Origin of the sequence: Terrabacter sp. Soil810 (assembly GCF_001429645.1) — a bacterium.
GTDB lineage: Bacteria > Actinomycetota > Actinomycetes > Actinomycetales > Dermatophilaceae > Terrabacter.
Genome location: NZ_LMSW01000011.1, coordinates 1655434 through 1770776, shown reverse-complemented (window position 1 = coordinate 1770776; position 115343 = coordinate 1655434). Strand labels below are relative to the sequence as shown.

General features: G+C 71.2%; 107 protein-coding genes and 2 pseudogenes (1 of these 109 running past the window's edge). 64 read left to right on the top strand and 45 right to left on the bottom strand.

The genetic code is table 11. The features are described from left to right. From ASG96_RS14140 to ASG96_RS14100, 9 genes and pseudogenes are all read left to right on the top strand, one after another. Positions 1-172: the 3' portion of a TetR/AcrR family transcriptional regulator gene (locus tag ASG96_RS14140; RefSeq protein ID WP_082591776.1), read on the top strand. It extends 488 nt beyond the left edge of the window; 172 of the gene's 660 nt are visible here — the last part of the coding sequence; the start codon falls outside the window, past its left edge; the stop codon is at positions 170-172. Positions 173-174: 2 nt separating this feature from the next. Beyond that, a complete protein-coding gene (locus ASG96_RS14135) occupies positions 175-636 on the top strand; it encodes a PPOX class F420-dependent oxidoreductase (protein WP_056757228.1) in 462 nt (153 codons plus the stop codon). Between the two features lie 128 nt (positions 637-764). Then, complete coding sequence (coaE, locus tag ASG96_RS14130; protein ID WP_057588257.1) at positions 765-1973, top strand: dephospho-CoA kinase; 1209 nt, start codon at positions 765-767, stop codon at positions 1971-1973. 43 nt (positions 1974-2016) lie between these two features. Continuing rightward, positions 2017-3066, top strand: coding sequence for a biotin/lipoate A/B protein ligase family protein (locus tag ASG96_RS14125; RefSeq protein WP_056757223.1), 1050 nt, complete (start codon positions 2017-2019; stop codon positions 3064-3066). A gap of 77 nt (positions 3067-3143) precedes the next feature. Next, on the top strand, positions 3144-3527 hold the full coding sequence (locus ASG96_RS14120; RefSeq protein WP_056757220.1) for a YciI family protein: 384 nt from the start codon (positions 3144-3146) through the stop codon (positions 3525-3527). Positions 3528-3567: 40 nt separating this feature from the next. Next, positions 3568-5682: an excinuclease ABC subunit UvrB gene (gene uvrB / locus ASG96_RS14115; RefSeq protein WP_056757217.1), complete on the top strand. Its 2115-nt coding sequence runs from the start codon at positions 3568-3570 to the stop codon at positions 5680-5682. 29 nt (positions 5683-5711) lie between these two features. After that, positions 5712-6086, top strand: coding sequence for an MmcQ/YjbR family DNA-binding protein (locus tag ASG96_RS14110; RefSeq protein WP_235506629.1), 375 nt, complete (start codon positions 5712-5714; stop codon positions 6084-6086). Between the two features lie 222 nt (positions 6087-6308). Continuing rightward, a pseudogene (locus ASG96_RS14105) lies at positions 6309-7397 on the top strand (TerC family protein); the annotation flags it as partial. Between the two features lie 174 nt (positions 7398-7571). After that, positions 7572-8090 carry a GNAT family N-acetyltransferase gene (locus tag ASG96_RS14100; RefSeq protein ID WP_057588256.1) on the top strand — a complete coding sequence of 173 codons (519 nt, stop codon included), beginning with the start codon at positions 7572-7574 and terminating at the stop codon, positions 8088-8090. 62 nt (positions 8091-8152) lie between these two features. Here ASG96_RS14100 and ASG96_RS14095 read toward each other — a convergent pair whose 3' ends face one another. After that, the gene (locus tag ASG96_RS14095) at positions 8153-8584 is read right to left on the bottom strand and encodes a DUF1801 domain-containing protein (RefSeq protein ID WP_056757212.1); all 432 of its coding nucleotides are present in this window, start codon (positions 8582-8584) and stop codon (positions 8153-8155) included. A gap of 159 nt (positions 8585-8743) precedes the next feature. Between ASG96_RS14095 and ASG96_RS14090 the strand changes: the two genes are divergently transcribed. The 3 genes from ASG96_RS14090 to ASG96_RS14080 are packed head-to-tail and all read left to right on the top strand — an operon-like array spanning position 8744 to position 10346. Continuing rightward, entirely contained in the window at positions 8744-9025 is a 282-nt protein-coding gene (locus tag ASG96_RS14090; RefSeq protein ID WP_200962685.1) for a hypothetical protein, read from the top strand. A gap of 11 nt (positions 9026-9036) precedes the next feature. Next, entirely contained in the window at positions 9037-9744 is a 708-nt protein-coding gene (locus ASG96_RS14085; protein ID WP_057588255.1) for a VOC family protein, read from the top strand. 44 nt (positions 9745-9788) lie between these two features. Further along, positions 9789-10346 (top strand): DUF664 domain-containing protein, encoded by a 558-nt coding sequence (locus tag ASG96_RS14080; RefSeq protein WP_056757207.1) that lies wholly within the window; start codon positions 9789-9791, stop codon positions 10344-10346. 137 nt (positions 10347-10483) lie between these two features. Here ASG96_RS14080 and ASG96_RS14075 read toward each other — a convergent pair whose 3' ends face one another. From ASG96_RS14075 to ASG96_RS14060, 4 genes and pseudogenes are all read right to left on the bottom strand, one after another. Beyond that, on the bottom strand, positions 10484-11134 hold the full coding sequence (locus ASG96_RS14075) for a VOC family protein (protein ID WP_057588254.1): 651 nt from the start codon (positions 11132-11134) through the stop codon (positions 10484-10486). A gap of 140 nt (positions 11135-11274) precedes the next feature. Then, entirely contained in the window at positions 11275-12264 is a 990-nt protein-coding gene (locus tag ASG96_RS14070) for an aldo/keto reductase (RefSeq protein ID WP_057588253.1), read from the bottom strand. A gap of 43 nt (positions 12265-12307) precedes the next feature. Further along, positions 12308-13063 (bottom strand): SDR family oxidoreductase, encoded by a 756-nt coding sequence (locus ASG96_RS14065; RefSeq protein WP_057588252.1) that lies wholly within the window; start codon positions 13061-13063, stop codon positions 12308-12310. Positions 13064-13105: 42 nt separating this feature from the next. Then, positions 13106-13983, bottom strand: a pseudogene (locus ASG96_RS14060) (aldo/keto reductase). Positions 13984-14135: 152 nt separating this feature from the next. Here ASG96_RS14060 and ASG96_RS14055 point away from each other — a divergent pair. Together ASG96_RS14055 and ASG96_RS14050 are read left to right on the top strand one after the other, a co-directional pair. After that, the gene (locus ASG96_RS14055) at positions 14136-15011 is read left to right on the top strand and encodes a helix-turn-helix transcriptional regulator (RefSeq protein ID WP_057588251.1); all 876 of its coding nucleotides are present in this window, start codon (positions 14136-14138) and stop codon (positions 15009-15011) included. Positions 15012-15110: 99 nt separating this feature from the next. Next, positions 15111-16034 (top strand): phosphotransferase family protein, encoded by a 924-nt coding sequence (locus ASG96_RS14050; RefSeq protein ID WP_057588250.1) that lies wholly within the window; start codon positions 15111-15113, stop codon positions 16032-16034. Positions 16035-16112: 78 nt separating this feature from the next. On the opposite strand, the gene ASG96_RS14045 is transcribed toward ASG96_RS14050, so the two are convergent. The 3 genes from ASG96_RS14045 to ASG96_RS14035 form a co-directional block, all read right to left on the bottom strand. Continuing rightward, on the bottom strand, positions 16113-17486 hold the full coding sequence (locus ASG96_RS14045) for an MFS transporter (protein ID WP_056757190.1): 1374 nt from the start codon (positions 17484-17486) through the stop codon (positions 16113-16115). Positions 17487-17557: 71 nt separating this feature from the next. After that, a complete protein-coding gene (locus ASG96_RS14040; RefSeq protein ID WP_056757187.1) occupies positions 17558-18433 on the bottom strand; it encodes a DMT family transporter in 876 nt (291 codons plus the stop codon). Then, positions 18430-19224 carry a C40 family peptidase gene (locus ASG96_RS14035; protein ID WP_200962684.1) on the bottom strand — a complete coding sequence of 265 codons (795 nt, stop codon included), beginning with the start codon at positions 19222-19224 and terminating at the stop codon, positions 18430-18432. Before ASG96_RS14035 ends, ASG96_RS14040 begins: the two co-directional genes overlap by 4 nt. 271 nt (positions 19225-19495) lie before the next feature. Here ASG96_RS14035 and ASG96_RS14030 point away from each other — a divergent pair, with 271 nt between their 5' ends. The 3 genes from ASG96_RS14030 (at position 19496) to ASG96_RS14020 (ending at position 23063) form a co-directional block, all read left to right on the top strand. Beyond that, a complete protein-coding gene (locus tag ASG96_RS14030) occupies positions 19496-19813 on the top strand; it encodes a hypothetical protein (RefSeq protein ID WP_056757184.1) in 318 nt (105 codons plus the stop codon). Positions 19814-19976: 163 nt separating this feature from the next. Next, positions 19977-21635 carry an FAD-dependent oxidoreductase gene (locus ASG96_RS14025; protein ID WP_057588248.1) on the top strand — a complete coding sequence of 553 codons (1659 nt, stop codon included), beginning with the start codon at positions 19977-19979 and terminating at the stop codon, positions 21633-21635. Positions 21636-21659: 24 nt separating this feature from the next. After that, on the top strand, positions 21660-23063 hold the full coding sequence (locus ASG96_RS14020) for an ATP-binding protein (RefSeq protein WP_057588247.1): 1404 nt from the start codon (positions 21660-21662) through the stop codon (positions 23061-23063). Between the two features lie 74 nt (positions 23064-23137). Here ASG96_RS14020 and ASG96_RS14015 read toward each other — a convergent pair whose 3' ends face one another. The 3 genes from ASG96_RS14015 to ASG96_RS14005 are packed head-to-tail and all read right to left on the bottom strand — an operon-like array spanning position 23138 to position 26369. Continuing rightward, positions 23138-23818, bottom strand: a complete 681-nt coding sequence (locus tag ASG96_RS14015; protein WP_057588246.1) for an MBL fold metallo-hydrolase — start codon at positions 23816-23818, stop codon at positions 23138-23140. 2 nt (positions 23819-23820) lie between these two features. Then, positions 23821-24522: a maleylpyruvate isomerase family mycothiol-dependent enzyme gene (locus ASG96_RS14010; RefSeq protein WP_057588245.1), complete on the bottom strand. Its 702-nt coding sequence runs from the start codon at positions 24520-24522 to the stop codon at positions 23821-23823. Beyond that, on the bottom strand, positions 24519-26369 hold the full coding sequence (locus tag ASG96_RS14005) for a glycoside hydrolase family 15 protein (protein ID WP_057588244.1): 1851 nt from the start codon (positions 26367-26369) through the stop codon (positions 24519-24521). Before ASG96_RS14005 ends, ASG96_RS14010 begins: the two co-directional genes overlap by 4 nt. A 128-nt stretch (positions 26370-26497) precedes the next feature. Here ASG96_RS14005 and uvrA point away from each other — a divergent pair, with 128 nt between their 5' ends. The 11 genes from uvrA to ASG96_RS13950 all read left to right on the top strand — a co-directional run bounded on the left by uvrA (position 26498) and on the right by ASG96_RS13950 (position 39427). Then, positions 26498-29650 carry an excinuclease ABC subunit UvrA gene (uvrA, locus tag ASG96_RS14000; protein ID WP_057588243.1) on the top strand — a complete coding sequence of 1051 codons (3153 nt, stop codon included), beginning with the start codon at positions 26498-26500 and terminating at the stop codon, positions 29648-29650. After that, the gene (locus ASG96_RS13995; RefSeq protein ID WP_082591775.1) at positions 29647-30162 is read left to right on the top strand and encodes a Rieske (2Fe-2S) protein; all 516 of its coding nucleotides are present in this window, start codon (positions 29647-29649) and stop codon (positions 30160-30162) included. The genes uvrA and ASG96_RS13995 overlap by 4 nt, the downstream gene beginning before the upstream one ends. 164 nt (positions 30163-30326) lie before the next feature. Then, entirely contained in the window at positions 30327-32375 is a 2049-nt protein-coding gene (gene uvrC / locus ASG96_RS13990; protein ID WP_057588242.1) for an excinuclease ABC subunit UvrC, read from the top strand. After that, positions 32372-33289: an RNase adapter RapZ gene (rapZ, locus tag ASG96_RS13985; RefSeq protein WP_057588241.1), complete on the top strand. Its 918-nt coding sequence runs from the start codon at positions 32372-32374 to the stop codon at positions 33287-33289. Before uvrC ends, rapZ begins: the two co-directional genes overlap by 4 nt. Next, complete coding sequence (gene yvcK / locus ASG96_RS13980) at positions 33286-34272, top strand: uridine diphosphate-N-acetylglucosamine-binding protein YvcK (protein ID WP_157610840.1); 987 nt, start codon at positions 33286-33288, stop codon at positions 34270-34272. The genes rapZ and yvcK overlap by 4 nt, the downstream gene beginning before the upstream one ends. A gap of 78 nt (positions 34273-34350) precedes the next feature. Further along, on the top strand, positions 34351-35331 hold the full coding sequence (gene whiA, locus ASG96_RS13975; protein ID WP_056757158.1) for a DNA-binding protein WhiA: 981 nt from the start codon (positions 34351-34353) through the stop codon (positions 35329-35331). 208 nt (positions 35332-35539) lie between these two features. After that, a complete protein-coding gene (gene gap / locus ASG96_RS13970; RefSeq protein ID WP_056757155.1) occupies positions 35540-36544 on the top strand; it encodes a type I glyceraldehyde-3-phosphate dehydrogenase in 1005 nt (334 codons plus the stop codon). A gap of 105 nt (positions 36545-36649) precedes the next feature. Then, positions 36650-37858, top strand: a complete 1209-nt coding sequence (pgk, locus tag ASG96_RS13965) for a phosphoglycerate kinase (protein WP_057588240.1) — start codon at positions 36650-36652, stop codon at positions 37856-37858. After that, positions 37858-38670 (top strand): triose-phosphate isomerase, encoded by an 813-nt coding sequence (gene tpiA / locus ASG96_RS13960; RefSeq protein WP_057588239.1) that lies wholly within the window; start codon positions 37858-37860, stop codon positions 38668-38670. The genes pgk and tpiA overlap by 1 nt, the downstream gene beginning before the upstream one ends. Before the next feature lie 148 nt (positions 38671-38818). Then, positions 38819-39064, top strand: a complete 246-nt coding sequence (secG, locus tag ASG96_RS13955; RefSeq protein WP_020144105.1) for a preprotein translocase subunit SecG — start codon at positions 38819-38821, stop codon at positions 39062-39064. Positions 39065-39076: 12 nt separating this feature from the next. Next, complete coding sequence (locus tag ASG96_RS13950) at positions 39077-39427, top strand: RNA polymerase-binding protein RbpA (RefSeq protein ID WP_081633871.1); 351 nt, start codon at positions 39077-39079, stop codon at positions 39425-39427. 138 nt (positions 39428-39565) lie between these two features. On the opposite strand, the gene pgl is transcribed toward ASG96_RS13950, so the two are convergent. Genes pgl through tkt form a run of 6 tightly spaced genes read right to left on the bottom strand, consistent with a single transcriptional unit; the run spans position 39566 to position 48404 of the window. Then, positions 39566-40300: a 6-phosphogluconolactonase gene (gene pgl, locus ASG96_RS13945; RefSeq protein WP_057588238.1), complete on the bottom strand. Its 735-nt coding sequence runs from the start codon at positions 40298-40300 to the stop codon at positions 39566-39568. Further along, positions 40297-41751 carry a glucose-6-phosphate dehydrogenase assembly protein OpcA gene (opcA, locus tag ASG96_RS13940; protein WP_200958619.1) on the bottom strand — a complete coding sequence of 485 codons (1455 nt, stop codon included), beginning with the start codon at positions 41749-41751 and terminating at the stop codon, positions 40297-40299. Before opcA ends, pgl begins: the two co-directional genes overlap by 4 nt. Then, complete coding sequence (gene zwf, locus ASG96_RS13935) at positions 41748-43289, bottom strand: glucose-6-phosphate dehydrogenase (RefSeq protein ID WP_056757144.1); 1542 nt, start codon at positions 43287-43289, stop codon at positions 41748-41750. The genes opcA and zwf overlap by 4 nt, the downstream gene beginning before the upstream one ends. Continuing rightward, positions 43286-44926: a glucose-6-phosphate isomerase gene (locus ASG96_RS13930; protein WP_057588237.1), complete on the bottom strand. Its 1641-nt coding sequence runs from the start codon at positions 44924-44926 to the stop codon at positions 43286-43288. The genes zwf and ASG96_RS13930 overlap by 4 nt, the downstream gene beginning before the upstream one ends. Beyond that, the gene (gene tal, locus ASG96_RS13925) at positions 44923-46035 is read right to left on the bottom strand and encodes a transaldolase (RefSeq protein ID WP_056757702.1); all 1113 of its coding nucleotides are present in this window, start codon (positions 46033-46035) and stop codon (positions 44923-44925) included. Before tal ends, ASG96_RS13930 begins: the two co-directional genes overlap by 4 nt. A 5-nt stretch (positions 46036-46040) precedes the next feature. Next, entirely contained in the window at positions 46041-48404 is a 2364-nt protein-coding gene (gene tkt, locus ASG96_RS13920) for a transketolase (RefSeq protein ID WP_057588236.1), read from the bottom strand. 189 nt (positions 48405-48593) lie between these two features. Here tkt and ASG96_RS13915 point away from each other — a divergent pair, with 189 nt between their 5' ends. Next, positions 48594-49568, top strand: coding sequence for a heme o synthase (locus ASG96_RS13915; RefSeq protein WP_369813591.1), 975 nt, complete (start codon positions 48594-48596; stop codon positions 49566-49568). A 40-nt stretch (positions 49569-49608) separates the two neighbouring features. Here ASG96_RS13915 and ASG96_RS13910 read toward each other — a convergent pair whose 3' ends face one another. From ASG96_RS13910 to ASG96_RS13880, 7 genes are all read right to left on the bottom strand, one after another. Beyond that, the gene (locus ASG96_RS13910; RefSeq protein WP_056757133.1) at positions 49609-50625 is read right to left on the bottom strand and encodes an NUDIX hydrolase; all 1017 of its coding nucleotides are present in this window, start codon (positions 50623-50625) and stop codon (positions 49609-49611) included. A 9-nt stretch (positions 50626-50634) separates the two neighbouring features. Further along, a complete protein-coding gene (locus ASG96_RS13905) occupies positions 50635-51663 on the bottom strand; it encodes a cell wall metabolism sensor histidine kinase WalK (protein ID WP_082591805.1) in 1029 nt (342 codons plus the stop codon). Beyond that, positions 51660-52373 carry a response regulator transcription factor gene (locus tag ASG96_RS13900; protein WP_056757127.1) on the bottom strand — a complete coding sequence of 238 codons (714 nt, stop codon included), beginning with the start codon at positions 52371-52373 and terminating at the stop codon, positions 51660-51662. Before ASG96_RS13900 ends, ASG96_RS13905 begins: the two co-directional genes overlap by 4 nt. A 76-nt stretch (positions 52374-52449) precedes the next feature. Further along, positions 52450-53379: a heme A synthase gene (locus tag ASG96_RS13895; RefSeq protein ID WP_056757699.1), complete on the bottom strand. Its 930-nt coding sequence runs from the start codon at positions 53377-53379 to the stop codon at positions 52450-52452. A gap of 142 nt (positions 53380-53521) precedes the next feature. Then, complete coding sequence (locus tag ASG96_RS13890; protein ID WP_056757124.1) at positions 53522-54004, bottom strand: DUF2231 domain-containing protein; 483 nt, start codon at positions 54002-54004, stop codon at positions 53522-53524. A 78-nt stretch (positions 54005-54082) separates the two neighbouring features. After that, positions 54083-54862, bottom strand: a complete 780-nt coding sequence (locus ASG96_RS13885; RefSeq protein ID WP_056757122.1) for an ABC transporter permease — start codon at positions 54860-54862, stop codon at positions 54083-54085. Next, the gene (locus ASG96_RS13880; RefSeq protein WP_056757120.1) at positions 54859-55569 is read right to left on the bottom strand and encodes an ABC transporter ATP-binding protein; all 711 of its coding nucleotides are present in this window, start codon (positions 55567-55569) and stop codon (positions 54859-54861) included. The genes ASG96_RS13885 and ASG96_RS13880 overlap by 4 nt, the downstream gene beginning before the upstream one ends. Positions 55570-55697: 128 nt before the next feature. On the opposite strand from ASG96_RS13880, the gene ASG96_RS13875 reads away from it, so the two are divergent. The 10 genes from ASG96_RS13875 to ASG96_RS13830 all read left to right on the top strand — a co-directional run bounded on the left by ASG96_RS13875 (position 55698) and on the right by ASG96_RS13830 (position 64525). Then, positions 55698-56363, top strand: a complete 666-nt coding sequence (locus ASG96_RS13875; protein WP_056757117.1) for a phosphatidylserine decarboxylase — start codon at positions 55698-55700, stop codon at positions 56361-56363. Beyond that, positions 56360-57316 carry a phosphatidylcholine/phosphatidylserine synthase gene (locus ASG96_RS13870; protein ID WP_056757114.1) on the top strand — a complete coding sequence of 319 codons (957 nt, stop codon included), beginning with the start codon at positions 56360-56362 and terminating at the stop codon, positions 57314-57316. Before ASG96_RS13875 ends, ASG96_RS13870 begins: the two co-directional genes overlap by 4 nt. Before the next feature lie 64 nt (positions 57317-57380). Then, positions 57381-58262 carry a metalloregulator ArsR/SmtB family transcription factor gene (locus tag ASG96_RS13865; RefSeq protein WP_082591773.1) on the top strand — a complete coding sequence of 294 codons (882 nt, stop codon included), beginning with the start codon at positions 57381-57383 and terminating at the stop codon, positions 58260-58262. After that, entirely contained in the window at positions 58259-59680 is a 1422-nt protein-coding gene (gene sufB / locus ASG96_RS13860; RefSeq protein WP_056757109.1) for a Fe-S cluster assembly protein SufB, read from the top strand. Before ASG96_RS13865 ends, sufB begins: the two co-directional genes overlap by 4 nt. A gap of 8 nt (positions 59681-59688) precedes the next feature. Continuing rightward, a complete protein-coding gene (gene sufD / locus ASG96_RS13855) occupies positions 59689-60984 on the top strand; it encodes a Fe-S cluster assembly protein SufD (RefSeq protein ID WP_157610898.1) in 1296 nt (431 codons plus the stop codon). A gap of 3 nt (positions 60985-60987) precedes the next feature. Continuing rightward, a complete protein-coding gene (gene sufC / locus ASG96_RS13850) occupies positions 60988-61764 on the top strand; it encodes a Fe-S cluster assembly ATPase SufC (RefSeq protein WP_057588233.1) in 777 nt (258 codons plus the stop codon). A gap of 5 nt (positions 61765-61769) precedes the next feature. Beyond that, a complete protein-coding gene (locus ASG96_RS13845; protein ID WP_057588232.1) occupies positions 61770-63074 on the top strand; it encodes a SufS family cysteine desulfurase in 1305 nt (434 codons plus the stop codon). Then, on the top strand, positions 63074-63556 hold the full coding sequence (gene sufU / locus ASG96_RS13840) for a Fe-S cluster assembly sulfur transfer protein SufU (protein ID WP_057588231.1): 483 nt from the start codon (positions 63074-63076) through the stop codon (positions 63554-63556). Before ASG96_RS13845 ends, sufU begins: the two co-directional genes overlap by 1 nt. Next, positions 63553-63879: a metal-sulfur cluster assembly factor gene (locus tag ASG96_RS13835; RefSeq protein WP_020144129.1), complete on the top strand. Its 327-nt coding sequence runs from the start codon at positions 63553-63555 to the stop codon at positions 63877-63879. Before sufU ends, ASG96_RS13835 begins: the two co-directional genes overlap by 4 nt. A gap of 19 nt (positions 63880-63898) precedes the next feature. Then, entirely contained in the window at positions 63899-64525 is a 627-nt protein-coding gene (locus ASG96_RS13830) for an acVLRF1 family peptidyl-tRNA hydrolase (RefSeq protein ID WP_057588230.1), read from the top strand. On the opposite strand, the gene ASG96_RS13825 is transcribed toward ASG96_RS13830, so the two are convergent. Both ASG96_RS13825 and ASG96_RS13820 read right to left on the bottom strand, forming a co-directional pair. Then, complete coding sequence (locus tag ASG96_RS13825) at positions 64518-65471, bottom strand: neutral zinc metallopeptidase (RefSeq protein ID WP_056757094.1); 954 nt, start codon at positions 65469-65471, stop codon at positions 64518-64520. The genes ASG96_RS13830 and ASG96_RS13825 overlap by 8 nt on opposite strands. A 127-nt stretch (positions 65472-65598) precedes the next feature. Next, positions 65599-66582: a YafY family protein gene (locus ASG96_RS13820; RefSeq protein ID WP_057588229.1), complete on the bottom strand. Its 984-nt coding sequence runs from the start codon at positions 66580-66582 to the stop codon at positions 65599-65601. Here ASG96_RS13820 and ASG96_RS13815 point away from each other — a divergent pair. Beyond that, on the top strand, positions 66569-66811 hold the full coding sequence (locus tag ASG96_RS13815) for a hypothetical protein (protein ID WP_157610838.1): 243 nt from the start codon (positions 66569-66571) through the stop codon (positions 66809-66811). The genes ASG96_RS13820 and ASG96_RS13815 overlap by 14 nt on opposite strands. A 13-nt stretch (positions 66812-66824) precedes the next feature. On the opposite strand, the gene ASG96_RS13810 is transcribed toward ASG96_RS13815, so the two are convergent. Next, positions 66825-67532 (bottom strand): VOC family protein, encoded by a 708-nt coding sequence (locus ASG96_RS13810; protein ID WP_057588227.1) that lies wholly within the window; start codon positions 67530-67532, stop codon positions 66825-66827. Positions 67533-67632: 100 nt separating this feature from the next. Here ASG96_RS13810 and ASG96_RS13805 point away from each other — a divergent pair, with 100 nt between their 5' ends. Continuing rightward, complete coding sequence (locus ASG96_RS13805; protein WP_056757083.1) at positions 67633-68394, top strand: DinB family protein; 762 nt, start codon at positions 67633-67635, stop codon at positions 68392-68394. 21 nt (positions 68395-68415) lie between these two features. Here the strand turns inward: ASG96_RS13805 and ASG96_RS13800 are convergent, their stop codons facing one another. After that, complete coding sequence (locus ASG96_RS13800; RefSeq protein WP_057588226.1) at positions 68416-68769, bottom strand: VOC family protein; 354 nt, start codon at positions 68767-68769, stop codon at positions 68416-68418. A 40-nt stretch (positions 68770-68809) separates the two neighbouring features. Further along, positions 68810-69112 carry a helix-turn-helix domain-containing protein gene (locus tag ASG96_RS13795; RefSeq protein ID WP_057588225.1) on the bottom strand — a complete coding sequence of 101 codons (303 nt, stop codon included), beginning with the start codon at positions 69110-69112 and terminating at the stop codon, positions 68810-68812. A gap of 76 nt (positions 69113-69188) precedes the next feature. Between ASG96_RS13795 and map the strand changes: the two genes are divergently transcribed. Next, positions 69189-69971, top strand: a complete 783-nt coding sequence (map, locus tag ASG96_RS13790) for a type I methionyl aminopeptidase (RefSeq protein ID WP_057588224.1) — start codon at positions 69189-69191, stop codon at positions 69969-69971. 71 nt (positions 69972-70042) lie between these two features. Here the strand turns inward: map and ASG96_RS13785 are convergent, their stop codons facing one another. The 4 genes from ASG96_RS13785 to ASG96_RS13770 all read right to left on the bottom strand — a co-directional run bounded on the left by ASG96_RS13785 (position 70043) and on the right by ASG96_RS13770 (position 75558). Continuing rightward, entirely contained in the window at positions 70043-71059 is a 1017-nt protein-coding gene (locus ASG96_RS13785) for an alanine racemase (protein ID WP_057588223.1), read from the bottom strand. Between the two features lie 6 nt (positions 71060-71065). Further along, positions 71066-72184 carry a peptidoglycan bridge formation glycyltransferase FemA/FemB family protein gene (locus ASG96_RS13780; RefSeq protein WP_057588222.1) on the bottom strand — a complete coding sequence of 373 codons (1119 nt, stop codon included), beginning with the start codon at positions 72182-72184 and terminating at the stop codon, positions 71066-71068. A 120-nt stretch (positions 72185-72304) separates the two neighbouring features. Next, on the bottom strand, positions 72305-74998 hold the full coding sequence (locus ASG96_RS13775; protein ID WP_057588221.1) for a hypothetical protein: 2694 nt from the start codon (positions 74996-74998) through the stop codon (positions 72305-72307). A 44-nt stretch (positions 74999-75042) separates the two neighbouring features. Then, positions 75043-75558, bottom strand: a complete 516-nt coding sequence (locus tag ASG96_RS13770; protein WP_057588220.1) for a helix-turn-helix domain-containing protein — start codon at positions 75556-75558, stop codon at positions 75043-75045. 57 nt (positions 75559-75615) lie between these two features. Between ASG96_RS13770 and ASG96_RS13765 the strand changes: the two genes are divergently transcribed. The 9 genes from ASG96_RS13765 (at position 75616) to ASG96_RS13725 (ending at position 85161) form a co-directional block, all read left to right on the top strand. Next, a complete protein-coding gene (locus tag ASG96_RS13765; protein ID WP_057588219.1) occupies positions 75616-77091 on the top strand; it encodes an MFS transporter in 1476 nt (491 codons plus the stop codon). Between the two features lie 42 nt (positions 77092-77133). Next, positions 77134-78249 (top strand): MerR family transcriptional regulator, encoded by a 1116-nt coding sequence (locus ASG96_RS13760; protein WP_057588218.1) that lies wholly within the window; start codon positions 77134-77136, stop codon positions 78247-78249. Continuing rightward, positions 78246-78566, top strand: coding sequence for a hypothetical protein (locus ASG96_RS13755; RefSeq protein ID WP_056757054.1), 321 nt, complete (start codon positions 78246-78248; stop codon positions 78564-78566). Before ASG96_RS13760 ends, ASG96_RS13755 begins: the two co-directional genes overlap by 4 nt. A gap of 29 nt (positions 78567-78595) precedes the next feature. Beyond that, entirely contained in the window at positions 78596-80194 is a 1599-nt protein-coding gene (locus ASG96_RS13750) for an ABC-F family ATP-binding cassette domain-containing protein (RefSeq protein WP_057588217.1), read from the top strand. A gap of 45 nt (positions 80195-80239) precedes the next feature. Beyond that, a complete protein-coding gene (locus ASG96_RS13745) occupies positions 80240-80953 on the top strand; it encodes a hypothetical protein (protein WP_057588216.1) in 714 nt (237 codons plus the stop codon). 90 nt (positions 80954-81043) lie between these two features. Then, positions 81044-81244 carry a hypothetical protein gene (locus ASG96_RS13740; RefSeq protein ID WP_056757043.1) on the top strand — a complete coding sequence of 67 codons (201 nt, stop codon included), beginning with the start codon at positions 81044-81046 and terminating at the stop codon, positions 81242-81244. A gap of 41 nt (positions 81245-81285) precedes the next feature. Then, a complete protein-coding gene (locus tag ASG96_RS13735; protein WP_057588215.1) occupies positions 81286-82059 on the top strand; it encodes an enoyl-CoA hydratase/isomerase family protein in 774 nt (257 codons plus the stop codon). Between the two features lie 109 nt (positions 82060-82168). After that, on the top strand, positions 82169-84091 hold the full coding sequence (locus ASG96_RS13730) for an ABC transporter ATP-binding protein (protein ID WP_056757693.1): 1923 nt from the start codon (positions 82169-82171) through the stop codon (positions 84089-84091). Positions 84092-84150: 59 nt separating this feature from the next. Continuing rightward, on the top strand, positions 84151-85161 hold the full coding sequence (locus ASG96_RS13725) for a GNAT family N-acetyltransferase (RefSeq protein ID WP_057588214.1): 1011 nt from the start codon (positions 84151-84153) through the stop codon (positions 85159-85161). Between the two features lie 21 nt (positions 85162-85182). Here ASG96_RS13725 and ASG96_RS13720 read toward each other — a convergent pair whose 3' ends face one another. The 3 genes from ASG96_RS13720 to ASG96_RS13710 all read right to left on the bottom strand — a co-directional run bounded on the left by ASG96_RS13720 (position 85183) and on the right by ASG96_RS13710 (position 89949). Continuing rightward, positions 85183-85548, bottom strand: a complete 366-nt coding sequence (locus tag ASG96_RS13720) for a VOC family protein (RefSeq protein ID WP_057588213.1) — start codon at positions 85546-85548, stop codon at positions 85183-85185. 81 nt (positions 85549-85629) lie between these two features. Continuing rightward, a complete protein-coding gene (locus tag ASG96_RS13715; protein WP_057588212.1) occupies positions 85630-86430 on the bottom strand; it encodes an SURF1 family protein in 801 nt (266 codons plus the stop codon). Positions 86431-86874: 444 nt separating this feature from the next. Beyond that, on the bottom strand, positions 86875-89949 hold the full coding sequence (locus ASG96_RS13710) for a S8 family serine peptidase (RefSeq protein ID WP_235509154.1): 3075 nt from the start codon (positions 89947-89949) through the stop codon (positions 86875-86877). Positions 89950-90543: 594 nt separating this feature from the next. Between ASG96_RS13710 and ASG96_RS13705 the strand changes: the two genes are divergently transcribed. Then, positions 90544-91014 carry an SRPBCC family protein gene (locus ASG96_RS13705; protein ID WP_057588210.1) on the top strand — a complete coding sequence of 157 codons (471 nt, stop codon included), beginning with the start codon at positions 90544-90546 and terminating at the stop codon, positions 91012-91014. A gap of 488 nt (positions 91015-91502) precedes the next feature. Beyond that, positions 91503-93410: a CocE/NonD family hydrolase gene (locus tag ASG96_RS13700; protein WP_057588209.1), complete on the top strand. Its 1908-nt coding sequence runs from the start codon at positions 91503-91505 to the stop codon at positions 93408-93410. Positions 93411-93665: 255 nt separating this feature from the next. On the opposite strand, the gene ASG96_RS13695 is transcribed toward ASG96_RS13700, so the two are convergent. Then, a complete protein-coding gene (locus tag ASG96_RS13695; RefSeq protein ID WP_057588208.1) occupies positions 93666-94055 on the bottom strand; it encodes a VOC family protein in 390 nt (129 codons plus the stop codon). A 724-nt stretch (positions 94056-94779) separates the two neighbouring features. Here ASG96_RS13695 and ASG96_RS13690 point away from each other — a divergent pair. The 5 genes from ASG96_RS13690 to ASG96_RS13670 all read left to right on the top strand — a co-directional run bounded on the left by ASG96_RS13690 (position 94780) and on the right by ASG96_RS13670 (position 98726). Beyond that, positions 94780-95052, top strand: a complete 273-nt coding sequence (locus ASG96_RS13690) for a metalloregulator ArsR/SmtB family transcription factor (protein WP_056757690.1) — start codon at positions 94780-94782, stop codon at positions 95050-95052. A 10-nt stretch (positions 95053-95062) separates the two neighbouring features. Then, complete coding sequence (locus ASG96_RS13685) at positions 95063-95455, top strand: VOC family protein (protein ID WP_056757018.1); 393 nt, start codon at positions 95063-95065, stop codon at positions 95453-95455. Then, on the top strand, positions 95452-95802 hold the full coding sequence (locus tag ASG96_RS13680) for a toxin-antitoxin system YwqK family antitoxin (RefSeq protein WP_162262043.1): 351 nt from the start codon (positions 95452-95454) through the stop codon (positions 95800-95802). Before ASG96_RS13685 ends, ASG96_RS13680 begins: the two co-directional genes overlap by 4 nt. Before the next feature lie 376 nt (positions 95803-96178). Next, the gene (moaA, locus tag ASG96_RS13675; RefSeq protein ID WP_057588445.1) at positions 96179-97201 is read left to right on the top strand and encodes a GTP 3',8-cyclase MoaA; all 1023 of its coding nucleotides are present in this window, start codon (positions 96179-96181) and stop codon (positions 97199-97201) included. Between the two features lie 112 nt (positions 97202-97313). Next, complete coding sequence (locus ASG96_RS13670) at positions 97314-98726, top strand: glycoside hydrolase family 3 N-terminal domain-containing protein (RefSeq protein ID WP_057588207.1); 1413 nt, start codon at positions 97314-97316, stop codon at positions 98724-98726. 25 nt (positions 98727-98751) lie between these two features. Here ASG96_RS13670 and ASG96_RS13665 read toward each other — a convergent pair whose 3' ends face one another. Both ASG96_RS13665 and ASG96_RS13660 read right to left on the bottom strand, forming a co-directional pair. Next, positions 98752-99000, bottom strand: a complete 249-nt coding sequence (locus ASG96_RS13665; protein WP_056757009.1) for a hypothetical protein — start codon at positions 98998-99000, stop codon at positions 98752-98754. Then, positions 98997-99287: a DUF3099 domain-containing protein gene (locus ASG96_RS13660; protein ID WP_056757006.1), complete on the bottom strand. Its 291-nt coding sequence runs from the start codon at positions 99285-99287 to the stop codon at positions 98997-98999. The genes ASG96_RS13665 and ASG96_RS13660 overlap by 4 nt, the downstream gene beginning before the upstream one ends. Before the next feature lie 104 nt (positions 99288-99391). On the opposite strand from ASG96_RS13660, the gene fabG reads away from it, so the two are divergent. From fabG to ASG96_RS13645, 3 genes are all read left to right on the top strand, one after another. Then, positions 99392-100126 carry a 3-oxoacyl-[acyl-carrier-protein] reductase gene (gene fabG / locus ASG96_RS13655; RefSeq protein WP_057588206.1) on the top strand — a complete coding sequence of 245 codons (735 nt, stop codon included), beginning with the start codon at positions 99392-99394 and terminating at the stop codon, positions 100124-100126. Between the two features lie 81 nt (positions 100127-100207). Next, positions 100208-100969 carry an enoyl-ACP reductase FabI gene (gene fabI / locus ASG96_RS13650; RefSeq protein ID WP_056756997.1) on the top strand — a complete coding sequence of 254 codons (762 nt, stop codon included), beginning with the start codon at positions 100208-100210 and terminating at the stop codon, positions 100967-100969. A gap of 39 nt (positions 100970-101008) precedes the next feature. Continuing rightward, on the top strand, positions 101009-103270 hold the full coding sequence (locus ASG96_RS13645; RefSeq protein WP_082591770.1) for a tetratricopeptide repeat protein: 2262 nt from the start codon (positions 101009-101011) through the stop codon (positions 103268-103270). Between the two features lie 12 nt (positions 103271-103282). On the opposite strand, the gene cphA is transcribed toward ASG96_RS13645, so the two are convergent. From cphA to glgC, 6 genes are all read right to left on the bottom strand, one after another. After that, a complete protein-coding gene (cphA, locus tag ASG96_RS13640; protein ID WP_057588205.1) occupies positions 103283-106174 on the bottom strand; it encodes a cyanophycin synthetase in 2892 nt (963 codons plus the stop codon). A gap of 95 nt (positions 106175-106269) precedes the next feature. Beyond that, the gene (locus ASG96_RS13635; RefSeq protein ID WP_056756991.1) at positions 106270-107190 is read right to left on the bottom strand and encodes a cyanophycinase; all 921 of its coding nucleotides are present in this window, start codon (positions 107188-107190) and stop codon (positions 106270-106272) included. A 9-nt stretch (positions 107191-107199) separates the two neighbouring features. After that, positions 107200-108447, bottom strand: coding sequence for a phosphoserine phosphatase SerB (gene serB / locus ASG96_RS13630; protein WP_056756989.1), 1248 nt, complete (start codon positions 108445-108447; stop codon positions 107200-107202). Between the two features lie 108 nt (positions 108448-108555). Continuing rightward, entirely contained in the window at positions 108556-109287 is a 732-nt protein-coding gene (locus ASG96_RS13625; protein ID WP_056756988.1) for a ZIP family metal transporter, read from the bottom strand. 1 nt (position 109288) lies between these two features. After that, a complete protein-coding gene (locus ASG96_RS13620) occupies positions 109289-110164 on the bottom strand; it encodes an LLM class F420-dependent oxidoreductase (protein ID WP_056756986.1) in 876 nt (291 codons plus the stop codon). Positions 110165-110224: 60 nt separating this feature from the next. Then, positions 110225-111484, bottom strand: a complete 1260-nt coding sequence (gene glgC / locus ASG96_RS13615) for a glucose-1-phosphate adenylyltransferase (RefSeq protein ID WP_056756983.1) — start codon at positions 111482-111484, stop codon at positions 110225-110227. 102 nt (positions 111485-111586) lie between these two features. Here glgC and glgA point away from each other — a divergent pair, with 102 nt between their 5' ends. The 3 genes from glgA to ASG96_RS13600 all read left to right on the top strand — a co-directional run bounded on the left by glgA (position 111587) and on the right by ASG96_RS13600 (position 115334). After that, positions 111587-112789, top strand: a complete 1203-nt coding sequence (gene glgA / locus ASG96_RS13610; protein WP_056756982.1) for a glycogen synthase — start codon at positions 111587-111589, stop codon at positions 112787-112789. A 127-nt stretch (positions 112790-112916) separates the two neighbouring features. Continuing rightward, positions 112917-113492 carry a 1-acyl-sn-glycerol-3-phosphate acyltransferase gene (locus tag ASG96_RS13605; RefSeq protein ID WP_057588204.1) on the top strand — a complete coding sequence of 192 codons (576 nt, stop codon included), beginning with the start codon at positions 112917-112919 and terminating at the stop codon, positions 113490-113492. Between the two features lie 123 nt (positions 113493-113615). Continuing rightward, positions 113616-115334, top strand: coding sequence for an alpha/beta-hydrolase family protein (locus ASG96_RS13600; protein ID WP_235506625.1), 1719 nt, complete (start codon positions 113616-113618; stop codon positions 115332-115334). Positions 115335-115343 lie beyond the last annotated feature (9 nt).

The following is a 115343-nucleotide window of genomic DNA, read 5'->3' as shown; positions in this document are numbered from 1 at the left end:
TCCGCACCTCGACCGTGAGCGGTTCATCGACATCGTCTGGACCGTCACGGCTCCAGAGATCTACGACCGCTTCGTGCGACGGTGCGGGTGGACCCACACGATGTATGCCGCCTGGCTGGCCGAGGCGGTCGTCGCGGTCTTCGACCGCGCCAGCACCCACCAGGAGGACTGAGCATGCCCCGCCAGATCGCGACCAACACCCACGTCGACCTCGACGCGCTGCTCGACTTCGTGCGTCCGCGCCACTCCATGGTGCTCATGACGCAGCGTGCCGACGGTCGGCCGCAGGCCTCGCCAGTCACCGGCGGCGTCGACGAGCAGGGACGCATCGTGATCTCGACCTATCCCGAGCGCGCCAAGACGACGAACGCGCGCCGGAGTCCCCAGGTCAGCGTCCTCGTGCTGTCCGACGACTTCGGCGGCGAGTGGGTGCAGGTCGACGGGGACTGCGAGGTCATCGACCTCCCCGACTCCGTCGAGCCGCTCGTCGACTACTTCCGGGCCATCTCCGGCGAGCACCCGGACTGGGACGAGTACCGCCAGGCGATGCGCGACCAGGGCAAGTCCCTGCTCCGCGTCACGCCCACCCGGTGGGGCCCGGTGGCCACCGGCGGCTTCCCCGCCCGCCTCGCCTGAGCATCCCTTCCTGAACCAGCGTTCGACGCCGAGCGCAGTGTCACAGCACGGCTTTCGAGACCGAACGCAGCGTTCGGTGCTCGCTCCCGCTCGGGCGGGCGCCGGGACCCGCACGTAGGCTGGCGCCCGTGCTGCGCGTGGGAGTCACCGGTGGGATCGGGTCGGGCAAGTCCACGGTCTCGCGACGGCTGGCCGAGCTCGGCGCGCACGTCGTCGACGCCGACGCCGTCGCGCGCGAGGTCGTCGAGCCGGGGGAGCCGACGCTCGAGCGCATCCGCGAGCGCTTCGGCGTCCACGTCCTCCGCGACGACGGGAGCCTCGACCGGGCCGCCCTGGCCGCGATCGTCTTCCCCGACCGCGACGCGCTCGACGCGCTCGACGCGATCACCGGGCCGGCCATCGCCGCCCGGGTGGCGCAGCAGCGGGCGGCCGTGCCCGACGGGGTCGTCTCCGTCTACGACATGCCGCTCCTCGTCGAGCGCGGGCTCTGGGTGCACGAGCACCTCACGGTCGTCGTCGAGGCCGATGCCGAGACACGCGTGCGGCGGCTCGTCGAGCAGCGTGGCCTCTCCGCGGACGACGCCCGGCACCGCATCGCCGCCCAGGCCACCGACGAGCAACGGCGCGCGGTGGCCGACGTCGTGCTCGACAACTCCGGCACCCCGGACGATCTCGTCCGGGCCGTCGAGGCCCTCTGGCACGAGCGGCTCGTGCCCTACGAGGCGAACCTCGGGTCCGGCACCCGAGCACGACGCCCCGACCTCGCACGTGACTGCGTCGTCGAGCCGCGACCGGACTGGGAGCCCCGGGCCGAGCGCGTCGTGGCACGCCTCGCGGCAGCACTCGCGCCCACGGGTGTGGCCACGGAGGTGTCGCACATCGGGTCGACCTCCGTGCCCGGGCTGATCGCCAAGGACGTCATCGACGTCCAGGTCGGGGTCCACCACCTCGACGACGCCGACCGGGACGACGTCCGGCAGGTCCTGCGGGACGCCGGCTACGTGTCTTCCCACGGGGTCCACAGCGACACCCCCCACCCACTCGGCTCGGACCCTGCTGCCTGGGTCAAGCGCTTCCTCGGCGGCTGCGACCCCGCGAACCACGTGCACGTCCACGTGCGCGAGCACGGCTCCGCCGGCTGGCGCTTCGCGCTGCTCTTCCGTGACTCGCTGCGCCACGAGCCCGCCGAGCGCGACGCGTACGCCGCGGAGAAGCACCGACTGCTCGGCCTGCACGAGAGCACCTCCGACTACGTCGTGGCCAAGGAGGCGTGGTTCGAGGGCGCGTGGCTGCGCGCGACCGACTGGGCCGAGCGCACGGGGTGGCAGCCGCGGTAGGAGCATGCGGCATACGCGCGCGGTGTGCGGTGTTGAGCGTGACATGCGTGGTGAGTACAAGGTTCCCGGTGGCAAGCTCGTGGCGGTCGACCTCGAGGAGGACGGCGGACGGCTGGCGCAGGTCAGCGTCTCGGGCGACTTCTTCCTCGAGCCCGACGAGGCGCTCGGCGACATCAACGCGGCGCTGACGGGCATGCCGGTCGACGCCGGTGTCGAGCAGCTGGCCGGAGCGGTGAACGGCGCGCTCGCCGACGACGTCTCGCTCATCGGCTTCACCGCGGAGTCGATCGGCATCGCGATCCGGCGTGCCCTCGGCAAGGCGACCGGGTGGGACGACCACGACTTCGACGTCATCCCGGCACGCGTGCTCGACCCGGCCCTCCACGTCGCGCTCGACGAGGTCATCGCCCGCGAGGTCGCGGCGGGGGAGCGGCCCCCGACCCTGCGGTTCTGGGACTGGGACAGCCCGCTCGTCGTCATCGGCTCGTTCCAGTCCGTCCGCAACGAAGTGGACCCGGAGGGTGCCGAGCGCCACGGCATCGACGTCGTGCGCCGCATCTCGGGCGGGGGAGCCATGTTCATGGAGCCGGGCAACACCATCACCTACTCGCTCGTCGTGCCGACCTCGCTCGTCGAGGGCCTGAGCTTCGAGCGGTCCTACTCCTTCCTCGACGAGTGGGTCATCGAGGCGCTCGCCGAGATCGGTGTCACCGCCCACTTCGTGCCCCTCAACGACATCGCGAGCGACCGCGGCAAGATCGGCGGCGCCGCGCAGAAGCGCTTCGTGTCCGGCGCCGTGCTCCACCACGTGACGATGGCCTACGACATCGACGCCGACAAGATGCTCGAGGTGCTGCGGATCGGTCGGGAGAAGATGAGCGACAAGGGCACGAAGTCGGCCAACAAGCGGGTCGACCCGATGCGCTCGCAGACGGGCATGACCCGCGACGCGATCCTCGAGTCGTTTTCCGCGACGTTCGCCCGTCGCTACCGGACGACCCTCTCCGACTACACGGCCGACGAGCTGGAGCAGGCGCAGCGGCTCGTCGACGACAAGTTCGCGACCCCGGAGTGGACCCACCGCGTGCCGTGATGTCGAGGACGGCGTGTCGGCTCCGACGTCCCCTGCGAGGCGGCAGACTGGCCGCCCGCGAACCGAAGGGACCGACCATGAAGTACGTCATCCTCATCCACTCCAACCCCCAGCCCTGGGGTCACCCGACCGGGAACTTCGTCGCCGAGGCGCTCGCGCGACCGCAGGAGGAGCGCGACGCCGGAGCCGCCGCCTTCGACGCGATGCTCGAGGAGCTCTCGAAGAGCGGCGAGCTCAAGGGTGGCGAGGCCCTGGGCGACCCGGCAGAGGCCCGGCTGTACCGGTGGGACGTGAGCGGCACGGTCGCGACGGACGGACCGTACGCCGAGAGCAAGGAGCACCTCGCCGGCTTCTTCCTGCTCGACGTCGACTCCCGGGAGCGGGCGGAGGAGCTCGCCGTGACGTTCGCGGGGCCCGGCGACACCGTCGAGCTGCGCCCCGCGTACGTGTGGGAGGAGTAGGCGAGTGGGCGCTGTCGGTCGTGCGACGTACGGTTGAGCCATGCGTCCCACGACCGACCTCCAGCGCACGGTGGCCCCCTTCGAGGTGATCTCCGAGTACACCCCGAGCGGTGACCAGCCCACGGCGATCGCCGAGCTCGCGCGGCGGGTCCGGGCGGGAGACACCGACACCGTGCTGCTCGGCGCCACCGGCACCGGCAAGTCGGCCACGACCGCCTGGCTCATCGAGCAGGTGCAGCGGCCGACGCTCGTCATGGCGCCCAACAAGACGCTCGCCGCGCAGCTGGCCAACGAGTTCCGCGAGCTGCTGCCCAACAACGCCGTCGAGTACTTCGTCAGCTACTACGACTACTACCAGCCCGAGGCGTACATCCCGCAGACCGACACCTACATCGAGAAGGACAGCTCGGTCAACGACGAGGTCGAGCGGCTGCGGCACTCGGCCACCAACTCCCTGCTGACCCGGCGCGACGTCATCGTCGTCGCCTCGGTGTCGTGCATCTACGGCCTCGGCACGCCACAGGAGTACGTCGACCGGATGGCCCGTCTCAAGGTCGGCCAGGAGGTCGTGCGCGACGACCTGCTGCGCCGCTTCGTCGAGATGCAGTACACCCGCAACGACCTCGCCTTCACGCGGGGCACCTTCCGGGTCCGCGGCGACACCGTCGAGATCATCCCGGTCTACGAGGAGCTCGCGATCCGCATCGAGTTCTTCGGCGACGAGATCGAGCGCATCTACACGCTGCACCCCGTGACGGGCGAGGTCGTCAACGAGGAGCAGGAGATGTACGTCTTCCCGGCCTCGCACTACGTCGCCGGCCCCGAGCGCATGGAGCGCGCCATCCGCGGCATCGAGCTCGAGCTCGAGGACCAGCTGGCGCTCTTCGAGAAGCAGGGCAAGCTCCTCGAGGCCCAGCGCCTGCGCATGCGCACGACCTACGACCTCGAGATGATGCGTCAGGTCGGCTTCTGCAACGGCATCGAGAACTACAGCCGCCACATCGACGGCCGCACGTCCGGCTCGGCCCCGAACTGCCTCATCGACTACTTCCCCGAGGACTTCCTCCTCGTGCTCGACGAGTCGCACCAGACGGTCCCGCAGATCGGCGCGATGTACGAGGGCGACATGTCCCGCAAGCGGATGCTCGTCGAGCACGGCTTCCGACTGCCGAGCGCCATGGACAACCGTCCGCTGAAGTGGGAGGAGTTCCTCGAGCGCATCGGGCAGACCGTCTACCTCTCGGCGACGCCGGGGGAGTACGAGCTGGCCAAGTCCGGTCCGCCCGTCGAGCAGATCATCCGACCCACCGGGCTCATCGACCCCGAGGTCGTGCTCAAGCCGACCAAGGGCCAGATCGACGACCTCATGCACGAGATCCAGGAGCGCACCGAGCGCAACGAGCGCGTCCTCGTCACCACCCTGACGAAGAAGATGGCCGAGGACCTCACCGACTACCTCCTCGACAAGGGCATCCGGGTCCGCTACCTCCACAGCGACATCGACACCCTGCGCCGGGTCGAGCTGCTCCGCGAGCTGCGCACCGGCGTCTTCGACGTCCTCGTCGGCATCAACCTGCTGCGCGAGGGTCTCGACCTGCCCGAGGTGTCGCTCGTGTCCATCCTCGACGCCGACAAGGAGGGCTTCCTCCGGTCGGCCCGGTCGCTCATCCAGACGATCGGTCGTGCGGCGCGCAACGTCTCGGGTCAGGTCCACATGTACGCCGACAAGATCACGCCCTCGATGGAGCAGGCGCTCGACGAGACCAACCGGCGCCGCGAGAAGCAGATCGCCTACAACACCGAGCACGGCATCGACCCGACCCCGCTGCGCAAGAAGATCGCCGACATCACCGACCTGCTCGAGCGCGAGGACGCCGACACCCAGGAGCTGCTCGGCTCGGGGCGCATGCAGTCCCGGGGCAAGAGCGGCGCGGGACGTGGCGCCATGGCCGCCGACGTCGGCGTCTCCGCAGGCGGTGCGACCAACCGCCCGGCCGACATGGCGGCGGCCGACCTCGCCGGTCTCATCCAGGAGCTCACGACCCAGATGCACCAGGCCGCGGCCGAGCTCCACTTCGAGCTCGCAGCACGTCTGCGCGACGAGATCGGCGACCTGAAGAAGGAGCTGCGGCAGATGAGTGCCGCGACGCGGTGAGGACCCGGTGAGGACGCGGTGAGGACGTCGTGACGGCGAAGGGCTCGGGGCGCGGTGGCGTGGCTGCCCGCCTTCGCGCTGCCGCGCTGGCGCTGCCCGGTGCGTGGGAGGACTCGCCGTGGGACGGCGACACCGTCGCCAAGGTGGGCGACAAGATCTTCGTCTTCCTCGGACCCGAGTCGGTGGGGGTCAAGTGTGCCCGGAGCCGCACGGAGGCAGACGAGTGGCTGCACCGCTACCCCGACGACGCGAGCGTCATGGCCTACATCGGCCGTCACGGCTGGAACACCCTGCGCACGACCGGGGCCATCGAGCCGGACGAGCTGCTCGAGGCGATCGAGACCTCCTACGAGATCGTCGTGTCCGGGTTGCCCCGGGGCAAGCGACCCGGGACGGCCGGCTGAGCGCGGCGCGACCGGCCGACGTCGTGCTCACGGGGCGGGACCGATTTGAGGCGCGCCGCTCGGAGTGAAAGACTCAGGCGTTCACGGAGGGGAGTATCCCCGACACGACGGGCTCGTCATCACGGAGTGGGTCTCACCGCCGCTCCCGGTCCCGTCGGTCCGGCACCACGCCGGGCGGGAGAGACCTCCGGTTACTGATCTGGTGACCGGAAGGTTGTGCCCATGAACGTTCCCGTGTGGGGTTGGTTCCTCACCATCGGTCTGATGACCGTGTTCCTCGCCGTCGACGTCTTCGTCATCGCACGGCGGCCCCACGTCCCGTCGATGGCCGAGGCCGGGAGGCACCTGGCCTTCTTCGTCGGCCTCGCCGTGCTCTTCGGACTCTTCATCTGGTTCGAGTGGGGCGGGCAGTATGCCGGTGAGTTCTACGCCGGGTGGCTCACCGAGTACTCGTTGTCCGTCGACAACCTCTTTGTCTTCCTGCTCATCATGGGCAGCTTCAAGGTGCCGAAGAAGCTCCAGCAGTCGGCCCTCATGGTCGGCATCGTCATCGCGATCATCCTGCGCGGCATCTTCATCGGGCTCGGCGCGGTCGTCATCAACGCCTACGCGTGGGTCTTCTACATCTTCGGCGCCTTCCTCGTCTACACGGCGATCAAGCTCGCGACGGGTGGCGAGAGCGACGACGACCAGTACCACGAGAACCGTTTCCTGCTCTGGGTCGAGAAGCGCTTCCCGGCGACGAAGGAGTGGCACGGCACGAGCCTGACGGTGATCGAGAACGGCAAGCGCCTGATCACGCCGATGCTCATCGTCATCCTCGCCCTGGGCACGACCGACCTGCTCTTCGCGCTCGACTCGATCCCGGCGATCTACGGCCTGACCAACGAGCCGTACCTCGTCCTGACGGCCAACATCTTCGCCCTCATGGGACTTCGTCAGCTCTACTTCCTCATCGGCGGCCTGCTCAAGAAGCTCGTCTACCTCAGCATCGGCCTCGCGGTCCTGCTCGCGTTCATCGGCGTCAAGCTCTTCATGCACGCGATGCACGAGAACAACCTGCCGTTCATCAACGGCGGCCAGCCGATCGAGGGCGTCCCCGACATCCCGATCATCGTCTCGCTCGGTGCGATCGTCCTCATCCTCGGCGTCACCACCGTCGCGAGCCTCTGGAAGTCCAGCCGAGACGCGAAGCTCGAGGCCGCGGGCGGCGCAGCCGACACCACGGGCACAGATGTCGCGCCGGACGCGTCTGCCGAGTCCGACGCCTCGACCGACGCCGCCGAGCACGACGGCGTCACCGAGCACGAANGCGTCACCGAGCACGACGGCGTCACCGAGCACGACGGCGTCACCGAGCACGACGGCGTCACCGCGCCCCCCGTCTCGCGCGACCAGCACTGAGGGCGTATGCCGTCACGAGCCGCCCGCCGACCGCCCGGTCGGTGGGCGGCTCGCTTTCCCGCCGATCGCTAGGTTGCGTCCATGCGAACCATCACGTCACAGCGACTGACTCTCAGGCCGTGGGACGCTGACGACACCGATTTCCTCCTCGACCTCGAGGGCCGATGGGAGGTCGTGCGCTACCTGGGAGCCGACCCCACACCCATGACCTCCCGCGACGAGGCGCTCGCCTCCGTCGAACGCCGCCGGGCCGTCAGCGAGCACCCCATCCACGGCATCTGGATCATCACCGACCACGCCGGCGCACGGCTCGGGAACCTCCTGCTCAAGCCCATCCCGCTGTCGGCAGGCGAAGGGCCATCGGACCCGGCCGAGGTGGAGATCGGGTGGCACGTGCACCCCGACGCCTGGGGCCACGGCTACGCGACCGAGGCCGCCGTCGCTGCGTCGGCCGACGCCTTCGCACGCGGGCAGAGCCGAGTCATCGCTGTCACCCACCCCGACAACCACGCTTCCCAGGCCGTCTGCCGGCGCCTCGGCATGCGCCACGTGGGCCTGACGACCCGGTACATGGACACCTCCTGCGAGCTGTCGAGCTGACCCACGAGCGCTGAGCGCCACGGCCGCACGCGTCGGGTGCTGCGACCCGTGCCGAGCTGCGCTCAACCGGTCTGGTCGACGGTCATGCCGTGGCGGATCGCCGCCTGAAGAGCCTCGGCGTCGATGACTGCAAGGCGTCTGAACTTGATGCAGTAGCCCGTGACGCTGGCCTTGCCGATCGAGTCGCCAAAGGTGCGCGCCAGGTAGCCCTGGTCCGCGAGGCCGAGGACATAGACGGAGATGCCCGTCGTGTTGGCGCTCAGGCCGACGCGATAGAACTCTCGCGACGACCCGTCGGCGTAGGTGAGGGTGCGCACGCCGTAGCCGACGTTGGGGTTGGCCACGACCTTGCCGCGCTCGTCCGTGCCGTCGGTGAACCACAGCCTGCACCCCGGAAACTCCGCCAGCATCCGCGCATGCAGCAGTCGCAGGTCGGTCTGCTTGGGCTCTGGCTGACCGGCGAGGTAGGCCTCGACGAGCTCAGGGATCTCCATCTCGGCCAGATGCTAGCAACGTGGAGATGGTGCCGAACAGGGGCGAGCGGTCCTGGAGCGACGAGGGGTTGCGGCCGCGCCGTTGGCGTCGACGCCGACCCGCCTCACGTCTGGCACCAGGAAGTCACCGGTCCCGGCCTGGCGGACGGCCACGACGGGGTGGTCAACGACTACTTCCTCGTCCGCGCCACGCGCTTCGATCCCCGTGGCGCCCTGTCCGATGACGAGCTCGCCGCCGAGCACATCAGCGCGATGCGATGGTGGCGGCACGCAGACATCGCCGCATACGGCGGAACCGACCTGTTCTCCCCCCGCGACATCGCGACACCGCTGGCGGCGCTGATCGCCGGTGACGTCCCGGGCACGCCGGTGCTTGCTCGGCCTGTGATCTTTCTGGATCGTGGGTCCGCTGGCTTCGGCGCCCCGGGTGATTCCGGATAGGGTCCCCGAGCATGGACATGCTCAAGGGCGACGAGATCGCCGAGGCCAGGCTGGCCGACTGGCGCAAGCTGGCCCAAGGACTGCATGCGCGCTACCTGGTCGACGACTTCGGCACCGGCGCACGGTTCGTCGTCGCCGTTGGGGAAGCGGGTGACGGGCTCGGGCACCATCCGAGCGTGTCGATCGGCACCGGGTACGTCGACCTCAAGCTGGTCAGCGCCGACGCCATCTACCGCGACGACGAAGGCGCCGAGCACGTCGTCGAATGGGTGACCCAGCAGGACGTCGAGCTTGCCCGACGGATCACCGAGATCGCCGCCGAGCACAAGGTCGACGCCGACCCGGCCTCGGTCAGCGTCCTCGAGCTCGGCCTCGACACGGCGCGCTCCGCCACCATCGCCCCGGTGTGGGCCGCCCTGCTGACCGGGAGCGCCGAGGCCCGGGGCCACGGGTCCCCGAGCGACGAGATCCGGGACGCCACCGGGCGGGTGCCGAACCTGTGGTTCGGTGACCCCGACGAGCACGAGGCCCTGCGTCAGCGGTTCCACGTCGAGGTCTACGTCGCGCCCGAGGTGGCCGAGAAACGAGTCGCCGCCGCCGTCGCGGCGGGTGAGACTGTCGTCGATGACAGCGACGCACCGTCGCTCACCGTCATCGCCGACCAGGACGGCAACACGGGAGTCCTCTGCGTGGCCGAGTCCCCAGCGAAGAAGGACTGAACCGCGCCCTCGCGCGACCTGCGGCGGCGTCTAGCCTCGGCAGCGTGAGCAATGGCGAGGCGGCGAGCGCGAGTCCTTCTGAGCCGACGAAGAGCGGACCGCCTGGTGGGCAACGGTGGGCGGACTACCTCGCGTGGGTCCGCGAGGAGGTCATCGCCTCGGTCCTGTCGCTGTCCGCGCAGGAGCAGCGCACCTCACGCGTGGCGAGCGGCTGGACGCCGATCGAGCTGCTCAGTCACGTGCTGCACATGGAGCGGCGGTGGTTCGTGTGGGGGTTCCTCGGCGAGGACGTCCAACAGCCCTGGGGCGACTGGAACCTGCCCGAGCCGTGGACCGCGGACGACAGCGACGAGACCAAGGTCGCCGCGCGCTGGCGCGTAGCCGACGACGTGACCGCGGAAGACCTGGCGGACCGGCTTCGGGCGCTCGGCCGGCGGACCAGCGCCATCATCCGGGACCACCCGTTGGACGAGCGCGCAGCCGCGGGAGGGCGCTTCGGGCAGGATCCGCCGACGCTCGAGTGGATCTGCTTCCACGTACTCGTCGAGTACTCCCGGCACGCAGGCCATGTCGACATCGCGGCCGAGCTCGCGGGCGAGTGACCCAACCGGAAGCAGGCGCGTGGAAGCCTGGTGCGAGCGGGGGGGTGGCACTCACGGTGCCGCGCGGTGAGGACGGGCACGCCCGACCATGGGTCGAACGTGTCATCGCCTCCGATCAAGCCGCGGTCAGGCCGCAGTCACGGCAGGTCGGGCCAGGCCGCGATGTCGACGAGGTTCCCTGACGGGTCGGCCAACGTGATCCAGTGCGGGGCGTGCGAGTCGTCCGCGACGCGACCACCCGCCCTCAGGGCGGCGTCGATGCGCCGGGCAGCCTCGTCGGCCGACACGCTGACGTCGAGGTGGATGCGTGCCGGTGCGTCCCGGCCGTCGTTCACGGCCTGGTTCCACACGCCCGGAGCGCGGCCGAGGGGGTCGACGAGGTCGGCGTCGCCAACCTGGTCGTATCCCGTGACGGCCTGCCAGAACGGAATGGCGTCCATCCCGCCGTCCACCGCGATCTGCATCGCCTGCAGGTGCTCGACGTCCGCGGGCAGGCCGAGCTCCTCCGCGATCTCGGAGACCGAAGCCGCCAGACCAGCGGCCGCCTCGGGCAGGCCACCGGCGTCGAACGAGGACGCCAGCCGCACCGTGACGCCGGTCGCCCGCAGCTCCAGATCGGGCCCGTAGCCCCCCGGCTCCAGATCCACCACCCGCCCGGCGAACTCGACTCGTCTCCGCGCGTCGGGACACACGTAGTGCGCCAACGCACCCTCGAAGGTCAGCCGCCAGTCATCGCTGGACGCGACCGCGTAGAACTCGTCCGCCCCGATGGCCATGCTGCCTCCCACGACTCGAAACCTGCCCGCCAACCTACCCACACGGGCTCAGGTGACGAGGGCGAGCCGCAGGCCGTCACGACGTGCGCGCCGGTGACCCGTTCGCCGCCCTTCTCGCAGGGTGGCGAGACGGTCGACGCCCCGAGGCGCGGTCAGCGGTCGATCATCCGTTGCATGGCTTCGGGATATCGGTCTCCCTGGACCTGGACGGTCGCTGACGCGCGGTCGAGCTCAGCGAGGTCCGACGCGGTGAGCTCGAGGTCGGCGGACGCCAGGTTCTCGTCGAGCCGCTCGAGGCGTCGCGTCCCGGGGATCGGCGTGATCCACGGTCGCTGCGCAAGGAGCCACGCGAGGGCGATCTGCCCGACCGTCGCGCTCCTGCGTTCGGCGACCGTCCTGACGAGGTCGACGAGGGCGAGGTTGGCCTGCAGCGCCTCTGGCTCGAAGCGTGGGAGCGTCGCGCGGATGTCCCCCTCGCCGAACTCGGTCGCAGCGGTGACCTGACCGGTGAGGAAGCCGCGTCCGAGGGGGCTGAAGGGGACGAAGCCGATGCCGAGCTCGTCCAAGGCAGGCAGGATCGCGTCCTCGGGCTCGCGCCAGAAGAGCGAGTACTCACTCTCCAGCGCCGTGACGGGTTGCACGGCGTGGGCGCGCCGGATCGTCTGGACACCCGCCTCGGACAGGCCGAAGTGGTGCACCTTGCCGGCCTCGATGAGCTCCTTGACGGCTCCGGCGACCTCTTCGATGGGGACCTCCGGGTCGACCCGGTGCTGGTAGAGCAGGTCGATCGCGTCGGTGCGCAGGCGCCGCAGGGAGCCGTCGACGGTGGTGCGGATGTGGTCGGGCCTGCTGGTCACGCCGGTCTGCCTGCCGTTCTCGTCGAACGCGAACCCGAACTTGGTGGCGATGATGACGTCATTGCGCACCGGTTGGAGCGCCTCGCCGACGAGCTCCTCGTTGTGGAACGGACCGTAGACCTCGGCCGTGTCGAAGAGGGTGACGCCGCGGTCGACCGCGGCACGGAGGAACGTGATCATCTCGTCCCGTGGCGGTCGCGGACCGAATGACTGGCTCATGCCCATGCACCCGAGACCGAGTGCGGAGACCTCGAGGCCTCGGGTGCCGAGAGTGCGTGTCTGCATGTGGTTCTCCTTGGTCGGGTCAGGCGTGTGGGGTCGTCGGCCTTCAGAGCTGGCCGGCGGGTCGTACGAGGATCTCGTTGATGGCGAGGCGCCGCGGCCGGCTGAGAGCGAAGGCGATGACCTCCGCGATGTCCTCGGCCGTGACCTCGGCCTGGTCGTAGAGCCTGCCGACCCCCTCGCGGGTCTCCGCGTGCGTGATGTGCGTGGGCAGCTCGGTGGCGACGACGCCGGGCTCGATGAGCGTGACGCGCACGTCGGGCAGCAGCTCCTGGCGGAGGGACTCGGACCACCCGTTGAGGCCCCACTTCGTGGCTGCGTAGACGCCGTTGCCGGCGCGGGCGGTGCGTCCGGCGACGGAGGAGATGTTGATGATGTCGCCGCCCGCACTGCTCGAGCCGGCGGTCGTGAGCTGGTCGAGGAACACCTCGGTGGCGGTGATGGCGCCGAGCAGGTTGACCTCGACCATCTGGCGGTAGTCGTCGCGCTGGTCGGCGCTGAACGGGCCGAGCAGCATGACCCCGGCGTTGTTGACGAGCACGGCTGCGCCGCCGAGCTCGTCCTGCACCCGGTCCGCTGCTGCGAGCAGGCTGGCGCGATCGGTCACGTCGGCCTGGATGGCGAGGGCGGCGGAGCCGAGCTCGCGGGCGAGGGCGTCGATCCGGTCGGTGCGCCGGGCCAGCAGGGCAACGCGGTAGCCGGCCGCGGCGAGGGTGCGCGCGGTGGCGGCGCCGATGCCGGAGGAGGCGCCGGTGACGACGGCGACCCTGCCGGTCTCGGTGGACTGGGGTGTCGTGGTCATGCGTGGTGCTCTCTCGTTCGTGGTCGGAGGAGGGCCGGGGGCTCAGGTCTCGGGGATGGGGCGCCCGAAGGACTCCAGGGTGATGTCGGCCGGTTCGGGGCCGCCCCGCTGACCGGTGTCGAGGGCGTCGATGGCCGCGAGCTCGTCGGGGGTCAGGTCGAAGTCGAAGACGTCGAAGTTCTCCGCGATCCGCTGGGGCTTGGTGGACTTGGGAATGGCGGAGCGGCCCTGCTGCAGGTGCCATCGCAGCATCACCTGGGCGGGCGTCTTGTCGTGCGCTTCGGCGATGACGCCGATGACCGGGTCCTGGAGGGTGCTGCCGTGCTTGCCGTCGCGGTAGAACGTGATGCCACCGATGGGGGACCACGCCTGCGTGAGGATCCGTGCTGCGCGCCGAGCTCCTGGACCGGTTTCTGCTGGAAGTAGGGGTGCAGCTCGATCTGGTTGACCGCGGGCACGACCGTCGCCTTCTCGAGAAGGGCGGTGAGGTGCTCGACCATGAAGTTGCTGACGCCAATGGCGCGCACCTTGCCGTCCGCGAGGAGCGTCTCCAACGCCCGGTACGCCTCGAGCGTCTGGTCGAATGCCGAGGGGAGGGCCTGGTGCAGGATGAGCAGGTCGATCTGCTCGACGCCCAGCTTGCCGGCGCTCTTGTCGAAGCCGTGCAGGGTCTCGTCGTAGCCGTAGTCGCTGATCCAGATCTTCGTCTCGATGACGATGTCGTCGCGGGGCACACCGGAGCTGCGGACGGCGTCGCCGACCTCGCGCTCGTTGCCGTAGGCGGCGGCAGTGTCGATGTGGCGGTAGCCCGTCTCCAGCGCAGCCGCGACGGCGGCACGGGTCTCGTCCGGAGGGGTCTGGAAGACCCCCAGCCCGATGGCGGGCATCTCGACCTGGTTGTTCAGCTGCAGAGTGGTCATGTGACCGACCGTAGGCGTGGGGCTCTGCGCGAGGGAGGGGCTGGTGTTACCCCTCTCGTCGCGCTGGTGCGCGGTTTCCCGCTCCGAGCACTGCCCGTCACAGGTAACGCCAGACCCTCCTCGGGCGCGGGCCGGCACCGTACGGTCGAGGCATGGACAACAGGGCCGAAGTGCGCGACTTCCTGACCTCACGCCGGGCGCGTCTCACCCCCGACCAGGCCGGCCTGACGCTCTACGGGAGCAACCGTCGGGTCAAGGGCCTGCGACGCGAGGAGGTCGCCATGCTCGCCGACGTCAGCACCGACTACTACACGCGGCTCGAGCGGGGCAACCTCTCCGGGGTGTCCGAGTCGGTCCTGGAGGCCGTGGCGGCAGCGCTCAAGCTCGACGAGTCCGAGCGCGTGCATCTGTTCGACCTCGCACGGGCGGCCAACAGCGGCAGCCGGCGCCGTCGCCCCACCACCAAGCAGCAGCTGCGGCCGGGCGTCCAGCGCATCCTCGACTCGCTCTCGGCGCCGGCGTACGTCCGCAACAACCGCCTCGACCTGCTCGGTGTCAACCAGTTCGGACGAGCCCTGCTGTCCGACCTCTATACCGCCGACGCCACGCACCCCAACCTCGCGCGCTACCTGTTCCTCGACGACCGCTCACGGGACTTCTACGCCGACTGGTCGGCGGTCGCCAAGGACGTCGTCGCCTCCCTGCGGCTGCAGGCGGGCCACAACCCGTATGACCGCGGGCTGACGGACCTCGTCGGTGAGCTCTCCACTCGCAGTGAGGAGTTCCGCACCTGGTGGGCCAGCCACACCGTCCGGCTCCACCGCACGTCGACGAAACGGATGCACCACCCGATCGTCGGAGACCTGGAGCTCACCGGTGAGGCGCTGGAGCTGCCCGGCGACGACGGCCTCACGATCATCACCTACACCGTGGAACCCGGCACGGCCTCTGCCGAAGCCCTGCAGTTCCTCATCAGCTGGGCCACGAGCCAGGACGCTCCGCACCGCACACCCGAGAGGACGGAGTGACCCGGCCCAGCCCACCGGCCGCAGTCGGCATGCTGACGGGCGTGTCGTCCACTGGAGCCTCCGGGGAGTCCTGGACCGACGCCGTCGGAAGGACGCCGGATGACCCAACGTCTCGATCCGCGCGAGATGGCTGAGTCGATCGTCGAGACCGAGCTGGGGCGCCCCGCAGGGCCGCTGATCCCCGTCGAGAGCCAGTCGAGGCGGGTGTTCGTCGGACGGGACGTCGTCGTGAAGCTGGCGGAGCACTCGCGGCTGGACCGGGAGATCCGTCTGGCCGGCCATCTGTCTCCGGGCCTCACCCCCCAGCTGCTCGCCGGCGGAGCCCGCTCGTTCGACGGACGTTCCGTCCAGTTCGCCTGCTACCGCCGAGCGCCGGGTGTCACCCCCGGTGCGGGACTGCCGGGCGTCGACGTCGCGACCGCTCGGTCACTGGCCGAGCAAGCCATGGAGCGGCTCGCTGTCCTGCACCGTTGGCGACCTCCCGATGACGTGGCCGAGATCCTGCGGCAGCCACTCGACCACGGTGGTTTCACGACGCGAGACGAGCTCCTCGGTCTGGTCGAGCAGCTCGTCGCGGCCGATCGCCACCGCGTCGTCGACCGGGCACTCGTCCACGGACTCGTGTCGGTCGCCGAAGGGGCGCCTCGAGCAGCTCGCACCGATGTGCCCGTGCACGCCGACTGCTACTGGGAGAACTGGCTCGCCAGCGACGGCGACCTCACCGCCCTGCTCGACTTCGAGTGGGCGAGGTTCGGCGACCCGCTGGACGACTACTTCTTCCTCGTCTCGTTCAGCGGCGAGCACGAGGCGGCCGTCATGGACGTGGTCGCCGAGGCGGCTGGAATCTCGGGTTCAGCTCTCCGGAGGGAGTGCGAGGTCCGGCAGGCGACCTTCCTCGTCTCCGACATCCTGCTCGCCCTCACCGGCGACGAGTCGAACCTCCCCGGGCAGCTGCTCACGCGGAGGCTGGCCAGCCTCGAACAGCTCGTCACGGGTCGGCGCTGGCACCCGTCAGTCCCATGACGACGGCCCGTCCTGCTGCCCCACGGGCGTGCGCTTCGCGGGTCTGCAGCCCTCGGACCAACACGGCAGGACGGGGTGTCAGCGGACGCGGTGGGCGACCACCCAGCCGAGCAGGGCGGGGACGGCCATGACCGCGAAGACGGCGGCATACGCGTTCGGTACGGCTGATCCTGCCCCGGCGAAGACGATGGCCGACACGGCGATCGCGGTCGCGGCGCCCGACGAGTCGCCGATCTGCAGGGCCGAGCTGACGAAGCCCTGCTCGGTGGCTCCGGCCCGTGAGAGCGCCTGGGCGGTGACGCGAGGGTAGAGCGTCCCGATCCCGAGGCCCACGACGGGGAAGAGCGCGATGACGACCCACGTGGGTGCGGCGAGCGCCACCGCGGCGGCGAGCGCCACCAGCGTCAGCGCGATCGCGGCGAGCGAGAACGCCGCCGTGCGACCGATCTCGAAGTGGCGGTCCCACCGCCCCTGGACCCACGAGCCGGCGAACCAGGTGACACCGGTGACCGTGAGGGCGACCCCGGCGAGGCTAGGACTCAGCCCGTCGCGTTCGGTGAGCAGGCGTGGCAGATAGACCTCGGCACCGCTGAAGGCCGCGAAGGCGAGCGCGCGCAGCGCGATGTCGGTCGGCAGCCCACGCGCGGCCCGCAACGTACCGCGCGGTGTGAGCGGCAGCAGGGTGAGGCCCACGACGACGAGGGCGAGCACCGCGAGGGTGACGCCGAGGGGGTCGAGCCGGTCGGCGACCGCGTTGAGGCCGAGGACGGCGAGGGCCAGCACGACGGACGCGACGATCGACCGCCACCGCCACGGCACGTCGACGAGGTCCTGCCGCAGCCCGGTGATGATGCGGCCGAGCAGCACGGCCGCGACGACGAGGACGACGAGCGCCAGCCCGAAGACCCAGCGCCATCCGATCGTCTGGGTGATGAGGCCGGCGACGAACGGTCCCGCGATCGACGGCACGACCCACGCTGCCGAGAAGCCGGCGAGGATCGCCGTGTGCAGGCGCTGCGGGTAGACGCGGGTCACGAGGACGTAGAGCGCGGTGCTCGTCATGCCCGCGCCGAGGCCCTGTACGACGCGCGCCGCGACGAGGACGCCCATCGATGGCGCGAGTCCCGCGACCACGAGGCCGGTGGCGAAGAGCACGAGTCCGAGGAGCAGGGGAGGCCGTGGTCCACGGCGGTCGGCGAGGTTGCCGGACCAGACGATGCTGACGATCCCCGACGCGAGCGTCGCCGTGAAGGCCATCGCGTAGAGCGAGGCGCCGTCGAGGTCGCGGGCGATCGTCGGCATGACCGTCGTCAGCGCGAGCGCCTCGAAGGCGTGCAGGGACACGAGGGCGATCACGCCGATGGTCGTGGCCCGCAGCGCCGGGGCCAGGATGCCGCCCCCCGCGTCGGGGACGGTCGCGCCGGCGTCAGGACGCATCGTGCTCGAGGTCATCCGGCGACCGTAGGACCTCATGCGGACTGGAGGTCAAGCCCCCGGGACCACGCGTCATCGACCCGCCTCCATCAGCCCGGGCCCATCGCGGCGTCCGGCGACTCGGGACGGGTCTGGGCACCTAGCACGATGACGCTGGCGAGCACGACGAGCGCCATGCCGGCCACCTGCCCACGGTCGAGCACCTGGTCGAGGACGACGAACCCGGCGAGCGCGGCGACGACCGGCTCGAGGCTGAGCAGGATGCCGAACACCCGCTGCGCGAGGTGGCGCAGGGCGACGAGCTCGAGGGAGTAGGGCAGCACCGACGACAGCACGGCGATGCCGAGGCCCAGGGCGACGTCCCGGGGCGTCCAGAGGTCGATGGACGTGAGCCCGAGCGGGGCGACCGCGACCGTCGACACGATGAGGGCGAGGGCGAGCCCGTCGAGCCCTCCGAACGCCTTGCCGGTGCGCTGGCTGAGGACGATGTAGGCCGCCCACATGACTCCGGCGAGCGCCGCGAACCCGACACCGACGAGGTCGAGCCGGTCCCACGACGTGTGCAGCACCCCGGAGACGAGCACGACGCCGAGGGCCGCAGCGGCGACGGCGAGGATGTCACGCGGGCGACGGCTGAGGGCGGCGGCGAGGCCGAGGGGCCCGAGGAACTCGATCGTCACGGCGACGCCGATGGGCAGGTGCGCCAGCGAGGCGTAGAACGAGGTGTTCATCGCGGCGAGCGCGAGCCCGAAGAGCACGACGGTGCCCCAGTCGGACCGGCTGCGTCCGCGCCAGGAGGGCCGCGCGACGGCATAGAGGATGACCATCGCGAAGAACAGGCGCAGCAGCACGGAGCCGGGTGCGCCGATCCGTGGCACGAGGGTGGCGGCGAAGGCGCCACCGAACTGGACGGAGACGACGCCGCCGAGGACGAGCAGGGGAGCGGTGCGGTGGTCGACGCTCACGGCATCGGCAGGCGCCCGGCGGCGACGAGGGTGGCGACGCGGTCGGCGGGCAGGTCCTCCTCGACGAGGACGCCGCCGGTCTCGGAGGCGTGGACCATGCGACCGGGGCGCACGACGATGCCGACGTGGTGGATGCGTCGACCGGGTCGCGCGAAGAAGTAGAGGTCGCCCGCCTGCACCGCGTCGAGCTCGACGGGCGATGCGAACTCCGCCTGGGCGTACGCGTCGCGCGCCACGACGACGCCGAGGAGGCGCCACGTGTGCAGCACGAGACCCGAGCAGTCGAAGCCGAGCGGGGAGACGCCCGACCACAGGTAGGGCAGGCCGAGGTGGCGACGCGCCTCGGCGACCGCGGGGTGGGTCGCTCCGCCCTCGCGGGGGTCGAGCGTCGGCACGGGTCCCTGCACCACGTCGTCGGTCACGGGCGACAGGTGGGCCGAGCGCACCCAGCCGGGGTAGCCGCGGGCGTCCTCGGGAGAGAGCTGCCACGGGGCGACGACGTGGGACCAGGCACCGGACTCGTCGGTCTCCGTCACCTCGACGGGCTCACCGGCGAGCAGCTGCGACTCGACGCGCCCGTGCAGGCCGAGGCGGCCTCGGCCTGACTCGTCGTCGGCGGCATGCGTGTCGAGGGCGGCCAGCCACGCCGCGACGTCGGGCTCGTCGGCGACGGCGGGGCCGTCGACGGGGCGCGGGCTCCCGGGACCGGTCCAGACGGTCGTCACGGGGACGCGGACGAGGTGGGTGGCACTGACGGCGTTGAGGGCGTTGGCGGCGGCGGACGAGCTCACGCCCGTCATCCTCGCACCACGCTCCGGCGCTCGCTCAGGCCGGCCAGGCACTGGGCCCCGCGACGTGCACGGACCGGCCGCCCACCGTCACCTGCCGCAGAGGTGTGCCGTGGCCCGCTCCGACGTGAGGACCGGCTGGCTGCTTCGCACGGCTTCCGGTCTGTGCCCGGTGTCGCGCTGCCTGACACCTCGCTGTCACTTCCCTCTCGAATCGGTGTGGACCTGCGCGAGGTACTGGTCCGCGGGCCCCCGGACCCGTACCGTCAGGACTATGGAAGAGCGAATCACCCTGGAGGGATTCGATCCCCCGAAGAACCGACGTCACAGCCCCGACGGCGACCTCGTCGACGTCCAGGGCTGGCTGCACGCGCCCGTCGACTGGACCGGTGGGCCCCGGCTCGAGCGCGCGTGGCGCGACCGCCACGGTCGGTCACGGCTCGGCGTCGGCCTCTCGGTCGCCGGCAACCCGAGGCGTCACATCCTCATGACCAACGTGCCGGCCGACATCGACTTCCTCCGGTCCGAGCTCGAGTCGCTCATCGCGGAGTTCGACCCGGACGCGACGTCGGACCTCGAGGACGCCCAGTAGCCCGAGGGCTCCAGCAGCCGGAGGTCGCGCGGGAGCGGCGTCAGGCTGACGGTCCCTTTCGTCACGGCATGCCCCGACGCGCCCGTTTCGTGGCTCTCACCCCGCTCGGTTGAACCACGGCGACTCCCTCCCGAACGCCGGGTCCCGCTCGTACGCTGGGCGCGTGGCCAGACCGGCGATCATCACCGTGGACGACGACGCGCCGGTCTCGGCGGCGATCGCGAGGGACCTGCGGGCCAGGTACGGCGCCGAGCACCGCATCCTGCGCGCCTCGTCGGGCGCCGAGGCGCTCGACCTCGTGGCCCGTCTCGTCCTGCGCGGCCAGCCCCTCGCGCTCGTCGCGTCCGACCAGCGCATGCCGGGGATGACCGGTATCGAGCTGCTGGCCAGGGTGCGCCTCGACGTCCCGGACGCCAAGCTGCTGCTGCTCACAGCCTACGCGGACACCGACGTCGCGATCTCGGCGATCAACGACATCGGGCTCGACCACTACCTCCTCAAGCCGTGGGACCCTCCCGAGGACCGGCTCTACCCCGTCGTCGACGACCTGCTCTCCGACTGGCACAACGCCCACCCGGAGCAGACGAACGAGGTCCGTGTCGTGGGGCACCGGTGGTCCGACGCCAGCGACCTCGTCAAGACCTTCCTCGCCAACAACCACGTGCCGTACGTCTGGCTCGACGTCGAGCGGGACGAGGAGGGCGCGCGCCTGCGCGACCTCGCGGACGCCGGGCCCGAGGACCTGCCGCTCGTGCTCGTGCCCGACGGCGACACGCTCCGCGCCCCGACACCGGTGGCTGTCGCGACAGCCCTCGGACTGCGCACCCGCGCCGAGCGCGACCTCTACGACCTCTGCATCGTCGGGGGCGGTCCGGCCGGCCTCGCCGCCGCGGTCTACGCCGCGTCCGAGGGCCTCAGCACCGTCATCGTCGAGCACGACGCGCCCGGCGGCCAGGCGGGGCAGAGCGCCGCGATCGAGAACTACCTCGGCTTCCCGCGAGGTCTGTCCGGCGCCGACCTCGCGCAGCGTGCGATCGCCCAGGCCCGCCGCTTCGGGGCCGAGATGGTCCTCGCGCGTGACGTCGTGGCGCTCGAGCAGCGGGGTCCCGTCCGGGCGGTCCGGCTCGACGGCGCCGACGACATCGAGGCGCGCAGCGTCGTGCTCGCGACCGGTGTGTCCTACCGGCGGCTGGAGGCTGCGGGCATCGACGCGCTCGCCGGGCGCGGCGTGCACTACGGGTCCAACGCCGGCCAGGCCGCGGCCTGCGCCGGTGACGAGGTCTACGTCGTCGGTGCCGCCAACTCCGCGGGACAGGCGGTCCTCAACCTCGCGCGTCATGCCCGCCGCGTCACGCTCGTCGTCCGTGGCGAGTCGCTCGAGGCGAGCATGTCCCAGTACCTCGTCGAGAGGATCCGTGCCGACGAGCGCATCCGCGTCCTGTGCCGCACCGAGGTCGTCGCCGCGGACGGCGACGGCCACCTCGAGCGGCTGACGCTCTCGGACCGGCACACCGGAGCCCCGACGGAGGTCGCTGCCGACTGGCTCTTCGTCTACATCGGCGCATCGCCCCGCACCGACTGGCTCGGTGGCGACGTCATGCGCGACGACCACGGCTTCGTGGTCACCGGTCACGACCTCGTCACCGGACCCCGCGCGCACGGGTGGACGCTCACGCGCCCGCCGTTCGCGCTCGAGACGAGCCTGCCGGGAGTCTTCGCCGCCGGCGACGTGCGCTCGGACTCGATGAAGCGGGTGGCCTCCGCCGTCGGTGAGGGCTCGATGTCCGTCTACTTCGTCCACCGCTACCTCGCCACGATCTGACCGGCCGCACAGACGGGACACCCGATGCTCGAGCTCTCCGACCTCCGGACGGTGCCGCTCTTCGACGGGCTGGACGACGCCCAGCTCGCGGAGCTGCTCGACGGTGGCGCCGAGGTGCCGATCGTCCCCGGGGAGGTGGTCTGGCTCGAGGGGGACCGTGCCGACTTCTGGTGGGTCGTCGTCGACGGGACGCTCGACCTCTCGCGCCACATCGGTCGCGAGGACGTCGTCGTCGGCCGGATGGACGTGCCGGGGCGTTGGGCCGGGGGCTTCCGGGCCTGGGACGAGCACGGCGTCTACCTGGCGACGGCGCGGGGCGTCGCCCCCGGGCGGCTGCTGCGGGTCCCGGCCGAGCGGCTGCACGAGCTGGCCAACGTCTGGTTCCCCTTCGCCGCACACCTCGTCGCCGGCCTCTACGGCACGGCCCGGTCCATCGAGGCGACGGCCCGCCAGCGCAGCGGGCTCGTGACGCTCGGGACGCTCGCAGCCGGCCTCGCCCACGAGATCAACAACCCCGCCGCCGCCGCGGCCCGCTCGTCCGCCGAGCTCGAGCGCGCCTGCGACGGTCTGCTCGAGGCGCTGCGCCAGATGGCGACCGCCGGCGTCACCGCGGCCCAGTTCGGTGAGCTCGACGCCCTGCGGCGCGAGCTCGAGCCGCCGACGACGCTGCCCGACCCGCTCGAGACGGCCGACCTCGAGGAGGAGCTGGGGGAGTGGCTGGACCGTGCGGGGGTGGACCGACCGTGGGAGCTCGCGGCGTCCCTCGTCTCGGCCGGCGCGGACGTCGGCTGGGTGGAGCGCGCCGCGGCCGCGTCACCGGTCGACGGCCTCGGAGCCTCGCTCGGCTGGGTGGCCCGCACCATCGACGTGGCGTCGCTGCTCACGGAGGTGCGCGAGTCGACCCGGCGCGTGTCCGAGCTCGTCGCCGGCATCAAGTCCTACTCGCAGATGGACCGCGCCTCGCACCAGCGGGTCGACGTCCGCGAGGGTCTCGAGAGCACGCTGCTCGTCATGGGGCCACGGCTTCGTCCGGGCGTCACGGTGGTGCGCGACTGGGGGAGCGACGTGCCGCTCGTCGACGGGATGCCGGGCGAGCTCAACCAGGTCTGGACCAACCTCGTCGACAACGCCGTCGACGCGATGGACGGCGTCGGCACCTTGACGGTGACGACACGGCCGGACGGGGAGGCCGTCGTCGTCGAGGTGAGGGACACCGGTGCCGGCATGAGCCCGGAGGTGCAGCAACGGGCCTTCGAGGCGTTCTACACGACGAAGGACGTCGGCCGCGGCACCGGGCTCGGCCTCGACATCGCCCACCGCATCGTCGTCGAGCGCCACGGCGGGTCGATCGAGATCGAGTCCCGGCCGGGCGACACCCGCCTGCGGGTCCGCCTGCCCGTCCGCGCCCCCGACGCACCCGCGCCCTGAGCACCCGGCGCGCCGGACGGCATACGCCATCGGGTCGTCACCGAGGACGTATGCCGTCCCGCGGGCTCAGCCGGTCACCAGCCGCGGGCGCGCCACTCGCCGAGGTGCGGGCGCTCGGCGCCCAGGGTCGAGTCGTCGCCGTGGCCGGGGTAGAACCACGTCTCGTCGTCATAGACGTCGAAGACGCGGGTCGTGACGTCCTCGATGAGCGACTCGAAGCTCTGGCCGGGGTTCTTCGTGTTGCCGATGCCACCGGGGAAGAGGCTGTCGCCGGTGAAGAGGTGCGTGTGGCCCGCCGGGTCGGCGTAGGCGAGCGCGATCGAGCCGGGCGTGTGGCCGCGCAGGTGCACGACGTCGAGGGTGACGTCGCCGACCGTGACCGTGTCGCCCTGGGTGACGCGCTCGTCGACGGGGACGGGCAGGCCGTCGGCGTCGTCGGCGCCGGCCACGGTGCGGGCGCCCGTGGCGGCGACGACCTCGGCGAGCGCGCCGACGTGGTCGTGGTGCAGGTGGGTCGTGACGACGGTGTCGAGCCCGCCGCCTCCGGCGGAGACGAGCTCGAGCAGGCGGTCGGGCTCGCTGGCGGCGTCGACGAGCAGCTGCGCGCCCGTGGCGCGGCAGGTCAGCAGGTAGGCGTTGTTGCCGAAGTCGCCGACCTCGAGCTTGCGGATCGTCAGGGCGGGGAGCTCCCGCACCCCGGCCGGGCCTGCGGCGGTGACGTGCCCGGTGTAGGCGTCGTCGGGTGCGTGCCTCATGGTCAGCCTCCGAAGGGCAGGGTCGGGACGGGACCGTCGAAGCGCACGCCGTCGGTGCGCCCTCGGGCGAGCCACAGCAGCACGTCGGCGGCGGCGCCGGTCACGCGCGTCTCACCACCGCCGACGACGTGCTCGTCGCCCTCGGCCGTGGCGAGGTGGAGCGACGGCGGGGCGTCGTCGTGGGCGAGGCGGTTCGCCGCGTCGCGGACGAGGAGCGCCACGACCTCGTCCGGGGCGCTCGCGAAGGTGTAGCCCGCGTCGAGGTCGACGTGGTGGTAGACGACCTCGCGCAGCCGCATGAACGGCACCATCCGGACGGGGATCGGGAAGCCGCCCGGGGTGCGCTCGACATGGACGTCGGCGTGCTCGGGACGCAGGGCGTCGAGACGCTCGGCCAGACGCGCCGCCGAGTCACGGATGTCGGTCGCGTGGTCGTGTGCGGAGCGTCGGGCGCCGCGCTCGATGTCGGCGTCCCGCGACTCGACGTCGTCGTACATCGTGTCGGCGGTGCCGGTCAGGGCGACGTCGCACACCCGCACGAGGGCGTCGGCGTTGCGTGCGAGGTGCGCCAGCACGTGGCCGCGCGACCACCCCTCGCAGAGCGACGGGCCGAGCACCGCGTCGTTGCGGAAGCAGGCGGCCGTCTCGACCAGCCGGCCCGTCTCGGCCGCGACGAGCGCGGGTGTCACGTCGGCGTGCCTCATGCCGTTGCCCTCCCGGGTTGCTTCTCGGTCTCCGTGTCGGACGCCGTGCCGGACGCCTTCGCGAGAGCGAGGGCGGCGCCGACGAGCGTCAGGTGCGAGAACGCCTGCGGGAAGTTGCCCACCATGCGCTTCGCGATCGGGTCGTACTCCTCCGAGAGCAGTCCGACGTCGTTGGTCAGGCCCACGAGCCGGTCCATCAGCTCGGTGGCCTCCGTCGTCATACCCGCCTTCGCGTAGGCGGTCACGAGCCAGAAGGAGCACGCGAGGAACGGGTGCTCGTCGCCGGCCAGGCCGTCGACGCCGCTGTCGGTGCGGTAGCGCATGACGAGACCCTCGCGCAGCAGGTCGGACTCGACGGCCGCGATGGTGCCGAGCATCCGCGGGTCGTCACCGTCGACGAAGCCGATCGACGACAGCGTCAGCAGCGACGCGTCGACCTCGGTCGTGTCGTAGTGCTGGACGAAGGTGTTGCGCTCGGTGTCGAAGCCCTTCGTCGTGACCTCCTCGCGCACCTGGTCGCGCAGCTCGCGCCAGTGGTCGACCGGACCCTCGACGCCGTGCTGCTCGACGGCGCGGATCGCACGGTCGAAGGCGGCCCACACCATGACGCGCGAGTGCGTGAAGTGCCGCAGGGGGCCCCGGATCTCCCACAGGCCGTTGTCGGCCTCCTCCCAGTGCTGGGCGAGGTGGTTGACCAGCGCCCGCTGCAGGTGCCACGAGTCGTCGTTCTCCTCGAGTCCCTTCGACCGCGCATGGTCGAGCGAGATCATCACCTCGCCGAGCACGTCGGTCTGGCGCTGCTCGACGGCCGCGTTGCCGACGCGCACGGGACGCGACGCGGCATACCCGGGCAGGTGCTCGAGGACCCGCTCCGGGAGGTCACGGCCGCCGTCGACGCGGTACATGATCTGCATGTCCTCGGGGTCACCGGCGACGGCGCGCAGCAGCCACGCCCGCCACAGCTCGGTCTCCTCGACGTAGCCGCAGCCGAGCAGCGCCTCGAGCGTCAGCGCGGCGTCGCGCAGCCAGCAGAAGCGGTAGTCCCAGTTGCGCTCGCCACCGAGCTCCTCGGGCAGCGACGTCGTGGCGGCGGCGACGATCCCACCGGTCGACTGGTGGGTCAGGCCGCGCAGCACGAGCAGGGAGCGCGTGACCGCCTCCTCGTAGGGGCCGACGTAGTCGCTGCGGGAGGCGTACTCCTCGCTCAGCGCGATCGTCTCCTCGATTCGGGCGCGCACGCGCAGCGGCGGCGGGATCTCCTCGTGGCTGCGGAACCACGTCGTCGAGAAGGTGAAGGTCTGGCCGGCGACGACGTCGAACTCGTCGACGTGGTGGCCGTCCTGGGCGTGGGGGAGCCGCGCGCCGCGCAGGACGAGCATGTCGGGGCCGGCGATCGCCGTGATGATCTCGTCGGTGTGGTCCTCGCGGTCCTCGGTGTGGCGCATCACCCACGGGCGGGTGCGGCCGTAGTTGAAGCGCACCGTCCACTCGTGGACCATCCGGACCGTGCCGTCGACGCCCTCGATGCGGCGCAGGAGGTCGGACCGCCCGTCGCCGAGGGGCATGACGTCGGTGACGCGGACCCGGCCCGTGGGCGTCTCGTGGATCGTCTCGAGGACGAACGAGTTGCCGACGTAGCGGCGGGTCGTCACGGCGTCCGGGTCGACCGGCGTGATGAGCCAGCGGCCGTGGTCCGGCGTGCCGAGCAGCGCCGAGAAGCACGCGCGCGAGTCGAAACGGGGGAGGCACAGCCAGTCGACCGACCCCTTGAGGCTGACGAGGGCGGCGGTGCCGAGGTCGCCGAGCACGGCGTAGTCCTCGATCGGGGTGGGCACGTGCTCACTCATGACTGCGAGTATGCCGTCCTGCCGGGTCGGGCGCTCCTGTCGCCCGAGGGCGTGGCGGGGCGGGTACGTCCGGTGTCGTGTCCAGCCTTGAGCCGCCGATGGGGGGACTGTCAGTGACCCCACCTAGCATGTTGCGCGTGACTGCTACGCCCACCGGCAACGCCCATTCCCTCGTCGTCCGCGGCGCCCGCGAGCACAACCTGCGCGACGTGTCCGTCGACCTCCCACGCGACAGCCTCATCGTCTTCACGGGGCTCTCGGGGTCGGGCAAGTCGAGCCTCGCCTTCGACACGATCTTCGCCGAGGGGCAGCGTCGCTACGTCGAGTCGCTGTCGGCCTACGCCCGGCAGTTCCTCGGACAGATGGACAAGCCCGACGTCGACTTCATCGAGGGCCTCTCGCCCGCGGTCTCCATCGACCAGAAGTCGACCAACCGCAACCCGCGCTCGACGGTCGGCACCATCACCGAGGTCTACGACTACCTGCGTCTCCTCTTCGCCCGCGCCGGGCGGCCGCACTGCCCGGTGTGCGGTGAGCCCGTGACCCGGCAGTCGCCGCAGCAGATCGTCGACCAGCTCCTCACGCTCGAGGACCGCACGCGCTTCCAGGTGCTCGCCCCCGTCGTGCAGGGCCGCAAGGGTGAGTTCGTCGACCTCTTCGCCGAGCTGCAGACCAAGGGCTTCTCGCGTGCCCGCGTCGACGGCGAGGTGGTCTCCCTCACCGAGCCGCCCACCCTCGAGAAGCAGAAGAAGCACACCATCGAGGTCGTCGTCGACCGTCTCGTGGCCAAGGGTGACGACAGCGGTTCCAAGCGTCGCCTGACGGACTCCGTCGAGACCGCCCTCGGGCTGGCCGGCGGCGTCGTCATCATCGACTTCGTCGACCGCGACGCCAAGGACAAGGACCGCGAGCGCCGCTTCTCCGAGAAGATGGCCTGCCCCAACAACCACCCGCTCGGCATGGACGAGATCCAGCCGCGGTCCTTCTCGTTCAACTCGCCGTTCGGCGCGTGCACCGAGTGCACCGGCATCGGCACCGAGCTCGAGGTCGACCCCGAGCTCGTCGTGCCCGACGAGGACCTGTCGCTCGCCGAGGGCGCCATCGCGCCGTGGGCCCAGGGGTCCGGCTCGGCCGAGTACTTCCAGCGCGTCATGGGGGCGCTCGGGGAGGACATGAAGTTCTCGATGGACGCACCCTTCCGGGCGCTGCCGGCCCGCGCCAAGGAGGCGCTGCTGCACGGCCAGAACTACAAGGTCCACGTCAAGTACAAGAACCGCTACGGCCGCGACCGCTCCTACACGACCGGCTTCGAGGGCGTCGTCCCGTTCATCAAGCGCCGTCACTCCGAGACCGACTCCGAGTGGAGCCGCGACCGCTACGAGGGCTTCATGCGCGAGGTCCCGTGCCCGGTCTGCAAGGGGGCGCGGCTCAAGCCCGAGTCGCTCGCCGTGCTCGTCGGCGGCAAGAACATCTCGGAGGTCTGCGGGCTCGCCATCAGCGAGGCGGCCGGCTTCCTCGACACCGTCGACTTCACCTCGCGCGAGCAGCAGATCGCCGAGCGCGTCATCAAGGAGATCGACGCCCGGCTCGGCTTCCTGCTCGACGTCGGGCTCGACTACCTCTCGCTCGACCGCCCGGCCGGCACCCTCTCGGGCGGCGAGGCGCAGCGCATCCGGCTCGCGACCCAGATCGGGTCCGGCCTCGTCGGCGTGCTCTACGTCCTCGACGAGCCCTCGATCGGGCTGCACCAGCGCGACAACCACCGCCTCATCGAGACGCTGACGCGCCTGCGCGACCTCGGCAACACCCTCATCGTCGTCGAGCACGACGAGGACACCATCGCGACGGCCGACTGGGTCGTCGACATCGGCCCGGGCGCGGGTGAGCACGGTGGCCACGTCGTGCACTCCGGCACGGTCAAGGGGCTGCTCGAGCACCCCGACTCGCTCACCGGCATGTACCTCTCGGGTCGCCGTGAGATCCCCTCGCCCGACGTGCGCCGCGGCCACGACGGGCGACAGATCACCGTCAACGGCGCCCGCGAGAACAACCTCCAGAACGTGTCGGTCGACTTCCCCCTCGGCAACCTCGTGGCCGTCACCGGGGTGTCGGGCTCGGGCAAGTCGACCCTCGTCAACGACATCCTCTACAACGTCCTCGCCAACAAGCTCAACGGAGCGCGCCACGTGCCCGGTCGGCACAAGTCCGTGACCGGCCTCGACCACCTCGACAAGGTCGTCCACGTCGACCAGAGCCCGATCGGACGCACGCCCCGATCGAACCCCGCGACCTACACCGGCGTCTTCGACAACATGCGCAAGCTCTTTGCCGAGACGACGGAGGCCAAGGTGCGCGGCTACCAGCCGGGCCGGTTCTCCTTCAACGTCAAGGGCGGCCGCTGTGACGCGTGCTCCGGCGACGGCACGATCAAGATCGAGATGAACTTCCTGCCCGACGTCTACGTCCCGTGCGAGGTGTGCCACGGGGCCCGGTACAACCGGGAGACGCTGGAGGTGCACTTCAAGGGCAAGACGATCGCAGACGTGCTCGACATGCCGATCGAGGAGGCCGCCACGTTCTTCGAGGCGGTCCCCGCGATCGCGCGTCACCTCAAGACCCTCAACGACGTCGGCCTGGGCTACGTGCGCCTCGGCCAGCCGGCGCCCACCCTCTCCGGTGGTGAGGCCCAGCGCGTCAAGCTCGCCAGCGAGCTGCAGAAGCGGTCCACCGGACGCACCATCTACGTCCTCGACGAGCCGACCACCGGCCTGCACTTCGAGGACATCCGCAAGCTCCTCGACGTGCTCCAGGGCCTCGTCGACAAGGGCAACACCGTCATCGTCATCGAGCACAACCTCGACGTCATCAAGAACGCCGACTGGATCATCGACATGGGGCCCGAGGGCGGCTCCGGCGGTGGCACCGTCATCGCCGAGGGCACGCCCGAGGACGTCGCCGAGGTGGCCGCCAGCCACACCGGCCGGTTCCTCAAGCCCATCCTCGAGCGCACGGCTCGCACGACGGGCCGCACGCCGGCGACCGGCCGCGGCAAGAAGGCCGTCGCGTCGTCCGCGGGCTCTGCGGACTCACAGCGAACTGTCGGCGCGGGCACATCGACGACGCGCACCGTGAAGGCATCGACGGCGACGAAGGCATCGACGGCGACGAAGGCGAGCGGTCGCGCACGAGGAGGTGCCACCACCGCCGCTGCGAAGAAGACCACGTCGAGCACCACCGTGAGCAAGACGAGGTCGACCACGACCCGGAAGAGGAACGCATGACCCGGCGCACGCACTCCAGCACCACCGAGCCGACCAGCAGCACGAGCACCTCCGACACCCCGTCCACCAGCCCCGAGCCGAGGCTCGGTGACCGCATCTCCCTCCTCACCGACCGGCGCGGCGTCCTCCGGGTCGCCGGCGTCGTCGTCGGCGCCGGGGCACTGGCGGCCTGCAGCAGCCCACCCGTCCCGACGGCCTCCGCCGACTCGTCGGGCGGTGCTGCTGCGGCGGGCGGCACCCCGACGTCCGAGGTGCCCGTCGGCGGCGGCACCGTCTTCCCCGACACCATGACCGTCGTCACCCAGCCGACGGCCGGCACCTTCAAGGCGTTCGACGCGGTGTGCCCCCACCAGGGCTGCACCGTCGGCTCCGTCGAGAACGGACAGATCATCTGCCCCTGCCACCAGAGCCACTTCGACGCGACCACCGGCGACCGCGTCTCCGGTCCCGCGCCGACCGGCCTCACGGCCAAGACGATCACGGTCACCGGCACCGCGTTCACCGTCAGCTGAGAGCAGTCCGCCCTCGTCTGCCGCCCGGTCGGCGCCCCTCGGCGTCGGCCGGGCGTCATGCGTCCCCGCCCGACGCCCACGCGGGCGGGTCCCGCGTCCCCCGGCACACGGCATACGCGAGGAGGCCCTGCGGGAGCGTCGGTGGCCCGACATAGGGTGGGAGCGTGGCGGACCCGACGACCTACCGACCGAAGCCGGGGGAGATCCCGACCGACCCGGGCGTCTACCGTTTCCGCGACGCGCACGGCCGGGTCATCTACGTCGGCAAGGCCAAGTCGCTGCGCCCGCGGTTGTCGTCCTACTTCCAGGACATCACGGCGCTCCACCCGCGCACGGCGACGATGGTCACCACGGCCGCGTCGGTCGAGTGGACCGTCGTGCGCACCGAGGTCGAGGCCCTCCAGCTCGAGTACTCCTGGATCAAGGAGTTCGACCCGCGCTTCAACGTCAAGTACCGCGACGACAAGTCCTACCCCTTCCTCGCCGTCACGATGGGCGAGGAGTTCCCGCGGGCCCAGGTCATGCGCGGCGCCAAGCGCAAGGGCACCCGTTACTTCGGGCCCCACGGCCACGCGTGGGCGATCCGCGAGACCCTCGACCTGCTGCTGCGCGTCTTCCCCGTGCGCACCTGCTCCTCCGGGGTGTTCAAGCGCGCCACGGCGAGCGGCCGTCCGTGCCTGCTCGGCTACATCGACAAGTGCTCGGCGCCGTGCGTCGGCCGGGTCACCCCCGACGAGCACCGGGCCATCGCCGAGGACTTCTGCGACTTCATGGCCGGCAACACCACGCACTTCGCCAAGCGACTCGAGACGCGGATGAAGGAGGCGGCCGCCGAGCTCGACTTCGAGCAGGCCGCCCGCCTGCGCGACGACATCGGTGCCCTGACCAAGGCCCTCGAGAAGCAAGCGGTGGTGCTCGGTGACGCCACGGACGCCGACGTCTTCGCCCTCGCCGACGACGACCTCGAGGCCGCGGTCCAGGTGTTCCACGTCCGTGGGGGACGCATCCGAGGCCAGCGGGGCTGGGTCGTCGAGAAGGAGAGCGAGGACCTCCCGACCCTTGTCGAGCACCTCCTCCTGCAGGTCTACGGCGACGCCGAGCGCGACGCCATCCCCCGCGAGGTCCTCGTCCCGACCGCCCCCGTCGACGTCGAGGCCGTCACCGAGTGGCTGTCATCGGTGCGCGGCTCGGCCGTCAGCGTCCGGGTGCCGCAGCGCGGCGACAAGCGCACCCTGATGGAGACCGTCCGGCGCAACGCCGAGCAGTCGCTGGCCCGGCACAAGGTGGCCCGCGCCGGCGACCTGACCCTGCGCAGCAAGGCCCTGCAGGAGCTCCAGGACTACCTCGGGCTCGACGACGCGCCGCTGCGCATCGAGTGCTACGACGTCAGCCACGTGCAGGGCACCAACGTCGTCGCGTCGATGGTGGTGTTCGAGGACGGCCTCGCGCGCAAGAGCGAGTACCGCCGGTTCATCGTCCGCGGAGCCACGGCGGGTGACGAGGGCGGCGAGCCGGTCACGGTCGACGACACCGCCGCGATGCGCGAGGTGCTCATGCGTCGCTTCCGGCGCTACCTCGAGGACGCCGAGGGAGCCGGCGACCTCGACCTGTCGACCGGTGTCGTCGGCGGGTCGTCGGACGCGCCGGCCGCGTCGTCCACCGATGACGACGACGAGCCGTCCGCCTCCGGCCCCATCGACCCCGAGACGGGCCGCCCGCGACGCTTCGCCTACCCGCCGAGCCTCGTCGTCGTCGACGGCGGGCTCCCGCAGGTCAACGCCGCCCAGGCGGTGCTCGACGAGCTCGGCATCGAGGAGGTCGCGCTCGTCGGGCTCGCCAAGCGCCTCGAGGAGGTGTGGGTCCCGCGCGACGACCACCCGGTCATCCTGCCGCGCACGAGCGAAGGCCTCTACCTGCTCCAGCGTCTGCGCGACGAGGCCCATCGCTTCGCGATCACCTTCCACCGCCAGCGGCGGTCGAGGGCGATGACGACCTCCCAGCTCGACGGCATACCCGGGCTCGGCGCCAGCCGACAGAAGGCGCTGCTGCGCCACTTCGGTTCGGTCAAACGCCTTCGCTCGGCGGACACAACGGACATCATGGCCGTACCGGGCTTCGGCCGGTCGCTTGCCTCGGCCGTCGTCAACCACTTGGCTGAGGGAGCACCCCAGGAGCCAGCCGTGAACCTCACGACGGGAGAAGTCCTCGAATGACCGCCGACACCGGGCGCACACCGCAGACGCCCTTGGCCGATGCTCCGATCGTCATCGTCACCGGGATGAGCGGGGCCGGCCGCAGCACCACCGCCAACGTCCTCGAGGATCTCGGCTGGCTCGTCGTCGACAACCTGCCGCCGCAGCTGCTCACGCACCTCGCCGAGCTGCGCGACGAGGCCCGTGCCCAGCACCCGGAGGCCCATCTCCAGCAGGTCGCCGTCGTCGTCGACGTCCGCTCGCGCGGCTGGTTCGCCCAGCTCGAGGGGGCGATCGGTGCGGCCCGAGAGCGCGGCGAGCGTCCGAGCCTCGTCTTCCTCGACGCGACCGACGAGGCCCTCGTGCGCCGCTTCGAGAGCGTGCGCCGACCGCACCCGCTCCAGGGCGACGGTCGACTCCTCGACGGCATCCAGCGCGAGCGCGAGCTGCTCCTCGACCTGCGCTCGTCCGCAGACGTCGTCATCGACAGCTCTGGACTCAACGTCCACCAGCTGAGCGCCAAGCTCTCCTCGCTCTTCGCCGGTGACCGGCGCGTGCAGCTGCGCATCGCCGTGATGTCGTTCGGCTTCAAGTACGGCCTGCCGCTCGACGCCGACGTCGTCTTCGACATGCGCTTCCTGCCCAACCCCTACTGGGTTCCCGAGCTGCGGGCGCTGACCGGACGCGATACGCCCGTCAGCGAGTTCGTCATGAAGCAGGAGGGCGCCGACGAGTTCCTCGACCGCGCCGGTGACCTGCTCGACACGATGATCGACGGCTACGTCCGCGAGGGGCGTCGCTACGTCACGGTGGCCGTCGGCTGCACGGGCGGCAAGCACCGGTCCGTCGCGATCGCCGAAGCGCTGAGCGAGCGGCTCGGCGGGCGCGACCGCGTCGACACGTTCGTCGTCCACCGCGACCTGGGTCGGGAGTGACCGGGACCAACGCGGTGACGACCCCACGCCTTCCCCTCGGCTCTCCGCACCACCGACGCATCGTCGCGCTCGGCGGTGGCCACGGCCTGGCCGCGGCGCTCACCGCCCTGCGCCTGCTCACCGACAACGTCACCGCCGTCGTCACGGTGGCCGACGACGGCGGCTCGAGCGGGCGGCTGCGCGAGGAGTTCGACGTGCTGCCCCCCGGCGACCTGCGGATGGCGCTGTCCGCGCTGTGCGACGACAGCGACTGGGGCCACACCTGGCGCGACGTGCTGCAGCACCGTTTCGCCGGCACCGGGGACCTCAGGGGTCATGCACTCGGCAACCTCATGATCGTCTCGATCTGGGAGCTGCTCGGCGACACCGTGCAGGGGCTCGACCTCGTGGGTCGCCTGCTCGGCGCGCGGGGGCGGGTGCTGCCGATGGCGGCCGAGCCGCTCGAGATCGTGGCCGAGATCCGAGGCCACGACCCCGCCCGTCCCGACGACACCGTCGAGGTGCGGGGGCAGCACCGCGTCGCGTCGTCACCGGGCATCGTGTCGTCGATCGGCATCGTGCCCACCTGCCCCGAGCCGTGCCACGAGGCCCTCTCGGCCGTCCGCGACGCCGACTGGGTGATGCTCGGGCCCGGGTCGTGGTTCACGTCCGTCATGCCGCACCTGCTCGTCCCCGCCCTCGTCGACGCCCTCGTCTCGACGCCGGCCAAGCGACTGCTCAACCTCAACCTCGAGGTGCACAAGGGCGAGACCCGCGACTTCCGGGCCGAGGACCACCTCGCCTCCTTTGCCGCCAACGCCCCCGACCTGCGGCTCGACGTCGTCCTCGCCGACCCGAGCGTCGTCCCCGACGGGGCGTCCCTGCGGGCTGCGGCCGCCGAGCTCGGGGCCGAGCTCGTCGTCGCCCCCGTGGCGGCCCGGGGCGAGCCGGGTGTCCACGACCCGCTCCGGCTCGCGGCGGCGCTGCGCGACGTCATCTCCTGAGCTCGTCCCGACGCCGGCCGGAGAGCGCGCCGGGGCTCCGGCGCGAGGGTGCTTGATCAGGGTGGCAGGATGTCGCCCATGGCCATGACAGCAAAGGTGAAGGACGAGCTCTCACGCCTCGAGGTGACCAAACCGTGCTGTCGCAAGGCCGAGGTCTCGACGATGCTCCGCTTCGCCGGAGGCCTCCACATCATCGGGGGACAGATCGTCGTCGAGGCCGAGCTCGACACCGCGAACGCCGCGCGCCGCCTGCGCCGCAACATCGCCGAGGTCTACGGCCACAAGAGCGACGTCCTCGTCCTCGCCGCCGGTGGCCTGCGTCGCGGCTCGCGCTACGTCGTGCGGGTCGTCGAGGAGGGCGCGACCCTGGCCCGACAGACCGGGCTCATCGACACGCGTGGCCGTCCCGTGCGGGGCCTGCCCCCCAAGGTCGTCAGTGCCGCGACGTGCGACTCCGAGGCCGCGTGGCGTGGCGCGTTCCTCGCCCACGGCTCCCTCACCGAGCCGGGACGCTCGTCGGCGCTCGAGGTGACCTGCCCCGGGCCCGAGGCGGCACTCGCCCTCGTCGGTGCCGCCCGCCGTCTCGGCATCCAGGCCAAGGCCCGCGAGGTCCGCGGCGTCGACCGCGTCGTCATCCGTGACGGCGACGCCATCGGCGCGATGCTGACCCGTCTCGGCGCCCACGACGCCGTGATGGCGTGGGAGGAGCGGCGGATGCGGCGCGAGGTCCGGGCGACGGCCAACCGGCTCGCCAACTTCGACGACGCCAACCTGCGCCGCTCGGCACGCGCCGCCGTCGCCGCCGGCGCCCGGGTCGAGCGCGCGATGGAGCTGCTCGGCGAGGACGTCCCCGACCACCTGCGCGAGGCCGGGGTGCTGCGCCTCGAGCACAAGCAGGCCAGCCTCGAGGAGCTCGGCCAGCTGGCCAAGCCGCCCATGACGAAGGACGCCGTGGCCGGTCGCATCCGTCGCCTGCTAGCCATGGCCGACAAGCGGGCCGAGGAGCTCGGGGTCGCCGGCACCGACGCGAACCTCACGCCCGACATGCTCGAGACCTGATCACGCGCCTGCCGGGGTCCGTTCGGGTGCTCGCCCGTCGGCCTGAGCACGCTGAGCGCGTGCTGAGCGCGTGCTCACCAAGCCCTGAGACTGCCGCTTGGGCGTCTGGGGCGACGCACTAGGGTGTGGTGTGATCGAGGTCGCAACGGGGCGGCCCAAGGTCTGGCATTTCGTCCGACACACAGTCTCACCGAAGAGGTGCACAGCAGTGACCGTTCGCGTTGGTATCAACGGCTTTGGCCGCATCGGCCGCAACTTCTTCCGCGCCATCGTGGCGTCCGGAGCCGACATCGAGGTCGTGGCAACCAACGACCTCATGGACAACAAGACCCTCGCCCACCTGCTCAAGTACGACTCGATCCTGGGCCGTTTCCCCGGTGAGGTCACCTACGACGACACGTCGATCATCGTCGACGGCAAGGCCATCCGGGTCTTCGAGGAGCGCGACCCCGCCAACATCGACTGGGCCGGCGTCGGCGCCGACATCATCGTCGAGTCCACCGGCTTCTTCACCGACGCCCAGAAGGCCAAGGCGCACATCGACGGTGGCGCCAAGAAGGTCATCATCTCGGCCCCGGCCAAGAACGAGGACATCACGATCGTGATGGGCGTCAACCACGAGCTCTACGACCCGGCCGCCCACACGGTCATCTCCAACGCCTCGTGCACGACGAACTGCCTGGCGCCGATGGCCAAGGCCCTCAATGACGAGTTCGGCATCGTCAAGGGCCTCATGACGACGATCCACGCCTACACCCAGGACCAGAACCTCCAGGACGCGCCGCACAAGGACCTCCGCCGGGCCCGTGCCGCCGCCCTCAACATCGTCCCGACCACGACCGGTGCCGCCAAGGCCGTCGCCCTCGTGCTGCCCGAGCTCAAGGGCAAGCTAGACGGCTACGCGCTGCGCGTCCCGGTGCCGACCGGCTCGGCCACCGACCTGACCTTCGAGGCCGGTCGCGAGACAACCGTCGAAGAGGTCAACGCCGCCGTCAAGGCCGCCGCCGAGGGCCCGATGAAGGGCTTCCTCGTCTACACCGAGGACGAGATCGTCTCCAAGGACATCGAGACCGACCCGGCCTCCTGCATCTTCGACGCCGGCCTCACCAAGGTCATCGGCAACCAGGTCAAGGTCGTCGGCTGGTACGACAACGAGTGGGGCTACTCCAACCGCCTCGTCGACCTCGTCGCGCTCGTCGGTCAGTCCCTCTGAGCCACTCGGCCACCGCCCTCGGTGCTCTCCGGAGCGCCCGGGCGGTGGCCGCACCCATGTCACCCGTGCCCGGCCCCACTCCCAACTGACGAAGAGGCATCCCGCGTGAAGACCACCAGCGACCTCGGGGACCTGCGCGGCAAGCGCGTCCTCGTCCGGTCCGACCTCAACGTGCCGCTCGACGGCTCGACGATCACCGACGACGGCCGCATCCGCGCTTCGGCCCCGACGATCAAGGGTCTGGCCGACGCCGGCGCCCGCGTGATCGTCTGCGCGCACCTCGGACGCCCCAAGGGTGCCCCCGAGGCGAAGTACTCCCTCGCCCCGGTCGCGAAGCGGCTCGGCGAGGTGCTCGGCAGCGACGTCGTCTTCGCCGAGGACACCGTCGGCGACGACGCGAGGGCCAAGGCGGCTGCGCTGGAGGACGGGCAGGTCCTGCTCCTCGAGAACCTCCGCTTCAATGCCGGTGAGACCACCAAGACCGACGACGAGCGAGCCGAGTTCGCGGGCGAGCTCGCTTCTCTCGCAGACGTCTTCGTCTCCGACGGCTTCGGGGTCGTGCACCGCAAGCAGGCGTCGGTCTATGACGTCGCGCGCCTGCTGCCGCACGCCACGGGCGACCTCGTGTCGACCGAGGTGGACGTGCTGCGTCGCCTGACCCGGGACCCCGAGCGGCCGTATGCCGTCGTCCTCGGCGGCGCGAAAGTGTCCGACAAGCTCGGCGTCATCGGCAACCTGCTCGGCACCGCGGACCGCCTCATCGTCGGCGGCGGAATGGTCTTCACCTTCCTCGCCGCCCAGGGGCACGAGGTCGGCAAGAGCCTGCTCGAGGCTGACCAGATCGACACCGTCAAGGGCTACCTCGACCGTGCCGAGAAGGAGGGTGTCGAGATCGTCCTGCCCGTCGACGTCGTCGCGGCCGACGCGTTCAGCGCCGACGCGGCCCACGAGGTCGTCGCGGCCGACGCGATCCCGGCCGACCGCATGGGCCTCGACATCGGGCCCGCGTCGAGCGCGCTCTTCGCCGAGAAGCTCGCCGACTGCCGCACCGTCTTCTGGAACGGCCCGATGGGTGCCTTCGAGATGGAGCCCTACGCCGCCGGCACCAAGGCCCTCGCGCAGGCGCTCGTCGAGATCACCGCCCAGGGAGCCCTGACCGTCGTCGGCGGCGGCGACTCGGCAGCCGCGGTGCGACAGCTCGGTTTCGCCGACTCCGACTTCGGCCACATCTCCACCGGTGGCGGCGCCAGCCTCGAGTACCTCGAGGGCAAGGAGCTGCCCGGACTCACCGTGCTCGAGGAGGGCGACGCCTGATGGCGAAGGACACCAAGCCGGTCGGGCGCGTGCCGCTCATGGCCGGCAACTGGAAGATGAACCTCGACCACCTCCAGGCGACGCACCTCGTGCAGAAGCTCGACTGGACCCTGCGCGACGCGAAGCACGACCACGCGGCCGTCGAGGTCGCGGTGCTGCCGCCGTTCACCGACCTGCGCTCGGTGCAGACCCTCGTCGAGGGCGACAAGCTCGACCTCAGGTACGGCGCGCAGGACCTGTCGCCGCACACGTCGGGCGCCTACACCGGTGACATCTCCGGCGCCTTCCTCGCCAAGCTCGGGTGCACGTACGTCGCCGTCGGCCACAGCGAGCGACGCGAGGGCCACGGCGAGACCGACGCCGTCGTGGGCGCCAAGGTCAAGGCGGCCTACGCCCACGGCCTCACACCGATCCTCTGCTGCGGCGAGGCGCTCGACGTGCGCAAGGAGGGTCGCCAGGTCGAGCACGTGCTCGCCCAGCTGCGCGAGAACCTCGACGGGGTGACCAAGGAGCAGGCCGCGTCGGTCGTCATCGCCTACGAGCCGATCTGGGCCATCGGCACCGGCGAGGTCGCGACCCCCGACGACGCGCAGGAGGTGTGTGCAGCCATCCGCACGCTGCTCGCCGAGCTCTACAGCGGCGACGTCGCCGACGGCGTGCGCGTGCTCTACGGCGGCAGCGTCAAGGCCGGCAACATCGCGGCGATCATGGCCCAGGAGGACGTCGACGGCGCCCTCGTGGGTGGTGCGTCGATCGACCCGACGGAGTTCGCGTCGATCTGTCGCTACCGCGACCACCTCGCCACGTCCTGAGCCGTTTCCCCCGGCCGGGCGGACCCCGACCGGGGCCGTTCGGCCGATGGGCACTCGGGCAGGTATCCTTGCCCGAGCCCCGGAACACGCGGGGGAGTGGCCGACCGGCCGGACGACCCCCGAGATCCCGACGATTTGGAGTGACCACGTGGATGCGGTTCGCATCGTGCTTCAGGTCCTGCTGGTGCTGTCCAGCATGGTCCTGACCCTCTTCATCCTGCTGCACAAGGGCAAGGGTGGCGGCCTGTCCGACATGTTCGGCGGGGGCATGTCCACGTCGCTCGGTGGCTCATCGGTCGCCGAGCGCAACCTCGACCGCTTCACGGTGGCCGTGGCGCTCGTGTGGGCGACGGCGATCATCGGTCTGGGCCTCCTGGCCCGTTTCGCGAGCTGAGAGGACGGACAGATGGCCAGCGGTAACGCCATTCGTGGAAGCAGGGTCGGCGCCGGCCCCATGGGCGAGGCCGAGCGCGGCGACGCCGCCCCTCGCGTCCACATCTCCTACTGGTGCTCCAACGGGCACGAGACACGTCCGAGCTTCGCCGAGGAGCCCGGCATGGTCCTGCCCGAGACGTGGGACTGCCCGCGCTGCGGCTTCCCCGCCGGTCAGGACAAGGACAACCCTCCGGCCCCGCCGAAGGTCGAGCCCTACAAGACGCACCTCGCCTACGTGAAGGAGCGTCGCAGCGACGCCGACGGTGCGGCCATCCTCGACGAGGCCCTCAGCACCCTGCGCGAGCGCGGCCTCATCCAGTGAGCTGACGGGTCGCCCCACTGGGCGACCTGACGACGAAGGGCCCGGGAGATGAGATCCTCCCGGGCCCTTCGTCGTGTCGTATGCCCGTCCGCCGGCGTATGCCGTCCGCCGGGGCTGACGCCCTACCGCGGGCGTCGGTCAGTCGAGTTCCGACGCCGCGTCAGCGTCGACGAGCCACAGCGTCGCGTCGGTGCCCACCGGGCCGGCCGCCGGGACGTCCCAGCGGTCCGCTCCGGGGGCCAGGGCGGCCCGGACCGCCTCGGCCTTGTCGGCTCCGGAGACGAGGAACCACACCTCGTGCGAGCGCTCGAAGCACTCGAAGGTGAGGCTCACCCGGTCCGGTGGCGGTTTCGGCGAGTCGTGCACGGCGACGGCGATGGCGTCGGTGAGCCGCTGGGCGGGGTGGTGGGGGAAGAGCGAGGCCACGTGACCGTCCGGACCCACGCCGAACAGCACGACGTCCCAGGTCTTCTGGCCGTGCTCGCGGATGGTCTGGCCGTAGGCCTCCGCGCTGGCTTCGGCGCTCTGCGAGACGTCGGGGCCGGCCACCCGGTGCACCTTCGCGGGGTCGAGTCCCAGCGCGCTGAGACCGGCCTCGTCGTTCTGGGTGTCGTTGCGGTCGGGGTCACCGGCCGGGAGGTAGCGCTCGTCGCCCCACCAGACCCGGACCCGTGACCAGTCGACGGCCGTGCGACCCGGGGTCCTCAGGACGGAGGCGATGATCGCCGAGCCCATGGACCCGCCGGTCAGGGCCACCTGGGCCTCGGGGTTGCGGGTCTGCGCGTCGATCACCGCCGTGACGAGCCGAGCGGCTGCAGCGTCGGCCAGGGACTGCTTGTCCGGGTGGACGACCACCCGCGGTTCGCCGCTCACGAGGTGGCCGTCCCGCTCGCCGTCGCGTTCGTGGCGGAGGCCTTCGTGGCCGTGGGCGTGGTGGACTTCCTGGCCGAGGCCTTGCGCGTGCCCGCGGTGGTGCGCGTCGCGGTCTTCTTCGCGACGGCCTTGGTCGCCGAGGTCCTGGTCGCGGCGGCCTTCGCCCCCGCACGCCCGGTGCTCGCCCGCTTGGCCGTCGACCGCTTCGCCGCGGACCCCGACGTGGCCGGGGCGCTCTTCGTCGCCGCCGTGCCCGAGGTCGTCTCGCCGCCGGTCGGGGTCGACGACGTCGCGTCAGAGTTCTTGCGGGCCTTGGCGGCCTGCTTCTCGCGGGGGGTGCGCTTGCCGGCGAGCTTGCGGACCGTCGCCGCGTGCACGTCGGCGGTCTCGGCATGCTCGGGCGCCGGGGGAGCGGTGATCATCGCGCTGGCCTCCTGCGCGGACTCGTCCCGGCCGAGCCGGGCAGCGAGTCGACGCGACGCGGCGGGGTCCGGGGCCTTGCCCGCCTTGGCCGCGGCGGCGGCGGTGAGACGCACCGGCTGGAGCGCCTGGATGCCGTGCAGCAGGGCGTCCTCGTAGGCGTCGTCGGGGTCGAGGCGTCGCAGCTCGTCGGCGAGGCACTCGGGAAGCTCGCGCCGGGGCAGGCTGATCCGACGGTCGGGCTGGCCGGTCTGCGAGAGCGTCGCGACGACGTCGCCGGGGCGCACGAGGTCGATGGGGCCGCTCTTGCGCTCGAGACGGACCGAGCTGATGCCCGAACCGCGTGGGGTGGAGACCCGGTGCACGGGCACCCGCAGCCGTCGCGAGAGCCAGCCCGCCAGCAGGTCGGACGACGGGGAGTCCGGAGCGCCGCTGACGACGGCGCCGGTGATCGGCTCGTAGGGCGGCTGGTCGAGCGCCGCGGCCAGCAGGCCGCGCCACCGGGTGAGGCGTGTCCACGCGAGGTCGGTGTCGCCGGGGGCGTAGTTCGCCGCACGCTTCTTGAGCATGAGCCGCGGGTTGCGGTGCTCGGCGGCGTCGGTGATCCGGCGCTGCGCCATCGCCCCGATGGGGTCCTTGGCGACGTCGGCCGGCGCCTCGCCGGGCCACCAGGCCACGATTGGGGAGTCGGGCAGCAGCAGCGGCACGACGACGCTCGGGCCGTGGTTGGCCAGTGCGCCGTAGAGCCGCAGCACGACGATCTCGCTCGCACCGGCGTCACCGCCGAGGCGGATCTGGGCGTCGAGGCGGTTCTTGCCACGACGGTCTCCCGAGATGACGACGACGATGCGGCACGGGTGCTGGCGGCTGGCCTGGTTGGCGATGTCGATGGCGTTGCCGGCGTCGGTGTCCTCGACGACGACGACGAGCGTCAGCACCCGGCCCAGCGCCATCGCGCCGACCTCGTTGCGCAGGCGCACCAGCATCTTGCTGATGCCGGTGGTCGTGGTGTCGGTCAGGTCGCGGATCACGGCATCCTCCACGTACGTCCGTCGCGTTCGAGCATCTCGTCGGCCGAGGGCGGCCCCCACGTCCCCGCGGGGTACTGCTCGGGCTTGCCCGACTTGGCCCAGTGCTTCATGAGCGGGTCGAGGATCCGCCAGGACGACTCGACCTCCTCGTGCCGCGGGAAGAGCGGCGGCTCACCGAGCAGCACGTCGAGGATGAGGCGTTCGTACGCCTCGGGCGAGGCCTCGGTGAACGACGAGCCGTAGCCGAAGTCCATCGTGACGTCGCGGACCTCCATCTGCGCGCCGGGCACCTTGGAGCCGAAGCGGATGGTGACGCCCTCGTCGGGCTGGACGCGGATGACGATGGCGTTCTGGCCGAGCTCCTCCGTCGCGGTGTGCTCGAAGGGCAGGTGCGGCGCGCGCTTGAAGACGACGGCGATCTCGGTGACGCGCTTGCCGAGTCGCTTGCCGGTGCGCAGGTAGAAGGGGACGCCGGCCCAGCGGCGGGTGTCGACCTCGAGGGTCACCGCAGCGAAGGTCTCGGTGACCGACTTCGGGTCGACGCCGTCCTCCTGGAGGTAGCCGACGACCTCCTCGGCACCCTGCCAGCCACCGGCGTACTGCCCACGTGCGGCGCCCTTGTCGAGGTCCGCGGGGAGGCGGACCGCCGAGAGCACCTTCTCCTTCTCGGCGCGAAGGTCCTTGGCGTCGAAGGACACCGGCTCCTCCATGGCCGTGAGCGCGAGGAGCTGGAGCAGGTGGTTCTGGATGACGTCGCGCGCGGCGCCGATGCCGTCGTAGTAGCCGGCGCGGCCCGCGATGCCGATGTCCTCGGCCATCGTGATCTGCACGTGGTCGACGTAGTTGGCGTTCCACACCGGCTCGAAGAGCTGGTTGGCGAAGCGCAGGGCGAGGAGGTTCTGGACCGTCTCCTTGCCGAGGTAGTGGTCGATGCGGAAGACGGAGTCGGGCGGGAAGACCCCCTCGACGATCTCGTTGAGCTGCTGGGCGCTCTTGAGGTCGTGGCCGAAGGGCTTCTCGATGATGACGCGTCGCCAGCTGTCGCCCTCGGCCGTCGTCAGGCCGCACCGCTCGAGCTGCTCGCACACGGTGGCGAAGAAGCCCGGGGGGATCGACAGGTAGAAGGCATGGTTGCCCCCCGTGCCGCGGTCCATGTCGAGCTCGTCGACGGTCCTGGCGAGCAGGTCGAACGCCGCGGGGTCGTCGAACGTGCCGGGCACGAACCGGAAGCCCTCGGAGAGGTTGCGCCACACGTCCTCGCTGAAGGGCGTGCGGGCGTGCTGCTTCACGGCGTCGTGGACGACCTGGCCGAAGTCCTGCGCCGCCCAGTCCCTTCGGGCGAAGCCGACGAGCGAGAAGCCCGGCGGCAGCAGCCCACGGTTGGCGAGGTCGTAGATCGCCGGCATGAGCTTCTTGCGGGCGAGGTCACCGGTCACGCCGAACAGCACGAGACCACACGGTCCCGCGATGCGGGGGAGGCGCTTGTCCTCGGCGGTGCGCAGCGGGTTGTGCCCGTGCGAGATGCGCGCCGGAGTCATGCACGTCCTCCTGCCAGCAGCGCTTCGCGCAGCTGAGCGAGTCCTGCGTCGTGGTCGGTGAGGTGCAGCTGGAGGACGGGGCGACCGTGCTCGGCGAGGACGGCGGCGTCGCCTCCGGCCTGGGAGGCGATGAAGTCACCGAAGGTGAACTCGCGACCGGGGATCGAGAGGTCCTCCTTTGGCGCCGTGGTCACCTGGAGGTAGACGCCGACGGCCGGGCCGCCCTTGTGGAACTGGCCCGTCGAGTGGAGGAAGCGCGGGCCCCAGCCGAACGTCGTCGGACGCTCGGTGCGGCGGGCCAGCGGGACGCGGCACTCGGCGAGGTCGGCGTCGGCGAGCCGGTCGAGGTAGGCCATGACGGCGACGTAGCCGTGCTGCGGGTCGAGCTGGGCGAAGAGCGCGTCGAGGGCCGCCGGGACGGTCGTCGCGTCGCCGAGCCAGTCGCCCGAGCCGCCGAGCGATCGGATCTCGACGGAGCCGTCCGTCGCGGCAGGGTCGGCGGCGGCGCCCGTCCCCTGGTCGAGCAGGGCCCGAGCGGCCTTCTTGGCGCTCTCGACGTCGGGCTGGTCGAACGGGTTGATGCCGAGCAGCCGGCCGGCGACGGCCGTCGCCACCTCCCACAGGAGCAGCTGGGCACCCAGGGCGCCGCCCACGCGTACCTCCGAGGCGACGTCGTCGCCCGGGCGGGACTCGTTGTCGGCGGCCACGAGGCGCACCACGGTGACGTCGGCCGCAGGCCAGGCCACCTCGGGGTCCTGCTCGCCTCCGGCGACGACGGGAAGCACGCCGGTGCCGTTCTTGCCCGTGGACTCGGCGATGAGCTGCTCGGCCCAGTCGGCGAACCCGACGATGCCGGAACCGTCGTCGACGAGGACGAGCTTGTCGCGCAGCGGGTCGGTGCCCCCCATGGCGGCGCCGAGGCGCAGACCGGGGTTGGCGTCGTCGTCGGCGGCCAGCAGGTCGGCGACGGACTCGGCCTCGTCGAGAAGCGCCTCGACGTCGACGCCGGCGAGACCGCTGGGCACGAGACCGAAGGCGGTCAGCGCGGAGTAGCGACCGCCGACGTTCGGGTCGGCGTTGACGACGCGGTAGCCCTTGCCGCGGGACTCCTGGTCGAGCGGGCTGCCGGGGTCGGTGACGATGACGATGCGCGACGCCGGGTCGATGCCGGCGTCGGTGAACGCCTGCTCGTAGGCGCGCCGCTGCGAGTCGGTCTCGACGGTGGAGCCGGACTTGCTCGAGACGACGACCACGGTGTGCTCGAGGTCGTCTCCGAGGGCCCGGCGGACGTAGTCGGGGTCGGACGAGTCGAGCACGACGAGCGGCTTGCCGGCCGTCGCGCAGATGACCTCGGGGGCGAGCGACGAGCCGCCCATGCCGCAGAGCACGACATGGTCGAGGCCCTGCTCGGAGAAGGACTCGCGCAGCGCGGCGATCTCTCCGACGAGGGGGCGCGACGAGCGCGGCAGGCCCACCCACGACAGGCGGATGCTCGACTCGGACTCGGCGTCAGGGCCCCACAGCGTGGGGTCCTGGGCGAAGAGGCGGCTCGCGACGGAGTCGTCGACGAGGCTCGGCACGTGCCTCCCGATCGCGTCCGCCGCTGCTCCTGATGCGCTGACGGACAGCGAGCTCATGCCGTCACCTTCTCCATCTCCGCGGTGACGCCGTCCAACAGCTCACCCCACGCCTTCTCGAACTTGTCGACGCCCTCGGTCTCGAGCAGGTCGACGACCTCGGTGTAGGAGACCCCGACGCCCTCGAGGTCGTCGAGGACGTTGCCGGCCAGCTCGTAGCCGCCGGTCACCGTGTCGCCGTGGATGTCGCCGTGGTCGGCCGTCGCCTCGAGCGTCTTGCCGGGCATCGTGTTGACGACGTCGGCGGCCACGAGCTCGGTGACGTACATCGTGTCGGGGTAGGCCGGGTCCTTGACGCCGGTGGACGCCCAGAGCGGGCGCTGCACGTTCGCGCCCGCCTCGGCGAGCGAGCCCCAGCGCGGCGTCGAGAAGACCTCCTCGAAGGCCTGGTAGGCGAGGCGCGCGTTGGCCAGTCCGGCCTTGCCCTTGAGGGCACGGGCCTCGTCGGTGCCGATGGTGTCGAGGCGCTTGTCGATCTCGGTGTCGACGCGGGAGACGAAGAACGAGGCGACCGAGTGGATCGTCGACAGGTCGTGGCCGTTCGCGTGCGCCTTCTCGAGGCCCTCGAGATAGGCGTTCATGACGGCGCGGTAGCGCTCGAGGGAGAAGATCAGGGTCACGTTGACGCTGATGCCCTCGGCGATGGTCGCCGTGATGGCCGGGAGACCCGCCTTGGTCGCGGGGATCTTGATGAGCACGTTCGGGCGGTCCACGTCGCCGTGCATCTGCTTCGCCTGCTCGACCGTCTTGTCGGTGTCGTGGGCCAGGCGCGGGTCGACCTCGATGGAGACTCGGCCGTCGACGCCACGCGTCGACTCGTAGAGCGGCAGGAAGAGGTCGCACGCGTCGCGGACGTCCTCCGTCGTCAGCTCGTGGACGACCTCCTCGACGTCCTTGCCGGCCTTGGTCAGGGCGGCCAGGTCGTCGTTGTAGCGGTCGCCCTTCGACAGCGCCGCCTGGAAGATCGAGGGGTTCGAGGTGACACCGACGACGTTGCGCTCCTCGATGAGCTCGGAGATCCTGCCGGTCTCGATGAGCTCGCGGGAGAGGTCGTCGAGCCAGATGGAGACGCCTGCCTGTGAGAGCGCCTGGGTGTTCGGGTTGGTCATGCTGGTCACTTCCCCTTGCTCGTAGCGGATGCGGCTGCCGCACCGGCGGCCTTGCCGCTGCCGGTCGTCGCGTCGTCACCCATGACGGTGGTGGACGCGCTCTGGGCGGCGCGCGCCGGGTTGGTCTCGGTGACCCCCGGGGCCTTCGTCGCGGAGCCCTTGGCTGCCTTGATGGAGTCCTTCGCCGCCTTGACGACCGCGTCGGCGGTGATGCCGAACTCGCGGTACAGGGTGGCCTGGTCGGCGGAGGCGCCGAAGTGCTCGATGCTCACGATGCGCCCGGCGTCGCCGACGACGTCGTGCCACCCCATCGAGATCCCCGCCTCGACGCTGACACGGCCGCGGACTGCCGGCGGCAGAACCTTGTCCTGGTAGGAACGGGTCTGCTTCTCGAACCATTCCCGGCAGGGCATCGACACGACGCGCGTCGCGATGCGGGACTTCTCGAGGCGCTCGGCGGCCTGGACCGCCAGCTGCACCTCGGAACCCGTTGCGACGATGACGACGTCGGGGTCGCCGGCCCGCGACTCCTCGACGAGGACGTAGGCGCCCTTGGCGACGCCGCTCACCTTGCCGTAGGTTTTGCGGTCCCACGTCGGGACGGGCTGGCGGGTCAGGCACAGCGCGGCCGGACCGTCGGTGTTCGTGAGGATCTGCGCCCAGGCGGCCGCGGTCTCGTTGGCGTCGGCGGGTCGCACGACGTCGAGACCGGGGATGGCGCGCAGGGCGGCGAGGTGCTCGATCGGCTGGTGCGTGGGGCCGTCCTCGCCGAGGCCGATGGAGTCGTGCGTCCAGACGTACGTGACGGGTGCCTGCTGGATCGCGGCGAGGCGCACGGCCGGGCGCATGTAGTCGGAGAAGACGAGGAACGTTCCGCCGTAGGGACGGGTCAGGCCCTCGAGCGCGATCCCGTTGAGGATCATGCCCATGCCGTTCTCGCGGATGCCGAAGTGCAGCGTGCGGCCGAACGGGCCGCCCTTCCACGTCGACGTCTGCTTCGAGCTGGGGATGAAGGACGGCTGGCCCTCCATCGTCGTGTTGTTGGACTCGGCGAGGTCGGCCGAGCCGCCCCAGAGCTCGGGCATGACGTCGGCGATGGCCGTGAGGACCTTGCCGGACGCGGCGCGGGTCGCGACGCCCTTCTCGTCGGCGGGGAAGGTGGGCATGGCCTTGGCCAGACCGGCCGGGGCCTTCCCGGCGAGGATGCGGTCGAGCAGCGTCGCGCGGTCGGGGTTGGCCTTGCGCCACGCCTTGTACGTCTTGTCCCACTCGCGGTGCGCGGCCTTGCCCCGCTTGACGACGTCGCGTGCGTGCTTGAGGACGGCGGGCTCGACGACGAACGTCTTCTTCGGGTCGAAGCCGAGCAGCTCCTTCGTGCCGCCGATCTCCTCGTCGCCGAGGGCCGAGCCGTGCGACTTGCCGGTGTTCTGCTTCGTCGGTGCGGGCCACGCGATGATGGTGTGCAGCACGACGAGCGTCGGCTTGTCCGTCACCGTGTCGCCGGAGCGGATCGCGGCGAGCAGGGCGTCGACGTCCTCGACGTAGGTGGCGCCGTCGGCGTCCTTGCGCCAGTCGACCTCCACGACGTGCCAGCCGTAGGCCTCGAAGCGCGCCGCGACGTCCTCGCTGAACGCGATGTCGGTGTCGTCCTCGATGGAGATCTGGTTGGCGTCGTAGACGACGGTGAGGTTGCCGAGCTCCTGGTGGCCTGCGAGGGCGCAGGCCTCGTGCGAGACGCCCTCCTGCATGTCGCCGTCGGAGGCGATGACGTAGACGTGGTGGTCGAAGGGGCTCGTGCCCGGCTCGGCCTCGGGGTCGAAGAGGCCGCGCTGGCGGCGCTGGGCCATGGCCATGCCGACGGCGGACGCCAGGCCCGAGCCGAGCGGGCCGGTCGTGATCTCGACGCCGGGGGTGTGGTGCACCTCGGGGTGGCCGGGGGTCAGCGAACCCCACGTGCGCAGCGACTTGAGGTCGTCGAGCGAGAGGCCGTAGCCGCTGAGGTAGAGCTGGATGTACTGCGTCAGGCTCGAGTGCCCGCAGGAGAGCACGAACCGGTCGCGCCCCAGCCAGGCCGGGTCGGAGGGGTCGTGCGTCATGACGTTCTGGTACAGCAGGTACGCGAGCGGGGCGAGCGACATCGCGGTGCCGGGGTGGCCGTTGCCGACCTTCTGCACGGCGTCGGCGGCGAGAAGGCGCGTGGTGTCGACCGCGCGGACGTCGAGGTCGCTCCAGCCGGCCTTCTTCGCCACGGGCAGCGGCAGACCCGGGTCGCGCTGTGCCAGCAGGCCCTTCGTCGTCGCCGTCCGCGTGGTGCCGGATCGGGTGGGCTTCTTCGCCTTCGTGGCGGTGCTGGACGCAGCAGTGGGCACGGAACGGGTCTCCTTCAACAAAGGTTGATCACGTACGGCCACGAGCCTAGTGCCCGCGCTGTGAGGGACGACACCTCGCCCGACGGTCGGTACGGCGTACTGCCGGTGCGGTGCCGGCCGTCGGCGGTGACGGTCTAGACTTGCGACGCAATGCTCACGTACCCATCGGGTCGGAGCGACGTACCAGCGGTGAGGATCTCAGTGACAACGGTGGACCCCCGCGCCGACCTCTCGGCGCTGAACGGTCCGGACGGCAGTGGGCTGAAGTTCCTCGTCGGACAGTACGTCTCCCTGATGAAGCCCCGGATCATCGAGCTGCTCCTCATCACGACGATCCCCGTGATGTTCCTGGCCGAGCAGGGTGTGCCCGACCTGTGGCTCGTCGTCGCGACCGTCGTCGGCGGCACGCTGTCGGCGGGCGCGGCCAACACCCTCAACTGCTACATCGACCGTGACATCGACGCGGTCATGCACCGCACGAGCCGACGTCCGCTGGTGACCGGGACGGTCAGCCCGCGGGGAGCCCTCGTCTTCGGGGTGGCCCTCGCCGTCGGGTCGACCCTGTGGCTTGGCCTGCTCGTCAACTGGCTGAGTGCCTGGCTCGCCCTCGGGGCACTGCTCTTCTACGTCTTCGGCTACACGCTGCTGCTCAAGCGCCGCACGGCCCAGAACATCGTCTGGGGCGGGGCCGCGGGCTGCATGCCGGTGCTCATCGGATGGTCGGCCGTGACCGACTCGCTCAGCTGGTCGGCGTTCATCCTCTTCATGGTCATCTTCTTCTGGACGCCGCCGCACTACTGGCCGCTGTCGATGCGCTACAAGGACGACTACGCCACCGCGCACGTGCCGATGCTCCCGGTCGTCGAGCGCTTCGTCGTCGTGGCACGGCAGATCGTCGTCTACTCGTGGGCCATGGTCCTGACGTCCCTGGCCCTCGTGCCGGTCCAGCACGTCGGGTGGGTCTACACCGTGGCCGCCGTGGTCGCGGGGGCGCTCTTCCTCACCGAGGCACACCGCCTCCTCGCGAAGGCGTGTGCGGGTGCGGCCGAGGACGTCCTCAAGCCCATGCGCCTGTTCCACTTCTCGATCACGTACCTCACGGTCCTCTTCGTGGGTGTCGCGCTCGACCCGATCTGGCACCTGCCGCTGCCGTTCTACTCCTGACGCGCACCCGCCCGCCGAGGCCGTATGCCGGCCGGCGCGCTCACGTGGTCGGCGTGCCGTCCTCGAGGTAGAGCGTCCCGCCGCCCTCGTGGCGGTGCAGCGCGGTGAGCAGCCGCTCGTTGTAGGGCGCCACCCGGCCCGGCCAGTCGTCCGGCCCGGTCCAGTGCACGTCGCGGATCTCGCGCTGCTGTAGGTGCGCCCGCTCGACGACGTCGGCCTCGACGGTGCCGAGGTCGAAGACGAAGACGGTCGCGTCGCCCCAGCCGTGGAGCGCGGGGAGCCAGTTGACGGCGAGCAGCGGACCGGCGCTGACGGTCAGGTCGAGCTCCTCGCGGACCTCGCGGACGACGCAGGCGGCGGGGGACTCGTGCCGGTCCACGACACCGCCGGGCAGGTCCCACTCGCGCTTGTAGACGAGCTCGCAGAGGAGCAGGTGCCCCGAGCCCGAGCGCAGGACGCCCTGGGCGATGGCGCGCTTGGTCGGCAGGGTCGAGTCGAGCATGGCGGTGAAGCCCTCGCGGGTGTCCGGGTGGGCGTCGTCGCGGCGCCGGCCGAGCACGACGGTGTCCTGGCGCACGCCGGCGAGGGTGGCGTTGCCGCGGAGGTGGCCCTCGCGACGCAGCCCGGCCCGCAGGGCCGTGCGCACGGAGGCCCGGTTGTCGGGGTTGACGTGCGCCTCGACCCGCTCGAGGTCGAGCGCCTCGAACGCCCACTCGACGAGCAGTCGCACGGCCCGCCACGCGAGCCCCCGGCCGCGGTACGGCGCGAAGACGGCCCACGACAGGACGCCGACGCGTGGCTCCTGGACCCGGACGTCGACGGTGCCGGCGGCTCGCCCGCGCCACTCGACGAGGTAGGTGACCTTGGACCGGTCGCTCCACTCGGTGCGCGTCCGCTCGATCCAGGCCCGGTGCTCCTCGACGGGCGGCGGCGCCACGGGGAAGTCGAACCAGCGGGCGATCTCGCTGTCGTGCAGGGTCCGGGTGGCGTCGCTGTCGTCGAGCGTCCACGGACGGAGCACGAGCTCGCCCTCGCGGAGCGTCGGCTGGTCGGTCACCGCCCCAGCCTAGGGATGACCGCCCGGCGTCGGCTCGGTGAGGGGCAGGGTCAGCTCGAAGCGGCACCCGGGGCCGGCGTTGGCCACGGTCACGTCGCCACCGTGGGCCCGGGCGATGCCACGCGCGACGGCGAGCCCGAGGCCGGCGCCCACCCCCGCGGCCGGGGTCCGCGCACTCGTGCCGCGCCAGCCCGGCTCGAAGAGCCGGTCGAGCTCACTGGCAGGGATGCCGCCGCAGCCGTCCGCGACGGCGACGCGGGCCACGTCGTGGTCGGCCGTGAGGGAGATGTCGACGCTGCCGCCGGCGTCCGTGTGGGTCAAAGCGTTCGTCACGAGGTTGGACAGGGCGCGGGAGAGCTCACCCGCGTCGGCCGAGGCGGTGACGGACCCGGTCGGGGCCGAGCCTGCGACGTGGACGCCGCGTCCGTCCGCGAGGACGCGCGCGGAGGCGAGGGCGTCGGACACGAGGTCGCCGAGGTCGACGGGTGCCCGGTCGAGTCGCAGCGTGCCGGACTGGAGGCGGGAGAGTGCGAGGAGCCCGCCGACCATGTCGGACATCCGGTCGGCCTCCGAGCGGATGCGCGCCGGGTACGACCCGTCCGCGGGGGCGTGGCCGTCCTCGATCGCCTCCGCCATCGCCCGAATGCCCGCCAGCGGGGTGCGCAGGTCGTGCGACACCCAGGCGACGAGCTCGCGCCGGCTCTCCTCGACCTGTCGGTCGCGGTCGCGCTCGGCCGCCTCCTCCGCGGAGGCGCGCATCAGCTCCTGGACCCGTCGGGCGATGAGCCAGCCGAAGACGGCCGCGATGGGGAGCGAGGTGGCGGTGACGACGAGGACCACGAGCTGGTCGTGCTCGTTGATGAACATCGCCCGCGCCGTGACGACGACCCCGAGGGCGACGGTGAGGATGACGACGACGGGGGCCACCACCGCGGCGGCGACGAGGGAGCGGGCGGCGAGCGCCCGGACGACGAGCGCGCCGACGGTCCCGACCGCGACGGCAGCGAGCGCGGCGAACAGGGCCGCCTCGGCGATCACGGGCCCGCCGCCGCGGGGGCGACGCCGTCCCACCGGTAGCCCACACCCCACACCGTCTGGAGCCGGACGGGCCGCGCGGGGTCGGTCTCGACCTTCTCGCGCAGACGGCGTACGTGCACGGTCACCGTGGACTCGTCGCCGTACTCCCAGCCCCACACCTGCTCCATCAGCTCCCGCCGGGAGAAGGCCGTGCCCGGGTGGGCCATGAGGTGGGCGAGCAGGTCGAACTCGCGGCTGGTCAGCGCGAGGGGTGCGTTGCCGAGCCAGGCCTGGTGGCGTCGGGTGTCGACGCGCAGGTCGTCGTCCACGAGGGTCGTCACCGCCGGCTCCGCCACCGCGGTCGGCGGTGCGGCCCTGCGCAGGATCGACTGGATGCGCAGCACGAGCTCGCGGCTGCTGAACGGCTTCGTCACGTAGTCGTCGGCGCCGATCTCGAGGCCGAGGACGCGGTCCGACTCCTCACCCCGGGCCGTCAGCATGACGACGGGCAGGTCGCCGCGTTCCGAGCGCAGCCGGCGGAACACCTCCAGGCCGTCGAGGCCGGGCAGCGTCAGGTCGAGCACGACGAGGTCGGGGGAGCGGGTCCGGGCCACGGACAGCGCGTCGAGCCCGTCGCCGGCCTCGAGCACGTCGAGTCCGGCGCGGGTCAGGTAGCCCGAGACGACCTCGCGCAGGGTGGGGTCGTCGTCGACGACGAGGACGGTGGGCACGCCACCAGCCTAGGCAGCGGCGCGCCCTCCGGAGCGGCGAAAGTCCTTGTGGTCCGGTGACGTCGGCGCGTGGTCGTCAGACCGGATGGCGTCTCGTGGCCAGGACGCCGAACGTCAGCGCGACGACGAGCAGGCTGGCCCCCAACATGTGCAGCAGGACGAGCAGCTCGGGCAGCTTCGTGAAGTACTGGATGTAGCCGATGAGCCCCTGGGCGAGGGTGACGACGAGCACCATGGTCCAGGCCCGGCGGGCCTCGTCGGTGGTCGCCGTGATGCGCACCGCGACGAGGGTCGCGATGACGAGACCGCAGAAGAGCATGACGGCGTCGGCGTGCATCCACGAGACGAAGCGCGGGTCGAAGCCCGTGCGGGCGGGCCGGTCGGCGTCGCCCGAGTGCGGCCCCGAGCCGGTGACGATGGTGCCGAGGAGCAGCACGACCGCGCCCACGGCGCTCGTGCCGAGGGCCAGCGTCCGGGCGAGCGGGTGGACGACGAGCTCGCCCGGGCCCGAGACGTCGTCGCGGGCTCCGCGCACGAGCGCCGTCGACAGCGCGACGAGCACCATCGAGAGCAGGAAGTGCGACATGACGGTCCACGGGTTGAGGCCGGTCAGGACGGTGATGCCGCCGAGGACCGCCTGGGCGGGGATGCCGGCGAGGACGCCGATCGCGACGCGGTGGAGCCGGCGGCGCTGCGGCCAGTGCGTGAGCACGACCCACAGCGAGGCCAGCGCGAGGACGGTGACGACGCCCGTCAGCATGCGGTTGCCGAACTCGACGAGGTCGTGGAACTCGCTCTCGGGCGTGCGCACCGGTGTGAACGACCCCGGCTGGCACTCCGGCCACGTGCTGCACCCGAGCCCGCTGCCGGTGAGGCGCACGATGCCGCCGGTGACGACGATGCCGACCTCGCCGACGAGGTTGGCGAGCAGGAGCGGCCGCACCCAGCGGGAGCGGACGGCGGGGAGATGACCTGCAGCCCGCGCGAGCCGGCTCTGGCCGGTCAGGGGGACGGCGTCGGTCACGGTTGGCGTGGAGGACACCCCGCAAGGGTATGCCGCCGGGCCCGGTCTCCCCGCATCGCCCCGAGCTGCCGGGGGCTGTGTGAGTCAGGCCCGCGCGCGCCGTGGGCGAAGCCCGCCACCGGGTTCAGGCCACGTCGTTCCACACGACCTGCGAGCCGGCGTGGCCCGCGAGGACGACGGTGACGACGGCCGCCACGGCGGCGAGGACGACGAGAGTGCTGACGATGACGTCGAGGGCGTGCCCGCGGGGCGACTCCTCGTCCGGGGGCCGGGCGAACCAGAGAGCGAGGAGCGTGATCCCCATGAACAGCAGGCAGAACAGCTTGGCGCGGTCGCCCCACTCGACGTGCTCGCGCAGCAGGTCGAAGTCCGTCGTGCTCGCTCGCACGGCGGACACCCGGCGCTGCAGGGCCTCGCCGCTCTCGGCCGCGACGAAGGCCGAGGCCCCCGAGATCACGGCACCTGCGGCGGTGGGCCAGCGCAGCACCCGTCGCCACGCGGGGCGGACGGCGTAGGCGATCGCGCACAGCGCCGACAGCGGCACGAGGACGATGACGGCGTGGATGACGAGGGCATGCATCGGGAGACCGAAGATGTAGTCGAACACGTCGCCTCCGGCCGATCGGGTCGTGGGGTGGGTGGTACGGATGGTCCCTGTGGTCGTGCTGCGGCCAGTCTCGTCGGTTCAGTCGTCGAAGCGGAAGAGACGCGCCGCGAGGACCGTCGCCACCAGTCCCCACGCGACGACGACTGCGAGCGCGGGAAGGTTCAGCACACCGTCGACGAGGGCCGACCGGAGCCCGTCGGCCAGGCCCGCCGAGGGGAGGTAGGCCACGACGTGCGACACGCCCGCGGGGAGCTCGGTCCGCGGCACGATGACACCGCCGACGGCGAGCAGCAGCACCCACACGAGGTTGGCGATCGCGAGCACGGCCTCGGCCCGCAGGGTGCCCGCGAGCAGGAGGGCCAGGGCCACGAAGGCCCACGTGCCGAGGACGACGAAGAGGACGGCATACGGGATCCCGGAGACCTCCGGCCGCCACCCGAGCGCGAGACCCAGCACGGCGATGACGCCGATCTGGAGCACCTCGACGGCCAGGGTCGCGATCACCTTGGCCGCGACGAGACCGCCCCGTCCGAGGGGGGTGACGCCGAGGTAGCGCAGCACGGCGTAGCGCCGGTCGAACGCGGTCGAGATCGCCTGGGCGGTGAACGCGGCGGAGATGACGCAGAGGGCGATGACACCCGGCGTCGCCACGTCGATGCGCGTGCCCGGGCCGAGGGACGGGGTCGTCGTCACGCTGAGCCCGACGAGTGCCATCGCGGGCAGCACGAGGGAGACGAGGAGCTGCTCGCCGTTGCGGAGCAGGCTCCCCACCTCGAAGCCGGACTGGGCCAGGACGCGCCGGCGGGAGGCGGCGGCGCGGGAGGTGCCCGGCGTCGTCGGGGCGGCCGAGGTGCTCACGCGGCTCCCTTGCGGGTCAGGCTGAAGTAGACGTCCTCGAGGGAGCGACCGGCGGTCACCGAGGCGGGCGTCCCCTCCGCGACGGTGCGTCCGGCGTTCATGATGACGAGGTGGTCGGCGAGCCGCTCGGCCTCCTCGAAGGAGTGGGTCGTCACGACGACGGTGGTGCCGGCGTCGCGCTGCTCGGCCACGAGGTCCCACACGTCGAGCCGGCCGTGCGGGTCCAGACCGGCGGCGGGCTCGTCGAGGAAGAGGACCTCGGGCCGACCGAGCAGCGACGCCGCGAGCGCGAGGCGCTGCTTCTGGCCGCCCGACAGGCGGCGCACCGTCGTCGACGCGAAGTCGGTGACGCCGAGGCGACGCGCCACCGCATCGACGTCGACGGGGTCGGCGTAGAGCCGGGAGAGGTGGTGGAGGAGGCGCAGCGGCTTCGTGCCGTTGGGCAGACCCCCCGCCTGGAGCATGACGCCCACGCGGGCACGGTGGTCGGCGCTCGCCTGCCACGGGTCGGTGCCGAGCACCCTCACCGTGCCGCTGTCGGGTCGGCCGAGCCCGACGGCGCACTCGATGGCCGTCGTCTTGCCCGCGCCGTTGGGACCGAGTACCGCGGTGATGCGTCCCGCCGGTGCCGTCCACGTCAGCCCGTCGAGCGCGGCGACCTGACCGAAGGTGCGGTGGAGGTCGGACAGTGTCACCGCAGCGGTCATGGCCCATGAGTCTAGGCTCGGTCCCGACGACCCAGGTCACCGCACCTCGGTCGCCACCGGCGTACCCCCTCGCCGTCCCCGCTCCGCCCCACCCGCCGCCCGACTCGACCCTGACGGAGACCCCACCCGTGAAGATCGACCCAGCCGCCAAGCCCTTCACCGCGATGGCCGCCGCGCCCACGGTGATCGCTGCGCTGGCCCGCCGACCGCGTACGACCGCCGCCCTCGGCCTGCTGACGGCGGGGGTGACCCTCTTCTTCCGCGACCCCGACCGCACCCCGGACCGCACGCCCGTGACCGACCCCGACGTCGTGCTCGCCCCGGCCGACGGGATCGTCATGCACGTGGGGGAGCCGCAGCCGGGCATCGCCCCGCCCGGTGAGTGGCAGCAGGTCAGCATCTTCCTGTCCCTGCTCGACGTGCACATGAACCGCTCGCCCTACGGTGGCCGCGTCATCGACGTCACGCACACGCCGGGCCGCTTCCTCGCCGCCTACCGCGCCGAGAGCGCCACGAAGAACGAGCGCAGCGAGATCATCGTCGAGCGCGTCGTCGCGGGCCGACCGCGTCGCATCGTCTACCGCCAGCTCGTGGGCCAGCTGGCGCGCCGCATCGTCACCAGGATCGAGCCGGGCGACGAGATCGCCACGGGCGAGCGCATGGGCCTGATGAAGTTCGGCTCGCGCATGGACGTCTTCGTGCCGCCGGAGGTGCAGCTCGAGGTCAGCAAGGGCAAGCGCGCCATCGGGGGAGAGACGGTCCTGGGCCGCTTCCCGGCGGCGGACGCATCGTGACCGGCGACGCGGCCTCCGACGAGCGCCCGCGGCGGCGCGACCGCGTGAGCCGGCGCATCCGGCTCGTGTCGGCCACCGGGGCCAGGGTCATCCCGCTCGACCGGCTCAACCCGCGTGTCCGAGCCCGGGCGACCCTCCCGAGCCTCTTCACGCTGGGCAACATGCTGTGCGGCTTCTCGTCGGTGCTGCTGTCCTTCCAGGGACACTTCCGGGCGGCAGCCGTCCTCGTCGGCATCTCGATCATCCTCGACATCTGCGACGGTGCGGTGGCTCGGGCGGTCGGCGCCATCACGCCCTTCGGCCTCCAGTTCGACTCGCTCGCCGACCTCATCTCGTTCGGCATCGCGCCTGCGGTGCTCGTCTACACGTGGGCGCTGCCGGCGTACCCCGTCTGGGCGTGGGCCGGCGCGATGTTCTGGCTGGCCTGCGCGGCCTACCGCCTGGCCCGCTTCAACGTCACCATCGACCCGCTCGCCGACAAGCGCTACTTCGTCGGCCTCGCGAGCCCTGGTGCCGCCGGCGTCGTCATCTCGACCGTGCTCGCCATCGGGGAGCCGCTCTATGACTGGGCGCCCCTCGTGCCCGTCGTGGCCGGGGTGGTGCCGGCGGCCCTCATGGCGTCGTCGTTCCGCTTCCGCTCCTTCCGCGACCTGCTGTCGCCGCGGCATCTGCGCATCACGGTCCCGCTCGGCATCGTCATCGCCGTCGGCCTGGCCCTCTTCCCGGGCGCGACCGGCATGGCGCTCGCCTACGGCTACGTCCTCACCTGCCCGCTGGGCTGGGTCACGTCACCACTGCGGCGGCGGTGGTTCGGCGAGGCCGCCGTCGCCCCGCCGCGGACCCGCATGCCGTCGGTCATCATGCCGCCGGACGCCGACGACGACCTGGACGACGCCGACGACGACGCCGACGACGAGGCGGGGGACTGCGACGACCTCGACGGCGACCGCTGAGGACGCCCGGCGAGGGTAAGGGGGGCCTAACTGGAAGTTGGGGCCCTAATTACGTCACAATGGTGTGGTGTTTATCGGAGAGCACGCACCGCGTGAGACGAAGGACGGCGAGCACGTCTCGCCGCTCGAGTCGCGCACGCGCTCGCGGGTGCTCCACATGGTCTCCGCCGACGGCCCCATCTCGGCCGCCGAGCTCGGTCGTCACCTCGACCTGACCCCCGCCGCCGTGCGTCGTCACCTCGACGCGCTGGTCGAGCAGGGCGCCGTCGTGCCGCACGAGCCCACCGGTGGCCGCCGTGGCCGTGGTCGTCCCGCCCGCGCCTACGTCGTGTCCGACGCCGGGCACAGCGCCCTCGAAGCCGACTACGACTCGCTCGCAGTCGAGGTGCTGCGCTACCTCGAGGAGCACGCGGGTCCGGCTGCCGTCGGCGAGTTCGCCCGCAGCCGCGTCGGCGCGCTCGAGGAGCGGTATGCCGCCCGCCTCGCCGCCGCCGGTGACGACCCCGCCGCTCGCACCGAGGCCCTCGTCGAGGCCCTCAGCGAGGACGGCTTCGCCGCGACCGCCCGTCCCGTCGGGGCCGGCGGCCTGACCGGCGTCCAGCTGTGCCAGGGTCACTGCCCGGTGCAGCACGTCGCCACCGAGTTCCCGGCCTTCTGCGAGGCCGAGACCGACGCGTTCTCCCGCCTGCTCGGGGTGCACGTCCAGCGCCTCGCGACCCTCGCGGGCGGACACCACGTGTGCACGACCTTCGTCCCGACCGGTGGAATCGGCTCCCGTCCCCGGAAGACCTCGCCGGTCGCCGGTGTTGACCCGGAGGCCGCCCCGACCACCACGACCACCACGACCACCCAGACTCCCCACGACACGCCGGGCACGCCCGCCGGCACGCGTACGCCCCGCACGAGCACCGACACGCTCACGCACGTCAAGGAAGGTTCCTCATGACCACCCACATCGAAGAGCTGAACCCCGGCCTCAAGGGCATCGGCACCTACGAGTACGGCTGGGCCGACAGCGACGTGGCCGGGTCCACGGCGCGTCGTGGGCTCAACGAGGACGTCGTGCGCGACATCTCGGCCCGCAAGACCGAGCCGGAGTGGATGACGAAGCTGCGCCTGAAGAGCCTCAGCCTCTTCGGCAAGAAGCCCATGCCGTCGTGGGGCTCCGACCTCACCGGCATCGACTTCCAGAACATCAAGTACTTCGTGAAGTCCACCGAGAAGCAGGCGGCCACGTGGGACGACCTGCCCGAGGACATCAAGAACACCTACGACCGCCTGGGCATCCCCGAGGCCGAGAAGCAGCGGCTCGTCTCCGGCGTCGCCGCGCAGTACGAGTCGGAGGTCGTCTACCACCAGATCCGTGAGGACCTCGAGGCCCAGGGCGTCATCTTCCTCGACACCGACACGGCGCTGAAGGAGCACGAGGACCTCTTCCGCGAGCACTTCGCCACGGTGATCCCGGCCGGTGACAACAAGTTCGCAGCGCTCAACACGGCCGTGTGGTCGGGTGGCTCGTTCATCTACGTGCCCAAGGGCGTCCACGTCGACATCCCGCTCCAGGCGTACTTCCGCATCAACACCGAGAACATGGGCCAGTTCGAGCGGACGCTGATCATCGCCGACGAGGGTTCCTACGTGCACTACGTCGAAGGCTGCACCGCGCCGATCTACAAGTCGGACTCGCTGCACTCGGCCGTCGTCGAGATCATCGTCAAGAAGAACGCCCGGGTGCGCTACACGACGATCCAGAACTGGTCCAACAACGTCTACAACCTCGTCACCAAGCGGGCGACCTGCGAGGCCGGCGCGACGATGGAGTGGGTCGACGGCAACATCGGCTCCAAGGTGACGATGAAGTACCCCGCCGTCTTCCTCATGGGCGAGCACGCGAAGGGTGAGACGCTCTCGATCGCCTTCGCCGGCGCGGGCCAGCACCAGGACACCGGCTCCAAGATGGTTCACTGTGCTCCCAACACCAAGAGCTCGATCATCAGCAAGTCGGTCGCCCGTGGTGGCGGGCGCGCGAGCTACCGCGGCCTCGTGCAGGTGCTCGAGGGCGCCTCGCACTCGGCATCGACCGTGCGCTGCGACGCGCTGCTCGTCGACACGATCAGCCGCTCCGACACCTACCCCTACGTCGACATCCGCGAGGACGACGTCTCGATGGGTCACGAGGCCACGGTCTCCAAGGTGTCCGAGGACCAGCTCTTCTACCTCATGTCCCGCGGCATGGCCGAGGACGAGGCCATGGCGATGATCGTGCGCGGCTTCATCGAGCCGATCGCGCGTGAGCTGCCCATGGAGTACGCCCTCGAGCTCAACCGCCTCATCGAGCTGCAGATGGAAGGAGCCGTCGGCTGATGAGCCTTCTGGCTGACACGACGACCGACACCCCCGAGACCCAGCAGAGCGAGACCACGGTGCCCGACGCCGCCCCCACCGCCACGACCACCCTCCCCGGCGCCACCGCCCACACCGACTCGGCCGCGGCGTTCGTGCCCGTCCAGTCGCGGGCCGAGCGCACGGCGTCCTTCGACGTCTCCGCGTTCCCGCTCCCGACGGGCCGCGAGGAGGACTGGCGCTTCACGCCCGTCAAGAAGCTCGCCGGCCTGCTGGCCGAGGGCGCGACGGGAAGCCTCGACTGGAGCACGTCGCTCCCCGAGGGCGTCACGACGTCGACGATCACCTCCGAGCAGGCCCAGAGCCTCGGCATCCTGCCGCCCCAGGACCGCGCGGCCGTCGTTGCCGCCGCGGCCGCCGACGGCGCTGTGCTGCTCGACATCCCGGCCGACGCCGAGCTCGACGAGCCGGTCCGCCTCTCGCTCGTCGGCCGGGGCGGGGAGCCCGTGCACGGCCACCTCGTCGTGCGTGCCGGACGATTCTCCAAGGCGACCGTCGTCGTCGAGCACACCGGCTCGGCCCGCTACTGCCAGCTCCTGTCAGTCGTCACCGACGACGGCTCCGACCTCACCGTCGTGTCGGTGCAGCGCTGGGCCGACGACGCCCAGCACCTGGCCCAGCACGACGCGCTCGTCGGTCGCGACGCCCGCTTCAAGCACCTCTCGGTGTCGCTCGGCGGGGAGGTCGTCCGCGTCAACGCCAACGTGCGCTACGCCGGTCCCGGTGGCGACGCGACCCTTCTCGGCGTCTACTTCGCCGACGCCGGTCAGCACCTCGAGCACCGCTCGTACGTCGACCACAACACCCCCCACTGCAAGAGCCGCGCCACCTACAAGGGTGCGCTCCAGGGCGAGTCCGCCCGCACCGTGTGGGTCGGCGACGTCCTGATCCGCGCGGAGGCCGAGGGCACCGACACCTACGAGCTCAACCGCAACCTCGTGCTCACCGACGGCGCTCGCGCCGACTCGGTGCCGAACCTCGAGATCGAGACCGGCGAGATCCTGGGTGCTGGACACGCTTCTGCCACAGGGCGTTTCGACGACCTGCAGCTGTTCTACCTGCAGTCGCGCGGCATCAACGAGGACGAGGCCAAGCGCCTCGTCGTGCGCGGCTTCTTCGCCGACATCATCCGTGAGATCCCGCTCGCCGACCTGCGTGACGAGATCACCGCCGCCATCGAGGACGAGCTCGCGTCGACGGCGTACGCCGCTCCCACCCAGCACACCCCCAGCACAGACACCGCCAGCACCAACAAGGAGAACTGACCCATGAGCACGCTCGAGATCAAGGGACTGACGGTCTCGGTCGAGACCGAGGACGGCCCCAAGGAGATCCTGCGCGGGGTCGACCTCACCGTGAAGTCGGGGGAGACCCACGCGATCATGGGGCCCAACGGCTCCGGCAAGTCGACGCTGGCCTACAGCATCGCCGGCCACCCGAAGTACACCGTCACCGGCGGCACGGTGACGCTGGACGGCGAGGACGTCCTCGCCATGAAGGTCGACGAGCGCGCCCGCGCCGGCCTGTTCCTCGCGATGCAGTACCCCGTCGAGGTCCCCGGCGTCACGGTCAGCAACTTCCTCCGCACGGCCAAGACCGCCATCGACGGCGAGGCGCCCAAGCTGCGCACGTGGGTCAAGGACGTCAAGGCGGCCATGGGCAACCTGCGCATGGACCCCGCGTTCGCCGAGCGCAACGTCAACGAGGGCTTCTCCGGTGGTGAGAAGAAGCGCCACGAGATCCTCCAGATGGAGCTGCTCCGACCCAAGGTGGCCGTGCTCGACGAGACCGACTCCGGCCTCGACGTCGACGCGCTCAAGATCGTCTCCGAGGGCGTCAACCGCGCGAAGGACTCGAGCGACCTCGGCGTCCTGCTCATCACGCACTACACGCGCATCCTGCGCTACATCAAGCCCGACTTCGTGCACGTCTTCGTCGACGGCAAGGTCGTCGAGGAGGGTGGCCCCGAGCTGGCCGACCGCCTCGAGGACGAGGGCTACGACCGCTACCTCACCGCGGCTCCGGCCGCGGCGGTCGAGGTCTGAGCCGAATGACCGACGTCCTGCCCTTCACGGACGGGGAGCTCGCCGCGATCCGCGGCGACTTCCCGATCCTGACGCGCACGGTGCGCGACGGCAGGCCGCTCGTCTACCTCGACTCCGGGGCGACGTCGCACAAGCCGACGCAGGTCCTCGACGCCGAGCGCGCGTTCTACGAGCAGCACAACGCTGCGGTCCACCGCGGCGCGCACCAGCTCGCGGAGGAGGCCACCGACGACTTCGAGGCGGCGCGGGCGACCGTCGCGTCGTTCATCGGCGCGCCCGCCGACGAGGTCGTCTTCACCAAGAACGCCACCGAGGCGATCAACCTCGTGGCGTACGCCTTCTCCAACGCGGCCCCGACCGCCGACCCCAAGGACGAGCGGTTCGTGCTCCGCCCCGGTGACGAGATCCTCGTGACCGAGATGGAGCACCACGCCAACCTCGTCCCGTGGCAGGAGCTCGCCCGTCGCACCGGCGCGACCCTGCGCTGGGTGCCGGTCGACGCCGACGGCGCGCTCGACCTGACGGGTCTCGACGGCCTGCTCACCGAGCGCACCAAGGTGTTCGCCTTCACCCACGTCTCCAACGTGCTCGGCACGGTCAACCCCGTCGCCGAGCTCGCTGAGCGCGCGCACGCGGTCGGGGCGCTCGTCGTCGTCGACGCGTGCCAGTCGGTGCCGCACCTCGCGCTCGACGTCGCCACCCTGGGCGCGGACTTCGTCGCCTTCAGCGGCCACAAGATGTACGGCCCGATGGGGGTCGGCGTCCTCTGGGGCCGCGGCGAGCTCCTCGAGGTCATGCCGCCGTTCCTGACGGGCGGCTCGATGATCGAGCTCGTGACGATGGAGCGCTCCACCTACGCACCCGCGCCGCAGAAGTTCGAGGCGGGCGTGCCCAACGCGGCGCAGGCCGTGGGGCTGGCCGCCGCGGTGCGGTGGATCGAGGCCCTCGGCATCGAGCGCATCCACGCGCACGAGGCCGCCCTCGTCGACCTGCTGCAGCGGGGCCTCGCCGAGCGCCCGTGGGTGCGTGTCGTCGGTCCGCCGCTCGGCACGCCGCGCGGCGGCGCCGTCGCGTTCGTCGTGGACGGCGTGCACGCGCACGACGTCGGGCAGGTGCTCGACGACGCCGGGGTGGCCGTCCGCGTGGGCCACCACTGCGCGTGGCCGCTGCACCGGGTGCTCGGCGCCACCGCCACGACCCGTGCGTCGTTCGCCGTCCACAACACCGTCGCCGAGGTCGAGGCGCTGCTCGCGGCGCTCGACCGCGTGCCGGTGGTCTTCGGCCTTCACACGGAGAGGGAGGCGAGCTGATGGACCTCTACCAGGAGCTCATCCTCGAGCACTCGAAGCGCCCGCACCACGCGGGTCTGCGCGAGCCCTTCGACGCCGAGGTGCACCACATCAACCCGACGTGCGGCGACGAGGTGACCCTGCGGGTCGACGTCTCCGGCACGGGCGCCGACGCCGTCGTGACCGACGTGTCCTACGAGGCGCAGGGCTGCTCGATCTCCGTCGCGAGCTCGTCCGTGCTCGCCGAGGAGGTCATCGGCCACCCGGTCGTCGAGGCCCTGCAGACCTTCGAGGCGGTGCGCGCCATGCTGACCTCCCGTGGCCAGGTGGCCGGCGACGAGACGGTCATCGGCGACGGCGTGGCCTTCGCCGGCGTCTCGAAGTACCCCGCGCGCGTCAAGTGCGCCCTGCTCGGCTGGACCGCTTTCACCGACGCGCTGGCTCGAGCCGGCGTCGACATCACTTCCACGAGTTCCGCCTCCCCCCAAGGAGTTTCGTCATGACCCAGACCACCACCCCGCCCAACGTGGCTGACGTCGAGGAGGCCATGCGCGACGTCGTCGACCCCGAGCTCGGCATCAACGTCGTCGACCTCGGCCTCGTCTACGGCATCACCGTCGACGCGCAGTCGCACGCCGTCATCGACATGACGCTGACGTCGGCTGCGTGCCCCCTCACCGACGTCATCGAGGACCAGACCGCGCAGGCGCTCGAGGGTCTCGTCACGACGCACCGCATCAACTGGGTGTGGATGCCGCCGTGGGGTCCCGACAAGATCACCGAGGACGGCCGCGAGCAGCTGCGCGCCCTCGGCTTCAACCTCTGAGCCTGCAGCACCCGCGCTCGTGACGACGCGCGTCATCGAGGTCGACCCCGCTCGGTTCGACCGATGGATGGCGGGCTTCGCCGAGCGACACGGCACCTACGACGCCGCCGAGGAGTCCACTCCCGGCGGCGTCGTCGTGTCCGCCCGGGCTGCCGACGGATCCTCCCTCGTGGCAACGCCGTTCGCCCACGAGCCCCTCGGCGTCATCCTCGTCAGGCGAGGAGGGTATGCCGTGGGGCTGGCCTCCGCCGGCGCCTTCACGGCCTCGAAGGTGGGGTCCCGCCACGTCCAGTCGCGCACCGCGGCGGGCGGCTGGTCGCAACAGCGCTTCGCCCGCCGTCGGGGCAAGCAGGCCGACGAGCTCGTCGACGCCGTCGTGGGTCACGCGCGACGGGTCCTCCTCGGGGACGACGAGTCACCCGCGACGGGAGCGGACGGCATACCCCGAGGCCTCGTCGTCGGGGGAGACCGCACGCTGGTGCGCGAGGTGCTCGAGGCCCGGGCCCTGAGGGCCCTCGCGGGCCTCCCGATGCGCGAGCTCTACGATCTGCCCGACCCGAAGCGCGACGTGCTCGAGGCCGCGCTGCGTCGAGGGCGCTCCGTGCGCATCGAGCTCACGGAGACGCCTGCGGGCGGCGTCAGCTGACGGTGTCGACCCCGAAGGTGTTGCACTGGTTGAGGTCGCCGGTCTGGTAGCCCTGCAGGAACCACTTCTGGCGCGCCTCGGACGAGCCGTGGGTCCAGTTCTCGGGGGTGACGCGTCCCTGCATCTTCTTCTGGATGCGGTCGTCACCGACGGCGGACGCGGCCGAGAGCGCTGACGTGATGTCCTGCTCCGTGACGGGCTTGAGCAGCGGGGTGCCGTTGGCGTCGGTCGTCTCGGTCGCGTGCTTGACCCACGTGCCGGCGAGGCAGTCGGCCATGAGCTCGATGCGGACGGCGCCGGAGTTGGGACCCTGGGGGTCCTGCTGCGCCCGGTCCAGGATGCCGAGCTGGTTCTGGACGTGGTGGCCGTACTCGTGCGCGATGACGTACTCCTTGGCGAGCTGGCCGCCGTCGGCGCCGAACTTGCTCTGGAGCTCCTCGAAGAAGCTGGCGTCGACGTAGACCTTGGAGTCGAGGGGGCAGTAGAAGGGACCCACCTGCGAGTTGGCGGTACCGCAACCCGACGGGGTCTGGCCCTGGTAGATGACGGTCTTCACCGGCTCGTAGTTCATCTGGTACTTGGGCAGCGTCTTGCCCCAGTAGTCCTGGACGCTGTTGACCGTCGCGATGATGAGGCAGACGTCGTTCTTGTTGGCGTCGGCTCCGGTCTTGCACTGGGAGAACTCGCCCTGGTCGACCTGGCCCGCGGCCGCGACCTGGTCGGACTGGAGCTGCTGTGAGGGCAGTCCTCCGGTCGTGCTGCCGGAGTCGCCGCCACCGAGGATCTTGGTGCCGCCGAAGATGAGCATGAGCACGAGGAGGATGAGGCCACCGATGCCTCCACCGACCTGGATGCCGCCGGGGAAGCCGCCTCCGCCTCCGCCGCCCCCGCTGCCGCCGCTCTGCACCTGGGAGGTGTCGAGCTGGGCGTTGTCGTTGAAGCTCATGTGCCGCTCCTCGGGCTCGGGACCGGGGGCTCCCCGGTCCGGTCGAGATCACCCTAGTGCGCGGGGACCTGTGGACGACGGCTGCTCCGTCGGCTGCCGTGACGGTGTCGTACCCGCTCGAGCCGGGTCAGCGATGGGCGCCGCGGCCACCGGTGGTGTCGGAGCTGCCCGCGGACTTGACGAGGCGCGCGGCGAGGTCCTCGGTGGCCTGCACGAGCGCGGGTGACCCGACCACCTCGAAGGTGAGCGGCGTGACGGCCAGCTGGCGGGCGTACCACTCCGGCTCGTCGGTCGTGGCCCGGAGCCGGATGCCGCCCTCGACCACCTCGAGGCGTCCCAGGCTTCGGGGGATCCAGCGTGAGGCCTCGTCGAGGTCGGCCCGCAGGAGCACGTCGACCTCGTGGCGCCACCCCTGGGACAGGTGTTCCTCGAGGGTGCGGAGGGCGTCGAGGTCCTCGGGTGGCGCGAACCGCTGCGAGGTGGTGAAGACCGACAGGACGCGGTCGATCCGCAGGGCGCGCTGGGCCTCGCTCGTCTGCGACCAGCCGAGGAGGTACCACCGGCCGTGACGCAGGACGACCGCCCACGGGTCGATCTCCATCGGTCGCTCCCTCCCGTCCTCGAGGCGGTAGTCGATGCGGACCCGGTGCGACGACGTGCAGGCCTCGACGAGCTTGGCCGTCAGGGCAGGGTCGACGCGCAGGCGCGGGTCGGGCGGTGGGCCGGCCACCCGGCGTACGGCCCGGACCGGCTCGGCGACCTGCTGGGGGAGCACGCGCAGGATCTTGGAGAGGGCGGCCCCGACGAGCTCGGTGGGATCGGCCGCGCCGCGGTGGCCCTCGAGCACGGCCATGACGAGGCCGAGGGCCTCGGCGGCCGTGAACATCAGGGGTGGGAGTCGCAGCCCCCGGCCGACCCTGTAGCCGCCGTGCGGCCCGGTGACCGACTCGATCGGCAGGTCAGCCTCGCGGAGGATGGCGACGTAGCGGCGCGCGGCGCGCTCGGTGACGCCGAGGTGGTCGCCGAGCCGCTGAGCCGTGATGCCCGGGCTGTCCTGGATGGCCTCGAGCGCGAGCAGGGCTCGTGCCGTGGGACTCGTGTCGTACCGCATGTGGTCACCTCCCGGACGCCGACCGTCCGGAAAGACCGTACCGCTCAGCGGCGACGGCAGGCGCTTCCCGGATGCCGGCTTCGGGGCGGTGGCTGCGTCGGGCCTCGCGTGGTGGGCCGCATCGGCGCACCCGTGGCTCACGATCGCCTCGGTGACGTGGCTGCTGCTGGCCGCCGACCAGTTCCGCCTCGGGCGCGCCGGCGCGCACGACCCTGCCGAGGCGCCCTGAGCTCGGTTGCGCGTCAGGGGTTCTCGGCAGACGGGAGAGACGTGCACACGCACGCCCTGTTGCCGTCCTGGTCCGCGAGCACCGTGAACGACGGCGCCTGGCTGTCGTCGACGACGACGCCACCGGCGGCGACGGCGGCCGCGATCCGCTGGTCGGCCACCTCGGGTGCGACCCAGACGTCGAGGTGGAAGCGCTGCCGCGGCGTCTCGTGCTCGTCCGTCCCCTGGAACCAGAGGATGGGCACCCGTGCGGTGGCATCGCGGACGTCGTCGCCGATGGTCCCGCGACCCATGGCATCCGTGCCGCCGGTCAGCAGGGCTGCCCAGAACGGCGCGATCGTGGCGGCGCGCGCCGTGTCGAGCGCGAGCTCGATCCCGGTGACCGCCGCCGGGTCGGCCTCGAGGCCGTGCTCGCCCGCGATCCCGGTGATGCGCCGCGCGAGGTCGACGTCCTTCTGGGTCACCCAGTCGACGACGTGCTCCGTGCCCTCGTCGTCGCGGTGGACGGCGTCGTCGCTGAGCAGCACCAGGTCGACGTATGTCGTGCCGATCGTCACGCGCGGATGGTGGCCGACGGTGTCCCCCGCCTCGCCGACCGCGGAGACGAACGCCGCGCCGGCGACGAACCCGTCGACGAGGTACCTGGCATGCAGTCCCTGCCCCAGCTTCCGCCAGTCGGCCAGTCCGGCCTCGGTGATCTGCGTCGTCGTCAGCATGTCCATGCGAGGCACGCTAACCGGCAACCCGGACGTTCGACGTCTGGTAGGGGGCGCGAGGCGCTCGGTAGTCTGGCTACCCGGCGGCGTGCGACGAGGAGACGTCATGGCAACCTTCGGCCCGTCCGACGACCTGCAGGGAGCAGAGTTCGTCGACACCGACCTGCGCGGCGCCCGGTTCGTCGGCGCCGACGTCTCCGGCGTCGTGATGCGCGGTGTGCAGGCGGAGGACGTGGAGATCGATGCGCCGTGGCTCTTCGACGGCGAGACCTTCCTGCGCGTCAACGGTGTCGACGTGGTCCCGCTCGTCGACGCGGAGCTGAACCGGCGCTTCCCCGGTCGTGCCGAGCGGCGTGCCACCGATCCGGAGGGACTGGCGACGGCCTGGGCCCGACTGGAGGGCGCCTGGGAGTCCACGCTCGCCCGCGTCGACGCCATGCCCGCCGGCACGGTGGACGTGTCGGTCGCCGGGGAGTGGTCGTTCGCCCAGACCCTGCGGCACCTCGTGCTGGCCACGGACACGTGGCTGGGCAAGGCGATTCTGGGGACCGCCCAGCCCTACCACCCCTATGGCCTGATCGACGCCGGCACCGTGGACGACGACTTCGACGTGTCGGTCCTTGCGACGGACGCGCCGTCCTACGCGGAGGTCCTCCGGGTGCGGGCAGCGAGGGTCGCGATGGTGCGCGACGTCATCGCCGCAGTCACACCCGAGCTGCTCGCGTCGGCCCGACCGAACCCGCACGACCCGGCGTACCCCGAGACGGTGCTCTCGTGCCTGCACACGATCCTCGACGAGGAGTGGGAGCACCACCGTTACGCCGTGCGCGACCTCGACGCGATCGAGGCCGGCGGGTCGGACGTCTGACCGTCGGGCTGCGGCGCGGGGTCAGCTGGGCTGCCAGAACTCGATCCGGTTGCCCTCCGGGTCGGTGACCCAGCCGAACCGGCCGACACCATCCAGGTCCTGCGTCTCCGTGTCGGCGGCTGCTCCGGCGGCCCGCAGCTGCGCGAGCATCGCGTCGAGGTTCCGGACGCGGAAGTTGACCATCGTCTGCTGGGTGCGAGCGCCGAAGTAGTCGGTGTCTGCCTCGAACGTGGCGAACACGGTCGGTCCGGCCTCCTGGCTCCACGACCCGTGCTGGTCGACGTCAAGCCCGAGGCATTCGCGGTACCACGCAGCCAGGGCTGCCGGGTCTGCGGCTCTCAGGAAGTAGCCGCCGACGCCCAGGACTCGTTCCATTCCGACATCATGGCAGGGAGCAGCTCGACGACCGTGGCCCCTACGAGGCCATCTGCTCGCGTGGGTCGCGACCGGAGCCTTGTCGTTCGCGACGGCTCTCGGGCGGGCTGATCTCGGCCCACACCACGTCGAGCGAGAGCCCGAGGACCTCTGCGACGGCGGCGATCGTCGGGAACGACGGGGTGGCCACGCGGCCCGACTCGATCTTGCGCAGGGTCTCGGGGGAGATCTGTGCGTCGAGGGCGGTCTCGAGCATCGAGCGCTCGCCTCGGGCGCGACGCAGGAGGGCGCCGAGGCGCTGTCCGCGCTCGACCTCCGCGGGTGTGAGCGGCAACCTGACCATGAACCCGATCCTAGACCGGGATAACATGGCCGGGATAGTTATTGGTCGCACGAGAGTGTCACGAGAGAGGCGCCGCATGATCGAGATCCTGAGCCCGTCCGAGCTGCCTCGGGCGCGGGAGACCGGCGCCCTCGTCGCTGACATCCTGCAGTCCCTGAGGAGCCGCACCGCAGTGGGCACCAACCTCCTGGACATCGACCGTTGGGCCCGGTCGATGATCGTCGAGGCGGGGGCGACCTCCTGCTACGTCGACTACGCCCCGTCCTTCGGGCGAGGGCCGTTCGGCCACCACATCTGCACGTCGGTCAACGACGCCGTTCTCCACGGGCTGCCCCACGACCGCGCGCTGGCCGACGGCGACCTGCTGTCGCTCGACCTCGCGGTCTCCCTGGGCGGGGTCGTCGCCGACTCCGCGGTCAGCTTCGTCGTGGGTGAGACGCAGCCCTCCGAGAGCCTCGCCATGATCGCCGTGACCGAGCGCGCCCTGGCCGCCGGCGTCGCCGCGGCGGGTCCGGGCGCCCGTGTCGGTGACGTCTCGTATGCCATCGGCTCGGTGCTCTCCGAGGCGGGCTTCCCGATCAACACCCAGTTCGGAGGTCATGGCGTCGGGTCGACGATGCACCAGGACCCTCACGTCGCGAACACCGGGCGCCCGGGCCGTGGCTACACGCTGCGCCCGGGCCTCCTCCTGGCCCTGGAGCCGTGGGTCATGGCCGACACGGCCGAGCTGGTGACCGATGCCGACGGCTGGACGCTGCGCAGCGCGACGGGCAGCCGGACTGCCCACAGCGAGCACACGATCGCCATCACGGGCGACGGTGCCGAGATCCTCACCCGGCCCACGCAGCCGCCGTCCTGAGGTCGGAGCCGCCCAGGTGGCCGGACGCGTCCACCGGCGTCGGCCGCCGTCGACCGACGTCACACGGTCCGTCAGGAGACGACGACCGCGTCCGGGGTCGTCGTCGTCAGGCGCATCCTGGCCGTGACCTCGTCGCCGATGCGCGGGGGAGTGGCCCCGGCCGGCAGCACGAGGAGGCTGCACTGCATGTGCGGCGGCTCGGCGAAACGGGGCATGACACCGGACACCGTGAAGGGCGAACGCACCCGGTGCGCTGCCTCGAGCACGCCCTCGGTGACGGCGATGGCGCGCGACCGCGCCGTGGCGGCGGACGACGGGCTCTCCATCGCGACGCCGTGCGAGGTGCCGCCGCTGACGACGACGAGGTGGCCCGCGGCGACCGCGCGCTGCCGGTAGCCGACCCGCGTGCCCTTGGTGACGGGTCGCACGTCGAGCACGTGAGCCCGCACCTCGTAGGATCCCTTGTCGGCGTACCACAGGTCCGTGCCGATGCGGGGTCGGAACTCATGTTCCGGGAATCGTGTTGCGAGAGCGGACAGCTCGGCGCCCGACACGTGCGACACGTACCACGTGCGGACTCCCGGGACGGCGGCGATGAAGCGCGAGATCTCCTCGACGTGGCCCGTGCCGAGCGGCAGGTGCAGGGTGACGCCGACCGCGTCGGCGAGTCCGGCCAGCTCGGCCACGTCGGCCACCGGCGTGCCGTAGCGGTTCATCGACGTGAGTCCCTCGACGACGACCCGCGTCTCGGCGAGCTCCCCCCGCAGGCTCGCCAGGTCGGACTCGGTCGTGACGGTGTGCACGACGCGCCGGTTCGCCAGGTCGGGCAGGTCGGCGTGGACGGCGGCCCGGTAGGGCTCCATGACGAGCACGTCGCCGCCGAACGCGGCCAGGGCAGAAGGCAGTTCGGCGTAGGCGCCGATCGCGACCATCGGCACCCCCAGGCGACCCGCCTCCGCGCAGAGCAGGTCGCGGCCGAAGCCGTAGCCGTTGCCCTTGATGACGGGGACGACGGCGGGGTGCTCGGCGACGAAGCGGTCGTGGGCGGCGCGCCAGCGCTCACCGTCGACGTGCAGGACGAAGGACACGAGCGCTCACCGCCGCTTCATGTAGAGGTCGAAAGCCTTGTAGAGCAAGCGGTTCAGCGGCAGGTCCCACTCGCCGGCTAGGCGCACGGCCTCGCCGCCCGTGCCGACCTTGAAGCGGATGAGCCCGATGTGCGGGTTGGCCTCGTCGACGGTGTTGGTGATGCCGCGCAGGTCGTAGACGCTCGCCCCGGCGGCGATCGAGTCCTGCATCATCCGCCACTGGATCGCCGTGGAGCCCTGGAGCTCGCGCTTGGCCGACGTCGATGCACCGTAGGAGTACCACGCGTGCTCGCCGACCCGGATGAAGATCGTCGCCGCCAGCACGTCGCCCTCGTGCTCGGCGAGGTAGACGCGGATCCGCTGGGGATCCTCGGCCGACAGGGCGGCATACATGGTCTCGAAGTAGGCGAGGCCGCGCGGCGTGAAGCGGTCGCGCTCGGCGGTCTCGACGTAGGTGCGGTGGAAGGCCGCCAGGTCGGACGCGTCACCGACGCGGACCTCCACCCCGTGTTTCGCGGTCTTCTTGATGTTGCGGCGCCACAGCTGGTTCATGCCCGCCAGCACGTCAGCCTCGGTGCGTCCCGCGAGGGGCACCTGGAAGACGTACTCCGGCTGGCCGGCGGCGAAGCCGTCGTCGGGACTGAGGTGGCGGAAGCCCAGTCGCCGCAGCTCGGCCACGACGGCCGTGCCCACCGGCTCCACGACGTCGGGCGTCGCGTCGTCGTAGCGGCGGACCGTCGGGTCACCGATGGCCGCCTTGATCGTCGCCGTGCGCCAGCGGTGCGTCGCGACGGGCGGCCCGAGCCGCAGCGCGAAGGCACCCTTGGCCTTGAGGTGGTCGCGCAACGCTCGGAGCAGCTCGACGAGCCGTGGGGACGCCCAGTCGATGCAGGGTCCCTCCGGCACGTAGGCCAGCGAACGCTTGAGACGCGGCAGCGAACGGTGCAGCACGAGCGCGGCCCCGACCATCTCCTCGCCCTCGAACCAGCCCACCGACTCGGTGCGCCACTCCTTCTTCACGTCGGCCCAGGCCGGCGTCTGGAGGAAGCTCGCCGAGGGCTGGGACCGCAGCCAGGCGAGGTGCTCGGCTGCGGTGATGTCACGAACGGAGATGGGCGCGTTCACGCTGGCTCACGCTACCCGAGCGCGACGGGTCACCCGACACGCCTCGCCCGCCGGACGGCATACGCCACCGGCCGACGCCCTGGGCGCCGCCTCACATCCCTAGGGCGTATGCCGTGTCGCTCAGGCCCAGCCCATGGTGCGCGGGTCGGGGGGCAGCCGAGGGTTGAGCAGATGGGCGACGAGCGCCGTCCACCCGGTCTGGTGCGTCGCGCCGAGCCCCTCGCCGGTGTCGCCGTCGAAGTACTCCGAGAAGGTCGGGTGCGCCGACCACAGCGGGTCGGGCGAGGACTCGATGCGCTTGCCGTCCGAGGGGCGACGGCCGTCCACGGGGCGGAAGAGGGCCGTCAGGCCCCCGTCGATGACGTCCGCCGCCTGGTCGAGGGTGCGCCAGTCGCCCGAGCCCGTCGGGATCTCGATGCGGAAGTCGTCACCGAAGTAGCGGCCGTAGGTGCGCAGCTTGTCGGCGAGGAGCACGTTCGTGGGGAACCACACCGGCCCGCGCCAGTTGGAGTTGCCGCCGAACATGCCGGTGCGCGACTCGCCGGGCTCGTACTCGATCGAGACGGTCTCGTTGCCGAGCGTTGCCGTCACGGCCTGGCGCGTCGCGGCCGACAGCGACCGGACCCCGTAGGGGGACAAGAACTCCTCCGAGTCGAACATCCGCTCGAGGATGCGGCGCAGCCGCTTCGGCGGCACGAGCGTCAGGAGCATCTTGCCGTCGTCGCGGGCGAGCATCGGCTTGACGAGCTCGGGTCGGCGCTCCTGGAGCCACTGGAAGCGGCTCGTCACGTCGGGGCACTCGTCGACGACCCACGACGGGATCTCCGTCGCGCCGAGGATCGGCAGCAGGCCCACCATCGAGCGCACCCTCATGTGCGGCGCGCGGCCGTCGGGCTGGACGAGGACGTCGTAGTAGAAGCCGTCCTCCTCGTGCCACAGCGACTTGTCGCTCGACCCGAAGTGGCGCATCGCCTGGGCGATCGACAGGAAGTGCTCGAGGAACTTCGTCGCGACGTCGTCCCAGGCCTTGTCGGTGCGGGCGAGCTCGAGGGCGATCTTGAGCATCTGCTGGCAGTAGAAGGCCATCCAGCTCGTCGCGTCGGACTGCTCGAGGCGGAAGCCGGGCGGCAGGGGAGCGGAGCGGTTGAACAGGCCGATGTTGTCCATCCCGAGGAAGCCGCCCTCGAAGAGGTTGGAGCCGTTGGCGTCCTTGCGGTTGACCCACCATGCGAAGTTGAGCAGCAGCTTGGTGAAGACCCGCACGAGGAACTCGCGGTCGCGGTAGCCGTCGATGCGGTAGACGTGCCACGCCGCCCACGCGTGGACGGGCGGGTTGACGTCGCCGAACTCCCACTCGTAGGCCGGCAGCTGGCCGTTGGGGTGCATGGCCCACTCGCGGCACATGAGGAGCAGCTGCTCCTTGGCGAACTCCGGGTCGACGTGGGCGAGCGGGATCGTGTGGAAGGCGAGGTCCCACGCGGCGAACCACGGGTACTCCCACTCGTCGGGCATCGAGATGACGTCGGCGAGCGCGAGGTGCTTCCAGTGCTCGTTGCGGCCCTTCTTCCGCGACTCGGCCACGGTCGGGCCGACGGGGTCGCCGTTCATCCACTGGCGCACGTCGTAGCGGTAGAGCTGTTTGCCCCAGAGGAGACCGGCGTACGCCCGCCGCGCGACGTGCCGGTCGGCCTCGTCGAGGGAGGCGTCGATGGCGTGGCCGTAGAACTCGTCGGCCTCGGTCGCCCGGGCGCCGAGCACCTCCTCGAACGGTTCGCCGAACCACTCGAGGTCGGGGTCGCCGGGCGCCAGGCGCAGGTCGACGGTGACGCTCTCGCCCGGGCCGACGGAGTCGAAGCGGTACCAGAAGGAGCACTTGCTGCCGTAGCCGCCGGGGTTGACCGCCTTGGTGTGCCCGTGGACGACGCGCTCGTTGATCGAGTCCTTCGGGTAGAGCGACTGGTTGGCGAGCGCGCGGTCGCCGAACACGTGCCTGGCGTTCGTCTCGTTGTCGCAGAAGAGCGTCGTGGGGGAGCCGGACGCCGCCAGGACGTAGCGGCCGAGGAAGCCGTGGGTCACCTCGGCGGCGCGGTAGCCCCGGGGCGGTCGGCCGTTGCGGCGGATCTCGCGCAGCTCGGTGACGCGGTCGTCGACGCCCCACGACCAGGTGTTGCGCAGCCAGATCGTGGGCAGCACGTGGAGCGGCGCGGCCGCCGGGCCGTGGTTGGTCGCCGTGATCCGGATGCACATGTCGTCCGGCCCGGCCTTGGCGTACGTCATGGTGACGTCGAAGAACTCGTGGTCGTCGAGGATCCCGGTGTCGCCGAGCTCGAACTCCCTCTCGTCGCGGGTGCGCTCGCGGTTCTCGCGACGCAGCTGCTCGTAGGGGAACTCGGCCTGCGGGTAGCGGTAGAGCCACTGCATCCACGAGTGGGTCGGCGTGCCGTCGAGGGCCCACCAGTACTCCTTGGCGTCCTCGCCGTGGTTGCCCTCCTCGTTCGTCAGCCCGAAGAGCCGCTCCTTGAGGATCGGGTCCTTGCCGTTCCAGAGCGCCACGGAGAAGTTGAGGAAGCCGAAGCGGTCGCTGATGCCGCCGAGGCCGTCCTCGCCCCAGCGGTAGGCGCGTGACACCGCCTGGTCGAAGGGGAACTCCGACCACGCGTTGCCCTCGGCCGAGTAGTCCTCACGGACCGTGCCCCACTGCCGTCCGGAGAGGTAGGGACCCCAGAGGCGCCACGGGGCGTCGTGGCCGGGGGAGTCGATGAGCCGTGCGTGCTCCGCACTGAGCGGTTCACCCGGGGGCAGGGGGCTGTTCATGGGGGACATCGTGCTGCATCGATGTGTCTCCCGCGTTACGCCCCTCAGTCGCGCAGCGGCGTGAGCAGGCGGTGGGGCTCCCGGAGCCTCGCGGACAGCGGGTTGGCGGGCGGGTCCGTGCCGGCTCCCGGTCCGGGCCGGGTCTCGAGCTGGGCCGCGGTTGGTGTCGCCCCGCAGACGGGGCAGCGCCCGGTCACGTCGAGGTCAGCGTCGCAGGGCACGTGGCGGAAGAGCCGCCGCGGCCCTAGAGCGGAGGTCGTGGCGTCCCCCCAGCGCATGAGCGCGTGGACGGCGGGCCAGAGCGCCTCGCCGGTGGGGGTGAGGACGTAGGCGTCGTGGCCGCCGTGCGTCCGGCGCTCGAGGACGCCGGCCTCGACGAGCGATCCGAGCCGTTGGGTCAGGACCGCCTTCGAGATGTCGAGGCGGCGCCGGAAGTCGCTGAACCGCGTCACGCCGAGGAAGGCGTCGCGCACGAGCAGCAGCGACCATCGCTCGCCGACGACCTCGAGGGCCTTGGCGAGCGAGCAGTCCTGCCCGCTGTAGTCCGTCCCGAGTGCCATGGAATGAATGTACGCCCTGGTCTGTTCACCAGACCAACCGAGACCACGGAGGACGTCATGACCCGCACCCGGCAGGCTGCACCCCGGACGACGACGCGCGGGGCGACCGCGCCCCACGCCATCACGCCCCGAGCCGGCGAGCAGGCCCGCCGGGCGCTCACCGTGGCCGCGGTGGGCACGGTCCTGGCCCTCGTCGCCTTCACGGCGCCTCTGGCCACGGTCGGCTCGGTCACCGCGGCGCTCGGGTCGGACGTCGCCGGGCGCACGTGGATCCTCAGCTCGATGGGCATCGGGCTCGGGGCGGCACTGCTGACGGCAGGGACCCTGGCGGACGACCGCGGTCGCCGTCGCGTCCTCGTGGGCGGCCTGGTCGTCCTCGCCGCGTCGAGCCTCGTCGCCGCCCTTGCCGGAGGCACGCTCGTGTTCGTCCTCGCCCGGGTCGGGCAGGGCATCGGCGCTGCAGCGGTCATCGCGGCGAGCCTCGGCCTCGTCGCCCACTGGTTCGAGCCCGGTCCGGCCCGGGCGGCCGCGAGCGGGGTGTGGGGGGCGAGCGTCGGAGGTGGCATCGCCCTCGGCCCGATCGTCGCGAGCGCGTTCGAGCGCTGGGCGTCGTGGCGCGACACCTACGTCGTCCTCGCGGTGGCGGCGCTCGTGCTGGCCGCCGTCGCTCGTCGTCGGCTGGACGAGACCCGGTCGCACGAACGTCGACCGCTCGACGCGCTCGGCGCGACCCTGCTCGCCGTGGCGACCACGGGCTTCCTCGCAGCGCTCGTGGAGGGCCGCAGCGGGTGGGGTCGGCCGGAGGTCCTCGTCCTGCTCGGTGTGGGCGCGGTCTCGGCTGCCGCGTTCGTCGTCACCGAGCGGCGCACGTCCTTCCCGATGGTCGACCTGTCCCTTTTCCGTGACGGTCGGTTCGTCGCCGCGAGTGCTGCTGCGCTCGCGACCGGTGCGGGCGCCATCGGCCTGCTTTCGTTCCTCCCCGGCTTTCTGGCCCTGGCTCTCGGTCTGCCCCCGACGACCTCTGCCGTCCTCTTCCTCTCGTGGTCCGGGACGAGCGTCGTGTTCGCCCTGGTGGCCCGGCGGCTTCCGGCCGGGTGGTCGGGCAGGGCGCAGCTGGCCGGTGGGCTCGTCGTCGTCGCAGCAGGCCAGCTGGCGCTGTCCGGCATCACGCCCGGGTCGTCGTGGGCCCGGTTCCTGCCCGGCCTCGTCGTCGCCGGGGTCGGCAGCGGCGTCCTCAACGCCGCCCTCGGGCGTGAGGCCGTCGCCAGCGTGCCGCCGGGTCGGGGCGGGATGGGCAGCGGCGCGAACAACACGGCCCGCTACCTCGGTTCGTCCGTCGGCGTCACGCTCGTCGCTGTGGTCGTCGCGGCGCACGCGGTCCCCGGCTCCGGGGCCTCCGGGCTCGTGGCCGGTTGGAACGTCGCCGCCTGGGTGACCGCCGGTCTCTCCCTCGTCGGGGCGGTCGTCGTGTGGGCCACGACGGTGACGGATCGACGACGGGCCGCGGACGCCGTCGCCGACCCGGTCCACTGACCGCTTGACCTTCGACCCGGTCGAGGGGTCAGTCTTGCAGGCATGCCCGTCCCGACCCCGATCGACGACCCCGCGCGCCTGCTGACGATCGGCGAGGTGGCTCGAGAGAGCGGCCTCACGGCGAGCGCCCTGCGCTTCTACGACCGTGAGGGTGTGCTCGTCCCCGCCGACGTCGACGCCCTGACGGGCTATCGGCGGTATGCCGTGGTGCAGGTCCGCGCGGCACGTCTGCTCGCGTCGCTGCGTCGCGTCGGCATGCCGCTGGCCGAGGTGGGGCTCGTCCTCGACGAGGACGCACAGGGTGCGGTCGGAGCGGCCGCTGACGTGGTCCGGGCGCACGAGCAGCGGCTCGTCGACGGGCTGGCGGACGCCCGGCGCGAGATCGTGCGCACCCTGGCCCTCCTGGCCGGGCGCGACATCACCGGGGCGGAGGTCTGCCGGGTCGCGGTTCGCGCCACCGACCTCGCCGCGGCCCTGGCGTCGGTCCGGTTCGCCGTCGCGCCGGGGGAGCCGCTCGCCGGCGCCCCCGACGGGGTGGACCTGCGTGTGCTGACCGGCGTCCTGCTCGAGGTGTGCGGCGCCGAGGTGCGCTGCGTCGCCACCGACCGCTACCGCCTCGCCGTCGGATGGGCTCTCGTCGTCGGGCCACCCGCGGCGGTGCCGGACGGCCCGGTGGGCGCGGTGGTCCCGGCGACATGGGCCGACCGGGTCGCCGAGGCGTGCGCTGTCGTCGATCCGGACTCCGAGGTGGTGCTCGAGGTGCGACCGGGGCAGGTGGGCGCCGTCATCGGCGGTGAGCGGGCCGCGACGGCGGCGCTCCCGGGCTCGTTTCCGGACTACCGGAGCATCGTGGTCACCGAGGCGGGTCCGGGTGTCGTCGACGCGCGGGGCCTGCAGGAGACCCTGCCGGTCGAGCAGGAGTCGGTCGGTCTCGTCGTCCGTGACGGCTCGGTCCGCCTGGCCGCGACGGACGGTGGGGCCGCCGATGGCCCCGCCGACGTCGTCGTCGATCCCGAGTTCCTCCATGAGGCGCTCTCGGTCGCAGGCCCCCGCCCGACGCTCGAGCTCTACGGCCCGCGTCGTCCGCTCGCCATCCGGGGCGACGGCGCGGGATTCTCCGTCCTCATGCCCGTCGCACCCGAGGGTCTGCGTCGGTGAGCGTCCTCGTGCACCTGTGCCTCGGGTGCGCGCACCAGCAGGCGTGGCACGAGGGCGGCAACCCGGGCTACACACCGTGCCGGTGCTGCCGCGCCGGGACGAGCGACCCCGACCGCCTGCCGACGCTGCTGCCGACGGCGAGCTCGCCCGGCGGCATTCCCGAGCCCCTCTGGGAGCCGGGCACGCAGCGCAACGTCGGCACCATGCACGCCTCCCGGACGTGCGGGTGCGCGGCCTGCCATGAGGCCGCCGCGCGGATATCGCGTCGAGAGCACCCCCTCGCGGCTCCTAGACTGGAGGGGTTGTCCGGCCGCTGACGTAGTGCGGCACCGATAGGAGGAATGCCGTGATCGTCGCCACCGGGATCGAGCTGCGCGCTGGGGCGCGCCTGCTCGTCGAGGACGCCAGCTTCAGGATCGACGCGGGCGACCGCATCGGCCTCGTCGGACGCAACGGTGCCGGCAAGACGACCCTGACCAAGGTGCTCGCCGGGGAGGGCCAGCCGGCCGCGGGCACGGTGACCCGCACGGGCGCCGTCGGCTACCTGCCTCAGGACCCCCGCACCGGCGACCTAGAGATGCTCGCCCGCGACCGCATCCTCTCCGCCCGCGGGTTGGACGCCATCGTGCGCCAGCGATCCGAGGCCGAGGCCCGGATGGGCAGTGACGACGAGCTGGTCCGCGACAAGGCGATGCGCGCCTACACCCGGCTCGAGGTGGAGTTCGAGGCCCAGGGCGGGTATGCCGCCGAGTCGGAGGCTGCGTCCATCGCCAGCGCCCTCAACCTCGAGGAGCGCATCCTCGGCCAACCGCTCGGAACCCTCTCGGGTGGACAGCGTCGCCGCGTCGAGCTGTCGCGGATCCTCTTCTCCGGCAACGAGACCCTGCTCCTCGACGAGCCGACCAACCACCTCGACGCCGACTCGATCATCTGGCTGAGGGAGTATCTCCGCGCCTACAAGGGCGGGCTCATCATCATCAGCCACGACGCCGAGATGCTCGATGCCGTCGTCAACAAGGTCTACCACCTCGACGCGAACCGCTCGGCCCTCGACGTCTACAACGTCAGCTGGAAGACCTACCTCCAGGCACGCGAGACGGACGAGAAGCGCCGCAGGCGCGAGCTCGCCAACGCGACGAAGAAGGCCGGCGCGCTCATGGCGCAGGCCGACAAGATGCGCGCCAAGGCCACCAAGGCGACAGCTGCCCAGAACATGGCCAAGCGCGCCGAGCGCCTTCTCGCCGGCGTCGAGGGCGAGCGGGTCCAGGACAAGGTGGCCAAGCTCCGGTTCCCCAAGCCGGCCGCCTGCGGCAAGACGCCCCTGCGCGCGTCCGGGCTCTCCCGCTCGTACGGCTCGCTCGAGGTCTTCACCGACGTCGACCTCGCCATCGACCGGGGCAGCAAGGTCGTCGTGCTCGGCCTCAACGGTGCCGGCAAGACGACCCTGCTGCGGATGCTCGCCGGCGTCGACACCCCCGACACCGGCGAGGTCGAGCCCGGTCACGGGCTGCGCCTCGGCTACTACGCCCAGGAGCACGAGAACCTCGACGTCGGTCGCACGGTCCTCGAGAACATGAAGTCGGCCGCGCCCGAGCTCGGCGAGACCGAGGTCCGCAAGGTGCTCGGCTCCTTCCTCTTCTCGGGCGACGACGTGCACAAGCCCGCCGGCGTGCTCTCGGGTGGGGAGAAGACGCGGCTCTCCCTCGCCCTTCTCGTCGTCTCGGCGGCCAACGTGCTGCTCCTCGACGAGCCCACGAACAACCTCGACCCGGCCTCGCGCGCCGAGATCCTCGGGGCCCTGTCGACCTTCGAAGGTGCGGTCGTGCTCGTCACCCACGACGAGGGTGCCGTCGAGGCGCTCGAGCCCGAGCGCATCCTGCTGCTGCCCGACGGCGTCGAGGACCTCTGGGGACCGGACTACCTCGACCTCATCTCACTGGCCTGAGCCCGTCGGCGCCCATGACGGCGCCCCACTGGCTACGTTGGCGCCATGACATCGAGCGCGTGGCGGCGACGGCGTCGTGAGCCGCGGTCGAGCGCCGGCGAGAACCGGCTGTGGCCGGCGCTCGCGGTCGTCGTGGCGGCGCTGGCGTATGCCGTGCTCCCCGAGAGCCTGCTCGTCGGGCCCCGGCTGGCCATCCCGGTCGTCGAGATGGTGCTGCTGGGCGCGCTGCTCGCCACCAACCCGCGACGGATGGTCCGTCAGACGCGGTGGTCGCGCGGCGCGTCCATCGCGCTGGCGTGCGTGGTGATCGCGACCAACCTCGTCGCCCTCGGGATGCTCGTGCGGACCCTCACCTCGTCCGAGCCCGGCGGGATGCCGTTGCTGCTCGCCGGCATGCAGGTGTGGCTGACCAACGTCATCGGCTTCGGCCTGCTCTTCTGGGAGATCGACCGCGGTGGTCCCGTCGCGCGCCACACGGTGGTCCGCAACCGCCTGGCGCCCGCCGACTGGCGCTTCTCCCAGGACGAGAACCAGGACGCGATCACCGAGGTGGCCGCGACGTCGAGCGAGCGGAGCAACTGGCGACCGGAGTTCATCGACTACCTGTACGTCTCGCTCACCAACTCGAGCGCCTTCAGCCCCACCGACACGATGCCCCTGTCGGGTCGGGCCAAGGCGCTCATGGGCCTCGAGGCGACGGCCGCCCTACTCACGTCGCTGCTCGTCGTGGCGCGAGCGGTCGGCGCCCTGGGGCAGTGACGGCACGGGACGGCATACATAAGCAAACAGTTGGGCTCACATAATGGACGGTTATTGTATCTGGGTGGGTCGCTCGGGACACTGTGTGTCATGCCCACCGACCACCACCTCACCTGCCCGTTCTGCTCGGGCGATGACGTGACGCCGTTCCCCGACCCCACCGCTGCGTGGTCGTGCCTGGACTGTGCGCGCGTCTTCCGGGTCGAGCTGGTCCAGCCGGCGTCCGTCACGGGCTGGGGCATCCTGCGGGTCGTCCTGCCGACCCCGGCCGTGCGCACCGCGGCGGCCTGAGCCCGGGTCCCGACCCGGTGACCCGCGGGTAGCCTGCGTCCATGACGCATCCGCACCTCAGGGTCGAGACCGACGGGCCCGTCCGCACCCTCACGCTCGACCATCCGGAGAAGCGCAACGCGCAGACGCCCTCCCTCTGGGCCGCGCTCGCCGACGAGGCGCGGTCGGCGCCCGAGGACGTACGCGTCGTCGTCCTCCGCGGCGCCGGTGACGCCTTCTCCGCCGGCATCGACACGGCCATGTTCACGCCCGAGGGCGTGCCCGGCGAGGAGAGCGTGGCCCAGCTCGCCGTCGGCGGACCCGAGGCCGTCCAGCGCGGGATCGCGGCGTACCAGGAGGGCTTCACCGCCTGGGCCGAGTGCCCGGCCGTCGTCGTCGCCCACGTGCACGGCTACGCCATCGGCGCCGGCTTCCAGCTCGCGCTCGCCGCCGACCTGCGGGTCGCGGCGCTCGACGCGTGGTTCGCCATGCGCGAGACGAGCCTCGGGCTCGTGCCCGACCTCGGCGGCACCGGGCCGCTCGTCCACCTCGTCGGCTATGCCCGCGCCCTCGAGATCTGCGCGACGGGCCGCAAGGTCTCGGCGCCCGAGGCGCACAGCATCGGCCTCGTCGGCTCGCTCGCGCCCGCCGCCGACCTCGACGAGGCGACCGGCTCCCTCGTGGAGGCGCTGCTGGCGGCGCCGGCACCTGCCCTGCGGGCGCTCAAGCCGCTGCTCCGCGGCGCGATGGACGGCGACCGGGAGAGCCAGCTCGCCCGTGAGCGCGAGGCCCAGACCGGGCTGCTCCAGGCCATGCTCGGCGGCTTCGGCGCCTGAGCCGGCGCCCCCGGCCCCGGCCGCCCCGGGGTTCCGTCCGGGGCCGGGGGAATCGCTGTCGGTCCCGCGGGGTTGGATCAAGGGACTGAAGGAGGTCTGTGCCGTGGGCATGCAGCCGTGGATGGCGATGCGATCGATGTCGCGCGACTCGTCGGTGGCCGACCGGAGCCTCTCGCCGGGCACCCGTCGCCGCGTCCTGACGTATGCGACGCCGTATCGCAGGGCGATCATCGCGTTCCTCGGGGTCGTCGTCGTCGACTCGGTGCTCGTCGTCACGGTGCCGCTCCTGATCAAGAGTCTCGTCGACGACGGAGTCATCCCCAAGGACTCGTCCGTCGTCGTCCGGCTCTCGCTCGTCGTCGCGGTGATCGCCATCGCCGACGCCGTGCTGACGGTCATCTCGCGGTGGTACTCCTCCCGCATCGGCGAGGGTCTGATCAACGACCTCCGCACCCAGGTCTTCGCACACGTGCTGCGCCAGCCGATCGCCTTCTTCACCCGCGCGCAGACGGGCTCACTGGTCTCCCGGCTCAACAACGACGTCGTCGGCGCGCAGCAGGCGTTCACGTCCGTGCTGTCCAACGTCGTGTCCAACATCGTGTCGGTCGTGCTCGTCATCGCGGCGATGCTCGCCCTGTCGTGGCAGCTGACGCTGGGCTCGCTGCTGCTCGTCCCGCTCTTCCTCATCCCGGCCAAGCTCATGGGCAAGCGGCTCGCGAGCCTCGCACATCGCCAGATGACGCTCAACGCCGACATGGGCACGCGGATGACCGAGCGCTTCAACGTCGCCGGCGCCCTGCTCGTCAAGCTCTTCGGCAAGCCCGCGCGTGAGGAGGCCGAGTACGCCGAGCGCGCCGGCCGGGTCCGCGACATCGGCATCCAGATCGCGCTCAACCGCACGATCTTCATGGCCGCCCTCACCCTCGTCGCGGCGCTCGCGACGGCGATGATCTACGGCTTCGGAGGCGTCATGGCCGTCAACGGCACGCTCTCCGTCGGCACGCTCCTGGCCCTCGCCGCGCTTCTCGCCCGCCTCTACGGCCCGCTCACGTCGCTGTCCAACGTCCGGGTCGACATCATGACGGCGCTCATCTCCTTCGAGCGCGTCTTCGAGGTGCTCGACCTCGAGCCGCTCGTCAAGGAGCGCGCTGGTGCCGTCGACCTGCCCGACGGGCCGCTGGGCGTCGAGCTCGAGCACGTGGCGTTCCGCTACCCGTCCGCCGACGAGGTGTCGCTCGCGTCGCTCGAGTCCGTCGCGTCCGGAGACCGCCGCGGGAGCGGTGTCGTGCTCCACGACGTCACGGTCGGCGCCCCCGCCGGGCACCTCGTCGCCCTCGTCGGCCCCTCGGGCGCCGGCAAGACGACCCTGACCTCGCTCGTCTCGCGGCTCTACGACCCCAGCGAGGGCGTCGTGCGCATCGGTGGCCTCGACCTGCGGGACGTCACGATGACGTCGCTGCGCGACCGCGTCGGTGTCGTCACGCAGGAGGCGCACCTCTTCCACGACACGATCCGCGCCAACCTCCTGTACGCCCGGCCGGACGCGACCGACGCCGAGATCCATGCGGCGCTCCGGGCCGCCCAGATCAGCGACCTCGTCGCCGAGCTGCCCGAGGGCCTCGACACCGTCGTCGGCGACCGCGGGCACCGCCTGAGCGGCGGTGAGAAGCAGCGTCTCGCCATCGCGAGGCTGCTCCTCAAGGCCCCCGACGTCGTCGTGCTCGACGAGGCGACGGCTCACCTCGACTCCGAGTCCGAGGTCGCCGTGCAGCGCGCCCTCGACGCAGCGCTCGAGGGCCGCACGTCGATCGTCATCGCGCACCGGCTCTCCACGATCCGCCAGGCCGACCTCATCGTCGTGCTCGACCACGGCCGCGTCGTCCAGACCGGCCGGCACTCCGAGCTCCTGGCGGCCGGCGGGCTCTATGCCGACCTCCACGCGACGCAGTTCGACGACCAGACCGTCGAGCGACCGGGACGGTCCGGCCGTGAGGTCGGTGTGCTCGAGAGCGACGCCCTCGACCACGTCTGACGGTCCGGCGCGCTGAAAACCGGCTTGCCCCCTCGCGCCACATCGGGTCGGATGAGCCGATGCTCACGACCCGAGAGCTCGGCACCGACGACCCCGCCCTCCGCGACTGGTACGACGCCGTCCGGGAGGCCCACCTCGCCGACCGCGAGCCCGCGTGGTGGGAGTCGTGGGAGGCGACCCGGACGTATCTCGCGCGTCCGGCCGGCCGGACGGCATACCGGATCGTCGCGGCGTTCGACGGCGACGACCTCGTCGGCGGCGCAGAGCTGTCACTGCCCCTCGTCGACGACACCGAGACGATGTCGGTGGTTCTCGGCGTGCTGCCCGGCCATCGCCGACGCGGCGCCGGGGCGTTGCTCATGACCGAGGTGCGGGCGATCGCACGCGAGCACGGCCGGAGCATCCTGCAGACGGAGGTGACCGTGCCCGACTGCGTCGCGTTCGAGAGCTGGTGCGGGGGAGCCTTCGCCGGGCGGCAGGGGATGGGCAGCGTCAGTGCCGAGGACCGGATGCTCGTCGACCTGCCCTTCGACCCGGCGCGTCTCGACCGGATCGTCGCCGGCGTGCCGGCGCCGGACGGCTACCGCGTCCTGTCGTTCACCGGGCCGTGCCCGGACGACCTGGCCGCGGAGTGGGCGCGCATGCGCACGCAGATGAACCAGGACGTGCCGCGGGGTGAGCTGACCCGCACGGCGTCGGTCGTCGACGTCGACCGCATCCGGCTCTCGGACGAGCAGATGGCCCAGCAGGGCTGGACCAAGGTCCGCAGCGTCGCGCTGACGGAGGCGGGTGACGGCGCCGGCTACACCGAGATGTTCGTGTCGGCGCACGACCCGGACTTCGTGCTGCAGGACGACACGCTCGTCGGCCGCGAGCACCGCGGCCGTGGTCTCGGCGCGCTGCTCAAGGCGGCCAACCTCGAGCAGCTCGGCGCACTGGGAGGACCGGTGGAGGGACGGCGCTGGCTGCAGACCCACACCGAGCAGGGCAACGTGCCGATGCAGCACACCAACGAGCGGTTCGGCTTCCGGCGGGTCGACGTGCTCCACGAGTGCGAGGGCCCCGTCTGAAGGGGCGACGCCGGGGCGAGGTCAGCGCGAGAGCTGCTGGAGCGCCCAGGTGTTGCCGTCCGGGTCGCTCAGGTGGGCGTACTTGACGCCGCCCATGTCCTGGACGTCGGACACCTCGACCCCGTTGCGGGCCAGCATCTCCCGCGCCTCATCGATGTCGTCGACGACGAGATGGAGGTTCTGCACCCGGGGCGCGTCGGGAGCGCTCATCCCGACGCCGATCACGATCGAGCAGCTCGACCCCGGCGGGGTCAGCTGCACCACGCGCATGCCGTTGCCCGGCTCGACGTCGTGGTCGAGGACGAAACCCATGCCCTCGGCGTAGAACGCCAGGCTGGCGTCGACATCGGTCGTCGGGAGGGGGACGAGTTCCAGGCGCATGTCCATGCTGGGCTCCTTCGTGGGGTGGGGACGTCGACCTTGTCAGACCTTCTCACCCGCGCCGACCGGAGCCGTGGAGCCCCACGCTCAGGCGTCCTCCTCGTCCCAGATCCGCACCTTCTTCGGTTTCGCGGGGGGAGCGTCCGGGCCGGCCGTCTCGGCCCGACGGACGGCAGCCTCGCGCCTGATCGCGAAGCAGATGAAGACGAGGCCTCCGGGCATGAAGAGCCACCACTGGTAGGCGTAGGCCTGGTGCGGGCCGAGGTCCTCCTCGGGCCGCGGCAGCAGGCGCAGCGGGTGGTGCCCGGCGACAGCCGTCGGCTGCTGCGCGCCGAGGACGAGGTAGGCGTCGACCTCGCCCAGCGACGGCACCTGGGTCCTCGCGTCGGCGACGTTGATGCTCGCCATCTGGGGCCGCGGCAGGTCGCGCCCGAGGCTGACCTCCCCGGTGCGCAGCCACCCGGTCACCTGCACGGGACCCGACGGCGGCGGGTCGACGGGTGGGCTGGTCTCGGCATCGGCAGCGTTGGCCACCCAGCCGCGGTCGACCAGCAGCGTCAGGTCCCCTGTCTGCATCGGTGTCAGCACCTCGAACCCCACCGTGGAGTCGAGCGTGCGGTTGCGGACGAGCAGGTCGGTGTCGGCGGCATACGTGCCCGTCAGCGTGACGCGCGTCCACTGCCGCTCAGGCGGGATCGGGGACCCGACGAGAGCGGGAGCGAAGGCGACGGGCGTCGCGCCGTAGTTGCGCGCGATCGCATCGACCTTGGTCCGCTGCTCGACGTGCCGGTGCCACTGCCACAGGCCGAGATAGAAACAGGCGACCCCGAAGAGGACCGCGACGAGGGTCCAGAGCAGCCAGCGCCGCGTCAGCCAGAGTCGAAGCACGGATCGACGGTACCCGGCCTGAGGGCGGACCTGAGTACCGGCCCGCCTCTGACCTGCGGTGACGTCACGTCGCCGCCTCCTCAGTCACCCGATAGGGCGGGCCTCGTATGTGCCGGGCTTTCAGCGCCTGGACTTCAGAGGACTGGTGCGTGACGCGAAGTTGCAGCCCGTGCATGTCGCGGGGTCCTCGCCGTCAGGGATCCCACCGAGCTGGTAGCCGGACCCGACCGGCGCTTCCGCGTAAAGCCCACACGGCCTCTCGCGGACTCTTCGGCGCGTCTTTGCGGTGGTGTGACGCAGGTGCACTCCCCTCTTGGGCGAGCTGATCGCGGCAAGCTTGCGTTGTCGTCAGTTCTCGGCAAGACGCCAAACGCGAGCACGAAGGGCCTCGCCAGATTGCTCCGGCGAGGCCCTTCGCTGTTGGTGCAGCGGCCGAGTTGGACGCTAGGGGGTAACCGCCTGAACGACGACATCGCCGCTGCCGACCAGAATGTTGCTGTCGGTGCGCACCTGGACGTTGCCGAGCAGGAGCCGGCCGGCGGCTGGGGCCGCGTTGGCGGTGACGCTGCCGGGTACGGTCCACGCTGACCCAGCCGGCCGAAGGGCGTTCGCGTCAGTGACGGCGACGGAGCCGAACGCTGGGTTCGTGAAGACGTCGACATAGTTGAACGTCGTCGACCCGGACGGCACGGCGTAGCCGTCGACGAGAGTCACCCAGGTCCCGGCCGCTGGGTTGGCGATGGTCACCGACTCCTCGCTGTCTCCGTCGGCTGACTGCCCGGCGAGCACGCACGAGCCGCTGGTGCAGTTGTAGACGAAGAGGTCGAGGTCGGCTCCGGTGTCGCTACTGGAACCGATGGTCGCCCGCAGCGATGTCGATCCGGCCGTGACAGCAACCTGGCGCTGCTGGCTCGTTCCATTCGCGATGGTCGGAGTCAGCCTTTGCGCGCTGCCGAGGTTGGTTCCGACGGCCCGGCCGGTGAAGGCGCCGAAGCCGTTCGTCAGGGTGTAGCTGCGCGCGACCGGGACTCCGAGGGTTGCGGACGCGATGGTGTCGGGGTTGGGTGAAACCGTGGCCCCGAGAACCGACGCGGTCAGCGTGTACGGGGCGCTGTCGACGTCGGAGGTCCGACGGGCCTCGACGGTGACCTCCCACACGCCGGCTTGTGGGTTGCTGGTGGTGCGGCTGGTCGGCGACCCCGCACAACCCCCCGAAGTGGGGTTGTAGCAGCTGAGCGAGGAGTTGTCGTCAATGGCGACGCCGTACGGGTGGAACCGCAGGAACCGGATCTGCCCCGCGCCGGGAGCGCTGCCCCCGCCTTCGAGGTCGACCTTGAATGCGGGCGTGTTCGCCGGGACGTTGTAGAAGTAGCTGGTCACCTGGTTGCGGCCGATCATGCCCCGGTGCGTCACGCTGTAGTTGTTGGCAGCGGTGAAGGCCTCTGCCGCGACGACGGTGTTGAGGGTCTGCTTCTCGATGCCGGACGTGGACGGGTCGTCGAGGTTGAGGATGGCCGAGTGCGCACCCGCCGCGGTCGGGTGGACCGTCACCGTCAGAGTGGTCGGCGCGTTCAGCGGTAGCGCCACGAAGGCGGGTGACGCGAACGTGCCGTCGTTGCCGGTCCAGGCCAGGTTGTAGGTCCGGCTGCCGCCGCCGCCGGAGGTCCGGGTGAAGGTGTAGGTGCGGGTGTAGCTGTCGCCGACTGCGACTCCTTCACGGTCGAAGATGCCTTCGCCTCGCCCGGGGGTGGCGAGGAAGTCGGACAGGATCGTGTGGACCGCGACGGAGGAGCTGATGTCGACGGGCTTGAGGTTGGTCTTGAGCAGGTCCCAGGCCGCGCCGACGTTGATCAGGCCGTTGCCCTGCTCGTACGCGCCGAAGCGGGCGGGGTCGAGGTAGCGGGCGGAGGAGGTCAGGGCCTCACGAATCTGACTTGGCTTGCTCTGCAGTCCGGACTGCTTGGCGGCGCTGACGAGCAGCGCCCCAGCTCCGGCGGCCTGCGGGGACGCCATCGAGGTGCCCTGCAGCATCGAGTATCCGGCGGGGAGGTCGTAGGTGCCCGGCACCGGGGAGGAGGTCTCCCACATCGGGGTGGTGGAGATCGCGGCGCCCGGCGCGACGATCTCGGGCTTGAAGCCGCCGTCCTCGCGGGGGCCGCGTGAGGAGAAGCCGTGCAGGTTGTCGGCATAGGCGGAGTCGGAGCCGTAGTTCTTCTGCCACGTCTCCTTGCTGATGTAGGAGCCGACCGCGAGCACCTTGGAGGCGACGGCGGGGTCACCGATGGTGTTGAGCCCCGACCCGTTGTTGCCGGCGGAGATGAACATCTGGACGTTGTACTGGTCGATCAACCGGTTGTAGAGGACGGCTCGGGTGTTGTTGCCGTCGTTGAGCGCCGGTAGGCCACCGATCGACATGTTGATGACGTCGACGTTGCCCTGCTTGGCGATGAACGTCATGCCCTCGATCAGGGCGTGCGAGGTGCACCCGGTGATGAACATGCAGACCCGCACGGACTTCAGCTTGGCTCCGGGGGCGGCGCCTGACATGGCGCCTCCGAACATCTGGTTCGCTGCCGTGATGCCGGCGACGTGGGTGCCGTGCTCACCCGAGACGATGCCGATGTTGACGACCTTGTTCTTGCCGTCGGTCTGCACGACGAAGGGCATCGACTCGTGCTCGGCGGTGGCCGGGTTGTCGGCGCCGAAGTGGCCGACGTCGAACTTCTTCGCGTAGTCGGTCAGGACCTGGTCGTTGGTCAGGTTGTTGTCCTGGTCGGTGTCGACCCGGACGGTGCCGGCGGCCGGGTCCCAGAGGACCGCGAACTTGTCGGTGCTGTCGCCGTCGCGGTTGACGTCGCTGCCGACCTCACCGCCCAGCCGCGGGTCGCCCTCGTTGAAGACCGCGAAGCGGTAGCTGCCGGCTGGCGCGACGTAGGCTGCGCCGTTGACGGCGAAGCTCGGCCCGCTGACCTGGGTGGACATCTTCAGCCACGTCGGGTCGTCGTCGGTGAACGGGTCGGTGGCGGTGACCCAGTCGGTGATCTTCCGTTCCCCGGTGGTCGTTGTGGCCAGTGCCGGGTGGTCCAGGTCGATGCCGGAGTCCACGATGCCGATGGTCGTGCCCCGGCCGTCCCAGGCGGGGTGGGCTGCGGTGAACTGCGCGGCGCCCGTGTCGCCGATGGGCATGTAGGCGTTGTTCCGAGGGGTGCTCGGGCCGGGCGGGGTCTGTGCGGCGGGTGGTTGCGAGCCTTGCGGCGTCGGGTCGTCCAGCGGGATGACCTCGTCGAGGTCTGCGGCCACGATGCCGGCAAGGTCGGCTGCCGTCTGGGCCTTGTCGATCGGCACGACGGCGCGGATGTAGCTGATGTCGCTGTCAGCCTTGCTGATGACCGCGCCGAGGGACTTCAGGGCGGAGGTCACGGCGTTGTTCTGCCCGGGGACAGCGGCGATGAGCAGTGTCACCGTCGGGGAGCCCTTGGCGCGAGCCGTGGCGAGCAGCTCGCGATCATGCTTGCCCAACTGGGACGCCTTCGCAGGGCTCGCCGCTGCACTGGGAGCCGCGAGGGCCTGCGGCGCGGTCAGCCCGCCAGCCGCGATCACGCCGAATGCCGAGAGGACCACCGCGGTACGCGTTCTGAAGCCTTGGATCTTGTGCATCAATCCACCTCTGTCAGTTGTGAGTTCCGGCCCCCGGTCCGAACGCCTGAGGCTATCGGTGCCGGTATCCGGTCGGTGGCGATACGCCTCAACTCCGGCGAGCGACCGCATCACGAAGGGTGGACCCCTTCGAGCGGCGGATTGAGTGTGAGCGTCTCGCCGATCAGCATGATTTCGGGCAGCCCCGGTCCAATGGCGACCCAAGCCGTAAAGGCGGCCAACGAGGCAGCCGTCAGGTCCCTCCAGGACTGAGTATGGGAGAGGGCCGGCGAGCGAGGGAGCGACTCCGAGCGGCCAGGAAGCGTTGGGCGGACATGCCCCGCACCGGGCAGGCCCGTGTCGCCAGAGAAGATATGGCCGAGTCGCCTCGGCCGGCGCCCTTTGATGATGATGTGTGCGGATCACCCCCGACCTGCCTAGGCTTGGGATGGTCGCCGCAGGGATCGAGGAGGCCTCATGGCTGGGAGCGTGCTTCGGTTCGAGGCGCGGACGGTGATCCGTCGGTCGGCGAGCGAGGTGTTCGAGCGGCTGGCCGATCTGCCCGGCTATCGGCAGTGGATGCACCGTGACGGTGTGTTCGGCGACACCGAGCTGACGTCCGCGCTGCCGGTGCGGTCCGGCACGACGTACGTGGACCGTACGCGGATGGGCCGCTTCGTCGGGGAGGTGACCGAGCACGTGCCGTCGACGCGCCTCGCGTTCAGCGAGACGTTCAGCATGTTCGGCCGCCCGCTCACTCAGGCACGTCCGAGCTACGTGCTCGTGGTCGAGGGTGACTCCACGGTCGTCCAGCACACCGCGGAGGCGGAGCTGTATGGCCTGGCTCGCGTGTTCAAGCCGGTGGTCGCGCGGCTCGTGACGCGGGAGCGGTCACACACCCTGGCCTCACTCGAGCGCTCCTTCGAGCGCTCTCCCGAGACCGAGTAGCCAGTCGTCTCCGCGGGTGGGACGACGCACTCTAGGTGCAGCGACTACATCGCCCGCGACTGACGACGGACGCCGGGCTCGTTCGGCGCGACCGGTGCGCTGCTGTCCCGGCCGACCGGGCGCAAGGTGGCTGAGTCGGTATGTCGAGACGCCGGGCCAGGCGATGGCCGTGCAGGATGTGCCGTCCCCGCCCCGCCGGAAGGTCCGACGGTCGAGTGGCCTCGGCAGCGGTTGATCTTGGTGTCTGCTCGCGAACTGTGCGGTCGTGGTCGCGTTTGGTCATCGCGCGAGGTGAATTCCATGGGGGATCCATACCGGAGTACTCGTGCAGGGCATCCTCGGGACCGTTGGAGGACAGCCAGACAGACAAGCGGACAGCGTTACATCCGGGTCGCAACACCCTCCATTTCAGGGCATTTCGTCGCTACTTTGTGAAAGCCCCTCACCCCAAAGGGACATCGCCGGTTCCGGGGGCAGGAAGGACTCACATGAAAACCAGGATCCTTGCCCTCGCCAGCTCGCTCGCCGTGGCCGCACCGCTGGCCATCGGGACACTGGGGGAGGCCCACGCCGCACCGACAAGCGCCATCGACAATCCGCCCGTCACGCTGGTCGGCGGGATGACCTCGCCGAGGTACGACTACACGAATGCCATCCGCGAGACCGTCTGGGTCGACACGCCCGACCTGGACGGCGACGGCAAGGCGGAGCGGATCGCCACCGACATCATCCGGCCGCGCGAGCTCGACGGCACCGCACGGGTGCCGGTCATCATGGACGCCAGCCCCTACTACCTAAGCCTCGGCCGCGGCAACGAGACCGAGTACAAGGAGTACGCGCCAGACGGCAGCCCGACGAAGTTCCCGCTCTACTACGACAACTACTTCGTCCCCCGCGGCTACGCGTTCGTCGCCGTCGACATGGCCGGCACGGCTCGCTCGACCGGGTGCACCGACGAGGGCGGCCGCTCCGACGTCGAGTCAGCCAAGGCCGTCGTCGAGTGGCTCAACGGCAAGGGCAGCGCCCACGACTCGACTGGCGCAATCGTCCAGGCGACCTGGAGCAACGGCAGCACCGGGATGATCGGCAAGTCCTACGACGGGACGCTCGCCAACGGCGTGGCCGCTACCGGCGTTGACGGGCTCAAGACGATCGTGCCGATCAGCGCCATCAGCTCCTGGTACGACTACAACCGCTGGCAGGGCGCGGTGAAGTCGCGCCACTACGCCAGCAGCCTGTCACGCACCATCGCCCAGCGCCGCACCATCCCGACCGACTGCTCGTCGCGGCTGAACTACATGGATGCCAACGACGCCGACGCAACGGGCGCCCACACGGACTTCTGGGCCGAGCGCGACTACCGCGCCGGCAGCCTCTACGACGCCTCCAAGGTCAAGGCGAGCGTCTTCATCGTCCACGGTCTCCAGGACAACAACGTCAAGACGATGAACGCCTCCAAGTGGTGGGACGACCTGGGCAAGCAGGGCGTCGCGCGCAAGATGTGGCTCAGCCGCCTCGGTCACGTCGACCCGTTCGACCACGACCGCCAGGAGTGGGTCACCACCCTCAACCGGTGGTTCGACCACGAGCTCATGGGCATCGACAACGGCATCGACCGTGAGCCGGCCGTCCGCGTCGAGACCGCCCCGAACCAGTGGGAGACCTCCAAGACGTGGCCGACCCAGTCCGCGCGCACCATGTCGCTCAGCCCTCGAGCAGACGGCACGTTGGCGCTCGGAACTCCGGAACGCGGTACCGCTGGCTACGTCAACAACTCCCGCCTGACCGAGGCGAACGCGGTCGCGCTCGGCGCAAACCCGAACCGGGTGCAGCTCCTCACCGGCACGACGACCCAGGACGTCCGGATCTCCGGCACGCCGACGGTCGACCTCGGTGTGACCCATGGCGCCCAGGCCGGCCAGGTGTCGGTCATGCTCGTCGACTACGGCGCGATGGACCGGGTCAGTGCGACCGGTGACGGCGCCCTCACCCTCGGAACGGAGACCTGCTGGGGCGCGGCCACTACTGCGGACGATGCCTGCTACAAGGACGTCACCCGACGCCTTCAGAGCACCCAGCTGCAGGTTCTCGCCCGTGGCTGGGCACGCCTCGACGGCCCGGGCCAACACGACGTCACCGTCGAGCTGGCCGCCAACGACGTCGTCGTCCCGGCCGGACACCAGCTCGGGCTGATCGTCAGCGGGGCCAGTAACGGCGTCATCGCCGTCGACACCAGCCCAGGGATGTACACGCTCGACCTGCGGTCCACGAGGCTGAACCTGCCGGTCTCCGGCCCGATGAGCGGGTTCGCTCCCGGACACCTGACCGCCAAGGACACCGACAACCTGGACCGAGGCACCCTCCCCAGCCTCGATGAGACACTCTGGCCCCGGTGATACGGCGCGCACGCGGAGTCACTAGTCCCTAGCGCCGCCCTCCAGTACGAGCGGCCCCCACCCCTGGACGCCCGGGGTGGGGGGCCAGCTTCTCGCCCGGTGAGGAGGTCGAGCCGCGGGTACGCGAGGTCAGGCAGGCTGCGCCGAAGCGTGCAGTCCTGCGATTGCTGGAAGCAACAAGTTCGCCCCGCCCCATCCAGGTGGAGCGCTTCCGCGGCGGAAGGGCGCTAAGGCTCCAGGGGGGCGGACCGTATGTCATTCCGCGTCGGCACCTCTATCTGTCGCGGTCTCGTACCCTCCGGTGAGCTCGACGAGGACGAGCGGATTGCCAAAGGGGTCAATGACGACCGCCACTCTGCCGACAGGGATCGTCGCGGGTTCCGCTGCGACACTGGCGCCGGCTTCCACGAGATCATGCACGGCCGTGTCAATGCTCTCGACCAGCCAGTTGGGTTCCATCTGCTGTCGCGTGCTCAACACCACTTCGACGCGGCTGTCGGGAAGAGCCAGCCCTGCCTGCCCGACTGCGTCGTTTCGCCACAGCAACTGGTGGCCGAGCCGGTCACGGTAGAACGCGAGTCCCTCGTCCAACCCAGGCACTGGGATCGTGATCGCATCGACGCTCCGAAGGACAGGCAAGGTCATCTGTACACGGTGCCACGTGGATGCACCCTTCTGGCGCCCGGCAGCAGTGGCACGGTGACTTGAGTCATGACTGTTGATCCTGCCGACGCCAACAGGCCGGCCCGCGGAAAACTGACGCACCTGGGGTGTTCGTCGGACCTGAGCGTCTCGTTGAGCAGGCAGAGCGCCAGAGTCTCTGGGGTCGGCGACACATTCGTCGCCAAGGCCAGTCGCACGCTGAAGGCGCCCACCCGGGGGGCGCGACCCGCGCAGATGTGTCACGACGGGCACAGACAGATGAGGTCAGCCGGCCAGATCCTGAGCCATGGGTACGACGCGAAGCATCAAGTGCAGGATCGGGTGGCACCGATGGCAGTCCGCCGGGCCCGACGACATCACCGGCGACTCTTGCGTGGGTTGCGGCCGGCGCCACGTCCAGACGCGGCAGCGAGTCTTGGACGGCGAGTCCGGCCACACCGGTTCTGGCCCTGACGGTTGGAGCGCTGACGGTTGGAGCGCTGACGGTTGGAGCGCTGACGGTTGGAGCGCTGACGGTTGGGGCGATGCTGCTGACCTCGAACACGGTGCCGGTCGCGATCTGGCCGTGCGGACGCGCGTTCGGGTGTGGGCCTGCTGAGCTGTGGGGTTCCCGGATGAGGTTCCCATGCGGGACCGTGTCGGCGGGAGGCCAGCCTGCTGACTGCACCACTGGACAGGCAAGCACTCACTTGCCTATCTTGGGGTGGTGGGAGATGTGTACCGGGCGCTGGCGGATGCCACGCGGCGTCAGATCCTCGATGAGCTGTTCGAGCGTGACGGCTTGACGCTGTTCGACATCTGCGCACGCCTGGCCATGAAGCACGGAAACTCATCAACGCGACAAGCGATCTCCCAGCACCTCACGGTCCTCGAGGACGTCGACCTCATCCGCTCGCATCGCGAGGGTCGAACGAAGATCCATCACCTGAACACCCGGCCGCTACTCGAGATCTCGCGGCGGTGGCCGACAACGCGATAGGAGCGACACCGTGCACGCACGACTGCATGTCACCAGTGTCTTGGTCGACGACCAGGACAAGGCCCTCGCCTTCTACACCAACCGGCTCGGCTTCATCCCGAAGACCGACGTGCCCCTCGGACAGCATCGCTGGCTGACGGTTGCCGAGCCCGGCGCCACTCACGGTGTCGAGCTGCTTCTCGAGCCGGACGAGCACCCGGCCGCGAAGTCCTTCAAGGATGCGCTGGTCACCGACGGCATCCCCTACACCTCCTTCGCCGTGGACGATGTCGCAGCCGCACACCGTGAGCTCGAACAGCACGGCGTCCGATTCATACAACCCCCGACCGCGATGGGCGACATGGTCACGGCGATCCTGGACGACACCTGCGGCAACCTGATCCAACTCATCAGCCCCGCATGAGCTCGGAGGACCGCCCCAACTCCTTCGACGCCGCAGGACGCAAGTCGGGACGATGGTCCGAACCTGACCCCCACGGCGGATCCATGACCGGGGAGTATCTCGACGGCGATCGGGTCGGGCACTGGTGCCACGTCGCCGGCGATGGTCGTCTCCGCTCCGAAGGTGGATACGACCGCGGCGAGCTGCACGGAGTCTGGACCTGGTACCGCGCCAGCGGGGTGCTCCTCCAGAGGGGCGCCTTCGACCATGGCACGAAGGACGGCTCCTGGGAACGATGGGACGCGCAGGGCAACCACCTGGACACCACCTGGTGGAAGCAGGGACGCAAACACAAGCCGAAAGGCTGAATGCCCTCACGCACCGGTCGGGCTCCGCATGACGATGAGCTTCCGGGACGCACATTTCGGACTACCGTCCGCCCGACCGAGACTCTCCCAGGCCGGTCGTTGGCCGGTCAGATACAGCTGCTTCTGAGTACATCGGCCAACATCTTCCACTGGGTATTCCCGGACGATGACGACCGCGCAAGGACGGCAGCGGCGCCTGAGGTCCCGGGCTGACGGACCCGTAATCCAAAATTGTTCGCAGGAGGTCCGAAGGCGGCCAGTCACGGTCGCCCTGACCAACCAGACACACGTCACGCAACCGCAGTTCAATGGCCTGGGGCAACATCGGCAGCACGACACGACCGGTCGCTGCGATACCCGGCCTAGAGTGGAGCTCATGACCCGCCTTCCCGACCCGAGCGTCCGACCGGCCGGCCTGGCCGACCAGTTCGGCCGGGTGGCCCGCGACCTCCGCGTGTCGGTCACCGACCGGTGCAACCTGCGCTGCACCTACTGCATGCCCGCCGAGGGCCTCCCGTGGATGCCGAAGGCGGAGATGCTGACGGACGAGGAGATGCTGCGGATCATCGGCATCTTCGTGCGCGACGGCATCACCCAGGTCCGTCTCACCGGCGGCGAGCCGCTGCTGCGTCGCTCGGTCGTCGAGCTCGTCGCCGGCATCGCCGCGCTCGAGCCGCGTCCCAAGATCGCGATGACGACGAACGGGGTCGGCCTCGAGCGGGTGGCCATCGGGCTGAAGGAGGCCGGCCTCGACCGGGTCAACGTCAGCCTCGACACCATCGACTCCGAGACCTTCACCCAGCTGACCCGTCGCGACCGCCTCGCCGACGTCGAGGCCGGCCTCAAGGCTGCGTCCGACGCCGGCCTGACGCCCGTCAAGGTCAACGCCGTCGCGATGCGCGGCATCAACGACGAGTCGGTCGCCGACGTGCTCGCGTGGTGCCTCGAGCGCGGCTACGAGCTGCGGTTCATCGAGCAGATGCCGCTCGACGCGCAGCACGCCTGGGACCGCGCCCAGATGATCTCCGCCGACGAGATCCGCGAGCGTCTGTCGCAGCGCTGGGAGCTGACCCCCCTGCCGGCAGCCGACCGGGGGAGTGCCCCGGCCGAGCGGTTCCTCATCGACGGCGGCCCCGAGACCGTCGGCATCATCGCCAGTGTCAGCGCGCCGTTCTGTGCGGCCTGCGACCGCACGCGCCTGACCGCCGACGGGCAGGTGCGCAACTGCCTTTTCTCGACGACCGAGACCGACCTGCGCGGGCCACTGCGCGAGGGCGCCACCGACGACGAGCTGCTCGGTCTGATGCGTGGCGAGATGTGGCGCAAGCGCCGTGGCCACGGCATCGGGGACCCGGGCTTCGTCCAGCCCGACCGCCCGATGTCCGCCATCGGCGGCTGACGGCGCGCTCGGCCCGTTCTCACGGCGGGCTCGGCGGCCTAGACTGGACGTGCGTCGCGGCAGGCCCAGGAACGGCAGGTGCAGTGCCATGCGTGCCCGACGAATCACTCGTGTGACAGCAGGAGTCAGCACGCTCCTGCTCCTCGGCGCACTCGACGCGCTCGGCGTCGGAGTGCCACCCCGCTCTGGGGCGGCGGTCGCATCCACCCTGACGCCTGCGGCGCAGGCCAAGGCTGCATACGACCGCATGACGTCCGCACAACGGGTGGGGCAGCTGTTCATGGTCGGTGGTCCGGTGACGGGTCTCGGGTCGGCCACCGAGAGCGCCATCGTCCGCTACCACGTCGGCAATCTCGTCCTCACCGGACGCACGACGTCGGGCGCCCCTCCCGTGCGCGCCCTGACGAGCCATGCCGACGTCCTGGCGAACGCGTCCGCCACCGCGTCCGTGCCCCTGCTCATCGCCACGGACCAGGAGGGCGGCTACGTCCAGGTCCTGCAGGGGACGGGGTTCTCGCGGATGCCGACGGCCCTGACGCAGGGCACGTGGGCCGACTCGGCGCTGTACGCGTCTGCGGCGTCGTGGGGGCGTCAGGTTCGTCGCTCGGGCGTCGACGTCGACCTCGCACCGGTCATGGACACCGTCGCGAAGAGCTTTGCCAGCTCGAACCAGCCCATCGGCAGGTACGAGCGCGAGTACGGCTACACCCCGTCGGTCGTCGCCGACAAGGGCACGACGTTCCTGAGGGCCATGGGGGCCTCGGGCCTCGCCATGACGGCGAAGCACTTCCCGGGACTCGGCCGGGTCACGGGCAACACCGACACCTCTGCGGGCGTCACCGACACCGTGACGACCCGGACGTCCGGAGACATCGCACCCTTCCGAGCAGCGGTCAACAGCGGAGCGCGGATACTCATGGTCTCGTCCGCCTACTACCGGCTCATCGACGCAGCACGTCCGGCGGTCTTCTCGCCCACGGTGATCGGCGGGATGATCCGCGGCGACCTCCACTTCACCGGCATCGTGGTCAGCGACGACCTCGGCAACGCCTACCAGGTGCACAACTGGACGCCTGCGGCGCGCGCCGTGGACTTCATCGGTGCGGGCGGCGACGTCGTCCTGACGGTGAACCCGGCGGTGGTTCCGGCGATGGTCGGTGCCGTGAGCGCACGGGCGGCGTCGGACAGCGCCTTCCGGGCCAAGGTCCAGACCGCCGTGCTGCGCGTCCTCACGGTCAAGGCGGAGTACGGACTGCTGGAGCCACGACTGCCGATCACGGGATACCTCGGCCCCCTGACCACGACGGCCCTGCAGCGCTGGCTCGGCATCGCCCGTACCGGGACGTTCGACCGAGCCACGATCCTCGCGCTGCAGACCCGGATCGCCGGGCCCGTCGTCGGCGTCTGGGGACCGCGCTCCATGGCGGCGATGCAGACCTACCTCGGGATGTCGCTCGACGGCGCCACGACGTGGAACAGCCGCACCGTCGCGCAGCTCCAGCGCTACCTCAACACGCAGCTCTGACCGGCGTCCCGGCAGGCGGCGGCCGTCACCCGTCGGCGTCGGTGAGGGCCCCGACCGGGACGACCTCGATGAGGAAGCCCCTCAGGGCGACGAAGTCGGCGAGCGACTTCTCGTGGTCCTCGCACGCCAGCCACACCTTGCGGCGACCTGCGGTGTGCAGCTTCGGGTTGTTCCAGACGACCGCGTGGACGGCCGTCGCACGGCATCCCTTGGCGCTGCAGACGTGCTCGTCGACGGCGCCGTCCGTGGGGGACAGGGAGAGCGGTCCGTTCACTGCTCGAGGCGCTGCGTGTCGTCGCGGGGCACGACCGACTGGATGCTGCCCGGCTGGCGGGGACTCACGGCGTTCGCGAGCACGACGGCGACGTAGGGGATGAAGACCGCGGCCAGGATGGCGGTCCAGCGCAGCCAGCCCGAAGTGACGAAGACCAGCCCGAAGCAGACGATGCGGATGCCCATCATCGTGAGGTAGCGACGGACGCGCTGGTCCTGGTCGTCCGTCGTGGAGGTCGACGCCGAGGTGACGGAGTAGACGACCGGTTCGTTCTTGGCTCTTGGCACCCTTCAACCATAAGCCCGTCCCACGCCTACGGCACCGTGCTGTCTACCGTTCGGTAGTCCGTTAGGTTTCGGGTCAAGGCAGCGAGCCGGCAGCCGCCGGACGGATGGAGGAAAGCACAGTGTCAACGACCGAGGCGCGCAACGTACTCGTGACCGGAGGCAACCGCGGCATCGGACTGGCGATCGCCAGGGCCTTCGCCGAGGCCGGCGACAACGTCGTCATCACCCACCGCTCCGGAGTGCCCCCGGAGGGGCTGCAGGGCGTCACGTGCGAGGTCACCGACTCGTCCTCCGTCGACGCGGCGTTCACGGCCGCCGAGGAGATCTTCGGTGGTCCGGTCGAGGTGCTCGTCGCGAATGCCGGCATCACCCGCGACACGCTGCTCATGCGCATGAGCGACGAGGAGTTCGACTCCGTCATCGACACCAACCTCGCCGGTGCCTTCCGCTGCGCGCGCCGCGCGGCGACCGGGATGATCCGCAAGCGTCGCGGGCGCATCGTCCTCATCAGCAGCGTCGTCGGCCTCTACGGCTCGCCCGGCCAGACCAACTACGCCGCGTCGAAGGCGGGCCTCGTCGGTCTCGCCCGCTCCATCTCGCGCGAGCTCGGCGGCCGAGGCATCACCGCCAACGTCGTCGCGCCCGGCTTCATCGACACGGAGATGACGGCGGTACTGCCCGACGAGCAGAAGAAGGCCTACCTCTCCAACATCCCCGCCGGCCGCTTCGCCACGCCCGAGGAGGTCGCGTCAGTCGTGCGCTTCGTCGCGAGCGACGACGCCGCCTACATCACCGGCGCGGTGATCCCGGTCGACGGCGGGCTCGGCATGGGGCACTGAGCCCACCACACGGCATACTCCCGTATGCCGCGAACGTCCTTGCGCAGCAAGCGTCCCCACCCACTCGAGAAAGTCGCAGGCATGGGAATCCTCGAAGGCAAGAAGCTCCTCATCACCGGCGTCCTCATGGACAGCTCGATCGCGTTCCACGTGGCCAAGATCGCCCAGCAGGAGGGCGCGACGGTCGTGCTCACCTCGTTCGGCCGGACGATGAAGATCACCCAGACCATCGCCAAGCGGCTCCCTGAGACCCCGGTGGTCATCGAGCTCGACGTCGCCGACCAGGAGCACCTCGACACGCTCGCCGAGCGCCTGCGCGAGCACGTCGACGGGCTCGACGGCGTGCTGCACTCGATCGGCTTCGCGCCGCAGGGTGCCTTCAACTTCCTCGAGGGCACGTGGGAGGACGTCTCGACGGCGCTCCAGATCTCGGCCTACAGCCTCAAGTCGCTCGCCGTCGCGACCCTGCCCCTCATGACGGAGGGCGGCAGCGTCGTCGGCCTGACCTTCGACGCGAAGTTCGCCTGGCCGGTCTACGACTGGATGGGCGTGGCCAAGGCCGCCTTCGAGTCGACGAACCGCTACCTCGCCCGCGACCTCGGCCCCAAGGACGTGCGCTGCAACCTCGTCGCGGCGGGCCCGATCCGCACGACGGCGGCCAAGTCGATCCCCGGCTTCGAGCAGTTCGAGAAGGTCTGGGACGACCGTGCCCCGCTCGGCTGGGACGTCAACGACCCGGTGCCGGCGGCCAAGGCCTGCGCAGCGCTGCTCAGCGACTGGTTCCCCGCCACGACGGGCGAGATCATCCACGTCGACGGCGGCGTCCACGCGATGGGCCAGTGACCGCGCACGCCCTCCGGTGCTCTCGCTAGAGTCCTGCCCATGCCTCACGCCGGGACCGAGTCCAGCCCCTTGACGACGACCGAACCCGAGGCGGTGCCGCAGGTCCGTGTCGACGAGGTGCGGGTGCTCGACGGGCCCAACCTCTACTTCGCCCGGCCCGCGATCAAGGTCATCCTGCACGTGCCCGGCTACCTCGACCTCAAGCGCACCGACGCCGAGGCCCTGGCCCGTCGGCTCGGGATGCGTTCCGCGCGCCCCGGCAAGCGCGGCACGGCCCTGCGCCAGCGCTTCGTCATGCGGGTCATCCGCACCGTGACGCGTCGCGTGGGCACCGAGATCGGTGCGGGCCGTCTGGGCGTACGCGTTCGGGCGGGTCAGACCGTCGAGGACGTCGTGCTCGCCTTCCCGTGGGTGCACCGCACGCGGGGCCGCGTCGCGGGGGAGCAGTTCGGCGCCGTCATGGCCGGCCTGCTCGACCCCTCCAGGCGTGCCGACGAGGTCATCGAGGAGGCCGCGGCCGTCATCCTGGCCGCGCCCGACGGTCCCGGACCCAGCGTCCTCACGCCGACCGTCCCCGTCGCGTCCGTCACGGGCACCAACGGCAAGACGACGACGACCCGGCTCATGGCGCACATGTGCATGAGCGCAGGCCTGACGACGGCGTGGAGCTCGACCGACGGGGTCGTCGTCATGGGGGAGACGAAGGAGGAGGGCGACTTCTCAGGGCCGGCCGGGGCGCGGGGCGTGCTCGAGACGCCCGGTCTAGACATCGGCATCCTCGAGACCGCCCGCGGCGGCATGCTCCTCAAGGGCATGGGCGTCACGACCAACGACGTCAGCGTCGTCACCAACGTCAGCGCCGACCACCTCGGCCTGCAGGGCATCGACACCCTCGACCAGCTGGCCGAGGTCAAGGCGATCGTCACGACCGTGACGAAGCCGCAGGGGTGGGTCGTGCTCAACGGCGACGACCCCCGTGTCTGGGCCATGCGGTTCGGCATCAGGGCCAAGCCGTGGGCATTCAGCCTCGACCCCGCGTCGCCCGCGCTCTGGGAGTCGATCAACTCCGGCGGCCGCGGCATCACCGTGCTCGACGGCGAGATCGTCGTCCTGTCGCCGAACGGGGACCCCGACCGGCTCGTCAAGATCGTCGACGTCCCCATGACCCTGAGCGGCCTGTCGCGAAACAACATCGCCAACGCGCTGGCCGGTGCCGCCGCCGCCCTGGGACTCGGCGTCCCGCGCTCGGCCGTGGTCGACGGACTTCGGACCTTCGCCCCCGACCCCGAGCACAACTGGGGCCGGCTCAACACCTACTCGCTGCCGCTCCCGAGCGGGGGCAAGGCGACCGTCATCATGGACATGGCCCACAACGAGGCCGGTCTCGAGGCCTTGCTCGACGTCGCACGCGGGCTCGCCGCACCGGGTGGCGCCGTCCGCCTCGGACTGGGCTGCGCCGGCGACCGCGCCGACGAGGCGATCGTCGCGATGGGCGAGATCGCCGGGCGCGGGGCCGAGGAGGTCGTCCTCAAGGTCGCCCGCCACTACCTGCGCGGACGCGAGGTCGAGGACCTGCTCGGTCTCTTCCGCGACGGCCTGGCCAAGGTCGGCGTCCTCGACGTGCCCGGCTACGACACCGAGCTCGAGTCCTTCGAGGCTCTCGTGCCGCACGCGCTCGACGGCGACGTCATCGCGCTCATGTGCCACGCCGAGCGCACCGAGGTCGACGGCTGGATCCGCGCCCACGGCGGCAAGGTCGACGATGCCCGTTCGATCCGCCGCAAGGTCGTGGCCGCGCGCGGTGAGCACGAGCTCGAGGCCGAGATCGCGGCCCTCTGGGAGAGCGACGACCATCAGACCAGGCTCGCTGCCGCGCAGGAGCTCGTCGACGGCCACCCGGGCGACCCACGTCTCGTCTTCGAGCTGGCCGGCGTCAAGGACGCGATGGGCGACGAGCAGGGCGCCATCGGTCTCTACGAGGACGCCCTCGCGGGCGGCCTGCGCGAGCCGCACCGGCACCGGGCCCAGCTGCAGCTCGCCTCGAGCCTGCGCGTCGTCGGACGGACCGCCGAGGCGCAGGGACTCGTCGCCGACGTCCTCGAGGCACGGCCGCACAACACCGCGGCGCTCATGCTCAGGGCGCTCGTGCAGGCCGACCTCGGCCAGGAGCGCCAAGCCGTCGCCGACCTCATCCGGGCGACGCTCGAAGCGACGACCGACGTCGACACACAGGCCTACCGCCGCGCCCTGCGGGCCTACGCCGACGAGCTGGCCCCCGCGAAAGCAACAGCCGCAGACTGATCCGCAGCCTGCTCAGATGGCGGTGTCGTCCGCCTGGTCCGGCTGCGACTCGGACGGGACGGCGCCGAGGGCCTCGCCCTCCGCCTCGTCGCCCTCCGCCTCGGCGGTCTCGGTGAGGGTGCTCGGGTCGAGGTCGGGGTCGCTCGTGGCGGCCGCGGCCGTGCCGATGCGGGCGCCGGCCTGGGCGTGCTTGGTGCGCTCCTCGAGCTCGGCGACCACCAGCGCGTGCTGGTCGACGCACATGACGACGAGGTCGCCCGGGTTGGTGCGCGCGAGCACGTGCCGCGCGGCGTCGAGCTCGTCGAGCACGATCTCCACCTGCCGGCAGCGGGCGCCTTCGCGCATGGCGGCGCGGGCGCCCTCGGCCACGAGCTCAGCGGTCTCGCCGGGCTTGCGGCCGCGCAGGCGCTCGTCCTCACGGATGACGATGACGTCGAAGTGCTGCGCGGCCACCGCCCCGAGCTCGCGCATGTCGTCGTCGCGCCGGTCGCCCGCCGCACCGATCATGCCGATGCGCGAGGTCTTGCCGAGATCGGCCTGGCGCTGCTTCTGGTCGGCGTAGCGGTCGACGAAGGCGCCGAGCTCCTTCATGCCGGCCGCGTTGTGGCAGTAGTCGACGAACACGTCGGCGTTGTTGACCTGCACGAGGTTCAGGCGTCCGGGGGAGAGGTAGTAGGTCGTCGCGAAGGTGCGCAGGCCCTGACGGATGTCGTGGAGCGGGGCCCCTGCGGCGAACGCCGCGCCCGCCGCCGCGAGCGAGTTGGCGACGTTGAAGCGCGCCGCGCCGCCGAACGTCGACGGGAGCAGGTGGGTCCAGGCGAGCTGCATGCTGCGCCGGCCGTGCTTGATGACGATCATCTCGCCGCGTTCGCTCGGCTCGAGCACCACGGCACGTCCGCCACGGCGGCAGTAGTCGTCGACGAACTCGCGGGTCTCGCTGCCCGGCTCGGCCATCGAGAACCAGACGATGCCACCCGAGCAGCGGCGGCGCATGTTGCGCACGTTCGGGTCGTCGGCGTTGAGCACCGCGAAGCCGTCGCGCGGCACGGCCTCGACGATGACCGCCTTGACGTCGGCCAGCTGACGCAGGGTGTCGATTCCCTTGAGCCCCAAGTGATCTGGAGCCACATTGGTGACGACGGCGATGTCGTTGCGGTCGTAGCCGAGGCCCTCGCGCAGGATGCCGCCCCGGGCGACCTCCATGACGGCGAAGTCGACGCGGGGGTTCTGCAGGACCATCCGGGCCGAGCGCGGGCCGGAGGCGTCGGCCTTGATGACGAGCCGCTCGTCGATGACGACGCCGTCGGTCGAGGTCATGCCGACCTTGCGTCCGAGGCCCTTGAAGATGTGGGCGATCATGCGCGAGGTCGTGGTCTTGCCGTTGGTGCCGGTGACGGCGACGATCGGCACGCGCGACTGCGCACCCGGGGGGAAGAGCAGGTCGACGACCGGCTTGGCGATGAACTGCGGCTCGCCGACGGTCGGGTGCGTGTGCATCCGGAAGCCGGGCGCCGCGTTCACCTCGCAGATCGCGCCACCCGTCTCGCGGACGGGGTAGGTGATGTCGGGGCAGATGAAGTCGATGCCGGCGACGTCGAGCCCGACCATGCGGGCGGCCTCCTCGGCGATCTCGACGTTGTCCGGGTGTGCGTCGAAGGTGCGGTCGATCGAGATGCCACCGGTCGACATGTTGCCCGTCAGGGCGAGCTTGACCATCTCGCCCTCGGGCGGCACGGACTCGGTCGTGTGCCCCTGGCCGGCGAGGATCTCGAGCGCGTTGGCGTCGACCTTGATCTTCGTCAGCACCTTCTCGTGACCGACACCGCGGCGGGGGTCGGCGTTGGTGATGTCGACGAGCTCGGCGACCGTGTGGGTGCCGTCGCCGATGACGTGAGCGGGGACGCGCTCGGCGATGGCCTGCATGCGGCCGCCGACGATGAGGCAGCGGTAGTCGCGACCGGTCACGAAGGACTCGACGATGATCGTGCCGCGCCGCGACTCGGACTTGGCGATGTCGTAGGCCTTCTCGACGTCCGCGTCGCTCATGAGGTTGAGGCACACGCCGCGGCCGTGGTTGCCGTCGAGCGGCTTGACGACGACGGGGAACCCGATGCGGCGAGCCGCCTCGAGGGCACCCCGCAGGGTGCGCACGGCCTCCTGCTTGGGCACGGGCAGACCTGCCGAGCCGAGGAGCTTCGTCGTGAGGTCCTTGTCGCTCGCGATGTCGACCGCGAGCGCGCCCGTCTTCGACGTCATCGTGGCGCGGATGCGCTGGGCGTGGACACCCTGGCCGAGCTGGACGAGCGAGGCGGAGTTGAGGCGGATGTAGGGGATGTCGCGGGAGGCCGCCTCCTCGAGGATGGCGGCCGTCGAGGGGCCGAAGGCGACGCGCTCGGCCTGGCGGAGGAAGGCGTTGAACTCTGTCTCGAAGTCGAAGCCGTCCTGGGGCTCGACGAGGTGGTTGATGAGGCGCACCGCGAGCTTGCCGGCGGCGACGGCGACGGTCTCGTCGGTGTAGCTGTAGACGACGTTGTACTGACCCGGCTTGCCCTTGACTGCACGCGTCTTGCCACGGCGCGAGTCGTGGCCGGCCAGGGTCTGCAGCTGCAGCGCCACGTGCTCGGCGACGTGACCGAGCCAGGTGCCCTCGCGCAGCCGCTCGATGAAGCCGCCGCGGCGCCCGAGCGAGCACGTGTGGCGCTCGAGCCCGGGCACGAGCTCGACGAGCTGGTCCGTGAAGCCCGGCAGCGAGACGGTGGGGTACTCCTCGAGGCTGCCGAGGTCGACGACGAGGTGGACGGCCTGCTGGTAGGACCAGACGTTGGGTCCGCGGTAGATCCGGGTCTCGAGGATCTTCAGGTCCGGTCGGGCCGGGCCTGTGGGGGTGGGTACCTCGACGGCCATGGATCTCCTCCTACGGGGTCGTGCGGGACGTGCCGTGCGGCATACCCGGTCGACCGTTGGTGCGGTGCGGTGCGGTGCGGCTGGGCGAACGGGACTCAGTGGGCGGCGCTGCTCGTCGACGAGCGCGCCGCGCGGACCTTGGCCGGGACGACCGCACCCTCGATGTCGGGGTGACGCTCGACGAACGCGGTCAGCTCGACGTGGTCCAGGTCGAACGTACTGCCCGTGGGCAGCGAGTGCACGACCGCGCCCGAAACGAGCAGCGGCGCACCGCGCCGCGCGTCGGGGGCGTCGGTGATGGCGTTGCGGGCGTTGACGACGAAGATCGAGCCGGCCCCGATGACCGACATGACCCTGCCGCCGCGGATCTCGGCCGCCGTGTTCTCGTCGATGCCCATGCCGAGCAGGTTGGGGGAGGCGGCGACCATCGACATGAGGCGGCCGTAGCGGCCTCGCTGGTCGAAGTGCTGGTCGATGATGACGTCCTCGATGAGGCCGAGGCCGGCCGAGATCTGGCTGGCGCGCTGCTTCGGCGTCAGGCCCTCCTCGCCGAGCGAGATCATGAAGCGGCTCATGATCGAGGCGCCGGCCGACGTGCCGGCCACGACGGCGCCCCGCTCGTAGGCGCGCACCACGGCGTCGCCGACGGGCGTGCCGACGATGTTCTGGGCCAGCTTGACCTGGCTGCCACCGGTGATGAAGACCCCGGTCGCGGCGTCGAGCGCCTCGACCATCGCCGGGTCGCTCGAGTCGCGACGCGTCTGCGGGTGAACGACGGAGTACTCACCACCGCGCAGCCGGGTGAAGACGTCGCGGTACGCCTCGGACACCTCTTCGGCGTACGAGGACGCCGTGGGGATGACGACGATGTGCGACCGCCGACCGCCGGCCAGCTTCACGAAGCGCTTGAGCACCACCGACCGCCCGATCCGGTCCTCGGCACCGCCGATGATGAGCAGCGTGCGGCGGACGCCGTTCGGGTTCGGGGCTACGGACGAGGGGGCCACGGACTGCATCGCGCCAGCCTAGTGACCGGCGTGCGGGACCGGCGGAGCCTGGGTCGGCGTGCCGTCGTCGAGATCGGCCTCCTCGATCTCCTCGCGGGAGATACCGAGCAGGTAGAGCACGGAGTCGAGGTAGGGCACGTTCACCGCGGTCTGGGCCTGCTCCTGCACGATCGGCTTGGCGTTGAAGGCGACCCCGAGCCCCGCGACGTCGAGCATGTCGAGGTCGTTGGCGCCGTCGCCGATCGCGACGGTGCGGCTGAGGGGCAGGCCCTCCTGCTCCGCGAACTCGCGCAGAGCCCGGGCCTTGCCGGCCCGGTCGACGACCTCACCGACGACGCGCCCCGTGAGGTGGCCGTCCTCGATCTCGAGGCGGTTGGCCCGCGCGTGGTCGATCCCGAGGTCGTCCGCGAGCTCGCCGACGATCTCGATGAAGCCGCCGCTGACGAGCCCGACCGTGAAGCCGAGCCGCTTGAGCGTCCGCACGAGCGTCCGGGCGCCCGGGGTCAGCTGCACCGACTCGCGCACCTCGTCGAGGACCGACTCCGGCAGGCCCGCCAGGGTCGCCACGCGGGCGCGCAGCGACTCCTCGAAGTCGAGCTCGCCCGCCATCGCGCGCGCGGTCACCTCGGCGACCTCGGCCTCGCGGCCGGAGTGCGCGGCGAGCAGCTCGATGACCTCCTGCTGGATGAGCGTCGAGTCGACGTCGAGGACGACCAGCCGTCGGCCCCGCCGCGCGAGCCCGCCCGGCGCGACGGCGATGTCGATGCCCTCGGACGTCGCGACGAGCGCGAGCTCGGTGCGCAAGGACGCCAGGTCGGCACCCGAGATGTCGAACTCGACCGTCGTCACGGGATAGCGCGAGAGCCGCCGGATGCGGTCGATGTTGGCGCCGTGGTCGGCGATGCACGTCGTGACGAGCGAGACGGCGTCGGCGCTGAGGGGTGCGCCGAGGACGACGACGGCCGCGCGCCCCTGGCGCGAGCGCGCGTTGACGCCGGTGCCCTCGACCACGGTCAGCGCGAGGCCGAGACGGTGGGCGGCGATCGCCGCGGCGTCACGCAGCTGGTCGACGTGCGCGCCGGGACGCAGCAGGACGGTCAGGGTGAGGTGCCCGTGGACGACGACCTGCTGGATGTCGAGGACCTCCGCGTCGACGCCCGACAGCGCTCCGAGCAGCGTTCCCGTGACACCGGGGCGGTCGTCGCCCGTCACGGTCACGCTCAGGGTCTGGATGTCCGTTCCGTCCGTGCTGTTCGCTTCGGTCACCCGGGTCAGGGTAGTGAGCGCGCGTCCGCGCCCGCGCCACCTTCCGGCATACGGCCCGTCACGTCGGCGCCGGGAGGGCGTATGCCGCCCGCTGGCCTCCCGGACGCGTCAGCCCAGCGCGCTCAGCAGGAACGCGAGGGCGAAGCCGAGCATCGTCACGAGCCCGACGAGCCGCCCGGCGTGCTCGGTGGCCTCGGGCATCATCGTGTCGGCCAGCATCGTGATGATGGCGCCTGCGGCGAAGGTCTGGATCCCGGCCACGACCGACGGCGACGCACCCTCGAGCAGGACGTAGCCGAGGCCCGCGGCCAGTCCTGAGGCCAGCATGACGACGAGCCACAGGCGCAGGATCTGGCCCGTCGAGCGGCCTGCCCGCTTGAGGCCGGCGCTGGCCGACATCGACTCGGGCACGTTGGACAGGAACACGGCCGCGACCATCGCGATGCCGACCTCCCCGCCGCCCAGCACGCTGACACCGATGGCCGCCGACTCGGGTATGCCGTCCAGCAGGGCCCCGAGGACCATGGCCATCGCGCCGGCGCCCTGCTGCGGTTCGCCGGTCGGGCTCTTGCGGCGGTGGCCCCCGCGACGGTCGATGAGCCAGTCGCCGACGAAGAAGACGAGCGACCCACTGACGAGGCCGATGACGACAGGCGCGGCCCCCGCGGACCGGAAGGCCTCCTCGGTGAGCTCGAAGGCGACCGCGCTGATGAGCACGCCCGCACCGAAGGCCATGACGAGGCCGATGACGCGGTACGAGGCGCGGGCGTAGAGGCCGAGGAGGGCGCCGATCAGCAGTGCCGCGCCGCCGACGAGTCCCCAGAAGGTCGCGGTCAGCACGTCACGGCGTGTCGCTCGCCCGGCGCACGCGGGCCGCGTTGACCTCGTCGCGCCACTGGAGCAGGTCCCGGACACGGGCGAGGTCCGGGTCCGCTGCGGCGACGCTCGCCGTGAACAGGCGCGTCCCGATGTCGTGGAGCTGTTGGGCGTTGTTGGCGTAGTCGCCCGACTGGTCCGGGTTGCGGCCCGGCACGAAGGCGACGCCGGCGGACCGCTCGATCTCGAGCGGGTCGCGGTCGCGGCGCGCACACCATTCGTCGAGAACCCGGTGCTTGTGCGCGATCTCCTCGGGGCCGCCGAAGCCGTGCCAGATGTTCGCGTGCTCGGCGACGATGCGCAGGGTCTTCTTCTCGCCGCCGCCGCCGATGAGGATCGGGATGTCACGGGTCGGAGCGGGGTTGAGCCGGGTCCACCGGTCGCGGATGATCGGCAGGTCGCGCGCCAGGTCGTCGAGGCGTCCGCCGGCCGTGCCGAACTCGTAGCCGTACTCGTCGTAGTCGAGCTGCTTCCAGCCCGAGCCGATCCCGAGGATCAGACGGCCCTCGCTCATGTGGTCGACGGTGCGTGCCATGTCGGCGAGCAGGCTCGGGTTGCGGTAGCTGTTGCACGTGACGAGGGCGCCGATCTCGACGGACTCCGTCGACTCCGCCCAGGCGCCGAGCATCGTCCAGCACTCGAAGTGCAGGCCGCGGCTGTCACCGCTCAACGGGAAGAAGTGGTCCCAGTTGAGGAGGACGTCGACGCCCATCTCCTCGAGCGTCGCCGCGGTCCGGCGGATCTGGGCCCAGGTGGCGTGCTGTGGCGGGATCTGGATCCCGACGCGCGCCCGTCGGGAGTCCGTCGCGCTGGCTGGGGGATTCGTGGCGTTCGAAGTCATGGTCAGACCTTTGCAGATGTCATCGGCCGACACCTACGAGGGACGCCCGCCGATCGACGGTCACCGCGTGACGAGCTGTCCCTTGCCCACGACGACGATGCCGGTCTCGGTGACGTGGAAACCGCGGGCCTTGTCGTGCTCGTGGTCGATGCCGATCTGGCAGCCCTCGGGGATGACGACGTTCTTGTCGATGATCGCGCGGCGGATCTGCGCGTGGCGATGGACCTCGACACCGTCGAGGATGACCGAACCCTGGATGCTGGCGTACGAGTGCACCTTGACGAGCGGCGAGAGCACCGAGGCGTAGATGTGCGCACCCGAGACGACGACGCCGGGGGAGACCGCCGAGTTGAGCGCCTCTCCGATGCGGTCGCCGCTGCCGTGGACGAACTTCGCCGGGGGGTAGGGGCTGTGGCTGGTGTAGATCGGCCAGTCGTAGTTGTAGAGGTTGAAGACCGGGTGGATCGAGATGAGGTCCATGTGGGCGTCGTAGTAGGACTCGATGGTCCCGACGTCGCGCCAGTAGCCGCGGTCGCGGTCCGTGGCGCCGGGAACCTCGTTGTCCTTGAAGTCGTAGACGCCGGCCTCTCCGCGGCTCACGAAGTAGGGCACGATGTCGCCGCCCATGTCGTTGCTGCTCGCCTCGTTGTCGTGGTCGGCGATGACGGCCGCCTCGAGCGCTGCGGCCGTGAAGACGTAGTTGCCCATCGACGCGAGCACCTCGCCGGGGTTGTCCGGCAGGCCCTTCGGGTCCTTGGGCTTCTCGAGGAACGCCGCGATCTTCGACGGGTCGGCGTCATCCACCTCGATGACGCCGAACTGGTCGGCGAGCGAGATCGGCTGGCGGATGGCCGCGACCGTGCAGGCGGCGCCCGTCTCGAGGTGCTGCTCGACCATGGCACCGAAGTCCATGCGGTAGACGTGGTCCGCGCCCACGACGACGACGATGTCGGGCCGCTCGTCGTGCATGAGGTTGAGGCTCTGGTAGATCGCGTCGGCACTACCGAGGTACCAGTTCTTGTCGACACGCTGCTGCGCCGGGACCGTCGTCACGTAGTTGCCGAGGAGCGTCGACATGCGCCACGTCTTCGTCACGTGCGCGTCCAGGCTGTGCGACTTGTACTGCGTCAGCACGACGACCTGGAGGTATCCGGAGTTGACGACGTTGGAGAGCGCCAGGTCGATCAGCCGGTAGATGCCGGCGAACGGCACGGCGGGTTTGGCCCGGTCGGCGGTCAGAGGCATCAGTCTCTTGCCCTCACCGCCAGCGAGCACGATCGCGAGGACTTTCGGACCAGCAGCTGGGCTTCGTCGGGCCATGAGCGCCACCCTAGGGCAGGCGTCCGTCGGTCGACAGGTTCAGCACGCAAGATCGGCGGAGCTTTCCGCTCCGCGGGATGGAAGCGGCACTAGGGTCGGAACGTGCGCGTCGACATCCTCAGCAAGGAGTACCCGCCGGCCATCTACGGAGGTGCGGGTGTTCACGTGGCAGAGCTCGTGCGGGCGTTGCGGGCGCGGGGTGACATGGACGTGCAGGTCCGCTGTTTCGGGACCGCTCGTGACGAGACCGGGACGACGGCGTACCCCGACCTCCCGGAGCTCGCCGGGGGCAACGCCGCGATGCAGACCCTCGGTGTCGACGTCAGCATGGCCGGCGACTGCATCGGCGCCGACCTCGTCCACTCGCACACGTGGTACGCCAACATGGCCGGACATCTCGCCTCGCTCCTCGGAGGTATGCCGCACGTCGTGACCGCGCACTCGCTCGAGCCGATGCGGCCCTGGAAGGCCGAGCAGCTCGGTGGCGGCTACCGCGTGTCCTCGTGGGCTGAGCGCACCGCCTACGAGTCCGCTGCCGCCGTCGTGGCAGTCAGTGCGGGCATGCGCGAGGACATCCTCAAGAGCTACCCGTCGCTCGACCCGGCGCGGGTTCACGTGGTGCACAACGGGATCGACTCGCAGCTGTGGTCGGCGGACCGCTCGGCCGAGGCCACCGAGACCGTTCGGCGCCATGGAGTCGACCCCGACAAGCGGTCGGTGGTCTTCGTCGGCCGCATCACCCGCCAAAAGGGCCTGCCCTACCTGCTGAGGGCGTGCGCGCAGCTGCCACCCGACGTCCAGATCGTCCTCTGCGCCGGGGCGCCCGACACGCCGGAGATCCTCGCGGAGGTCGAGGGGCTCGTGAACGAGCTGCGATCCGGACGCGAGGGTGTCATCTGGATCCCTGACATGCTTCCCCGCAACGAGGTCGTGGCCCTGTTGACCCACGGCACCGTCTTCGCCTGCCCCTCGATCTACGAGCCGCTCGGGATCGTCAACCTCGAGGCCATGGCGTGCGAGCTGGCCGTCGTGGCCACGGCGACCGGCGGCATCCCCGAGGTCGTCGTCGACGGCGACACCGGGTGGCTGGTGCCGATCGACCAGGTCCAGGACGGCACCGGCACGCCGGTCGACCCCGACCGCTTCGTGTCCGACCTCGCGGCGGCACTCACCGACGCGGTCTCCGACGTCGACCGGGCCCACGCCTTCGGTCGGGCCGGTCGCCGACGCGCCGTCGACTCGTTCTCGTGGGCCTCCATCGGTGACCGCACGCTCGAGGTCTACCGGGCAGTCCTCGGCAGCTGACGGGTGGCGGTGTAGGCCCGCGGGGGAGCGCCGGTGGGTCCCGTCCCGACCCGACACCTCTGCTTCGGCGTGCACTGCGCGTAGGTTGGAGGAGGCGGACCACCGCCGCAGGCCCGAGAGGAACGCCATGAGGAGTCGACTGGCCAGCCTCGTGCTGCGCCTCACCGGGTGGACCGCGGTGGGCGACGTGCCCCGCACCGGCATCCTCGTCGGTGCCCCGCACACGTCCAACTGGGACTTCGTGATGATGCTCCTGGTCATGTGGCGGGGCGGGGTGACACCCCGGGTCCTGATCAAGAAGGAGCTCTTCCGGGGCCCGCTCGGATGGCTCCTGCCGCGCCTCGGTGGCATCCCGATCGACCGTGACCACCCCGGCGACGTGGTGCGCGGGCTCGTCCGGGAGGCCCGCAGCGGGGAGCCGTTCCTGCTGGTCCTGGCCGCGGAAGGCACCCGCACGAAGGGCGGGTACTGGAAGTCCGGCTTCTGGCGCATCGGGCGGGCAGCCAGTCTGCCCATCGCCTTGGCCTTCATCGACGGACCTTCTCGCACAGCCGGATTCGGTCCGACCATGAGGGCCACGGCAGACGTGGTCGCCGACATGGACAAGGTGCGTGCGTTCTACCGCGACAAGCGCGGTATCCACCCCGAGCGGCGCACGGAGCCTCGACTCCGCGAGGAGGAGCAGGCCCGGGCCCGCGGCTGACTGACAGGGCCCGAAGGGGTCGCGAATCCGGCGTTCCGGTGGTGTCGGGCCGGAAGCCGTGGGAATGTTCGCCTGACACTTCCCGAACCCGCTGACCGGATCGAGCTCGAGATGGCGACTGACGTGGCTGGCAACGACGCGCTGACCGGTGGTCACCGTGGGTCGGAGGACGACGAGACGAGCGTCCCGGAGCAGGAGCCGCGCGCCGGACGTCTCCGGAGGTGGCTCCACTTCACCCTCCCCGGGTGCTGGGGCGCGGTTCTCTTCGCGGCCCTGTCGTTCACGCCGTCGCTGCTCCCGCGCGGTGGTTTCATCCAGGGCCTGGTCTGTGGGATCACCGCTTCCATCGGCTACGGCCTCGGAGTCCTCGGCGCATGGCTGTGGCGCGCCTTCGCCGACCGGGAGCCTCGGCCGCCCAAGCCCTGGTCCTGGCGTGCCCTGTTCATCGGCGGCGGCGGGCTCCTGGTCGTCTTCTTCGGCCTCGGCCAGTACTGGCAGCACGAGATCCGGAGCCTCATGGGGGTGACGGAGTACAACATCGCCCTCGTCGTCCTCTCGCCCTTCGTCGCCGTGTTCTTCTTCGCGGTGTTCCTGCTCATCGGCCGCGGCATCCGACGCGTCTACCACTGGGTCGCGGACCTGCTGAGCCGCAAGTTCGGGCGGCGGGCTGCGGGCGCGACGGGCTGGGTCCTCGTCACGACGATGACCTACCTCGTCATCAGCGGCATCCTCATCGACGGTCTCGTGGGTGCCATGGACGAGGCCTTCTCGGTGGGCAACACCGTGACGCAGGAGGGGGTCGTCAAGCCCACGACCGGCCTCCGGTCGGGAGGGCCGGGCTCGATGGTCCCCTGGGAGTCGCTCGGTCGCGAGGGCCGCACCTTTGCGGCAGGCGGTCCGACCGCCAGCGACATCGAGGGGGTCGTCCACCACCCCGCGATGGAACCGATCCGAACCTACGCCGGCCTCGACTCGGCCGACGACGCCGAACAGCGCGCCGCCCTGGCGGTCGACGACCTCGAGCGGGCGGGTGGTTTCAAACGGTTGAACCTGCTCGTCGTGACGACCACGGGCAGCGGGTGGGTCGACCCGGCACTGGTCGCCCCCTTCGAGTACCTGACCGGCGGCGACGCGGCCACGGTCGGGATGCAGTACTCGTACCTGCCGTCGTGGCTCTCGTTCCTCGTCGACCAGTCCAAGGCCCGCGAGGCGGGTCGGGCGCTCTTCGACGCGGTCTACGACCGGTGGTCGCAGCTGCCGCAGGACTCCCGGCCGAAGCTGTTCGTGTCGGGCGAGAGCCTCGGGACGTTCGGCGGCGAGACCGCCTTCAGCGGCGAGTACGACCTGCGCAACCGGACCGCGGGCACGGTCTTCGCGGGGCCACCGAACTTCAACACGCTGTTCCGTGAGTTCAGCGACCAGCGGGACCCCGGCAGTCCCGAGATCCAGCCCGTCTACAAGAACGGGCGGACGGTGCGGTTCGCGACCGACCCGGGGGACTCGATCCCGCCCGAGGGCCAGCCGTGGGACGGCACCCGCGTCCTCTACCTCATGCACCCGTCCGACCCGATCGTGTGGTGGAGCCCTCACCTCGTGTTCAACGAGCCCGACTGGATCGGTGAGGCTGCCGGCAAGGACGTGCTCCAGGGCATGTTCTGGATGCCGTTCGTGACCTTCTGGCAGGTGACCGCCGACCTCCCGTTCTCGACCGGGGTCCCTGCCGGACACGGCCACAAGTACACGACGGAGTACGTCGACGCCTGGAATGCCGTGATGCGTCCGGAGGGCGTCACCGCCGACGACCTGGCAGCCGTCCGGACGGCGGTCGGAGCGCTGGGTTAGTCGTCGCCC

Coding starts and splice junctions, on each gene's coding strand:
- ASG96_RS14135 (WP_056757228.1), top strand. CDS start 175: ATGCCCCGCCAGATCGCGACCAACACCCACGTCGACCTCGACGCGCTG.
- ASG96_RS14125 (WP_056757223.1), top strand. CDS start 2,017: ATGCGTGGTGAGTACAAGGTTCCCGGTGGCAAGCTCGTGGCGGTCGAC.
- ASG96_RS14120 (WP_056757220.1), top strand. CDS start 3,144: ATGAAGTACGTCATCCTCATCCACTCCAACCCCCAGCCCTGGGGTCAC.
- uvrB (WP_056757217.1), top strand. CDS start 3,568: ATGCGTCCCACGACCGACCTCCAGCGCACGGTGGCCCCCTTCGAGGTG.
- ASG96_RS14100 (WP_057588256.1), top strand. CDS start 7,572: ATGCGAACCATCACGTCACAGCGACTGACTCTCAGGCCGTGGGACGCT.
- ASG96_RS14095 (WP_056757212.1), bottom strand. CDS start 8,584: ATGGAGATCCCTGAGCTCGTCGAGGCCTACCTCGCCGGTCAGCCAGAG.
- ASG96_RS14085 (WP_057588255.1), top strand. CDS start 9,037: ATGGACATGCTCAAGGGCGACGAGATCGCCGAGGCCAGGCTGGCCGAC.
- ASG96_RS14070 (WP_057588253.1), bottom strand. CDS start 12,264: ATGCAGACACGCACTCTCGGCACCCGAGGCCTCGAGGTCTCCGCACTC.
- ASG96_RS14065 (WP_057588252.1), bottom strand. CDS start 13,063: ATGACCACGACACCCCAGTCCACCGAGACCGGCAGGGTCGCCGTCGTC.
- ASG96_RS14055 (WP_057588251.1), top strand. CDS start 14,136: ATGGACAACAGGGCCGAAGTGCGCGACTTCCTGACCTCACGCCGGGCG.
- ASG96_RS14050 (WP_057588250.1), top strand. CDS start 15,111: ATGACCCAACGTCTCGATCCGCGCGAGATGGCTGAGTCGATCGTCGAG.
- ASG96_RS14045 (WP_056757190.1), bottom strand. CDS start 17,486: ATGACCTCGAGCACGATGCGTCCTGACGCCGGCGCGACCGTCCCCGAC.
- ASG96_RS14030 (WP_056757184.1), top strand. CDS start 19,496: ATGGAAGAGCGAATCACCCTGGAGGGATTCGATCCCCCGAAGAACCGA.
- ASG96_RS14020 (WP_057588247.1), top strand. CDS start 21,660: ATGCTCGAGCTCTCCGACCTCCGGACGGTGCCGCTCTTCGACGGGCTG.
- ASG96_RS14015 (WP_057588246.1), bottom strand. CDS start 23,818: ATGAGGCACGCACCCGACGACGCCTACACCGGGCACGTCACCGCCGCA.
- ASG96_RS14010 (WP_057588245.1), bottom strand. CDS start 24,522: ATGAGGCACGCCGACGTGACACCCGCGCTCGTCGCGGCCGAGACGGGC.
- ASG96_RS14005 (WP_057588244.1), bottom strand. CDS start 26,369: ATGAGTGAGCACGTGCCCACCCCGATCGAGGACTACGCCGTGCTCGGC.
- uvrA (WP_057588243.1), top strand. CDS start 26,498: ATGTTGCGCGTGACTGCTACGCCCACCGGCAACGCCCATTCCCTCGTC.
- ASG96_RS13995 (WP_082591775.1), top strand. CDS start 29,647: ATGACCCGGCGCACGCACTCCAGCACCACCGAGCCGACCAGCAGCACG.
- rapZ (WP_057588241.1), top strand. CDS start 32,372: ATGACCGCCGACACCGGGCGCACACCGCAGACGCCCTTGGCCGATGCT.
- whiA (WP_056757158.1), top strand. CDS start 34,351: ATGGCCATGACAGCAAAGGTGAAGGACGAGCTCTCACGCCTCGAGGTG.
- tpiA (WP_057588239.1), top strand. CDS start 37,858: ATGGCGAAGGACACCAAGCCGGTCGGGCGCGTGCCGCTCATGGCCGGC.
- ASG96_RS13950 (WP_081633871.1), top strand. CDS start 39,077: ATGGCCAGCGGTAACGCCATTCGTGGAAGCAGGGTCGGCGCCGGCCCC.
- zwf (WP_056757144.1), bottom strand. CDS start 43,289: ATGACTCCGGCGCGCATCTCGCACGGGCACAACCCGCTGCGCACCGCC.
- ASG96_RS13930 (WP_057588237.1), bottom strand. CDS start 44,926: ATGAGCTCGCTGTCCGTCAGCGCATCAGGAGCAGCGGCGGACGCGATC.
- tal (WP_056757702.1), bottom strand. CDS start 46,035: ATGACCAACCCGAACACCCAGGCGCTCTCACAGGCAGGCGTCTCCATC.
- ASG96_RS13880 (WP_056757120.1), bottom strand. CDS start 55,569: ATGACCGCTGCGGTGACACTGTCCGACCTCCACCGCACCTTCGGTCAG.
- sufB (WP_056757109.1), top strand. CDS start 58,259: ATGACCACCCACATCGAAGAGCTGAACCCCGGCCTCAAGGGCATCGGC.
- sufC (WP_057588233.1), top strand. CDS start 60,988: ATGAGCACGCTCGAGATCAAGGGACTGACGGTCTCGGTCGAGACCGAG.
- ASG96_RS13845 (WP_057588232.1), top strand. CDS start 61,770: ATGACCGACGTCCTGCCCTTCACGGACGGGGAGCTCGCCGCGATCCGC.
- sufU (WP_057588231.1), top strand. CDS start 63,074: ATGGACCTCTACCAGGAGCTCATCCTCGAGCACTCGAAGCGCCCGCAC.
- ASG96_RS13835 (WP_020144129.1), top strand. CDS start 63,553: ATGACCCAGACCACCACCCCGCCCAACGTGGCTGACGTCGAGGAGGCC.
- ASG96_RS13825 (WP_056757094.1), bottom strand. CDS start 65,471: ATGAGCTTCAACGACAACGCCCAGCTCGACACCTCCCAGGTGCAGAGC.
- ASG96_RS13820 (WP_057588229.1), bottom strand. CDS start 66,582: ATGCGGTACGACACGAGTCCCACGGCACGAGCCCTGCTCGCGCTCGAG.
- ASG96_RS13810 (WP_057588227.1), bottom strand. CDS start 67,532: ATGGACATGCTGACGACGACGCAGATCACCGAGGCCGGACTGGCCGAC.
- ASG96_RS13805 (WP_056757083.1), top strand. CDS start 67,633: ATGGCAACCTTCGGCCCGTCCGACGACCTGCAGGGAGCAGAGTTCGTC.
- ASG96_RS13800 (WP_057588226.1), bottom strand. CDS start 68,769: ATGGAACGAGTCCTGGGCGTCGGCGGCTACTTCCTGAGAGCCGCAGAC.
- ASG96_RS13795 (WP_057588225.1), bottom strand. CDS start 69,112: ATGGTCAGGTTGCCGCTCACACCCGCGGAGGTCGAGCGCGGACAGCGC.
- map (WP_057588224.1), top strand. CDS start 69,189: ATGATCGAGATCCTGAGCCCGTCCGAGCTGCCTCGGGCGCGGGAGACC.
- ASG96_RS13775 (WP_057588221.1), bottom strand. CDS start 74,998: ATGAACAGCCCCCTGCCCCCGGGTGAACCGCTCAGTGCGGAGCACGCA.
- ASG96_RS13770 (WP_057588220.1), bottom strand. CDS start 75,558: ATGGCACTCGGGACGGACTACAGCGGGCAGGACTGCTCGCTCGCCAAG.
- ASG96_RS13765 (WP_057588219.1), top strand. CDS start 75,616: ATGACCCGCACCCGGCAGGCTGCACCCCGGACGACGACGCGCGGGGCG.
- ASG96_RS13760 (WP_057588218.1), top strand. CDS start 77,134: ATGCCCGTCCCGACCCCGATCGACGACCCCGCGCGCCTGCTGACGATC.
- ASG96_RS13745 (WP_057588216.1), top strand. CDS start 80,240: ATGACATCGAGCGCGTGGCGGCGACGGCGTCGTGAGCCGCGGTCGAGC.
- ASG96_RS13740 (WP_056757043.1), top strand. CDS start 81,044: ATGCCCACCGACCACCACCTCACCTGCCCGTTCTGCTCGGGCGATGAC.
- ASG96_RS13735 (WP_057588215.1), top strand. CDS start 81,286: ATGACGCATCCGCACCTCAGGGTCGAGACCGACGGGCCCGTCCGCACC.
- ASG96_RS13730 (WP_056757693.1), top strand. CDS start 82,169: ATGCAGCCGTGGATGGCGATGCGATCGATGTCGCGCGACTCGTCGGTG.
- ASG96_RS13725 (WP_057588214.1), top strand. CDS start 84,151: ATGCTCACGACCCGAGAGCTCGGCACCGACGACCCCGCCCTCCGCGAC.
- ASG96_RS13720 (WP_057588213.1), bottom strand. CDS start 85,548: ATGGACATGCGCCTGGAACTCGTCCCCCTCCCGACGACCGATGTCGAC.
- ASG96_RS13705 (WP_057588210.1), top strand. CDS start 90,544: ATGGCTGGGAGCGTGCTTCGGTTCGAGGCGCGGACGGTGATCCGTCGG.
- ASG96_RS13700 (WP_057588209.1), top strand. CDS start 91,503: ATGAAAACCAGGATCCTTGCCCTCGCCAGCTCGCTCGCCGTGGCCGCA.
- ASG96_RS13695 (WP_057588208.1), bottom strand. CDS start 94,055: ATGACCTTGCCTGTCCTTCGGAGCGTCGATGCGATCACGATCCCAGTG.
- ASG96_RS13680 (WP_162262043.1), top strand. CDS start 95,452: ATGAGCTCGGAGGACCGCCCCAACTCCTTCGACGCCGCAGGACGCAAG.
- moaA (WP_057588445.1), top strand. CDS start 96,179: ATGACCCGCCTTCCCGACCCGAGCGTCCGACCGGCCGGCCTGGCCGAC.
- fabG (WP_057588206.1), top strand. CDS start 99,392: ATGGAGGAAAGCACAGTGTCAACGACCGAGGCGCGCAACGTACTCGTG.
- fabI (WP_056756997.1), top strand. CDS start 100,208: ATGGGAATCCTCGAAGGCAAGAAGCTCCTCATCACCGGCGTCCTCATG.
- ASG96_RS13645 (WP_082591770.1), top strand. CDS start 101,009: ATGCCTCACGCCGGGACCGAGTCCAGCCCCTTGACGACGACCGAACCC.
- cphA (WP_057588205.1), bottom strand. CDS start 106,174: ATGGCCGTCGAGGTACCCACCCCCACAGGCCCGGCCCGACCGGACCTG.
- ASG96_RS13635 (WP_056756991.1), bottom strand. CDS start 107,190: ATGCAGTCCGTGGCCCCCTCGTCCGTAGCCCCGAACCCGAACGGCGTC.
- ASG96_RS13620 (WP_056756986.1), bottom strand. CDS start 110,164: ATGACTTCGAACGCCACGAATCCCCCAGCCAGCGCGACGGACTCCCGA.
- glgC (WP_056756983.1), bottom strand. CDS start 111,484: ATGGCCCGACGAAGCCCAGCTGCTGGTCCGAAAGTCCTCGCGATCGTG.
- ASG96_RS13605 (WP_057588204.1), top strand. CDS start 112,917: ATGAGGAGTCGACTGGCCAGCCTCGTGCTGCGCCTCACCGGGTGGACC.